The sequence below is a fragment of the Nannocystis punicea genome (assembly GCF_026965555.1).
Lineage (GTDB): Bacteria > Myxococcota_A > Polyangia > Nannocystales > Nannocystaceae > Nannocystis > Nannocystis punicea.
Map to the genome: position 1 here is coordinate 3,622,550 of NZ_CP114040.1, position 115,076 is coordinate 3,737,625.

The following is a 115,076-nucleotide window of genomic DNA, read 5'->3' on the forward strand; positions in this document are numbered from 1 at the left end:
CTGCTCGGCGGCGACAAGACCTACTTCGGCCAGCGGGCGACCGGCTCGTCGATCGTCTACTTCAAGGTGATCGGCTCGTTCTAGCAGGATATGTCTGATGGGACATGCCTGATGGGACATGTCCTGTCAGGCTGGTCGACGCGGTAGCGGGCCGGCGACGGGCAGGCGCACGCGGAAGGTCGAGCCGCGGCGCAGCTCGCTGGCGACGGTGATCGAGCCGCCGAGCAGGTCGCACAGGCGGCGGCTGATGGCGAGGCCGAGGCCGGTGCCGCCGAACCGGCGCGTGGAGGTGTCGTCGACCTGGGTGAAGGCGTCGAAGATCGCCTCGAGCTTGTCGGCGGGGATGCCGATGCCGGTGTCGGCGACGGTGATCTCGACGAAGTCGCAGCCCCGCTCGACGTGGTCGCGGGCCGACAGGGTGATGTCGCCGCCGACGGTGAACTTGTTGGCGTTGCCGAGGATGTTGAGCAGGATCTGCTGCAGCCGCAGCGGGTCGGTGTGGATCTGCGAGCGCTCGAGCTCGATGCGGGCGTGCAGCACGTTGCCCGCGTCCTTGACCGAGGGCGCCAGGGTGGTCTGCAGCTCCTGCAGCAGGGTGCGCAGGTCGATCGGCTCGAGGCGCACGTCGACGCGGCCGGCCTCGATGCGCGCGAGGTCGAGGACGTCCTGGATGAGGTTGAGGAGGTGGCGCGAGGCGATCTGCAGGCGGTCGACGTCGAGGGTCAGCGCGTCCTGACCGGCCGCGACCAGGTCCTCGCGGATGATCTCGGCGTAGCCGATGATGGCGTTGAGCGGGGTCCGCAGCTCGTGGCTGATGTTGGCCAGGAAGGCGCTCTTGGCCCGGCTGGCGGCCAGCGCCTCGTCGCGCGCGGCCACCAGCGCCTTCATCGTGTGCGACAGCTCCTCGCCCATCATGTTGAGGCCGATCGCCATGGCGTTGATGAGCTCGTCGTTGTCGTCGTGGACCAGCGCGCGGCGGTCGTAGTCCAGCGCCGCGAACGAGGTGATGGTGTTGAACAGCTCCTCCATCTGCCGCTCGGTCCGCTCGCGATAGGCGCGCAGGGCGGCCAGCTCGGAGGCCACCACCGACAGCGCGGTCTCGGCGGCCGCCCGCGGGTCGCTGGCGAACGCGGCGGCGTCGGGCGCGAGCGCGACCGCGGCCCGCAGCAGCGCGGCGATGCGCTTGTCCACGGGCTCCGGGGCAGGGTCGCGCCCGGGCGGCTGGCCGGAGGACTCGCTCACACCACCTGCTCTTTGAGCCAGACGAGCGCGTCGCCCTCGGAGTTGAACAGGCGCAGCGGGAACGGCGGCCTGTGGACGTTGGTGTAGAAGCTGCCGAACATGCGGCCGATCTGCGAGTCGATCAGCATCGCCAGCGCAGCCAGCCGCTCGGCGGCCTCGGGGCGGACGTAGTAGAGGCGGGCCTCGCGATCGAGGCCGCGCGAGGCCCGGGTGTCGAGCAGCATCGGCAGCCTGCGGCCCTCGGCCAGCTCGTCGACGGCGCGGGAGTTCTCGTGGGCGTCCTCCAGCGTGTGCGTCGCCGTCGGCAGCACCACGCAGTGCACGATCCCGTCCGCGATCCAGATCCGTTCGGTGCGGGTGACGATCTCTCGCAGCTCCATGGGCCTCGTCTCTACGACCGGTCGCCCGGCTCGCTGGGATCCTCGGTGATGAAGGTGCGCAGCCAGGCGATGGCCTCGTCGACGTCGGCGAACAGGCGGAACGGGAAGCGGGTCTTGTTGAGGCCGAGGAAGAAGTTGCCGATCACGCGGCTGACGTTCGAGCGGACCAGCATGGCGGCCGCGAGGTTGACCCGCTGGGCCTCGGAGCCGGCGTAGTAATCGCGGCACTCGCGGGTGGCCGAGCTGGCGTGGGCCCGCATGTCGAGCAGCAGCGGCCGCGGCTTGCCCGCGGCCAGCTTGGCCACCGCCGCGACGTTGACGATCGCGTCGTCGAGGTCGGCGACCAGCCCGGGTTTCACCTCTGCGATCACGTAGCCGTCCGGGTGGAGCCACAGCCGCTCGGTGCGGGTGTCGATGACGCCGCGGGCGTCGCTGGGGATGAACGACTCGCTCATGCGCGCGGCCAGGATAGCGGACCGGCCGCGCGTTGGGTGCACCGTGAGGGGCGCCGTGGGCGACGCCGCGCGCGGCGCCGAGTTCGCGCTCACCAAGGGAAGATGCCCTGGCCCGGAGTCAGGGTGTTCTTGGGATCGAAGATCAACTTGCGGGCCAGGAACTGCGGCCAGCGGGTGCCGTAGTGGAGGATCCAGTCGGCGAAGGAGAGCTCGACGCTGCCGATCGAGTAGCGCTTGCCGCCGATCTCTCGCACGCCCTCGTACACCGCGCGGTTCTTCGCCACAAGGTCCGCCGCGACCGCAGGATCGGCCGAGGACGCCCAGCGCAGCAGCGAGAACAGCACGGTCACCGGCTCCTTCGGCAGCGGGATGAACGGCGCGGTCACCTTGGCCTTCGGGAACGGATAGATGAGCACCGGGCCGTAGCCGATGTCGATCGCGGGGGTCTCGGCGAGGGTCGACTCGATGAAGTCCGCGGCCTCGGAGAGCGGCAGGAAGAAGTCGGTCAGCGGGTGGGGCAGGTACCACTCGCCGGTGATCTTGGTGAAGGCGACGATCGGCGCCAGGCGGTCGTAGAAGTCGTAGAGCGGCAGGGTGTCGACCGCCTCGGTGCCGGGGATGAAGTTGAGCCCGGCGAGCATCGCCGCGTCGTCGGGCGGCGAGCCGGCGTCGAAGTATTTGACGCACTCGATCGTGATCACGTAGCTGTCGTCGGGCTGCGGGAAGCCGAGGCCCTCCACGTAGTCGAACCGGCCCTCGTTCATCAGCGCGACCTGGTCGGCGAGCAGGGTGGCCACGTCGGCGTAGACGGCGGTGTAGTGGCGCGCCAGCGGCTTGACCGCGATCAGCTTGACGCGCGCCTTGACGATGATGCCGAACTGGCCGAGGCCGCCGCGCACGCTGTTGAACAGGATCGCGTTGTGGCTGGGCGAGCACACCTCGAGGTCGCCGTCGCCGGTGACCACCCACAGCTCGAGCGCGTTGTCGGCCTGCAGCCCGTGCTGCGGGGTCTGACCGCCGATGCCGCCGACCGAGAGCGTGCCGCCGACGCTGAGGTCGATGTGGTCGGTGAGCACGGGCGGGCTCTTGCCGAGCGGCAGGGTCTGCTGCAGCAGCTCGAACCACCGCACGCCGGCGTCGACCACCGCGTCGCCGGCGTTGATGGCGTGGATCTCCGACAGCCCCGACATGTCGATCACGAGCCCGCACTTGGCCTGCGACTGACCCTGCGTGCTGTGGCTGTTGCCGACCATGCTCATCGGCCCGACCTTGATGCAGTGCTTCTTGCAGAACTTGACGGCCTTGCGAATGTCGTCGATCGAGGCCGGCACGAGCACCGCGAGCGGGGTCTCGCTGACGATGTGACCCCAGTCGTCGGCCGCGGCGGCGCGGTCGGCCGGGGCCGTCAAGAGCTCGCCGTCGAGGCCGGGGATCTCGATCGCATCGGCGGCCTCGTCGGAGCACGACAGCCAGGCTTGCGCCGACGGGCTGAAGGCGAGGACGGGGACGGCGGCGGCGCCGCCGCGAAGAAAGGCTCGTCGGGTGCTATGAATCGTCATCTGAAAAAACTCCTCGAGACTGCTCAAGTCCACGCGCGGCGCATACGTCGCCGCGTCGGAACGACGGTATCAGAGCCCTGAGCGCGCTGTCTGCGGCGCGTCGTGTGGGCCACTGTCTCATTAGGGAGCACAGCCGCGATAGCGGCTATTCACAATACATGTCTCGAAGGACATGTTCTTAAGTCCACGGTCATCTGTCCGCCCGGGGGCCGCCCGGTCTCCCGTCGGACTCGGCGGACGCGGGCGTCTTGCACATGCACGGGCGTTCGTGCGCACGAGGCCGCCGATTTGCTCGCCGGCGGCCGAGTCTGGTACCGCTGGAGGCGATGACCGACGACGCCAGCGTGTCCCCGTCGCCCGCTCCCGAGGCCGAGCGCCTCGCCGTCGGCGACTTGTTCCAGCCGTTCTCGCCCGCGTACCAGGAGGACCCGGCCCGCAGCTTCTACGTCGAGGCTCACGCGCGCGCGCCGGTGGCCTACAGCCGGGCGTTCTACGCCTACCTGGTGACGAGCCACGCCGAGGTGATGCACGTGCTGCGCGACCCGGTGCTGTTCTCGTCGGCGCGCCTGCTCGAGCCGGTGGTGCCGTTCACGCCGGAGCTGCTGGCGCGGCTGGAGCAGGGCACGTTCCCGCTGCCGCCCGGGCTGTTCAACAACGACCCGCCGTCGCACACGCGCGCGCGGCTGCTGTTCTCGAAGGCGTTCACGCCGGCGAGCGTGGCGGCGATGGAGCCGCAGATCCGCCGGTTCGCGAGCGAGCTGGCGGGCGAGCTCGCCAGCGGCCCGGACGAACTCGAGCTGATGCACGACTTCACGTTCAAGCTGCCGATGCGGGTGATCGCGGCGCTGGTCGGCGTGCCCTACGAGGACATGCCGCAGCTGAAGGCGTGGCAAGACGACTGGTTCAAATTGTTCGACCCGGCCCTCGACCAGGCGACCAAGATGGCCGCGGCCGACGGCTTCCTCGCCTACCAGCGCTACTACGCGGATCTGATCGCCGAGCGCCGCAAGCAGCCCGCCGACGACCTGATCTCGGCGCTCCTGCGCGCGCGCGAGGGCTCGGACATGTTGACGACGGAGGAGATGATCTCGCACCTCGTCGTGCTGCTGTTCGCCGGCTACGAGACTGCGGCCAGCCTGATGGGCTCGCTGCTGTTCGCGCTGCTCGACGAGCCGGAGCTGTGGCGGCGCGTCGGCGACGACGCTGCGCTGCTCCAGGCCGCGACCGAGGAGACGCTGCGGATGCACGCGTCGGTGCAGATGGAGCCGCGCCACACGACCCGCAACACCACCGTCGGCGGGGTGGAGATCCCCGCCGGCGCGATGGTGATGACGTTCTTCGGCGCCGCCAACTACGACGCGCGCGTGTTCCCCGACCCGCTGCGCTTCGACCTCACCCGCCCCAACGGCAACCGCCACCTCGGCTTCGGCTGGGGCATCCACAGCTGCCTCGGCGCCAGTCTGGCCCGCCTCGAGGTCCGCGCCGGCATGCAGGCCCTGCGCGCCGCGCTGCCCGACCTCCGCCTCGCCGAAGGCGCGCGCCGCAGCTACCTGCCGAGCCTGTTCTTCCGCACGCCCGCGGCGGTGCCGGCGGTCCGCGGGTGAAGGTTCGGACATGCTCGTGAGGGCATGTCTTTGAGGGCATGTTCATTAGGACATGCTCGTGAGGGCATGTCTCGAAGGCGGCAGAGGCCGGGGGACCGGTGTTCGCGTCTGCCGGCGCCGCTGCCGTGAGGCAGGCGGGGCCGGCGCGCGCGAAGCCTCGCGGCGGCGGGCGCGGCGACGCTGCGTGCGCAGGAGCTGCGCATCGAGCCCAGGTGAGCGCGGGAGGAAACGAGGGCGGGCTCGCAAGCGCGGCCGCGTTGCCGCGGGGATCGCGGCTCGTACCCTCGGGCGCGTGGAACCCTCCATGGACATCTCGATGGCCCTGTTCTCGCCGGAGACGGCGAACGATCCGCACCCGCTGTTCGCCCGCCTGCGCGAGGCGGCGCCCGTGCACCGACTCGAACGCCACCAGTGGTGGGCGGTGACGCGCCACGCCGAGGTGAGCAGGATCCTCAAGCGGCCCGACCTGTTCTCGTCGGACACCGGGCTCGATCGCCTGTGCCCGCCGCACATCGACGAGCGCACCTGGCAGGAGCTCGAGCGCATGCGCGGGCCGAGCATGTTCAACTCCGATCCGCCCAAGCACACGCGGCTGCGCAAGCTGGTCAGCGCCGCGTTCACGCCGCGGGCGATGACGCAGCTCGAGGGGCGGGTGCAGCAGATCGCCGGCCGGCTGATCGACTCGATCCTGCAGCGCGAGACGTTCGAGGTGGTCGACGACCTGGCGATCCCGCTGCCGGTGACCGTGATCGCGGAGATGCTCGGGGTCGACCCGGCCCGCGGAGCCGACTTCAAGCGCTGGAGCGACGACCTGATCACTCTGGGCCGGATGACGCGCGAGCAGCGAGACTGGGCCGCCGCCGAGTCGGTGCGGCTGATCGAGAGCCGGCGCGAGCTGTTCGCCCACATGCAGGAGATGATCGCGGCGCGACGCCAGGAGCCGCGCGACGATCTGATCAGCCAGCTGGTCCGCGCCGAGTGCGAGGAGGCGCTCACCGCCGAGGAGGTGCTCGGCGCGGTGCTGCTGCTGCTGGTCGCCGGCAACGAGACGACGACCAACCTGATCGCCACCGGCACACACCTGTTGCTCGAGCACCCCGAGGCGCTGGCCGAGCTGCGCGACGACCCGGCGCTGGTGCCCAACTTCATCGAGGAGGTGCTGCGCTACGAAGGACCGGCGACGATGCTGTTCCGCCGCACGACCGCCGAGGTCGAGGTCGCGGGGGCCCAGATCCCCGCAGGCAACCTGGTGGTGCTTCTGCTGGGCGCGGCCAACCGCGATCCGGCCCAGTTCCCCGATCCCGACCGCTTCGATATCCACCGCGACACCCGCGGCCACCTCGGCTTCGGCCAGGGCATTCATTTTTGCGTGGGCGCGCCGCTGTCGCGCCTGGAAGGCCGGGTGGCGTTCACGGAGCTGATCCGCCGCCTGCCCGCATTCACCCGCATGGACGCTCGCCCGGCCTGGCACGACCACACGAGCCTGCGAGGCCTGCGATCGCTGCCGCTCCGCTTCGTGCGGCGCGCGGCGTGAGACGGAGATGCACGCGAGCACGCTTTGGGGCACTCCATGTCCCGAGAGACATGTTCTCCGAGGTCCGGACTCGCAGGCGTGGGGCGCGGACTTTAAGGCTCGTCGATTTCGACGTCCAAACCAGTCTCCTTGGTGATGACGCCGAGGATCCGCCGCAGCTTGCCTGGACTGTCGGCGCCGAGGTTGAAGAACAGGACGTCGTCCTCGCCGCCGTCAGGGCTCACGTGGCAGACCATGGCAGCGTCCGGGCGGTCGAATATCCCGCAGTAGGGGCCGGTGGGAATGGGCTGTTCGAACTTCAAGGCTTCGATCGCCCGCTCCAGACGCGCGCGCACGCCGGGTCCGTCGCAGGTGAACTCGCCCCGGCACCGAGCCTGCAAGGCCGGCAATCTGTAATTGAGCATCGCCTTGTAGGCGAGCATCTCACGCAAGGTCTCGAAGTCGTGCTGGACGAGAGTATCGCCGATGGCGCGAGTCACGACGAGTGCGTCGCCGCGGTTCGGGCGATCGAGATCGTACCAGATATGCATCGGAACGACGGGATCGCACTGATAACCGATCAGGAGGTACCGCGGGTCCGGCTCCTCGAACTCCTCGCGGTAACACAGCAATACCCGTTCGACCGAGAAGTCGATGGATGCATATTCGAGGGCGCCCATGTACCTTCCCATCCTGGTCAGGAACCAGCGATAAAACGGCGGCAGCGGACGCCCGGCGTTCGCCTCGATCGCGGCGATGTCCTCGGGGGTAGCAGCGATCCACCCGTGATGAGCGTCCGGCACGAGGCGGGTTATGAGGCGCTCTATTTCGTCTTCGCGGGGGTGCATCTACACGCTCCGGCTCCGGGCGATTGGTGTTCGCATTGCGGCGGACGGTCTTCCGGACAGAGTAGCATGGTCAACATGACCTGACAGGTGCCGCACGGCGGAACGGCCTGCTCCCCGCCGAACCACCCCTGCTTCAGGTTGCCCTTCCGGCTCGTGCGGAAGTGGACGAAGACCTTTGCGTTGGGGTTGGCAGCGGACCATCTTTCGGTGAGACCGACAGGTCGGGCGCCGTGCAGCAATGCGAGCACCACTGCCTGCTGGGCAGCACACGAACCAGGCGGATAGTGGGGCTCGCCGGCGCCAGCCTCCCAATGTTCTTGTCGCAGGAGGGCGTTCCATTCGGCGTTCCTGGTCGTCATCCTGCGCCACGCCCGATCGAACTTGCGAAGCTTCTCTGGCGGGACGAGCTGACGAAAATTCAACCACTGAGCGGTGGAAGGTACGTGCCACCCGCCGGGCAGCTCCGCCTGCAAGTCCGCGTTTTGGCGGCTCGAGTTGGCAGCATAAACCTGGCCATCCTGGCAACGGACGACCCCCAGCATGGCACCCGGTACTCGCTTCTTCTTCGCACGGGCGGCCCTCGCCGCGGCCTGGAAGGTGCTCGCATCGCCCTTGGTGTCGGCGGTCTCTTCGAGCTTCGATGCGTCGCCGTGGGACTTGTGGCAGAGGGCGCATTGCTCGTCGCCGACGAGGGCGACGAGGCCGGTGGGTTGGACGAGGCCGAGCAGGGTGGCGGCGTTCGGGGGGCTGCCGCTCGGGCCGCAGTTGTTGAGCATCGGGTCGCTGAGCAGGTGGACGTTCTTGCCCTCGACCTTGACGTCGAGCGAACCCGGGCCGATGAAGCGCGCGGGGCCCTCGACGTTGGCGGAGACGATGCCGCCGCCGGTGGCCTTGCTGGCGATGTCGCCGATGGAGGTGAAGGTGGCGCCCTTGATGGCGACCTTGCAGCCGTCGAACTTCACGTTCTTCGAGAAATCCTTCGGCGAGTTGCCCGACTTGGCGATGTTGGGCAGCGGGGTCGGGACGAACGGGGCCGGCGGGCCCGGCATCTTGCACACGTTGGGCACCGTGGCGGTGGCGATGCCGTTGCTGCCGGTGGTGACGGGCGTCTTCGGCGGGTTGACGGAGATGCTGGACATCGTGACCTCAGCGGGCGACGGGATGCTGAAGGAGCAGGGCTCCGCGCAGGCCGCCGTCCGAGCCGGCGGTGATCATCGCTCGCGGGCCGGGGGCGTAATTGCGGCGGAACGATTGCACCCCGAGGATGGCCGCGAGCGGGGCGAACGCGGCGCCGACGTCGCCCCAGCGATCGGCGGGGGCCTCGTATTGCAGCGACCTCCACACCGCGGCGGTGCGCATCGCCACGAAGCCCCACTCCTCGCTGCGGTAGCGCTCGCCGTTGATGTCGCTGTAGAGGGCGTCGACCTGCTCGTCGGGCAATCGCAGGTCGCTCGCGGCGCCCTCGACGGCGGCGCTGATGCCGACGCCGAAGGTGCCTGCCTCGCTGGTGCGCAGCTGTGATTCGCGCGCGGTCCGGGCGCCGCGTACGACTGCGAGCGCGGGGAGGCGTAATCGCCGGCGCAGGTCGGTGCTCGCCAGGACAAGGCAGCCGGCCGCCTCGCCGGGGATGAAGCCGCTGCGCACCCCGGGCTGGGCGCAGCGCCGCTGATCCTCGAGCCACAGGAGGGTGTCGGCGTGCAGCCAGCTGTCGACGCCGGCGATCCAGCACAGGGCGTCCGGATCGTCGGCGACGAGGCGGGCGGCCTGCTCGACGGCCTGGATCGCGCCGGCGTGGCCGTGGCCGGCGATCCGGACTTCCGCGTGGACTCCGAGGCGACGCAGGCAGGCGAGGGCGAGGCCGACGAGCTCGCCGGCCTCGCGCCTGGCAAAACCCGGACGGGCCTCGGGGAGCGCGAGCAGGAGGTGGTTCGCGCCGTGATGCGGGGCCCCGTGCGCCAGGGCCCGCGCGACCTCGGCGAGCGCGCTGGCGAGGAGCGGTTCGAGCCGCGCGTTGCCCTCGAGCAGGGGATCGATGCGCGCGTCGGCGGCGGCGATCAGGGGGGCGCAATCCGGGGTGGCGAACGCGTATTCACTGCAGCGGGCGATGCCGGCCCGGACTGCGGCGGCGCTGCTCGGGGCGTCGTGACCGAGTGGAGTGCGAGCGCCGATGGCGACGACCTCGAGGCGGAGGTTCATGCGGCACCTTTCGCGCGGACGGAGTGAGCGATCGAGGTTTCGAAAGTGGAGAGCTCGCGGCGAGGATTCATGCGGCACCTTTCGCGCGGACGGAGTGAGCGTTCGAGGTCTCGAATGTGGGGAGCTCGCGTCGAGAATTCATACGGCACCTTTCGCGCGGACGGAGCGACCGACGGAGGTTTCGAATGTGGGGAGCTCGCGGCGAGGATTCATGCGGCACCATCCGCGATGATGGAGGACCGGCGGATGCTCGAGCGCCGAGGAGCTCGCGGTGGCAGCTCGTGCGGCACCATTCGCGCTCACGGAAGGACCGGCGGAGGTTCACGCGGCACCTCGGTGTTCGCGGATCTCCGTGACGTCGAGGTAGTCGGCGTCGACCGCGGACACTCGCAGACAGCTCTGCCAGACGAGGGAGAGGCGGCGCTCCTCGGGCTCGAGGATCAGCGCGGTCAGGCGTGCGGGCTGCTCCTGGCGCCGCGCGCCGAAGCGGGTGATGAAGGCGAGGGCGATTCGGGGGACTTCGACGCGGAAGGTGCCCTCGGGGGTCATGTTGAGCAGTTCGACGCGCTCGCCGAGGACGGGCCCGTCGGCGCGCTGGTCGGTGGGCGCGCTCATGGCGAATTCGGGGTCGTAGTCGTCCGGCAGCAGCGGGCGCCGGGTCTGCTCCCAGCGGGCGTCGTAGGTGCCGGCGAGCTCGCGCCGCGGCGACCAGGACGGGTCGATCGGGCCGAATCCCGCCGGGCCGACGGTGGCAGGATCGCCGTCGGGATATTCGACCGCGTGCGCGGGCTGGCCGGCGCGGGACAGCGACTTTCGCACGAAGCCGCGACCGACGGGGTTGCGCGCGTCCATCCGCTGCCTGGCCGGGTCGGGATCGGCGGCATCGAAGCCGCCGAACGCGTATTCGTAGCGAATGGGGTGAGTGATGAATCGCTGCGGCGCGGACAGGCCGACCCCCAGCGAATCGTAGGTGCGCTCGCCGTGGACCAGCAATTGCTTGCTCAGGGCGCCGACGCGCAGGCTGACGGGGACGGTCGGCGCCGGTCGGCCGCCGGGGGCGTGCGCGTGGGCGACGGCGAGCACGTCGGTGCCGGGCTTGGGCGCGAGCAGGTCGGAGTCGTGGCGCAGGCTGGACGCGCCGGGATCGCCGAAATACTCCGGGGCCAGGACGGGCGGCGGCTGGACGTCGGCCAGGATCGCGCGGCCCTGGTGGTTCACGTCGAAGGTCGCCTTGACGGCGACGATCCACCAGTGCACCCCGTCCTTGTCGCGCGTCCAATTGCGACCCGCGGCGAAGCTGGTGCGATTGTCCAGTGCCCACATGCAGGCAGGGTAGCACGCCCGCTCCGGCGCGCGCGGGCGAGTCCGCTCGCGGCGCCGGCGAACGGCTGGGGGATCGGCGGCGGACGGCGGGGGGCTGCCGGAGACTGTCGATAGGAAGGTCCGCGTAATGGGCGCGCGTGCGCGGTTCGCCGTTCGTGGTATCCCCATTACGGGCGACGCGGGTAATGTCGCGGGTGATGCGGGGCCTGGTCGGCGAACGACATGTCCCAAGGGACATCTCATTCGCCGCGCGGCCGCGGCCGGCATGTCCTCGGGGACAGACAACAGTCGCGTCGCCGGCCTGTCCTTGGGGACAGCCTGCGCGCGACCGCGAATGGGTCGCTCAGGTGCGCGACGGGCTGGCGAGCTGGCGCAGGCGGGCGATTCGGCGCTCGACGCGGCCGTACACGGTGCGCTCGGGGTAGCGGAAGGGGGCGGTGGGGTCTTCGGGCTCGCTCGAGGTCCCGGCGGGTTCGCCGAGGATCAGCTCGACGCCCTCCTCGACGGTGCTGATCGGCCAGATGAAGAAGCGGCCCTGGGCGATCGCCTCGAGCACGTCCTCGCCGAGCACGAGGTTGCGGACGTTGCTCTCGGGGATGACGACGCCCTGGGTGCCGGTCAGCGCATGGGCGCGGCAGACCTCGAAGAAGCCCTCGATCTTCTCGTTGACGCCGCCGACCGGGAGGACGCGGCCGCGCTGGTCGACGCTGCCGGTGACGCCGATGTCCTGGCGCGCGGGCAGGCCCGACAGGCTCGAGAGGATCGCGAACAGCTCGGCGGTCGAGGCCGAGTCGCCCTCGATCGGGGTGTAGGTCTGCTCGAACACCACCGAGGCGCCGAAGCTGAGCGGGAAGTCGCGGGCGAAGCGGTCGTGCAGGTAGCCGCTCAGGATCAGCACGCCCTTGCTGTGGATCGGGCCCGACATCTCGACCTCGCGCTCGATGTTGAGCGGGCCGTGGCTGCCGGCGTAGGTCACGGCGGTGACGCGGCTGGGGCGGCCGACCGACTGGAAGCCGTCGCTGACGACGGCGAGGCCGTTGATCTGGCCGACGCTGTGGCCCGAGACCTCGACGCGGATCAGGCCGTAGCGGTGGAGGTCGAGCAGGCGGTCGCGCATCTGCCCCTGGCGGTCCTGCATCAGCCGGAACGCGGCCCGCAGGTGCTCCTCGGTCAGCTCGTCGGCGCCCTTCGCCAGCGAGGTCGCCTCGGTGATGAGGTCGCTGAGCAGGCCGAGGTTGGTGGTGAGGCGGTGCTGGTCCTCGGCCAGGCGGGCGCCGTACTGCATCAGGAACGCGACGGCGCTGCGCGAGCAGCGGGACAGGCCGCGGTTCGAGGCCAGCCAGGCGGCCACGCCGGGGTACACGCGCAGACCTTCCTCGAAGGACATGTCGTCCTCGAAGTCGGCGCGGATCTTGAAGAGGCGCGAGAACTCGGGGTCGAGCTCCTGCAGCTGATGGATGAGGTCGGGGTCGGCGACGAGCACGACCTTGACGTCGAGCTCGACCGGCTGGATCCGCAGGCTCGGGCCCTCGTCCTCCTCGTGCGGCTGGATCGCGCGTGCGAGCAAGCAGGCCTTGAGGTGCTCGTAGACGGCCTCGCGCTTGACCAGGGCCTCGGCGTCGATGATGAGAAAGCCGCCGTTGGCGCGGTGCAGGTCGCCCGCGAGGATCGTGCCGGGCTCGGGGTAGCGGCTGTCGTTCGAGCCGGCGACGACGCGGCCGAACAGGCCCGAGAGCGTGACGTTCTGCGCGTGGATGATCGGCGCGACGTCGTCGGGGCGGCTGGTGACCAGCAGCGTCGGCACGACCAGGCCGGGCGGCAGCGGCATGCTGGTCAGCGGCAGGTGGTGGCCCTCCTCGAGGTGGTAGACCTGCTGCAGGTGCTCGTGCAGCCGCTTGCTGTACTTTCGCACCTGCTCGGTCGGCAAGGCGCGCTCCGGCACGGCGGCGAAGCTGGCGGCGATGTTGTTGCGCAGGGCGGCCCGCTGGCGCTGCAGCAGGGTCTGCTGGATCTCCGCCTCGAGCAGCGCGAGCTGGCGCTGGGTCTCCTCGACGTGCGGGCGCACGGCCTCGATCGCGTCGAGGACCTGGCGGTTGAGCCGGGCCTCGGCCTCGTCCGCTTCGCCCTCGCTCGGGGCGTTGTCGCTGCTGGTGCCGCCGGCCGCGTCGTCGGCCTCGTCCTCGAGCGGGACGAAGTCGAAGCCGTCGTCGCCGGCGACCAGGCCGAGGCCGTGCTCGGCGGCGATCTTGCTCAGCTGGTCGTGGATCTTGCGCTCGGCCGCGCTCTGCTCGCGGTGGATCTCGACCTGCAAGCGGTGGCGGACCCGGCCCTCGAACACCTCGTGGACGGCGGCCTCGAGGCGCGCGTGCAGCTCCTCCATGGCGCGGACGAAGGCGGGACCTGCACCTGCGGGCAGGAACGCAGGGACAGGTTCCAAAGGCCAGCGAGGATTGACGAGCAGGACGAGGTCGCGCGGGGCCGGGCGGCGGAGGGCCTCCTCGCGGGCGAGGGCGACCGCGGTGAAGGTGCGGCCGGTGCCGCGGCGGCCGACGACGGCGACGTTGAAGCCGGGGGCCCGCTCGGCGAGGCCGCGGCGGAGGGCCATGGCGGCGCGGTTCTGCGGGGCGATCCGCAGGTCGAGGACGAGCTCGGAGGGGCCCTCGGGCAGCGCGTCCTCGCGGACGCTGACGGTGCACTGCTCGGGGCCGAGCGGCGAGACCTGGCGGGTCACGACGACCTCGGCGGGCGGGCTCGGCCGGGTGGTGGAGGGCGACGATGCGGCCGCGTCCGGGGTGGAGGACGGCGACGCGACCGCGTCCGGGGCGCCGCGGGGGGCGCGACCGGAGCGGGGGCGTGGCGACTTGGGGCTCGGACGGGAGCGCGAGGGCATCTCAGCTCGCCGGCGCCGGCTCGGGTGCCTTGTCGGCGACGGGAGTGTCGCCGCCGATCGCGGTGATCGTGCGGGCGATGTTCTGCCGCTGGTCGGCGTCGGTCTCGGGGTGCTCGGCGAGTTCGCGGAGGATCTGCAGCATCAGCGTGCGGGTGTCGGCCGGCCCGGTGTTGATGATCTGCTCGAACTGGGCGGTGCAATCGTCCTCGTCGCCGCGGGTGCGGAGGATCCGGATCACACAGGTGTAGGCCCACTCCGGCGCGCGGTGATAGAGCGAGGGCAGGCCGCCCAGGAGCACGCCGAGGTAGGCGTCGAACTTCTCGAGGACGTACAGGATGTTCCAGTAGACCCCGTGCGGGTCGTTGTCCTCGAGCAGGTCGAGCAGGCGCGGCAGCACGGCCGGGTCTTCGATCTGCTCGAGCAGCTCGACGAGCGGCGGCAGCTCCTCGCGGATCTCCGTCTCGGTGCCGAACTGCGCGAGGTGGTGGATCCGCTGCAGCAGCCCGCTCAGGTTCTCGAGGCTGGGGGGCGGCGGCTCGTCGTCGAACTCGTCGTCCTCCTCGGCGATCTCCAGGACGCTCTTCTTCCGCTCCGCCGGCGGGGCAGCGGGCTGAAGCGTGAGCGGAGACAAGGGCGCAGCAGGCGCGGCGGGAGTGGCGCGCGACAGCGCGAGCTCGTCGAGCTCGCTGCCCTCGTCCGCCTCGGCGCTCTCGCTCTCGATGTCGGCGCCTTCATCTTCCTCGCCGTCGTCGATCGCCTCGACCTCGTCGAGATCATCCTCGACTTCGACCTCCTCGGCCTCGTCCTCGTAGTCGGGCTCGGGCGCCTTGGCCGGCTTGCGCGCGGGCTTGGCGACCTCGGCCGGCTTGGCCTTGGCGACCTTGGCCGGCGCCTTGGCCTTGGCCTCGGTCTTGGCCGGCTTCGCGGCCTTGGCGGTCTTGGTCTTTGGCTCCTCGGCCGCCTTGGTGGACTTGGCGGGCTTGGCCGCGGTCGCCTTGGACACGGCCTTGGCGGGCTTTGCCGCCTTGGTCGCCTTCTCGGCGGGCTTCGCGGCCGCGACCTTCTTGGCCGCGGCGGGAGCCTTCTTGGTCGCTGCCTTGGCGCCGGCCTTGGCCTTGGCGCTGGGGCTCTTGGCGGCCGTGGCCTTGCTGGTGGCCTTTTTGGCGGGTTTGGATCGCGTCGACGCTGCCACGGGGCTTTTCTACGCGATCGTACGCGGGGATGGCAAGCCCTCGAGCGAGAGGGGGTAGACTCCGGCCCCGTCATGGCGTCGCGAACAGTGGTGGATTCGGTCGTGTGCGTGGAACAGCCGCCGGCGGGTGCCGCGGCGGCCGAGGCCCGCGCCAGCGCGCTGCGGGCCCGCTTCCCGGGGGCGATCGTCGAGCGCTATCTCGACCGCGCGCCCGACGTGGGTCAGCGCGTCCGCATCGCCGCGGGCGCGGCGGTGATCGGCGACGTGCTGCTCGCCGACGACGTGAGCGTCTGGTACGGCTGCGTCCTCCGCGGCGACGTGAACCGCGTCGAGATCCGCGAGCGCAGCAATGTGCAGGACGGCACGGTGATCCACCTCGGCGATAACGATCCGACCTTCGTCGCCGAGGAGGTCGTGATCGGCCACCGGGCGGTCGTGCACGGCTGCAGGATCGGCGGCGGCACGCTCGTCGGCATCCAGGCCACCATCCTCGACGGCGCGGTGATCGGCGAGGGCTCGATCGTCGGCGCAGGCGCGCTGGTCACCGCCGGCACCGTGGTGCCCCCGCACTCGCTCGTGCTCGGCGCCCCCGGCAAGGTGATCCGCACGCTCACCGCCGCGGACGAGGCGATGCACCGTGGCCTGGCGCACAAGTACATGCGCCTGGCCCACAATTATCGCGTCGGCTGAGCCACGCGCCGGGCGCGCGGAGGTGAGCTGACCCGAGGTCGACGAGGCCGCGTGTGCCGCTTCTGCGCGGCGAGGTCGTCGGCGGGCGCCCCTCGCCATTGAGTCGGTGCTGCCGGCCGAGGTCGGTGGGCGTCCAGGCGAGGTCGCGGTGCGCGAGTGTCCGGTCGTGGTCGTCGAGCGGCGCGAGGTCGAGCCTTGGACCCGGCGAGGTCGTCCGGGCGTGCCTGGCGAGATCGGCGAGTGGAGGGTCCTCGGGGTCGCCGAGCGTCGAGCCGTGTGCCGGCGAGGTCGTGGCGGTCCTTCGGGGGTCGCCGAGCGGCACGAGGTCGAGGCGTGGGGCCGGGCTTGGTGTGGAAGTCCGTCACCGAGCGGCTGGAGGTGGGGCCGGCGAGGCCGTGACATCAATCGGTGGTCGTCGAGGTGCTCGAGGTCGAGCTCGTGGTGCCGGTCGTGGTCGTGGTGGTGTCGCCGGTCGTGGTGGTGTCGCCGGTCGTGGTGGTCGTGGTGGTGTCGCCGGTCGTGGTGGTGGTGTCGCCGTCGGTCGAGGTCGCGCCGGTGGTGACCCCGAGGTCAGGTGGTTCACAGATGCCGTCGGCGGTGCGGCAGCGCAGGTCGCCGCAGCACGACTGGTGATCGAAGCACCAGCGGGACAGGTCGAGGGCGCCGATGCAGGCGCTCTCGTCGGCGCAGGCGGCCGGGCCGCGTTCACCGCCGAGTTCGCCGGTGGTCGGGCCGTACTCGGCGACGCAGATCGCGTCGGTCTCGCAGTCGCCGCTGTTCATGCAGCCCGTGGTGCTCGAGCTGCCGGAGCCCGGCGTCGTGGTCGCGCCGGCAGTGTCGCCGTCCGTCACCGCGGGCAGCGACGGCGGACCACAAGCGGCGAGGGCGAGGACGACGGCGAGGCGGCGCACGCCGAGGACGATAGCAGGCTCGCGCGTGCTGCTCGAACACGGCCCCGGCGCACGCGCGAGGGGCTCGGGGGTCTGCGGCGTCGGCGTCACGGCTCGAACACGCAGCGGACGCGGAACGGCTTGCGGTTCCGCGGGATGGTGGTCTCCTGGCCCGACTTCGGGTCGACGATCCACGCCTGCGCGGCGTCCTCGGCGAAGGCGGTGCGGGTCCAGTGGAAGCCCTCGGTCTGCTCGAGGCCGGTGATCTCGCCGAACCGCTTGACCTCGTCGCGGTCGGGCAGACGCCAGTGCTTGAAGCCGCCGAGCTCCAGGTCGCGGCAGTGGGTCTCGCCGGCCGGCTGCAGCAGGTCGGGGCAAGCGTGGCCGGTGTCGCAGCGCTGGACGTAGATCGGCTGCTTGCGATCGGACAGCAAGGCGGCGCCCTCGGGCGCGGGCGGCGGGTTCAGCTTGGGCTCCGCGAACGGCTGGGCCTTGGCCGGCGGCTCGACTGCCGCCTTGGCAGGCGGCGCGTCGGCCGGGGCAGGGGCGGACTTGGGCGCTTCGGAGCCGCAGGCGCCCAGGAGGGCGAGGACGAGGAGCGGTCGCGCGATCACGGGTGCAGGGTAAACAGGTCGGGCCCGATTTGGCAGCACGAGAATCGCGCGAAACCGCGCGATGTCGGACGACCTGACTGGCCTGGCCCGACGCTTTCGGCGCCACACCTGCCTCGACCTCGACCCGCGCTCCTTCCTGCAGGGGGATTTCGCGGCCGGCGCGGCCAGGAGAGAGGACGAGGGGCGAGGCCGAGGCAGGCGAGGGCGCGGCGGTGGGCGAGCGAGGTCGAGGAAGGCGAGGGCGCGGCGGGGGCGAGGTCGAGGAAGGCGAGTTGAGGTATGGTCGCGCCGATGGTCGGCAGATCGATCACGCTGCTCTGGGCGCTGGCAGGCGAGCCCTCGACCGGCGAGGCGGCGCCCGGCGAGGCGGCTCCGGTGGTCGAGGCGGCCGGTCCCGAGGAAGCGGGGAGCGGCGATTACTCGCGCGCGCCCGGAGTCGAGGTGCCGCCGGCGATCGAGCCGCGGCTGGCCGAACTGGCAGCGGCGTTCCGGCGGGCGACCGGCAAGGCGCTGGTGATCACAGACGGCACGCGGCGACCCGAGGTGCAGGCAGAGCTGATGCTCCGCAACCTCGAGCGCGGCGACGATGTGGTCCGCAACTACGCCAACAAGTCGGCGGCGAAGGCGGTCGCGGAGGCCTACGCGCAGGCGCGGGAGGCCGGACAGGCGGCGGCGCTGGCCGCCCTCACGGCGGTGATCCGGGCCCAGGTGGCCGCGGGCGACTACGTGTCGAAGCACCTGCGCGAGGGTGCAGTCGACGTCCGCTGCCTCGGCCTCGACCGGCGCGAGCGGGCGATCTTGAAGAAGCTGGCGAAGACCCGCGGGATCGCGGTGGTCGACGAGAGCCGCACGAGCACGCCGCACTATCACTTGAACTTCGTGCGGTGAATCCAACGTCCTCGGATCTCCGCCGGGATCCGAGGTGCTCTGCTCCCAACCGTGCTGTGGTGACAGCTGCGGGTTCGAGCGCATCGATCGCACGGCGCTCAGCATTGCGGATCAGGTGCAAGTAGAGCAGCGTCGACTTGATGTCGCGGTGTCCCATGAGCTGCTGCACCGTGCACACGTCTGTCCCTCGGCAGAGCAGCCGCGTGGCGAGCCGGTACCCGGGTTGAGCTACGTGCTCGTTGAGTCCGAGGGCCGCGAATATCGCCAGGTCCGGCTGGCGCAGCTCCCGGGCGGCGACTGCACCGTCACGTTCTTGAGGGACGAGCCCGCCCCCTGACCCACGTCAAAACGTGGCGAAGATGAAGACGCTGCCGCGGACGAACCCGAGCGCCTCGCCCTCGGGGCGCACGCATTGCGTCGAGACGCACACGCGAGCTCCATCCACGTAGGCGCGGCCCGTGATGTCGAATTCCCATCTCGTCTCGCAGCCCACGCCGCCGCCCTCGAACTGACGCGGATCGGTGGCCTGCACTGCACGGGTCTCGTCCCTGTACCAGACGCCCGCCGTCGGATCGAAGAGCGCGCAGCGGGGCGCCTCCTCGTCGGCATCGCTGTAAGAGATGTACTCGAGGTTCGACGCGCCGAACGGCGCCGCGCCCCCGCACACCGAGGGGTCCTTGCAGCGACTCTCCGCAGCCAGCTCGTGGGCGGGATGCACGCTGAATCGCGCCGTCCGGGGGCCGGGGGCCTGGCGGCTCAGGTTCTCGACCAACCACCGCTCACCCGCCGGAGCCAGGGCCAGCGCCACGTCGTCCGACTTCGCGGGCTCGAACCCCGGCGTCGTGCTCCACCGCAACCTCGCCCGGGGCGCTGCCGGGCCGGGAGGCTCTCCCAGGTGATCTTTCAGTTGCATCAACACCGACCCATCACTGTCGACAATGGCCAGATCCCTGGCCGCCACGCGATCCGTGAGGACGGGGACCGGCGCCCCCGGGTTCCACAGGTCGACCAGGAGCAGCCCTTTCGGGTCCCAGTGCCATGCCAGGCCTGACGGGCCGTCGATGCGCAATTCGCCGAGGCGCTCGGTCGACAGCTCTTGCCGCCAGCATCCGTCGACGGAGCGCAGCACCAGACCAGTCTCGACGCGATGAAGGACGATCGGGGAGTCCGTCACCGCGGACCAGTGCTTGTGCGCGCCCGACCGGAGGAACGCGATTCGCTGGGCCCCCGTCAGCTTGTCCCACCATGGGGCTTTCGCCGGGTCGAACTCCGGAATGTCGAGACCACCGGGACAGGCCGACTTCGCGGGGAAGACGAAATGCTCGAGGTCGGGGGCCGTATCCTGCGAGTCCGGTTGGGTCGGCGCTTCCGGTCGTTGCGAGGACTCGGATGGGTCGGCTTTCACCTGGGGAGGCGGCGTGGCGGGCGGCGCCTGCGACTGAGGCGACGCCGGCGCAGGCGCGCCCGGAGTGGTTTGTCGCTCGCCCGCCGGTGACGGACAGGCCGCGAGCAGCAGGAGCGCCAGCGCGGCGAGCCACGGCTCGCGGCTCACTCGTTCATCAGCGCGGTGTAGTTCCAGTGCCATGCTTCTCCGTCGTACGGCTCGAACCCGTAGTCTGCCGCGTGGGCGACCGGCCAGTCGTAAAACCAGGTGTTGCGCCATCGCGCCATTGCGGTGGTTGTCTTCTCGTTCGCCACCCCGACGACCTGCCTCGTCCCCCGCCGGGCGCATGCGCTGCGCGCTTGACCGGCCGCGGCGGATCGGCGAGCATCCTGTTCGTTTCGATGAATGTCGCCTCGCCGGAAGCAGCGCTGTGCGAGCTGTTGTTGGCGAGCTTCAGCGTGGACGAGCTGCGGGCGTTCATCCATCTACGCTACGGGGCGGCGGTGTACGCGTTGCCCTCGTCCGGCTCGGCCGAGCACATCGCGGCGGAGACGGTGCGCGTGCTCGTCAGCCGCGGGGCGGCCGACATCACGCTCTTTCGCCACCTGGTCGACGTCCGGCCGCGGCGCCACCGGGAGATTGTCGCATGTGCGCAGGTGTGGGGCATCCCGGAGGCCGAGGTGCCGCCGGCGGCCGCACGTCCGCGCGACGAAGCCGCGTACGCGGTGAGCAGTCAACTCCAGCCGGGCGGGGTGCTCGCCGGCTATCGTCTCGAGGCGCCGCTCGGGACTGGGGGATACGGCTCGGTGTGGCGCTGCGTCGCGCCGGACGGCGAGCGCGTCGCGCTGAAGATCCTCCGCCCGGATCTCGGGCACGACCCGGCCTGGCGCGCTCGCTTCTTCCGCGGGGCCGAGCGGATGCGCAAGGTCGAGCACCCGCTGATCGTCCGCGTGCTCGACACGCACATGGGCGACAGCGAGTTCCTCTTCTACCCGATGCAGTACATCGAGGGGAGGAGCCTGCGCGAGCTGTGCAGGTCCGGCAAGCTCGCCGTCTCCGCCGTGATGTCGCTGATCGTCCGCGTCGCCGACGCCCTGGCGGCCGCGCACGATCACGGTCTGGTCCACCGCGACGTGAAGCCGCAGAACATCCTCGTCGACCGCGAGGGCACGCCCTTTCTCACCGACTTCGACTTCGTCGTCGACGCCGACGCCGTCGTGCACAGTCACACCGGGCCTGTCGGGAGCTACGTCTACGTGGCCCCCGAAGTGCTCCAGGGCGAGGTCGTCGGTCCGCGGGCGGATATCTACAGCCTCGGCGTGACGGCGATGTTCTGCCTCCGCGGCCGTGACCTCATCCCCGCCAACGTCGCGCCGGAATTCATTCGCAAGCTCGAGTGCAGCGAGGCGGAGCAGCGCGTGCTGATCAAGGCGACCGCGGCCGACCCGGCGTCTCGCCACCCAGACATGCGCGCCTTCCAGCGCGACCTCGAGTCCGCCCTGCAGCGGGCCCGCCAGCAGGCCGCGAACCGGGAGGCCGAGCGGCGCGCGCTGGCCGAGCGGCTGGAGGCACGCCGGGAAGCGGAGCGGCGGGCGCAGGAGCTGGCGGAGCGCGAGGCGGCCGAGCGCTGGGCGAGGGAGAAGACCGCGCGAGAGGCCGCGGCGAGGGTCGCGGCCACGCGCGCGACGGTCGTGGTGGCGCCGCGGTTTTTGGGGCCCGAGAGGCCAGAAGACGAGGACGACGAGCCGGACTGGTTCGAGGGGACGGCGAAGGGACAGGCGCAGGGGCTCGCGCCGTCACGCAAGGGGGACCTGCTCCCCGCGCCGGAGGGGCCACGGGTGAGCGCGAGGGCGGAGCTGTCCGGACGCACGCAGGATGAGCTCAATGCGAGCGAGCGGGCGGCGCAGGCCATCTCGCCGCTCCCATTGCCCGACGCCCCGCCGCGAGAGGCGCGAGAACAGCAGGAGCGGGCGGAGGCGGAGCGCAAGGCGAGAGAGGCGGCCGAGCGGGAGGCGGCGGAGGAGGAGCGGGCGGAGGCGGAGCGAAAGGCGAGAGAGGCGGCCGAGCGGAGAGCCGCGGAGGAGCGGGAGCAGGCGGAGCGGAAGGCGGCGGAGCAGGCGGAGGAGCGGGCGGAGGCGGAGCGTAAGGTGAGAGAGGCGGCCGAGCGGAAGGCCGCGGAGGAGGCGGCGGAGCGGAAGGCCGCGGAGGAGGCGGAGCAGCAGGAGCGGGCGGAGGCGGAGCTGCGGTGGCAAGCGTGGGCGGCGATCAAGCGGGAGCGGGATGCACGGATCGCGGCAGAGGAGGTGACGAAGCGGGCGGACGCGGAGAGGGAGGCGAGAGAGGCGGCGTCGCGGACGGAGGCGGAACGGAAGGTGGCGGAGGAGGCCGCGCTGCGGGAGAAGGTGAAAACGCAGGACCTGATCGTCGAGCGCCTGCCCGACGGCTACAACGTCCTCTGCGACGGTGCGAGTCGCAAGTTCGCGGCGCAGATGGAGCTCATCGAAGTGCTCGCCCGCTGGCCATGGCGGTCCATCGCGCTCCGGGGCTTCTCCGCGGAGGAGCACCGCACGCTCACGAACCTCCTCGACGTCCGCGGCGTCCGTGGGCACAGGACGGGCGAGCAGGTCGTTCAGCGCAGCGGATGGGCGCGTCGCCTCGCGGTCCTGGCGCTCCTCCTCGGTCTCTCCTCCGCGTTCATGCCGCTGCGCTCGTTTGGCTTCGTCACAGAGAGCGCGCTGAACGGAGGGTTCGAGAACCCTACGCTCTGGGCCATCATCACGGGACCTTCGATATTCGCGGCGTTCCTCGGCGTGACCGTGGGGAGGAGGGGCTTCGGGCGCAAGCTCGGTCTTCTCCATTGTCTGTGCGGAGGGATCGCGCTCGGCCTGTGGAGTCTGGCGGCAAGCCCCGCGAACGTCCACCTCGAGGTCGGAGCAAAGTGCTCGATCGCCGCCGCGGTCCTCGTGTTCGTCGCGGGCTTCATCGGTCGAGTCCGGCCCCATCCCGAGAGGAGCGAGGCTCGGGCGCGCGAGGGCGAGGTCCTCGTCCAGCGCCTCGAGGGCGGCTACCTGATCCTTCATGACGGCGCGGAGCACAAGCTCAAGTCGCAGGCCGAGCTCGTCGAGCTGCTGATCCGCGTGCCCTGGCGGTCGATCGAGCTACGGGGCTTCTCTGCGGACGAGCGTGGCGCGCTCGAGCTCGTCCTCCACGCGCCCCGGGGGCGCGGGCGCGGGCTCCGTCTCCTCACGTCCGCGGCGTTCGTCCTCGGCCTCCTCTCTGCTGTCTTTCTCCCGGACTGGTGGCACGTGTTCTCGGGGTTCTCGGTGGGCGCAGCGTTCTTCGGCATGCTGTCGGAGACGAGGGGCTTCGGGCGCGGGCTCGCGGCGATCCATTGCCTGTGCGGGGGAATGGCCCTCGTCCTGTGGTACGAGGAGGCGACGTTCCGGATCTCGAACGTTCGTGTTGTGATCGGAGAAGTGTGTTCGATCGCCGCCGCGGTCCTTGTCGTCCTCGCGGGCGTGGTCGGCCTCTTCAGGCCCCATGACCCCAACAGGATCGAGGCGCCGCTTGCAGGGGTAAGCGGTGCGTCGTGGCTGCGAGACGGCCTCCGCAAGTTTTGGCTCGACGTCGGCGCCTGGGCGAGCGCGTACTTCCTCGGTCCGAGGGGGGCGCATTCAAGCGAGCCGCTCTCGCGTGCGCGTCGCTTCGCCAGCGTCCTCGCCAGGCTCGGCCTCGCGCTCGGGCCGGTGTCGATCCTCGGGGTAGTGCTGTACCTGGCGTTCACCAGCGGCTCTGAGCCGGAGCGCGAGACGAAGGCCCCGGAGGACACGCGGCCGGACGCCGGCGAAGCGGGTTCACCCGCCGCGGAGGCGCCCGAGAGCCCGGTCTTCCGCGTCGAGTCGGATCCACCGCCGGTACCGCGTCCGCGGCTCGTGTTCCTCGAGGGAGGATCGTTCGAGATGGGGAGCACGCCTGCAGAAGGCCACGTGATGATCCCCGAGCGGATCCCCGTGTCCGCCGTGGACGAGAAGCTTCACGTCGCCGAGGTCGGCCCCTTTGCGATCTGCCAGACCGAGATCACGCAAGGCGAGTGGAAGGACATCATGGACCGCGAAAGCCTGAGCAAGAGCGCGTGCGGCGACGGGGACTGTGACGATCGGAAGCCAGTGACCGGCGTGACGCGGCTCGAAACGCTCGTCTTCCTCAATCGCCTGACCACGCGCGAGAACGCGGTCTTGCCGGAGGAGCAGCGGATGACGCTTTGCTATGGACCGCAAGAGCTCCGCTTCGAGCCGAAGTGCACGGGCTACCGCCTGCCGACCGAGGCCGAGTGGGAATTTGCTGCTCGCGCGGGGACCAAGACGCCCTTCAGCTTCGGGGGCAGCGGCGCCGAGCTCGCCGCAGCCTATTGCGAGCACGCCAACGGAGGCCCGTTGAGAGCGGGCGACCTGCCCGGCCTGGTCGAAGTCACGTGCAAGGACGGCGCGCCGGGTCTCGGGGGGGTCGCGTCCTGGAAGCCGAACCCCTGGATGATCCACGACATGCACGGCAACGTCCGCGAGTGGGTTTGGGATCGCTACGGGCCCTATCCCGACCGGCCGATCAAGAACTACCGCGGCAGCAGTCAGGGTAACCATTATATCGTGCGCGGCGGATCCTTCCTATCGCCGCCGTGGTATCTGCGCTCGGCAGCGCGGGACACCATCACAGACCGCGGCAGGGACATCGGCTTCCGCTGCGCTCGGGGACCGATCGACGTGCCTTGACCATGGCCCTGGCCGGTCGGGCATCTCACTTGAACTTCGTGCGGTGAGTCCAGTGCCGTCACCGCAGGCGGCCGGGCACGGGGACAATGCGGAAGGGGTTCTGCCGACGCTGTTCGAATGAACATATCACGATTCTAGAACGAACCCTGTCCGCCCACAATCGATGCCGATTCGTATCATCTCACAAACTCGCGTTGGGTGAACGGCCGTTGGGTGACCCCAAACATCTTTGGTAGTCGGCGGCCCATGCTGCCGAGCGCGCTGCCATGGATGCGTGCAGTTCATCGCGGGTCCAGTCCGCGCATGAACGGCTTCGAGGGCACTTGTGATGAATTTGGTTGCGAGCGTCGTACCGGCGTTGCATGGTCACCTCGACTTCGTGCGCGGAGCATCGAGAGATCTTCGATATGTCTTTTGAAGCATGTCCTTCCGGTCCATTCGTTCGACCCCCCTGCGAGGCGCGTGCACGGAGCCGGCGTACCGCGAGCGACTCGAGCCATTCGCCGGCGGAGTCGAGGACCGAGTCCCCGGGCCGCGCCGGCGGGGGCGGTTCGGGCAGGGCCGGCTCTCGACTTCGCGGTGGGCGGAGCTGCGCGGTGTTTCTGCATCTGCAGAGGGGCGAAAATTGTCTTCGATCTTCCGTGCGACCTGGGCGGGAAGGGCTCGTCCTTCTTCCGCGAGATGAACTTCGCATCGCGCACCCTCTCGTCTTCGCTGCTCATCCTCGCCCTCGTCGCTTGCGGCGACAGCGGCAGCAACCCCCTCACCGCTACCGCGACCGTCACGGCCACCGACCCCGGCCCGACCAGCGAGACGTCGCCGCAGACCACGACCGGCGACGACACCACGACCGGCGACGACACCACCACCGGCACGCCCGACGATCCGACCACCAGCAGCACCAGCATGGGCGTCGACGCGTGCGACAGCTGCGGCGAGAACGCGAGCTGCCGCGGCGACACCTGCGTGTGCGACGAGGGCTTCGAGGGCGACGGCCAGACCTGCACCGACCTCGACGAGTGCGCGGGCAAGAACGACTGCGCCGTCGACGCGACGTGCACCAACACCCCGGGCGGCTACGACTGCGCCTGCAACGAGGGCTACAAGGGCAACGGCTTCACTTGCACCGACATCGACGAGTGCAACGAGGACCTCGACATGTGCAGCGCGAACGCCTCCTGCACCAACCAGGACGGCGGCTACAAGTGCGCCTGCGACGAGGGCTTCAGCGGCGACGGCTTCGTCTGCAACGGCAGCAAGCAGTTCGGCGAGAGCTGCGTGGCAGGGGAGGAGTGCGCCAGCGGCGTGTGCCTGGCTGGCGGATTCAACATGTGCACGGTGCCGTGTACGCAGAACGTCGCCAACGACTGCGGGGCGCAGGGCGTGACCGGGCTGTGCGTCCAGACCGCGGCCGACCAGTACGTCTGCGCCGGCGACCTGACGTTCGGCGCGGACAAGGACGACGAGGTGCTGCAGGCCGGCGACAAGGTCACGCGCCTGTTCCAGTCGAAGACCGACGCCGACCTGTTCCTGGTCAACATCGCCATCGCCGGCGACTACCTGGTCACCGCCACGCCCGACCCGGACGACGACATCCAGCTCGACTTCTACCAGGCCGACGCCTCCGAGTTCGGCACTGTGAACATGTTCGGCATCGGCCAGGCCGAGTCCGCGGTCGTCACCACGCAGCCGGGGGTGTTCTTCATCGTCGCGCGCAACATCGGCGCCAGCAACGGCGGCTACACGATCGAGGTCGTCAAGCAGTGAGCCGACGCGCCGTTCGGCGCACAGGTGGCGATCCCGGCGCGGCGGTTCGGCTTCTCCGTGAGCTCAAACTGATGGGGCACGGCGACGCTGGTCGCCCCGTCCATCGAGCGAGAGCGCGAATCCTGGACCTGCCCGAGAGCGTGATCTCGGGCCAGTCCAGGCGTCACGTCGAAGGTCGCTCAGGCGAGCGCTTCGGGTTTGCGGGGGACTCGCTATTCGTCCTGGGTCGGCCTTTTTATCCCCGCTGCGCGAAACCAGCTGTCGAACGATGGCGAGAACAGGCCGGCGCGCCAGAGCTCGCGGACTGTCTCCAATCGCTCTCGCAGCAAGATCGCCTCGAGGTGCGCATCGGAGCGGGGATCTTCGTGCAGAAGGCGCCGAAAATGCTCAGGAGCGGCAAATGCCGCGAGCCCTGCCTTGGCCCACGCCCCGCATTCGGCGAGGTATCGGCGCGTCTTGCCCGTATCCGGGTCTCCGTTCAGGATGCAGAACGCTCTCCATCCGTGAGCGAACAATTGTCGCCCCTGGCGAGCGAACGCGTCCGGGATTTTGGCGGCCGCCATCTCGTAACTGATGATCGTCGCTTCGGCCCAACCGAAGACATCCTGGCCGGCGGCCGCAGCGGGGGCTTCTGGAACGCGGACTGGTGCATTCGGGGCAGCGCACGCTGCCGCCGCGGCATACGCTCTTCGTGCGCATGCCTGGGCGAGCACGGACCAATTCAAGGGAGCGTGAGCCCTCGCCGCCGCGACGATCGCGGCAGGCCCATGGTCCAGGATGTCCCAATCGTCGCTCATCGATCGGTGGAGGACCGTGCGTCGGCAGGAGCGCTGCGGCGGCTCGCGCGGGTCGCTGTCGTCGGGAATGATTGCATGGAAGAGTTTTTGAAGGGCCGTCCTCCGACGGCGCTCACGGGGCCGGCGAGGGCATGCCACGGCCCACGCATGCCAGGAGATCCTCCCGTGAAGGGAAGAGGTCGTCAAACAGCGAGCGAGCGCGGCTTTCAGCGCCGGTGGGGGCGATCCCGGCGCGGCGGAGTTGTGGCAGGATGCCGGTTGCGCCGTGTCGACCTCGCCGTCCAGTCCGCCGGATCACGGGTCCGCCAGCGAGGGGGAGCTCGCGGCCGCGCTCGACCGTGCCGCGACCCGCGGCGCGGGGGCCTGGCCTGGCCTCGAGGTCGCGCCCGCGACGTTTCGCGCCTACCTCGCGGGGCGGCTGCCGGGCGAGGGCGACGGGGTGGCGGCCCTCGAGGCGATGGCGATCGAGGATCTGTACCTCGCGTGCGCGTGCGTCCAGGGCGATCGGCGAGCGATCGCGGCGTTCACCGATCGGTTCGTCCGGGTCAGCGTGACTGCGGCGTCGCGATCGCGCCGCGACGGGCCGGCGGCCGACGACATGGTGCAGCTGGTGCTCGAGAAGTTGCTCGCGCCGCGCGGCTCGCTGCCGCCGCGACTCGCCGAGTTCAGCGGGCAGGGGGGGCTGCGCGCGTGGGTCCGGGTGACGGTGGTCCGCGCCGGGATCGACCTCGAGCGCACGCAGGCGCGGCGGATCGTCGCCGACACGGGCGAGCCCGCCGAGAACCTCGAGGAGCTGGCGACCACCACCGATCCGGAGCTCGACTACCTCAAGCGGCACTACCGCGACGAGTTCCGCCAGGCCTTCGCCGCGGCGCTGGCGGACCTCGACCCGCGCTCGCGCAACGCGCTGCGGCACCACCTGGTCGACCGCCTCAGCATCGACCAGATCGGCGCCCTGCACGGCGTGCACCGGGCCACCGCGGCGCGCTGGATCTCCCGCAGTCGCGAGGAACTGCTGGCCGGGACCCGCGAGCAGCTGCGCCGGCGGCTCCAGCTGAGCGAGGGGGAGTACGCGAGCATCATGCGGCTGATCGACAGCATGCTCGAGGTGAGCGTGCAGCGGCTGCTGTCCGGATGAGGGGCCGGGCCGCGAACCGGGCGGGGGAGCGAAGGCGGGTGGGCGAGCATGCTGCGGGGCATCGACAGCAGGCTCGACGGGTGAGAGGCCGGGCTGCGAACCTGGCGGGGGAGCGAGGGCGGGTGGGCGAGCGTGCTGCGGGGCATCGACAGCATGCTCGAGGGGTCCTGACGGGGGCGCGAGGGCGGGTAGGCGAACATGCTTTGGGGCATCGACAGCATGCTCGAGAGGTCCGGGCTGCGAACCTGGTGGCCGAGCGAGGACGGGTAGGCGAGCGTGCTGCGGCGCATCGACAGCACGCGCGAGGTGGGCGTGTAGCCGTAGTCCGGGATGTGAATTCGGGCGGGGGAGCGAGGGCGCTTGCGTCATGGGGCGCAGCGACAGCACGCTCGAGATCAGGGTGCAGGGGCGGTGGTCCGGGAGAGCGTCAGGGCCTCGGGATGGGCAGCGAGCCAGGTATCGACGGCGTCGCGGACTTGCGGGCTCGGGTCCTTCATCGTGCGCAGTTGTTCGCGGGTCGCGAGCATCATCTGCGCGGCTCGGGGGCGCTCGCCGGGGCGCGACCACAGCGCGCGGGCCAGGGCGAGCTGCGCCTCCAGCGGGCCGAACGGGTCGGCGCCGTGGGCCAGGATCGTCAGTGCGCGCTCGAAGCTGGCGATCGCGTCGTCGGTCCGGCCGATGCGCTGCTGACAGTCGCCGAGGCGCTTCAGGGCCCGGCCGACGAGCTCGTGATCGGGGCCGAGTTGCTTGGTGCGGATCGCCAGGGCGCGCTCGAACGAGGTCAGGGCGGCGTCGAGGTCGCCGGCGTGCATCTGCTCGCCGCCGAGGGAGATCAGCGTGAGGGCCAGCGCAGTGTGCTCGGGCCCGAGGCCGCGCTCCTGGATCCGCAGGCCGCGCTCGAGAGCTGCACGCGCCTGGTCCCGGGCCCCGAGCGCGCGCAGGGTGATGGCGAGGTTGGAGAGGGTGAGGCCGATGTTGGGGTGCTCCGGCCCGAGAGTGCGCTCCTGGATCGCCAGCACCTGCCGCAGCAGGTCGTGGGCCTCGCCGTGTTCGCCGAGCTCGCCCTGGACGGTGGCGATGTTCTGCAGGGCGGTCAGGGTGCGCGGGTGACCGCGTCCGAAGGCTCGTTCGCGGCCGGCGAGGACCTGGCGGAACAGCGCGACCGCCTCGGTGCGCCGGCCGAGCCGGCTGAGCGTCGCGCCGATGTTGTTGCGGACCGTCGCGAGGTCCGGGTGGTCGGCGCCGAGCGAGCGCTCGAGCGCCTCGGCGGCCTGCTGGAACGAGGCCAGCGCCGCCTCGTGGTGGCCCTGGCGCTGCAGCCCGACGCCGATGTCGCTTCGCGCCCGCGCGGCGTCGGTCTCGTGCGCGGCGCCCAGGGCCTCGAAGCCGGCCAGACCCGCACGGTAGCTGGCGAGCGCCGCGTCGTACTGCCCGCGGGCGCTGTGCAGCTGGCCGACCTGCATCGCCAGCTGCGCCGCACGGGCGTCGTCGGCCAGGCGATGCACGGCCGCGTCGGCGCGCCGCGCGGCCTCCTCGGCGGTCGGATACTCGGCCCGGGCCCGGCGCACGTTGACGAGCTCGATCCACCCGTCAGCGGCCGCCTCGACGTCGCCGCTCGCCTCGGCCGCCCACACCGCGTCGGCGAGGCCCTGCTCGGCCGCCACGAGGTCCTCCGCGAGCTCGGCCTGGGCGCGGCCGACCTCGACCAGAGCTTCTGCGGCCGGCCAAGTCAGCCCGAGCTCCTGCGCGCGGGCGTGGGCGGCCTGGGCGTGAGCGCGGGCCTGGGACAGCTTGCCGGCCCGGCGGAGAGCGCGGGCGGTGGCGATCTCGGCCTGCAGGGCCGCAGCCTCGGGCCGGCCCGGGTCGGGTCGGCCGCGGGCCTGCAGGGCCTCGATGTCGCTGCAGACCTCGGGGCCACCGAGCGCGTGGGCCATCGCCGGCGCGGAGAGGACGACCTCGGCGTCGGCTGTGACCAGCAGGCCGGTGAGGGCGCGCAGCTCGTCGAGCTGGCGATCGAGGCAGGCGACGCGCAGGTCCATCACCGCTTCGGACTGTTCGCCGCGGGCCCGCGTGGCCAGGCAGTTCTCGGTGTAGGCCGCGGTCCAGGCGGCGGCGTGGGCGTCGAGGGGCGCCTGCACCGAGGCCCACGCGCCCGCGGCGTAGGGCGCCCGGGTGGCCGCGAACGCGATCTGGGCGGCCTGTCGCGTCGGGCCGTCCCACACGCCTCGCAGCTTGTCCGGGGCGCCGCTGCACAGCCGCGACTCGACCCCGGGGATGCTGCGCTGGGCGACGACGTAGCCGCCCGCGGCGGTGGCCACGAGCGCGAGCAGGCCGGCGGCCAGGAGGCGCCGGCGGCTGCGGCGGCGAGGGGTCGCGCGCAGGGCATCGAGCAGGGCCCGCATGTCGGGGTGACGCGCGGCCGGCTGGACCTTGAGGCCGCGGGTCAGGAGCGCCGCCAGCCACGCCGGCAGCACGCGGTCGGGCGGGGGCAGGCGCATGTCGCCGCGGCGCACGTGGTCCGCCAGCTCGGACAGGGTGCGGCCGGGAAACGGCCGGACCCCGCAGATCGCCTCGTAGAGGGCGACGCAGAAGCTGAACTGGTCGCTGCGGGCGTCGGCCGGGCGCCCGTCGAGCTGCTCCGGCGCCATGTAGGCCGGCGTACCGAGCAGCGCGCCGGTGACCGCCAGCGCCTCTGGGTCGTCGGTCGGGACGGCGGGCGCGTCCTCGGCCGAGAACATGCGCGCCATGCCGAAGTCGGCCACGCGCACGCGGCCATCGGCGCCGACCAGCACGTTGTCGGGTTTGAAATCGCGGTGGACGATCCCCGCCGAGTGAGCGGCCGCCAGGCCCTCGCCCGCCGCCAGGAACACTTCCACGATCTCGCGCCACCCGCGGGGTCGTTGCCCTCGCCACTCTCGGAGGGTGCAGCCGTCGACGAGCTCGGTGGCGATGAACACCCGGTGGGCCAGCGCGCCGACGTCGTGGATCGTCACGACGTTGGGGTGCGACAGCTGGGCCAGCGCTCGCGCCTCCCGCAAGAGCCGCGGCTGTACCACGCGCCAGCCGGCGTCGGCCTCGGGGCGGACCCGCAACAGCTTGAGCGCGATCTTGCGGTCGAGCTCGGGGTCGAAGGCCGAGTAGACCGTGCCCATGCTGCCCATGCCGATGCAGTCGAGCACGACGTAGCGGCCGACGCTGTCGCCGCGCATCAGCGGCGGCGCTGCAGCGGTGTCGTCGGCCTCGCCGGAGCCGTGGCTCAAGTACGCCTGGGCGTAGCGGGTGACGAGCTCGAAGCAGTCGCGGCAGGCGTCGATGTGGCGCTCCACTGCCTCCCGCGAGGCGCCCGACGCGGCCCCCTCGACGAACTGCGCCAGCGCGGTCTCGTCGAGGCAGGGCCCGGCCGGTTCGGCCGCGCCGGGATGTCGAGCGATCGCAGGCAACGCGGCGCGGATCATAGTTCAGGTGCGGTGACCGAGGTGCTCGCTGGTCGTCGCCCGAGGTCGGGCGCTGCCTGGTGCTTGCGCCTCGGGCGGGGGAGCGGGTAGGTTCGCCGCGGCCGAAAAAGGTGGACCGGTTCGGTGAGCCCCGGTCACCCGCGCTCCTGCGGGTCGATGTTCCCCCGCGAGGGTGAGTTCCCACGGCCGTTTCCGGGCGCTTCGCGCCCGAAAGGCTCACCATGCGCTTGAATCATCTCGACCTTCAGGTCACCGACGTCGCCCGCAGCGTCGAATTCTTCGAACAGATCTTCGGCCTCGAGCTGCAGTCGAACCGGCGCTCGCCGGCGATTGCGATCCTCGGCGACGGGACCGGCTTCGTGCTGGTGCTGCAGCGGCGCGACGCGGTCTGCTACCCCGAGGGCTTTCACGTCGGCTTCCTCGTGGAGGACGTCGCGCTCGTCCACGCAGCACACGCCCGCGCGACCGCGGCTGGCCTCGAGATCTCGCCCGTCGAGGTCGACAACCGCAGCACCCGCACCTATTGCCGGGCGCCCGACGGTTACCTGGTCGAGGTCGGCTGCCCGCGGACCCGCAGCGGGTGACGATGCAGCGCCGAACCTCGCGCTCCTATTAGCGCTCGTGACCCGAAGTCCTTCGGGGTCGGACGGCGGCACCAGGCCTCAGGTCCGCAAGGACAAGGCGCCCGTCCACTGCGGTGGGCGCCGGTGCAGCGGAGTGCGGCTCGCGCTCGTGCTAGCGAACACTTGCGACTCGAAGCCCTCCGGGGCGTCGTGGCGCAGGCACCGGTCGCCGCAGGCCGGCGGGGACGAGGCGCCCGCAACCTCGCGTGGATCGGCGACTTGGCTGGGCCGACACGATCGTGCTAGCGAACACTTGCGACTCGAAGCCCTCCGGGGCGTCGTGGCGCAGGCACCGGTCGCCGCAGGCCGGCGGGGACGAGGCGCCCGCAATCTCGCCTGGATCGGCGACCTGGCTGGGCTGATACGAGGTACTTCCTCGGGCTCGTGCAGCGCGACACGATGGGGCTCGACGAGCACTGGCGGGCGCGGGCGCGCGGTGGAACGTGCGGGGGGAACGATGCCATGCTGCGAGCAATGCCGCCGTGTATTTCGGAGCGTGCCCCAGAGAACGACACCTGCGAGGGCCATCCCGTCCTTCTTCCTGACAGCCTTGATCGTCTTCGCCGGCTGCGCTCGTCCCAGCGTCAAACACCGCGCGGAGGAGCCACCGGCAGCGCCCTCTGCAACGCCGGCCCCGCCGGCTGCATCGACTCCGACCTCCTCGAGCGGGAGGCAGAAGCCTGCGCCAGCTCTTCGTGCAGGAACGTGGGCGCCGAATGCTTCGCGATCGACGCCGCCGCCCGATGAGCCGCCATGGGGAACGTTGGCCGACGGCGGCCAGCTACTCATGCAGGAACGTGGGCGCCGAATGCTTCGCGATCGATGCCGCCGCCCGATGAGCCGCCGCGCGTCGACGTAGAAGCGCAGGCGGGCCGGGTTCAAGCCCCAGGGCATCGGCGTCAATCCTGGAGAACTTCGAGGAGTTCATTGGATGCCCATAAGGACATGTCTTTGGAGTCATCGCCGATGGCGATGAGACTCACCGGCGGCAGGAGCCGGATGGATGCCCATAAGGACGTGTCTTTGTAGACATGTCCTTATGGACATGAGATTCATCGCAGCGCGAGCGCGCGTTGCAGGCATGAGGCGCTGCGGCGCGAGCGCGCGTTGCAGGCATGAGGCGCTGCGGCGCGAGCGCGCGTCGCCGGCACGAGGCGCCGGTTCGATCAGCCGGCGGCTGGAGGCGCGAAGGCGCGGGTGACCAGGGCCTCGAGGGCGGCGGCGTCGTGGTCGCCGGTGACCCGGCCGAGGGTGCGCTCCATGTCGCGGATGATCGGCGGGAGGGCGCGGCGGCGCTTGCCGCCGACTTCGGCCTCGGAGGCGATCCGGTCGGCCGGGGGGCGCCGGGGCCAGGCCACGAGGTCGGCGGCGCGGGCGAGCTCGTCGCGCTGCTCGGGGCCGAGGTCGGCGAGGGCGCGCAGGGCCAGCTCGTCGAGGATCTCGCCGGCCAGCGCGAGCTTGTCGCGCATGTACTCGTAGACCTCGTCGGGGCTCATGTCGCGCACGAGGTCGAGGTAGAGGGTGGCGAGCACCGACGGGATCACCGGCAGGAGCACGTTGACCGCCCGCGGGGTGTTGTCGGCGCGGCGGGCCCACTCGCTCAGCAGCTTCTGGGCGCGGAACTGCAGCGCCGCGAACTCGCGGCCGAGCAGCTCGAAGCGCTCGTGCTGCTCGCCGGGCAGCTTGTAGAGGCCGCGGAAGAAGTACTGGCAGACGAACGACCAGTAGACGAAGTCGTCCCAGTAGACCTTGGCCGGCAGCACGCGCGGGCTGCCGTAGACCGGGGCGGCCTTGCGGTAGGTCTCGCAGGTGGTGTCGAAGAACTGCAGGTAGACGCGATCGAAGCGCTCGGCCGCGGCCGCGAAGTCGCCGCCGCGCAGGCGGGCCTTGACGATCTCGACGGTGAAGGAGGCGGCGAGGGCGATGAAGTCGGAGCCCGGCGAGTAGAAGGGGTCGGAGAAGGCGCCGGCGTCGCCGAGCAAGGACCAGCGCTGCGGCGAGAACATGCGCGCGGTCGCGTGGCTGTAGTGCTTGAGGGTCAAGAAGTCGACCATCGGCAGGTCCTTGATCTGGGCGAAGCAGCGCGGCTCGTGCTTCTCGACCCAGGCGAGCGCGCGCTCGCGGGTGCGGACGGTGTCGAACGGGTGCAGCTCGTCGTGGACGACGATGCCGATCGAGGTGTGGGCCTGGCCGTCGTCGCCGGGGGCCAGCGGGATGTACCAGAGCCAGTAGCCGGGGCCCATGAAGTGGACGGTCGAGTACCAGCGGATGTGCTCCGGGTCGCGCTGGTGCCACGCGGCGGCGCTCGCGGGCACGAGGTCGGCGACGTCGACGCGGCCGGGCACGCGCCACCAGGCGGCGTTGGCGAGGTGACCGCTCGGGCGCGTGAGGCCGAGCTTGGCCCGCAGGAGGCCGCGGCGGCCGGTGGCGTCGACGAACCACCCGGCCCGCAGGGTCCGCGGGTCGCCGCCGCCGTGGGTCTCGAACTGGACGAGGTGGTCGCCGTCGCCCTCGGCGAGCTCGACGTCCTTGACGACGCAACCCTCGATGAGGGTGACGCCTGCCTCTTCGTTCATGTCCCGAAGATCCTGTTCGAGGCGGCCGCGGTCGAGCTGGAACGAGGGGACCTTGGCCCGCTCGGGCGGGCCGATCTCGGTGCGATCCTCGAGGGCGTGGGTGTGGCCGCCGCCGGGATAGAAGCGCAGGCCGTTCTTGAGGTAGTGCTTGGCCCGCAGGTACTCGTCGAGGCCGAGGACGACGCTGAAGAACTGCGAGGACAGCTCGACCGAGGACTCGCCGACCTTGTGCGCGGCCACGGGCAGCGGCCGTCGCTGGCGCTCGATGACGGCGACGGTGGCCTCGGGGAGCTCGCGGCGGAGCAGGCGAGCGAGAGCTTGGCCGGCGAGTCCGCCTCCACCGATCACGACGTCGAAGCGCGGGGGGAGCGACGAATCAAGGTTTTCCTGGGACATGGGGCGAGAGCGGGGAGGGAGAATAGCGGAGGGCGTCGCGGGTGGTGCGTGCGTTCTCGCGCCCGTGAGCGTGTCCTGGGGGGCGCCGGCGAGGTTCGGAGGCGCACGTTCGCCGGGCTCGGCGGTCAGGATATGCTCGATCGGTGATGGCCCGTCGCAGTGTGTTCGTGTTCGTCCTCTTCTCTTTCGCGTGCGGCGATCCGGGGACCGGCGGCGAGACCGCGACGGTCGGGACGACCACGAGCGGGACGACTGCGACGACGACCACGAACCCGACGACGACGAGCTCGGGGACGCCGACCACCGGCGGGACTGCGACCGAGACCGAGAGCGGGACTGCGGCGCCGACGACGTCGACGAGCGAGGCGACGACGGCCGTGACGGGGACGAGCGAGCCGGTCACCGGCACCAGCGCGACGTCGACGATGACGACCGGGCCGGACACGACGACGTCGACGACGTCGACGAGCGAGCCCGAGACGACCGGCGGGACGTCGACGACGACCGGCGGATCGTCGACGACGACCACCACCGGCGCGGCGGACGAGCCGCCGCCGCCGCCCGACATGCTGGCGGGCTGTCAGACCTGCGACTGCTGCGATCCGTGGTGGATCTCGTGGGACGAGGTGCCCGGCGCCACGCACTACAAGGTGCGCTGGAAGTGCTCGATCAACCCCGAGCAGGTCCACGACGTCGGCGCGGTGACGATGATCGCCGACGTGTGCAACGACATCGACATGTGCAACGGGATGTGCGCGTTCACGGTCGGGTACGTCCGCGTCGAGGCCTGCAACGACGACGGCTGCTCGGCGCCGGTCGACATCCCGGCCCCCGGCACGCCGATCACCTGCGGCGGCGGGTGCTGCTGCTGAGATCCGCGGTCTCTTTGGTCATGTCGTCAGGGACAGGTTTTTTGGGGCATGCTCGATCGGGCATGTCTCTGCGGGCAGATGATCGATCGCCGGGGGCGCGGGCGTGACGGGCTCCGCCGCGGCGCTCGAGGAGCGCCTGCTCGAGGACCCGGACGACGCGGGGGCGTGGGGGGCGTACGCGGCGTGGTTGCGCGCGCAGGGCGACCCGCGCGGCGACTGGTTCGGGTTCGAGGCGCTGGCGGCGACGGCGGAGGAGCGCGCCCTGGTGCCGGGCTGGCTGGCGCGCGAGCAGGTGCACCGGACGCCGGTGGGGGCGATGACACGCGACTGCGAGTGGCGCCACGGCTTCGTGGTCGGGGTGAGGTTTCAGGTCGGCGGGCGCAGGGACGCCCGGGTGCTGCGCGAGCTGATGGCCGACCCGCGCTCAGGGCTGGTGAGCCGGCTCGAGCTGGTGTTCGCCGAGGAGGCGCCGGCGCGCGGGCTGTCGCTGCTCGCGGAGGTCGAGCTCGGCCGCCTGCGCTCGCTGCGAGCGCGCTATCAGGGGCGCGGCAACCAGGTCGCGCGGGCGCTGGCGGGGCAGTCGGCGCTGAGCCTGCGGATCCTCGACCTGCGCCACTCGGGGCTGACCGACGAGGGGCTGGTCGCGCTGGCCGGGTGCGAGCGGCTCCGCGGGCTGCGGGCGCTGTACCTGCAGCGCAATCGCTTCACCGCGCGCGGTGTGTCGGCGCTGGCGCGGGCGCCCGCGCTGGCGCAGCTCGAGGTCCTCGATCTGCGGTACAACGCGATCGAGCCGGCGGGCGCGGCGGCGCTGGCCGATTCGCCGCACCTCGGCGGGCTCACGGCGCTGCACGTGCACGCCGAGGAGCTCGAGCCGGAGGGGGTGCGGGCGCTGGCATCTTCGAGGACGCTGCCGCGCGATCTGGTCCGCTACTGGCGGGGCCGGGAGGGGCGATGACGATGAAGCGAAGCGACGCGCTGCGCTTGCCGGGGTCGACGAAGCTGTCCGGCGCTCGAGGATGGTTCTGGCGCGCCCGGGAGGGGCGATGACGGGCGATCGCGGCGACGCGCTGCGCGACCGGTTCTTCGCGCTGCAGGGGCTCGAGGAATCGGCGCGGGAGTCGGTGCGGCGGCAGCTGCTGGGCGAGATCGACGGGCTCGACGCGGAGCCGACGGCGCGGCTCCGGGGGCTGTCGTTGTCGCACTTCCCGACGGTCCGGTTCAGGCAGGTGCGCTTCGTCGCGGCGGAGCTGCTCGACGCGTCGGTGCGCCCGCGCTTCGCCCGGCCGTGCGCGGCGCTGCCGGAGCTGGCGGCGGCGTTCGTCGATCCCGAGGAGTTCGGCTACCACTGCTTCGAGAACATCGTCGGCCTCGATCGCCTGTTCGCCGGGCTGCACGCGGGGGCGATCCGTTTCACCGCAGCGCAGCGAGTCGGGGCCGGGGTGACGCGCCTGCGTGCGCGCGTGTCGGCGGCGGTGGAGGCTCGACTGGCCGAGCTCGACGGGCTCGGGCTGTACACGCGTCCGCTCGATCGCTCGCGCGGCGGCCTGCGCTTCATCTTCCACAGCGCCGAGCTGGCGGCGGCGCTGACGGCCGCGCTGCGCGAGGCGTTACCGGCGGAATTTTTGCAGCACTTCGTCCACGTCAATCCGGTGTTCCGCTGCAACCGCTTCGAACCCGGGGACGCGCCGTTCGCAGCGCACGTGGATTCGCCGTACTTCGACCGCGCGCGCCGCCAGGTGTCGAAGTACACGCTGCTCCTGTACCTCACGCCGGGCCGCGGGGAGGCGCCGCTGCGCTTCGTCGACGGGCCGTCGATCGGCGAGATCGAGGCGATGACGGCCTTCGTGTTCGCGCAGGGGCTCGCGCACGAGGGGCGGCCGTATGCGGAGGGGCGCAAGGTGTTCCTGCGCACCGAGCTGGTGTTCGAGGAGCGCGAGATCGAGGACGCGCCCGCGATCGGCGAGGTGTTCGCCAGGGCCTGCTACCTCGACTGCGAGAGCCTGTTCGCGCCGGAGCTCGCCGCGTCGGCGCGCGAGGCCTACGAGCGGGCCGCGACTGCGCACTGGCGTGGGCCGCCGGGAGCGGTCACCGGCGAGCCATTCTTGCACAAGCAATTCCGCGGGGCGCACTTCGTGACCAACGGGTTCGACTATTGGTGCTTGCGCGAGTCGTTCTCGCCGGTCGAGGGCGCCGCGCTGGTGCTGCTCGACCTGCTGAACGCGCACATCGGCGGGGCGCCGTTTCGTCGGCAGTGTCGGTCGCAGGTGCTCGGCGGTCGCGCGGCGGAGGAGCGCGGGTGGATCGGCGAGCTCTTGCGTGCGCAGGAGCGGCCGCCCGAGCCGGTGTTCGCGCGGCTGAACAAGGCGGCGCTGTGCCCCGAGCCCGAGGTGCCGGAGCGTGCCATGGAGCTTCCGAGCTCGCCGGACTTTCAGGACGCGTTCCCGGCCGACTGGGACGCGACGCGGAGCGATCGCGTGATCGCGGTGTTGGCCCGCGCCCGCCGCTGGGCGCTTCGGCGGATCTTCGCGGCGCCGATCACGATGCTCGGGCAGGAGCTGTTCCTCGACCCCGCGCGCTTCGTGGTCGCCGGCGACAGGATCCACGTGCTCTCGCGCGAGCGGTTCGGGCCGGTGCACTTCGCCGGCGCGGTGTTCTTTCAGCCCGAAGACTTCGTCGGGGTCGAGGTCACGGTCGACGCGTTGCAGCCGCTGGTGCCGCCGATCGAGTTCCGCGAGGAGGGCGAGCTGCTGCACCTGCGCTGCGATCTGTTCCGCAACTCGTGGCTGGTGAGCCACCAGCGCGAGGCGGTGCCGGTGCCGCGGGTGCTCGACGGTCAGGACGTCGAGCCCGAGGCCTCGCCGTGGCTGGACGCGGCCGGGCTCGACCGCGACCGGCTGCGCGCCGAGACGGACGACGAGCCGCCGCGGATCAGAACTTCGCGCCGAGGATGAGGCGGGCGTCGAACATGGCGGCGACGCCGGCGCGGCCGATGTCGAGGGTCACGCGCGGCTCGAAGCCGAGGAGGAAGTGGTCGCCGATCATGCCCTGGAGGCCGGCGCCGATCGGGACCGCGAAGGCGGCTCCGGTGGAGTCGAGGCTGCTGCTCGAGCGGTCGCTCGCCACGCGGATGATCGCGAACCCGGCGCCGAGGAGGACGTAGCCGAACAGCTTGTCGCTGCCGCTGCCGAGCCGGACCTCGCCGAGCGCGCGGACGACGTGGGTGCGGAGCCTCTCCGTGTACCGGGTCAGGGTCTCGTCGGGATAGAACGAGGTGACCTTCTGTTGGTTGACGAAGTGCTCGAAGGTGAAGCCGTAGGCGCCGATGAAGCTCGAGTTCCGCGCGGGGATGATGCCGCCGATGCTGACGCCCCAGCGGTAGAACAGCGCGCCCGGCGAGCGGAACGGCACTGCGAGGAGGCCCGGAGAGACCAGCAGATAGGCGCCGCGGTCGTGGAAGCTGCCGGCGTCGTCCTCGACGCGCTCGGCCCGGCGCGCGGCCCTGGCGGTCTCCGAGCGCCGTGACGGAGCGTCGTCGAGCGTGGGGTCGCTGCGCCGGGTGACCACGTCGAGGCGCACCGCGGAGATGTCGGACTTTGCGAGATCGGAGACGGCGCCGTTGGGCTCCTTGATCGCCACTGTGGTGGCGTCGTGGCCGAGCACCCGGCCACGCATCTCGCGGCCGCGAACGGTGAGGATGACGGGTCGGTCGACGTAGGCCGGCCAGTCTGTCTCGGTCGGCGGGGGCGGCTCGGCCGGGGTGGGCGGATCGGCCGCGGGCGGGGCAGCTGCGTCCGGTGAGGTGGACGCTTCGCCGGCGAACGGATCGGCGGCGTCGTTGACGGGCGCCGCGTGAACGGGTGGTACGACGAATACGACGAGGCTGACCGCGACGGCGGCCGCCAGGGGACGGAAAAACATGGCGCGCAGACTATCAGGTCGGCGCTGCGTTTCGCGGTGGGACTCGCGGCTGGATCACGATTGGTGTGGCTCCAGACATGGCGCGAGGGACAGGTGCGAATGAACATTGTCCTCGGGGCGCGGCGCTCGCTAGCCAGGGGGGCGGGTCGATGTCTGCGATCGGCGTCCCTGCAGTCGACTTCGTGGATGTGCGGCGTCGTGGGTACGGCCCGCGGAGCGGCGCTCAGGTGCGCCAGCACTCGACGCGGTCGATGGTCTTGTGGCTGCGATTGTCGACGGCGCTCCAGTAGACGATGCAGCGCTTGCCGGCGATGAAGGCGCTCTGGAGGAGCCCCAGGAGCTCGGGGTAGAGGGGATTGTTGCGCCACAGGCAGGCCCACGCCGACTTGCCGGGGATCGACGGTTTCATCTGCACGCACGGGCCGCGGCCCTGGACGGCGCTGTCGAGGTGGATCAGGTCGATGCGGCCGTGGTTGTTGCCGGTCTGGTACTCGTCGTCCTCGTCGGCGCGGGCGCGCCCGGGCGCGGCGAGGACGAGGGCGAGGAGGGCGGCGCGGGCGAAGTAATTCATGCGGGCGTTTTCTGGGCGAGGGGCGGCGCGGCTCCACCGGCGATCGGGCGGCGGCTGCGGGCGATCGCGCGCGACGCGGGCGGTCCTGCGGGCGTGCACTGCCGTTCGCGGGGGCTGTGATCGCGGCGACAGGGGACCGGCGCGGGGCGAGCCCGGCGGGCGCCAGGTCCGTGGCGGGTCGCGCGTCGCTGGCTGCGACTCCAGGTAGGATCGCGGCGATGTTCGTCTCGCGTCGCGCCGCCTGGTTCCTGCTCTCGCTGTCGTTCGCCTGTCAGGGGCAGGTCGGGGAGCCGACGGACACGGCGAGCGGGGCGACCTCGATGTCGTCGACCTCGAGCGGGTCGAGCTCGGGCTCGAGCTCGACGACGCCGACGACGACTTCGGGTCAGAACACGACGGTCGACGACGGCTGTGCCGCGCACGCGATCGGCGACTGGGGCAGGTGCGCGCCGGGCAACCTGGCGGGCTGCGAGTGGGAGGCGAGCGGCACCAACGGGGAGCTGCTGTGCCTGGCCCCGACCAGCGGCGGGCTCAGCGTGTGCGGGATCCGCAACTGCATCGACGTGTGCGACTGCTTCGCCCCGCCCGCCACCGGGACGGCCGTGCCGGTGTGCGCGGCCATCCTCGGCAGCGGCGCCAACGGCTGCGCCCTGTACTGCGCCGGCGGCCAGATCTGCCCCGACGGGATGAAGTGCCAGTCGGGCTATTGCTACTGGGAGGATTAGGCTCGGCTGCCCTGAGGGACATGTAGCCGTGTCTATGGACATGTCCTCGAGGACATGTCTACACGTCCTCCGGGTGTCGCGGTCGACATGTCCCGGAGGACATGTCCCGGGAGAAAGTTCACCTGCCCGAAGAACCAGGTGACTGGCGGGGCTGGGCGGCGGCCCGGCGGACGACGACGTCCTGCAGGGCGTGGCGCATGTCGCGGAGGATTCGCATGCCGCGGAGGTCGAGGTCGAGGTCGACGAAGGCGCGGGCGAGGTCGGGGCGCACGCCGCAGAGGACGCACTCGGCGCCGAGCAGGCGCACGGCCCGGGCCATGAGGCCGATGGCGGCGGCGGTCTGGTCGTCGCAGTCGTCGAGGCCGGTGAGGTCGAGGATGACGTGGCGGGCCCGCGTGCGCGCGAGCTCGCCGAGCAGGCGCTCGGTCATCTGGGCGCTGCGCTCCTCGCCGAGGATGCCGATGATCGGCAGGGCGAGGACGTCGCTCCAGACCTCGAGGACAGGTGTGGACAATCGCTCGACGCTGCGGCGCAGGCGGGTGATGAGGGCCCGGTTCTCGCGGTCGAGCTGCTCGAGCGCGGCCTTGGCGTGGGCCAGGCCGTCCTCGACGCGGCGGCGGTCGGCGGCGTCGAGGGCGCGGGCGACGGTGTTGGCGAGCGAGGCGGCGAACATCTGCTCGTCGCGCGTGAACTGGCGGGCGCCGCCGACGTGCTCGTTGCAGAGGACGCCGACCAGCCGGCCGCGGCGGCGGATCGGGGCCTCGAGCATGGCGCCGATGCCGAGCGGGCCGAGGTAGACGCGCGACAGCTCGCGGGTGTCCGGGTGGGTGTGGGCGTCGGGGGCGACGAGCGTGCGCGACTCGCCGAGGGCGCGGAAGTAGGCCGGAAAGTCGGCGGCCTTGAGCCGCAGGGCGTCGGCGCGGTGCTCATCGCTGCTGCGGAGGTAGAGGTCGGAACATTCGATGGCGGCCTGGTCGGCGGTGTAGATCCAGACCGAGGCGCGCTCGGTCCGTAGACCCTCGCCGGCGGCCTCGGTCACGATGGCCAGGGCGCGGTCGAGGTCGCCGGCGTCGATCGACTCGCTCCGGGCGACGCGCAGCAACAGCTGGTCGTGAAGCTCCAGCAGGGCCTCCCGATCGGACGCGAGGTCGTGTCGTGGCTCATCCACCATCGCCACTTCCCTCTATCACACCGGGGCCTATCGGCGAATCTGCCGGCGCTCCGGCGACATGAGCGAACGCGCTCATTCAGTGTACCAGGGGTACAGGGTGACGTCGCCGAGGTCGTAGGTGCCGTGTCCGTCGAGGACGACGGTGACCGCGTCGAAGCGGACAGTCGACCCACCCGGTACGCCGGGGCCATGGTTCTCGTCGACCCCGACGGCGATGGCGCCGGACGCGAGCCCCCTGGCGCTGAAGCGGCCGGCGGCGTCGCTGCGCACCAGCTTCTCGCCGACCCATACGGGCACGCCCCGGACTTGCCTTCGGGACAGGCCGTCGGGGACGAGCCGACCGCGGACGGTGTACGCCTCGGGAGCGGACGGTTGTTCGCCGCGGCCGAGCAGCCAGTCGTTCCCGCCGCTGCCGTGGGCGAGCAGCAGCGGTCCGCGCGGACCTCCACCGGCGAGCAGGCTGAGATCGAACCCGCCCGCGAGCGAGATCTCGACCTGCGGCGCGCCCGTGGCCGGCTCCAGGCCGACCAGGACGCCAGCGACGCGACTGACGTAGACAGCGTCATGATCGGCGAGCAGGACATCGGTGCCGAGGCCTTCGCGCCGCCACAGCTCGCGACCGCTGGCCAGGTCGTACGCCCGCAGAGCGGCCTTGTGCTGGTGGCGCTTGGCGGGGACGTCGAAGGCGAACAGGCGGCTGTCCTCGAGGACAGCCGAGGCGACGCCGCCGTCGATCGGATCGGCGTCCCACACGCAGCGCTCGCCGCCGCCGCCGATCCGCCCGAGCTCGGCGCCGGTGGCGGGATCGAGGCGACGGTGGCCCTGCGGCCCGGGCTCCTCGATGACGAGGGCGCCGTCGCGGGCGACGACGCCGCAGCCCTCGCCGACGGCGACGTCGGACCAGAGGATCGCGCCGGTGGTCGGATCGAAGGCGAGGAGGCCGCGGTCGCCGCGGACGTAGCCGCGCTCGCCGTCGGTCCACAGGCGACTGGCGCGGGTGAACTTGAATTGCTCGCCGCCGGCGATTCGCCACAGCTCGCGGCCGTCGGCCAGGCCGAAGCCGATGATCGCGTCGGCCTGCTGGCCGTAGATCTCGGCGACGAAGGTGCGCGGGGCGACGAACTGCTCGTAGGTCGAGCCGTAGTTGGCGAACGCGATCTGCCAGCGGATCTTGTAGCCGGCCCGCTCGACGGCGACAAAGCGCAGGCTGCTGCCCCAGCCGCCGCGCATGAGCAGGAGGTCGTCGCCGAGTCGACGGATCGGGATGAAGTCGCGCAGACCCTCGGGCAGGCCGGCGGTCTCGAGCGCGTCGGGCAGCTGCAGGACGTCGGCCTGGACGTCGCGACCGTCGAGCCAGTCGTCGCCGATCGGCCACCAGCGCTCGGCGTCGCCGTACCCCCCGATGCGCTGCACGAGCGCGAGGTTGGCCAGCGGCCGCGTGGGGGCGTGACGCGGGGCCGGAGCGGCCAGCACCGGCAGCTCGGCCTTGCCGGGGACGAACGGGGTCCAGACGTCGAGGTCGACCGCGTCGACGGTGGCGAACGGGGCGACGACGCAGCGCAGGCCGCTGTCGGCGGCGGCCATGTAGTAATTGGCCTCGTTGGCGAGGTCGGGCAGGGGAGGGTCGCGCCAGCTGCCGCCGCGCAGCCGCTGGCGTTCGCCGTGGGCGACCCACTCGGCGACGTTGCCCGCGAGGTCCTGCACGCCCTCGGCGCTGGCGCCGGCAGGGTGCTGTCCTGCGGGACAGGTGCCGTCGGCCTGGACGCAGACCCGCGACGGATCGAGCGGGGCGGCGCCCCACGGCCAGGGGTTGGCGAGCCGCGAGCGCGCGGCGAGCATCCACTCGTCGTTGGTGGGCAGGCGCTTGCCGAGCCAGCTGCAGTAGGCGCTGGCCTGCTCGAACTCGACGCAATTGATCGGGTGGTCGCCGCGGTCGGCGCGGGTCAGGTTGCACTCGGCGACGTCGCCGACGACGGTGGGCGTGCAGGCGCCGGCGTGCACGCAGGCGCCGTAGGCGGCGGTGGTGACCTCGGTGACGTCGATGCAGAAGCGATCGACCTTGGGCAGGACTGCGAGGTTGGCGTCGACCGCGACCATGCCCGCGGGGCACTCGGGCTGCGGCTCGCGTGGGTGCTCGTGCGGAGCGCAGGCGAGGAGCGCGACCAGGCCGAGCCAGCGACGGGTCATGCGAGGACGCTAACACGGGCCCCGGGCGGGCGCGCGCGGCGGGTCGGCCCGAAGGTCACGCGGCGGCCGGGAATGCGCGGGGCCGTCGATGCGTTGCGGCCGGCAGCTGTGGGATACTCGCGGAGCAACCGGTCATGCCGACGCTGATCTCACGCGACGAGGCGCTGCGGCGCATCGAGGCCGAGGGGGGCCAGCCCGAGTGCCTGATGTGCGCGATCGTCCGCCGCGAGGTCGGGGCGGTCCACGCGATCGCCGAGGACGCGTCGATGCTGGTGATGCTGCCCCGCTACGTCCGCCGCTGGGGCCACGTGATGGTGGTCCCGAAGCCGCACGTGACGTCGTTCGCGGAGGTCGACCCTGCGCTGTGGGCCCGCGCCAACGCGCTGGCCCACCAGGCGGCGCGGATGGTCGAGCGGGTGATGCGGCCGCGTCGCTGCTACGTGGCGTCGACGGGCAGCAGCGCCGGCGAGATGACGCAGACCTCCCGCCACTTGCACGTGCACGTGATCCCGCTGTACGAGGCCGACGACCGCCCCAGCGACGTGTTCTCGTGGAGCGAAGGGATCTACGTCGGCGCGCCGGCGGAGTGGGCCGAGCTGCAGGCCCGCTACCGCGAGGCGTGGGAGGCGAGCTGAGCCCTCCGGCGAAGGTCGCGTCGGGCCGGTGGCCGGGATTCGACATGTCTTTGAGGACATGTGGCGTCGGCGGCCGTCCCGGCGAGGTCCGGGGCGACCTGTCCTTCGGGGAAGGTTGAGTCGGCCCGTGGATCGGCGGCTGTCGATCGCTAGGCGGCGCGAGGCCGGTCACCGCGAGGGCTGGGGAGGGACCTGTCCTTCGGGGAAGGTCGCTTCGGGCCGGTGGGTCAGCGGCTCGCCGGCGGGATCGTAGCCGCGCAGGGCGGCGAGGATGGCGGCGAGGTTGGTCGCGGTCGGCCTGTAGCGCTCGTTGTCGAAGGCGAGCCGGGCGTGCCAGCGGTCGAGCGGGGTCGGGTCGCCGGCGGCGGTGGCCCAGGCGGCGCTCGCGGGGGCCCGCAGGGCGGCGGCGGGCAGGTGGGCGAGGTCGCCGCGGCGCAGCGACTCGAGCAGGTCGATCTCGGCGTCGACGCGGGCGCGGATCTCGGGGGTGGCGACCGACCACCCGGCGATCTGCGACTCGTTGCCGACGACGTACTCGCGGAAGGCGATCCGATCGTCGGGGCCGTCGCGGACGTGGTAGACGGCGCCGATCCGCCCGGGTTCGGCGAGGGCGACGGCGAGGTCGACTGGCCTTCCGGACATGTCCTCGAGGACGAACGGTTCGGGGTCGTGCGGGCGGAAGCGGACCACCAGGGCGTCCTCGGCGAGGTCGATGCGGACGAGGGCGTCGCCGTAGCGGCGCTCGCCGAGGCCGAGGGCGGTGGCCAGCGGGCTGGTCCAGGCGTAGCGGCGGCGGCGATGGCCGGGGTGGTCGCGGAGGACCGCCGCGAGCGGGTGGTCGTCGACGAGGCGATCGAGGGCGCGCAGGTATGGCGAGCGCTCGCCGACGTCGCTGTCGGCGACGAGCAGGCGCCGGGAGCGGCGGAGGGCGTCGATCTGCGCCGGGGTGGTCCAGGTGTAGAGCACGCGGCGCGCGAAGTCGTCGTGGTGGACGGCGCCGTCGTCGCGGGCCGCGGGCGGCGGTGGTGGCTCGGGGGCGACTGCGGAGGGCTCGGCGGGAGGCGGCGCGGACGGGGCGTCGACGTGCGGCTCCGGCGGGAGGTCGCGCGGCGGGCCGCACGCGAGCACCACGAGGCACGCTGCGGCGTGGGTCGGCGAGCGGCGAGGGGGTCGGCGCACGCGGAGAGGATAGCCGGGTCGAGCGGGTCGCGAACACCGGGCCCTTCGGGCGGCTCGGTCCGGCCGGGCGAGTCGGGGACGCCACCGCGGGTGATTGAACCCTGTTGAACGGCGAGTGAAGCCCGATTCGCCGATCGCCGCAGTCCGATGATTGGTGGCGGGCGAAATGTCGGTGGTTGCGATCGAGGAGCGCGCCCGCGCTCGATTCGTCGCGGTGAGGCGGATGATACGTGTTTCAGCGTCGACCATCGCGGACGCCCGAGAGTGCCGACAGTCGGCGGGCGCGGCGCCGGCGCGAATGGTTGACCGGGCGGGCGGCCTCGGCGGTATAAACATAGGCCCCGGATGAACGACGCGAAGATCAACATCGGCTTCGACATCGAATGGGACCTCGAGCGCGGGCTGAATCTGTGGGCCGGGGTGCCGACCCTGAGCATGTGGGTGCCGACGTCGGTGGCGGGCCTGATGTCGGGCCTGTGCGCGATGGTCGGGGTCGAGCGGTTCAACCTGTGCATGCAGGTCGGCGGCCAGCAGAGCGTCGAGGGCGACTGGGACGTGATCGCCAGCGCGCCGACCTTCGAGGAGGGGCTGCGGGTGCTGCAGGGCATCGCCTGGCCGGCCGGCTGGGGTCGCTGGGAATTGCTGGCGCTCGACCGCGTCGGCCGAGAGGCCCGCTACCGCGTGGTCAACGGCTGGGAGGCGCTGTACCAGCGGGCGCTCGGGGTGCAGTGGGGCAGCGCGATGATGGCCGGCAAGTTCGCCGGCCTGACCGCGAAGCTGTTCGGCACGCAGTGCTGGGCCGAGCAGACCAGCTTCGCCGCCGGCGACGCGGACTACGACGAGTTCGTGGTGCGGCCGACGCCGGTGACGCTCGAGGAGCGGATGCAGCAGCTGCTCGACGCCGGTCAGGCGACCAACGCCGACCTGGCGGTGGCGCTGCAGCAGCTGAAGACGGAGATCGAGGAGCGGGCCCGCTCGGAGCAGCAGCTGCGCGAGAAGCTGCTGCTGATCCAGCAGCAGGAGCGAGCGCTGCGCACGCTGTCGGCGCCGATCCTGCAGGTCTGGAGCGGGATCCTGGCGGTGCCGGTGATGGGCGGGCTCGACGAGGAGTCGGCGGCGGCGCTGATGGAGCGGCTGCTCCACGCGATCGAGGGCTCGGGCACGCAGCACGTGATCCTCGACCTGACCGCGGTCGAGATGGTCGATACGAAGACGGCCGATCACCTGCTGAGGATCGTCCGCGCGGTCGGCCTGCTCGGGGCGCGCGTGATCGTCACGGGGATCCGGCCGGCGGTGTCGCAGACGCTGGTGTCGCTCGGGGTCGATCTGGGCCGGATCATGACGCAGCGCAACATGGAGGAGGGGCTGCGGGCGTGCCTCGGCGGCGATTCGGGGCGCCAGCTATCGATATAGCGGGGCGGGGCGAAGGCGTCCCGTGAATGGAGGGAGGCATTGTCGTGAGCGGGAGATCCTCGCGTCACGGCTGCGATGATCGGCGGGCGCGGGCGCGGACGAGGAGGACGAGCAGGCCCCAGGCGAGCAGGCCGCCGGCGGCGCCGAACCAGCCGGCGCCGGCGGGGGCGAGCAGGGCGTCGGCGACGACGGCCCCGAGCAGGCCGCCGAGGCACTGGGCGCAGGTGTGGGCCATGAGGTCGATGGCGGCGAGGCGGCCGAGCAGGGCGTTGGGCGTGAGCAGCTGCAGCCGGGTGGTGGAGGTGACCCAGGTGGCGCCCATGCCGAGGCCCCACAGCACGGAGGCGACGACGAGGAGCGCGGGGAGGTCGAAGGCGCTGAAGAGGGCGACGCCGGCGAGGGTGACCGCGGTGCCGAGGTGAATGCCGGAGATGGTGCCGCGCAGGCGCCCGACGCGGGCCCACAGCAGCGGGCCGACGCCGGTGCCGATGCCGCGGACGCCGTGCATGACGCCGAGAGTGACCGCGACGGCCGACTGCTGACCGGCGACCGCGTGCAGGAGGACCCACCCGCCGCCGTTGGCGAGGGCGACGGGGATCTTGGCGAGGGCGACGTGCAGGAGGGCCGGGTCGCGCCAGGTGCGGCGCCAGGCGGCGAGGAAGTCGGGCGTGACGACCATGGAGGCCGAGGCGGAGGCGTCGCTGCGCTCGCCGGGGCGCAGGCGCGGCAAGGTGGCGAACAGCGCGGCCGCGAGGACGAAGGTGGCGGCGTCGATCGCCAGGGCGCCGCGCGGGCCGACGAAGGCGGTGACGAAGCCGCCGGCGGCGACGCCGAGGGCGAAGATGGTGCTCCAGGTGGCGCCGAGGAGGGCGTTGGCCGAGCCGAGCTGGTGCGTCGGGACGAGCTGCGGGAGCGCGGCGCTGGCGGCCGGATCGGTGAAGGCCGACAGCGCCATGCGCAGGAACACGAGGCCGGCGAGGACGGCGGTGCCGCTGCCGGCGTCGCCGACGAGGGCGATCATGACGAGGACGACGAGCGCCCGCAGGAGGCTGCCGACGACCAGGATCGCGCCGCGATCGCGGCGGTCGGCGAGGCGGCCGGCGAACGGCGCGAGCACGGCCCGCGGCAAGGTGTGGGCGACCAGCACGGCGGCGACGCCGTAGAGACCTGTACTTTCGGACAGGGCGAGGGTGCCGACGGCGACGTAGGTGAACCAGTCGCCGAACAAGGAGATCGCCTGGGCGATCCACAGTCGCCGGAAGTCCCGGTTGGCGAGCAGGCCCGGCGCGGACACGCGGCGATGATAGGCGAGGCCGCCGCCGTCCGGGCGCGGCGCGGGCAGCACGGGGCGTGCGCTGGGGCGCATCGGCGCGTGAAACCCGGCGCGATGGACAGGGGGCGCGGGCGCTCGCTACATTCGCGGGGTGTCCGAGTTCGAGGCCCTGCCGGCGGAGGAGCGCCGGGCGTGGCTGTTGGCGCACCTGGCCGAGCTGCTGCGCCAGGCTGACTGGCAGCACTTCGTGTGCACGCCGATCGTGCTGCCGCGGCCGGAGTTCTTCCCCGACCGCTTCACGCGCAGCGCGACCGGGGTGTTGCGGCTGGTGCGGCGGCTGTTTCGCTACGCCGACCTCGAGCTGGGGGCGGAGGTCGAGCTGTACGAGGGCAGGCCGCCGACGCCCGAGGGGCCGGTCGCGCTCGGCGCGGCGCATCACCACGAGGGCGCGGCGGGGCTGTTCCTCGGCATCGAGGCGGGGGTGGCCCGCTTCGGGGCCGACCTCGCGCTGCTCGACGACCCGGGCGGGATCACTGCGACTCTGGCGCACGAGGTCGCGCACGCGTTCCGCTCGCATCACGCGCTGTGGGTCGACGATCACGATCTCGAGGAGGAGCTGACCGATCTGACGACCGTGTACCTCGGCTTCGGGGTGCTGAGCGCCAACGCGGCGCTGCGTCACAGGTCGGAGCAGGTCCACGACGGGACGTTCCGCTCGCGCTGGTCGGTGCAGCGGCTCGGGTACCTGTCGCCGCAGGAGCTGTGCTTCGCCCTGGCGGCGCAGATCCACGCGCGCGGGGCCGGCCGCGAGGCGGCGCAGGCCTGCCTCGAGACCAATCAGGCCAGCTACTTCCGCGCGGCGCTGCGCTGGCTGGAGCGCGAGCGGCCGGAGCTGGCGAGCGAGCTCGGCCTGCCGCCGCGCGCGAGCTGGCCGCCGCCCGACAGCGTGGCGACGCTGACCCGCGCGCTCGACGACACGCACGACGAGCTCGAGGGCGACGAAGCAGGCGCGCCGGCGACGGCCGTGAAGGCGGAGAACGTGGGTCGCCCGGTGTTCCGGGTGTGGCGGCGCAGCCGGGCCGATCAGGCGATGCTGGCGCTCCCGGTGGGGATCCTCGGGCTGCTGGCGTGCGCGGGCGCGGCGATGATCCACGACGCGTGGATCCTCGTGGTGATCGCGCTGACGGGGGTCGTGATTCGCGGGCTCGGGCGCCGCCGCCGGCCGCGCTGCTCGGAGCCCGAGTGCCAGGCGCTGCTGACCCGCGCGGCGGAGAGGTGTCCCGGCTGCGGCGGGACGGTCGCGGGGGACATCGACCGCGCGGAGCAGCGGCTGGCGGCCGCCGAGGCGCTCCGGCTGCGGGCGGGGGCCGAGCGCTGAGGTCCTTCGGGACATGCTCCATGGAGCATGTCTTGATGGACATGAATGGATGGGCATGTCTTGAGGGGCATGTCTCGACGCGTCAGGGGCGGGCTCCGGGCGCAGGCCTCGCGGCGCGAGGTGCGGGGTTGCACGGGGCGCGGAGCGGGCGAGGGGTGGCGGGGTCCTCGCGGAGATCGCCGCGGCGCGTCGCGTCAGGGGAGAGTTCGCCGGGTGCCGGCCGGGCGTTCGCGTCGCGGTCGAGCACGCTTCCTGCGCGCGAGGCCGAGGCGGCGCGCTCGTGGGGCTCACGAGGTCCGGACGAACGGTGACCCGCGGTCGGCCTGCGTGCGGTCGGGGCCGGTGGGCGGCGCGAGGGCCCGCGGTCGAGGCCGGGCGGACGGCTCTCGGGCGGCGGGACCGTGCTATTTTCCGCGCCCGGAGCATCACGATGGGAATCAGCAAAGCCAGCGCAACTTGGGAAGGTTCGATCAAGACCGGCAAGGGCTCGATGAAGCCCGATCACGCGCCCGAGATCCCGTTCTCGTTCGCCTCGCGGTTCGAGGGGCAGCCGGCCAGCAACCCCGAAGAGGTGATCGGCGCGGCCTTGTCGGGCTGCTTCTCGATGGCCCTGTCGCTCGGCCTCGAGAAGGCCGGGACGCCGCCGCGGTCGATCCACACGTCCGCGGCCGTCAAGCTCGAGAAGGACGGCGAGGGCTTTTCGATCACCACCATCGAGCTGACCACCGAGGCCGACGTGCCGGGGCTCGACGCCGACAAGTTCGCGGAGATCGCCGAGGCGACCAAGAAGGCGTGCCCGGTGTCGAAGGCGCTGGCGGGGGTCCGCACGATCTCGCTGAAGGCGTCGCTGCGCGCGTAAGCAGCAGGGAGGCGAGAGAGCTGGCCTTTCGGTCAGGTCTCTCGCTCTGGCGCGCCCGTGAGGCGTCGTCGCCGGTTCGCCCGGGGGCGGTCGCAGTGAGACCACGTCCTGCCGTGCTCTGCTCGGTGCCGCTCGAGTGGAGCGGCCCAGTCCTTTGAACTGGGCGGTCCGGATCTGGCGTCTCCGTGGCTGGTGCCAGAGCCTGGGAGGGCGCCGCAGGTCCTCGAGCGTCTGTTCGTCGCACAATCGGTGACGTCGCCGAGCGCGAAGATCGGAAGGACGACGAGCGACCGAAGGTTCAATGACGACTCCGCTCGGGAGCGGCATGCGATTCGGCGGCGCACCGGGAATGAGGTGGGAGCAGACCGGCCCCGGCGATTCTCCGTCTCGTAGGATTTACGAGCGGCGTGGGAGCAGTCGCAATGTCGAGCCGAGGAGCCGGCAGCGGGTGAGTCGGGGCTGTGGACCGCGTGGGCGCCCACCGTGCGCCCGTGGGCGCCCGCCCATCATTTCGCTCTGCGTCGACGACGGGCGCCGTCGCACGCGCCCTCTGAAGTATCTTGGTTCGAGCCGCGGATTGTGCTGGTGATCGCGTGGTAGACGGATTATGGTGCGGGCGTAGCGAACCACGAGTAGAGAGAGGAGACGAAGTAATGGCATTCCCGACGGCAGTCAACGATGCGATCACCAACGAACTCGTCCAGGCCACCATCAGCGCGGGGGTCGAGGAGGACACCGCCCGCAAGGTGGTCCAGGCGATCCTCGACCACCTCGCGCGCAGGGACGTCCTGCTCAAAGAATCGAGCACCTCGGCCCAGGCGGGGTGAGCCGCGTCGAGTTCGACGCCGACCGTCGCGGCCCCGTGGTCGCGCCATTCGTCCTGAGACGTGCCCGGACCGCGAGCTCCCGGCAATTGCCGTGAGTGACGGCGCGAGCGTCGAGCTCGGCGGGCAGCGGCCGCTACGGGCTCGTCGACCGCTCACTTGACCGAGACGATCTCGACCGGGCCGCGGCGGCCGAGGATGTGGATGCCGACGTCTTCGGGGTGGCGGTGGAGGGCGAGGTCGATGTTGCCGGCGCCGACGCGGAGGTTGCGGATCGAGATTTTTTCGAGGGAAGGCGGCAGGGCGGAGCGGAGGAAGCGGACGCGGCCCTCGGTGCCCTCGACGCTCATGCCGAGCGCGGCTTGCAGGAGGAGCAGCGGGGTGGTGGCGGCCCAGGCCTGCGGGGAGCAGGCGACGGGGTACATGGTGGGGCCGGCGCCGTGGCGGCGGGGGAAGCCGCAGAACAGCTCGGGGAGGCGGCTGAGCTCGGCGAACTGGGTCGCCTCGAACATGGCCTGCATGACGCGGAGGACGTGGTCCTTGAGGTTGTAGCGCGACAGACCGAGGGCGATAAGCGCGTTGTCGTGGGGCCAGATCGAGCCGTTGTGGTACGACATCGGGTTGTACCGCCGCTCGCGCGTGCTGACGGTGCGGATGCCCCAGCCGGAGAACATGTCGTCGTCGAGCAGGCGGTCGGCGAGGCGACGGGCGCGCTCGGGCAGGACGATGCCGCTGAACAGACACTGGCCGGCGTTCGAGGTGCGCACGCGACACGGCCGCTTGGCGCCGTCGAGCGCGAGCGCGTAGCCCTCGAGCTCCTCGCACCAGAACGCCTCGTCGAAGCGGGCCCGCAGGCGCTCGGCGCGGGCTCGCAAGATCCGCGCGCGGCCCTCGTCGCCGAGCAGCTCGGCCAGGCGGGCGCCGCCCTCGCAAGCGGCGTAGACGTAGCCCTGCACCTCGCACAGGGCGATCGGGCCGTCGGCCGGGCTGCCGTCGGCGTGGAACACCGCGTCGTGCGAGTCCTTCCAGCCCTGGTGGACCAGGCCGTGCTCGGAGCGCCGGCCGTACTCGACGAAGCCGTCGCCGTCGAGGTCGCCGTAGCGCTCGATCCACATCAGCGCCCGTTCGATCTGCGGCCACAGCTCGGCGATCGTGGCGCCGTCGCCGGTGTGCTCGTGGTAGGCGGCGGCGAGGACGACGAACAGCGGGGTGGCGTCGACGCTGCCGTAATAGCGGCGGAACGGGATCTCGCCGAGCGCGGCCATCTCGCCGCTGCGGATCTCGTGGACGATCTTGCCGGGCTCGGCGTCGGCGGCCGGGTCCATGCGGTCGGCCTGGCTGGCGGCGAGGAAGCGCAGGACGCCGCGCGCGAGGTCGGGGCTGACCCACATGGCGGCGAGGGCGGTGATGATCGCGTCGCGCCCGAACGGGGTCGAGAACCACGGCACGCCGGCGTACGGGTACAGGCCCGAGGGGGTGCGCGTGATCATCATGCGCAGGTCGGCGAGCGAGCGGCGGATCCAGTCGTCGAACTGCTCGCTCGAGCTGTCGATCGTGCAATCGTGGCAGGAGAACTCGCGCAGGACCTCGGCGGCCTGGGTGAGGGCGAGGTCGAAGCTCGGGCACTCGGACGGCTCGTCGTCGCCGACCTCGCAGGCGACCGCGACCCGGATCTCGCGGGTCATCTTGGTGGCGAGGTGAAGGCGGAACAGCACGCGGTCGGGGGCGCGGACCTCCGGGGCCGGGTCGAAGCACAGCCGGGTGCGCCGCACGAGCCCGTCGAGGCCGGTGTAGGCGAGCACGACGGAGCTGTCCGAAAGTTCAGGTAAATGCATGGCGCCGCGGCGGTCCCGGCGGGTGCCGCGGACCTCGAACACGTCGGCGAAGTCGGCGGCGAAGGCGACCTCGAGGTCGACGTCGACGGCGTGAGGGCCGTAGTTGGTGATCTGGAGCCGCTCGTGGCAGGCGGCCTGCCACAGGAACTTCTCACGCGAGACGTGAAGGGTGCCGTGGTGGACCACGAGCTCGCCGCCGGGCGGCAGGTCGGGGTTCATCATGTCGACGACGAACATCATGTTGTCGTCGCCGATGGTCGAGCTCAGCAGCGGCAAGGGCTGGCCGTCGAGGCGCAGGCGCAGGCTCGAGAGGAAGCGGGCGCCGTCGTGATAGAGGCCCTGGGCGCCGAGGACGCCCCACGGGCGGATGTCCCCGAAGCGGTCGAACACGGCGAAGGTGTCGCCCTGCTTGAGCACGCGCGCGCCGCTCAGGGTGAGCGAGGCGGTGGCGAGGATCTGGAACCGATCCTCTTCGTCTTCCGCGTGCTTGGTCATGGCTCACGCGGCCACTCCGCCGCGGTCCTCCGCGAGCCCACCATAGAGGCGCATGTACTCGCGGGCCATGCGCTCGGCGCTGAAGCGCCGTTCGAAGCGCTCGCGGCAGCGTCGACGATCGAGGGTCATCGCCCGCGCCGTCGCCGCCACGGCCGCGTCGAGCGAGTCGACGCAATAGCCGGTCACTCCCTCGTCGAGGATCTCGGGGATCGAGCCGCAGCGGAACGCGACCACCGGCGTGCCGCACGCCATCGCCTCGATCATCGCCAGGCCGAATGGTTCGGGCCAATCGATGGGGAACAGCAGGCAGCGGGCCTTGCCGAGGAAGGCGCCCTTGTCGGCCTCGCCGATCTCGCCGACGTACTCGACCCGCGGATCGGCGAAGAGCCCTGCGATCTCGCGCTCGTAGTATTCGCGGTCGACGCGGTCGATCTTGGCGGCGACCCGCAGGCGCATGCCGAGCCGGCGGGCGATCGCCACCGCCCGGTCGACCCGCTTCTCCGGCGAGACCCGGCCGATGAACGCCAGATAGTCGTCCGGCTCCGGCTCGAAGCGGTAGAGGTCGAGCGGGAGGCCGTGATAGACGTTGCCGACGAACCGAGCCTGGGCGAGCGGGCGGCGCTGGGCCAGCGAGATCGAGACCACCGGCATGTCGGGGAACTCGTCGTAGAGGGCCTGCAATTCGTGGAGGTCGAGCCGGCCGTGCAGGGTGGTCAGCTGCCGCAGACCGAGCCGCCGGCTGAGCGGGAAATGCAAGTAGTCGATGTGGAAGTGGACGACGTCGAACTCGCGGGCGCGCCGCGCGACGCGCTCGATCAGCCGCATGGTCGGCGCCATGGGGTCACGACATTCAGGATCGAGGCGCAGGGCGCGGGCGCAGATCGGGTCGAGCTCGGCGCGCGTGCACGAGTCGCCGGAGGCGAACAGCGTGACGTCGGCGCCGGCGCGCACCAGCTCCTCGGTCAGATACGAGACGACCCGCTCGGTGCCGCCGTACTTGTGCGGCGGCACGCTCTCGTAGAGCGGTGCCACTTGCGCGATGCGCATGCCCTCCTCCAGGCCCCGCCGGGGCGGCCGGAACGTAGCGCGATTCGCAGGTGCGGCAAGCGGCTGCGGACGGCGCCCGAACGCGGCCGCAGCGGGCTGAGCGACCCGCCGGCGAGGCGAGCGGGACGCGGCGAGGGACGGGTTGCCGCGCGCGCGAAACGTCGCATAAGCGCGCCATGCGAGCCGTCGTCTTTCGTGATGTGGGAGACATCCGCCTCGAGGATGTCGCCGAACCGAAGCTGCGTGAACCCACCGACGCGATCGTCCGCCTGACGGCGAGCGCGATCTGCGGCACCGACCTGCACATGATCCGCGGCAGCGTGCCAGGCATGCAGGCGGGCACGATCCTCGGCCACGAGGGCGTCGGCGTGATCGAGGCGCTCGGCAAGGAGGTCCGCAACTTCCGCGTCGGCGACCGCGTGGTGATCCCGTCGACGATCGCCTGCGGCTATTGCTCGTACTGCCGCGCCGGCTACTTCGCCCAGTGCGACCGCGTCAACCCCAAGGGGCCGCAGGCGGGCACCGCGTTCTACGGCGGGCCGGCCGAATCGGGGCCGTTCCAGGGGCTGCAGGCCGAGAAGGCGCGGATCCCGTTCGCGGCGGTCAACCTGGTCAAGGTGCCCGACGAGGTCAGCGACGACCAGGCGCTGCTGCTGTCGGACATCTTCCCGACCGGCTACATGGGCGCCGAATACGCCGAGATCAAGGACGGCGATACGGTGGTGGTGTTCGGCTGCGGCCCGGTCGGTCAGTTCGCGATCCTCAGCGCCAAGCTGATGGGCGCCGGCCGGATCTTCGCCGTCGACAACGAGCCGTCGCGCCTGGCCATCGCCCAGTCGCAGGGCGCGGAGATCATCAACTTCGACGTCGACCACCCGGTCCAGACGCTGCGCGCGTTGACCGGCGGGATCGGGCCCGACCGCGCGATCGATGCCGTCGGCGTCGACGCCTGCCACGCCCACCGCGGAGCCGCCCGCGCCGAGGCCGAGCGCAAGTACGACCAGCACGCCCGCGAGCTCGAGGAGGTGGCGCCGCGCTCGAACCCCGACGGCGAACACTGGCACCCGGGTGACGCGCCGTCGCAGGCGCTCGAGTGGGCGGTCGAGGCGCTGGCCAAGGCCGGCACGCTGTCGATCGTCGGCGTGTACCCGCAGGCCGCCCGGTTCTTCCCGATCGGCCTGGCGATGAACAAGAACCTGACGGTGAAGATGGGCAATTGCCATCACCGCAAGTACATCCCCAAATTGCTCGACCTGGTGAAGAGCGGCACCGTCGACCCGCTGCAATTCATCACCCGCGTCGAGCCGCTCACCGACGTCATCGCCGCTTACAAGGCGTTCGACCTGCGCCGGCCCGGCTGGCTCAAGGTCGAGCTGCGGCCGGAGTCGTGATGCGGGCGGGCGCGCGGGCCCTGGCGGCCGCCGTGGTCTGTGCAATGCTGCCGGACGGGGCGGCGGCGCGGACGACTCCGCCGGAGGAGCGGGAGATGGTGCGGCCCGACCGCGAGGGCGAGCCGCGCCGCGTGGTGCCGACGCCGATGGTGGCAGTGACCCCGCCCGACCTGCTGCCGCCGGTCATCCCGGAGCAGAAGTGGCGGGCGGAGCGGCGCAAGGTGAAGATCCAGGCCGCAGCGTCGTGGACCGTGGCGCTGATCGGGCTGGTCGGCATGGCGGTGCCGCTCGTCATCCTCGGCACCTGCGGCGACGAACAGAAGGGCAGCTACGTCCGGTGGTGCCCCGAGCGCCGCGGCGCGCAGATCGCTGCGCCGATCTTCGCCGCCGTGGCGCTGGCAGGATTGGTGCCGGCGGTGATCTACACCGACCGGCTGCTGTATCAGCGGATCCCCGCCCGCGCGCCGCAGCTGGGCCTGGGACCGGGCGGGCTGCTGCTGCGATTCTGAGCGATTCGCAAGCGTGGTGATTCGCCCGGCTCGCCGACCCTGCGACGCGCGGGCGCTCAGTGGCACTGCCAGTCGATGCTGTCCTCAAACACGTACATCACCCCCATGTCGCCGAGGTTGATGTGGCAGAGCGACTCGTCGAACTGGAACAGGAAGTCGATCCCCAGGTCTTCCGACTCCTGGACCCACAGCGGGTAGCCGCCGGCGTAGCCCGCCAGGGTGTAGACGATCCCTCGCACCCGCCCGGCCGCGCCGTCGGGTGGCCTGTCGTCGAAGATCGACGTGGGCACCTCGAAGGCCTCGACCTCGAGCTGCACCGCGTTCTCGGTCGAACCCGGCGCGCGGGACAGCTCCTCTTCGCGCGTCCACACCAACTGCCCGCAGCTGTGGTCGTCGGCGTTGTCCGGATCGGGCAAGTAGAGCGACACGCTGCGGAACTCCGGGTGCGCCTTTGCCAGCGCCGGCATCTGCGCGAGGTCGAGCGTGAGGACGTGCTCCATCGGCTCGCCCCTGTACTCCGGCACCTCGATCACCCCCCGCGGCGTCCCGCCGATCCGCGCCACCGCCTCGCCGTCCGGTTCGTCCTCGCCGCGGCGCAGGCGGTAGATCGCCACCTTCTCGCCCTCGACGCTGGCCGCCAGGCGCCGCAGCTCCTGCTCCGGCGTCTCGATCGCCTTGCCGAGCCCCGCCTTCACCAGAGCGAACACCTCGTCCGAGAGCGCCCGGTCGAGCTCCTTGACGAAGCTGTTCTCCGCCGGTGCGTCGCCGATCGCCCGCAGCAGCGGCCCGACGATCTCCGGCCCGAACTTCTGCAGGCGCTCGCCGAGCGCGCCGTTGATGATCGTCTCGCGTTTCGCCATCGTCGCCGCGAGCACCCTGTCCAAAAGAGCAGGCGGCACGTCCGCCCGCAGCACCCGCGCCAGCCGCCACGGCTCGGCCGCGCAGCGCGTCAGGTTGGCCGTCACGATCGCGGTCCAGCGCGCGAGCGGCAGCTTGTCGAGCATCGCCAGCACCGGATCGACCTTCGAGCCGCCGTAGTTGAAGCGGATGAAGTCGAGCTGCACGTGCTTGTCGTGGGCCGGGTCCCAGTCTTGCCCGGCCGCCGACGCGCGGCCGAGGATGTACAGGATCGCCTCGCCCCACCCTTCGACCCGGTCCGGCTTGTCCGCCTTGGCCTGCGCCTCGGCGATCTGCGGCACGAGAACCGGCGCGCAGAACCCGAGCAGCCCCGGGTCGACGTGGTACTCGCCGGCGTTGAAGCGCGCGAACGCCTCGGACACCAGCGCGGGGTCGAAGTGGATGTCGAGGAGCGCGGCCGCCTTGCCGTAGTAGAACTCCTTAGCGAGCGTGTTGCGGACGATCGCGTGCGCTCGCGCCGGCCCGAGCCGCGCGACCGCCCCGCGTAGCCGCGTCACCATCTGCGGATCGCTCTCGAACACCCGGTCGAGGTCGAAGCGCGCGTCGAGCTCCGGCGGGATCGCCTGCGCCCGCTCGATACCGACGATCGTCAACACCAGCGCCAACAGGCGCAGGCGCTCGTCGTCGCCGCCCGGCTCCGGCTGCTCCACCGGCTCCTCGTCGCTGTCTTCGTCCTCGTCGTCGCGCTCGTAGCCGCCGTACTCGTCGTAGTCGTCGTCGCCGTCGCCGTCGTCGTCGTCGTCGTCGTCGTCACTGTCCTCGTCGTCGCTCGCGGGCCTGGGCGCCTCTTCCTCCTTGAACTGCTCGGCCGTGATCTTGAACGGCGCCAGGCCCTCGGCCGCGAGCTGCTGCGCCGCGGCGAACAGCGCGTCTGGCGAGTCGGCGCGCGCGTCGAGCACCTCGAGCAGCGGGCCCGGGTCCCACCAACCGTTGCCGTACAGGTAGATGACCTCCGCCAGCGACGCGAGGCGCAGGCCCGCGAGCGCCTTGCGACCGATCGAGCTGGCGCTCCCGCGGAACTTCTCGATCCGCGCGCGCATCCACGCGAGCGCCTCCTCGGCCCACGCCGACGGCGAGCCGAACAGCTCCGCCAACCGCTGCACGTCCTCGGTCGACATCAGCCGCGACTCGACCCGCTTGCCGTCGACGATCCGCGGCACGTCCCAGTTGCCGTCGAGCCCGTGACCGGCATGCTGATCGACCAGGTGGCGCAGCAGCGCCGCGCTCGACGCCGGATCGATCGCCTCACCGCCGCGCCGACGGACGAAGTCGATCGCCAATTGATACGTCGGCGACAGCTCCTCGCGGATCGCCCGCACCGCCGCCGGATCGTCGACGTACGCCGCCGTCAACAGGTCGTCGACGAAGGTCGCTGCGTGCGGCGTCAGCGAGGCCCAGCCGGCCACCTCGCCCTTGTCGAGCGCATCGGTGGTCGGCGGCAGGCGCCGGATCACCGCCAGGATGTCGGCCGCCGGGATGCCGCGGGTGTTCTCCGACAGGATCCGCAGCATGCCCGCCGAGCGGACCTCCTGCAGCACCAGCCCGTGACGGAACAGGTGCCACAACAGACCGCTGTCGTACTCGATCAACTTGTGGTGCTTGTAGCCCTGGGGATCGCGGACCTTTTCGAGCTTGGCGCCGAGCGACTTCAGCTTCTTCTCGGTCAGCTCTTTGTAGGGGGGGATGGTCGGCTTGGGGGGGGAGCGTTTCATCGCGCGTAGCGATACCAAAACGCCCGCCCGCGCGCAGCCCGGTGATTTACGCGAACACTCCCTGCGGCGTGCCCCGAGCCCGTGACTTGTCAGCCCCACGCCCCGACCACGCCGGCGCGCCGCAGCTCGGCCTGGGAGCGGGCGGGCTGCTGCTGCGATTTTGAAGGGTTCGCGCCTGCGGTGAGTCGAGCGGCGCGCCGCTCATTCGGAGATCACGGAGATGTCGAGCTTGTCGCAGTAGACGGCGTCGAAGGGGCCGGCGATCTCGCCCTGGAGGCTGCCGACGAGCCGCGGCGGGTCGGCGGGGTCGTGCATCACCCAGTTGCCCGCCTGCGCTTCGATCACTGCGCCGTCCGGGCGCGCGATGACGCCGGTCAGGCCGTCGGCGTAGTGGTTGGCGTCGATCGGCCAGTTGCCGATCCAGCCGCTCTCCCAGAACGAGTCGGTGTGGATGTCACCGTAGTAGATCGGGCCGGAGCTGCTGTTCTGCAGCTCGAGCGCGACCTCGGGATCGGCCGTGGGCGAGACCAGCATGATCCGCGGCGAGAACAGGTTGCTGTCGAAGTCGACAACGCCGAAGTAGGCGCGCTGGGCCATGAACGGGCCGATCGAGGAGCTGCCGCTGACCATGGTGCCGGCCGGGGCGTCGAGGGTGCAGCCCATCAGGCCGGAGGTCGGCCCCGGCAGAAAGAAGTCGAGCTTCGGCAGCGGGTCGGGGGTCGTGGTCGCCACGCTCGGATCGATCTCGGTGGTGCTGCTCCCGTCGGTGGCCGTGGGATCGCCGGTGGTCGCAGTGGTGGACGGCGCGGCGGTGGTGGTCGGGGTCGTCGCAGTGTCGGGCGTGGTGCCGGTGGCCGGCGGAGAATCACCGGTGCTCGGTCCGGCGGTGCTGCCGTCGGTCTCGCCGAGCGGGCGATCGGTACAGGCGAACAGGGCGAGCGGGAGGACGAGGCGCAGGCGGAGGGTCGGCATGGGTGCTCCGATCAGCAGTTGCAATTGCAGAGCGCGGGCCCGACGTCCGGATACGGCAGTGCACACATATCCGGAGCCGGTTCAGTCCAGGCGCACGAGTTCCAGCCCACGACTTTGTAGCCGCAGAAAACGCCGCGGAACATCTCGGTCTCGCAGGTGGCCGTCGTGCGAAAATAGACGGTGCCTTCCACTGCGCCGGCGCAGGCAGTGGGGATCTCGCAGCCGTCTCCGAAATAGCTGAGGGCGATGCACGCTCCGCCCTGCTTCGGTTCGCCGCACTCGCTCGCGTCTTTCGCATACGAGGTCGTCGTCACCCATTGGCATTCATCATTGCTCTCGTCGATGTCGATCGGGCCGCCGCAATCCTCGGCCGAACGTTTGGCGCAGAGCTCCGCGCGGGGATCGGTCAGCTCGTCGGGCATACAGGGGCTGGGCTCCGGAGCCGGACCGCAGGGGCCGCCCTCCGCGCCACAGGCTGACGTGAAGACCAGGGCTCCGAACCAGTAGGGCCGAACGTCCACGGCTCGTGGGTACGTCGCGCGCGAGAAATCGTCAACCGGTCGTCCTCGTCGCGGCAGTTCGCCAGGGCCATGCCGAGGAGCAGGACTTCCGGGCCGCTCGCGGCGCTGTCCCGACTGTGGCCGGTAACCGCGGAATCCGTCCGACGGCGCGGGTGACCTCGAGCAGGATGGTGATTCGTCCCGGTGCGGCCGGGTCGCGCGGAGTCGAACCACGAGAATCACGGCGGCGCGGAATTTTGTTACGGTCGGATCGGACCTGCCTCTCGGGGCAGGTCTGTCGATCGCCTCGGCGGCGGTGGCCGTGGTCGCGCCGGAGCTCGCGCCGGCGCTCGGGGTGTGGCGCGCCCGCTGGCACCGGCGGCTGCTGCCGCTCGGCGTGGCGTTCCACGCCGCGCTGTACGTGCTGCTGCCGGTCCACACGTTCTCGGCGACGATGGTGCTGCTGTACCTGGCGGCGATCGACCCGGACGCGGTGGCGCGCGCGGTGGCCGGCCTGGCGCCGCGCGCCGGCGCCGACGCGGCGTGAGGTTAACTTTGAGACATGCTCGATGCGGCATGGTCCGAGGGCCATGTCATGGGGTGAACCGGGCGGAGAGCCCCCGGCGCGGGCGAGGACCCCGGCGCGGCCGGGCGGGGCGGGGCCCGCCGGCGTTGACTTGCGCGGGCGGCCCCTGATAAAGGATCTGCGCGGTGCTCGAGGTCCTCCTTCTCTGCGTCGGGTTCGGTTGGTTGGCCAACATCAGCATCAGCGTGTACGCCCACCGCGCGCTGGCGCACAGGGCGGTGGCGCTGCACCCGTTGCCGGCGCACGTGTTCCGCTTCCTCATCTTCTTGACCACGGGCACGCGGGTGCGGGCGTGGGTGGCGGTGCACCGCAAGCACCACGCGTACGTCGACCGCGAGGGTGACCCGCATTCGCCGGTGGTCCACGGGATCGGGCCGATCTTCTTCGCCGGGTACCGCTATTACTTCCGCGAGAGCAACAGCGAGGCGACCCTGCGGCGGTTCGGCCACGACTGCCCCGACGATTGGCTCGAGCGCAACCTCTACGAGGGCCGCAGCAACCTCGGCCTGGCGCTGCTGGCGGGGCTGTATCTGTGGCTGCTGGGGCCGTGGCTGGGGCTCCTGGGGTTCGTCCTGCAGCTGATGTGGATGCCGCTGTGCGCCGGGGTGATCAACGGGCTCGGGCACCACGCGGGGTACCGCAATCACGAGACCCGCGACGGCAGCCGCAACGTGGTCCCGCTGGCGCTGGTGATCGCGGGCGAGGAGCTGCACAACAATCACCACCGGTTCCCGCGCTCGGCCAAGTTCTCGACCCGCTGGTGGGAGTTCGACGTCGGCTGGGCGATCATCCGCGCGCTGGCGGCCTGCGGGCTGGCGCGCGAGCTGTACGTGTACGACCGCAAGTGGCGGCCGGGGGCGCCGCTGCCGGCGGTGCGGCCGGTCGAGGCGGGGCCGTTCGAGGCGGCCGGGAGCTGACGATGCGCGAGGGGCACGCCAAGGGGTCGCTGCCGCTGGCGCAGCTGTCGTGGTCGGCGGCGGGCTTCTACCTGCTGGTCCACGCGCTGTGCCTCGGGGTGGTGATCACGGGGCCGTCGTGGCACGCCTTCGCGGTGTTCGCCGGCTGCTTCGCGGTGCGGATGTTCGCGCTGACGGTCGGGTTCCACCGCTACTTCGCCCACCGCGCGTTCAAGACGTCGCGGTGGTTCCAGTTCGTGCTGGCGCTCCTGGGCAGCACGACCCTGCAGGGCGGGGTGATCTGGTGGGCCGAGACGCACCGCCGGCACCACCGCAACGCCGACACCAGCCGCGACCTGCACTCGCCGCACTTCCAGGGCTTCTTCTATTCGCATTACCTGTGGTTCCTCGATCGCCGCAACCGCGTGACGTGTCACGAGGCGATCCCCGACCTGTCGCGCTACCCCGAATTACGCTGGCTCGACGCCTGGCACTTCGTGCCGTTCGCGGCGATGTGCCTCGGGCTCTACTGTCATTGGGGGGCGGAGGGCGTGTTGTGGGGCGGGCTGCTGCCGACGGTGCTGATCTGGGAGATCACGCACTGGGTGCAGTCGTTCAGCCACGCGTGGGGCGGCTACCGCCGCTACGCGTGCGAGGACCTCAGCCGCAACCACTGGCCGCTCGGGGTGCTGGCGCTCGGCGAGTTCCACAACAACCACCACCGCTTCTCGTCCTCGGCCCGCCAGGGCCACGTGTGGTGGGAGTTCGACGTGGGCTGGTACGTGCTGAAGGCGTGGGCGGCGATCGGCCTGGTGTGGGACCTGAAGACGCCGGCCAACCTGTCTCAAGGGACATCCGGCGCGAGCGAGCGCGGGGAGCCATTCGTATGAAGTGGAGCGTGGAACGCAGCGAGGGCGCCGTGATCGTCACGATGCGCTCGAACCCGGTCAACCGCATGAACCCGGAGTTCTTCGCCGACCTCCACGCGGCGTTCGACGAGGTGGAGCGCGACCACCCGGCGCTGCCGGTGGTGCTGACCGCCGAGGGCAAGACGTTCTCGGCCGGGCTCGACTTCGAGGACGTGTTCCCGCGGTTCGCTCGCAACGACATGGCCGAGCTGGAGGCGTGGTTCGAGCGCTTCCGCGGCAGCTTGCTGCGGGTGTTCGCGCTGCCGCGGCGGACCGTGGCGGCGATCAACGGCAACACGTTCGCCGGCGGGCTGATCCTGGCGGTCGCGTGCGACGTGCGGGTCGGCGCCGAGGGGCGGGCGCGCTTCGCCATCAACGAGGTGCCGGTCGGGATCCCGATGCCGTGGACGTACATCGAGATGGTGCGCTACGCCCTCGGGACGCCGGCGACCGCCGAGATGACGCTGTCGGGCCAGCTCTACGACGTCGCCGGGGCCCAGCGGCTCGGGGTGCTCCACCGCGTGGTCGCGCCCGAGCAGCTGCTGGCGGCGGCGCTGGAGGAGGCGCGGCGGATCGGGGTCGACAGCGCGACGGCCTACGCGGCCAGCAAGCAGGCGCTGCAGCAGCCGACGATGGCGGCGATCGCCGGCCACCCGGAGCTCGACCGGATGGCGATGCAGGTCGTCATGGCCCCCGACAGCGTGCGCGCCCAGGCGAGCGCGCTGGCGGCGTTGAAGAGGCGAGACTGACTGCGTGGGCAGCCTGGACAGCGCGGCGCGACGGGCGGTCGAACGGGCGCTGGGGCGCGCCGGGGCGCGCGTGGGCGGACCTGACCCCTGGGACATCCACGTGCACGACCCGCGGTTCTGGCGGCGCGTCGCGCTCGGCGGGTCGCTGGCGCTCGGCGACAGCTACATGGACGGCTGGTGGGACTGCGCGGCGATCGACGAGCTGACCGCGCGGGTGCTGGCGAGCAGCGGCGACGAGGCGGTGCTCGACTGGCGCACCGCGGCGCTGGCGACCGCGTCGCGGCTGGTCAACCTGCAGACGAGCCGGCGCGCGGGCCAGGTGGCCGAGGTCCACTACGACCTCGACACGGAGTTGTTCGCCGCGATGCTCGGGCCGACGATGGCCTACTCGTGCGCCTACTGGCGCGCGGCCGAGGACCTCGACGCGGCCCAGCGGGCCAAGTTCGAGCTGGTCTGCGCCAAGCTGTACCTCGGGACAGGTGAGTCGCTGCTCGACATCGGCTGCGGCTGGGGCGGCCTGGTCCGCCACGCGGTCGACACCCGCGGCGCGCGGGCGGTCGGGATCACCGTGTCGGCGCCGCAGCGCGACTGGGCCGCCGCCCACGACGAGGGCCGCGGGGCGGCGTATCACGCGCTCGACTGGCGCGACCCGGCGCTCGCACGCATGGGCCCGTTCGACAAGCTGTGCAGCGTGGGAATGTTCGAGCACGTCGGTCACCGCAATTACCGGGCGTTCTTCGAGTCGGCGCACCGCCTGCTGCGCGACGACGGCCTGTTCCTGCTGCACACGATCGGCAACGAGCACGGGCGCACCGACGCCTGGCTCAACCGCCACATCTTCCCCAACGGGGCGCTGCCGGCCACCGCCGACATCAGCGAGGCGGTCCGCGGGTTGTTCGTGATAGAGGACTGGCACAACTTCCGCGCCGACTACGACCGCACCGTGATGGCCTGGCACGCGAACTTCCTCCGCCACGCAAACGAGCGCGGGGCGGCGATGCCGGCGCGGTTCCGCCGGATGTGGAGCTATTATTTGTCGACGATGGCCGGGTCGTTCCGCGCCGGCTGCCGCAATCAGCTGTGGCAGGTCGTGCTGTCGAAGCGCGGGGTGCGGGGCGGGTACAGGTCGATCCGCTGAGGCGCTCGCGGGCGGTGATTCGTGGCCGTTCGACGGGCGGCGTCGTCCGCGGCCGGCGCCGGGCCGCGCGGCGGTGAAGGGAGCGTACGAGCTCGCCGAACCGCGCGTACGTCGTCGGGTGTTCGCCCACGACCATGCGTGGCCGTGGCACGGCGCGAGCGGACGCGCGCCGATTCGTGGCAGGGACGCGCTGGACAACCTCGAGGCTGGAGGGTACGACAGCCCCATGCCCTCATGGCTGACGCTGATCTGGATGCTCATGGCGGCCGTGCCGATCTGGCTCATCCTCCGTCTAGTCAGCGAGCGGCAGGCCAAGATCGACGCGTGGGACCGGTCGCCTGCAGGCGTGCTCCACCGCGAGGCGCTGGAGTCGTGGCTGCTCTGCAAGGCGCGCGTCGAGAAGGCCGAGCCGAGCGGCGAGCCGCCGGTGATCCGCGCGGGGTACGAGGGCAAGAGGATGTCGTCCGGGCGGACGATGCGAATTTTCGTCACCGAGGAGCGGCGACCGATGCGCCTGCAGGTCCGCTTGCTGCCGATCGGCGGCGGCGAGGTGGCGACCGAGGCGGTCATCCCCGTCATCACGGCCGAACTCGCCGATCTGACGCCCGGACGGATCTTCAGCGTGCTCTACGATCCGCGCGACCCCCGTCGCTTCTGGATCGACACGACGCGCCGCGACGGGAACCTGATCGACGCGGTCACGATGCGCACCCGCGCGGCGGAGGAGAACCTCCGCGCGGAGCAAGCCTTCTCGGCAGGCCAGGGCTGAGCGCGAACCGGCGCGGGCGTGCTGGCATGGAGCGACGCGGGGAGCGGCTCATGAATCGTTCTCGTCGAGGTTTGTCCGCGCCGGCGCTGTGGCTCGCGCTCGCCGCTTGCGGCGGGGGCGACGACGGCGAGCAGGCGGCGGTGGCGGCCTGCGCGGCGGCCGAATCGACGGCGGCGTGCGAGGCGGTCACCGGGTCGGAGTATCGCTGCGCGTGGGTCCGGAGCGTGGTCGTCACCGGTAATTGTGAGACCGCCGACGAGCTGCGCTGCGTGCCGTTCGCGACGCCGCATGCGGGCCCGCCGGCCTGCCTGCCGATCCCCGGCTGCCAGGCGTCGCAGCCGGGCCAGCCGGGGCGGTTGATCGCGCCCGGGTTCCGGGAAGAAGCGCCGGGCGTCGCTGCGCTGGTCGATGTCTGCTTCCAGGATGCGCTCGGCTACGAGTCGTGCGAATCGGGCGAGGCGGCGGCGGCGGCCCATCCGGCCTGCGCGTGCGTGTGCGATCCGGCGCCCTGATGCCGCGACCGGGGCACTTCGAGCGGTCACGTTTCAGCCCGATATTCTCCGGCGGGACGACGGGGCGTCGGCAGCTCGGCGAGGTCGAGCAGCTGGCGCGGGCTCCACATGCCGCGCACGGCCAAAGGCGCGGTCAGTGCAGGCGGAAGCGGCAGTACTGGCAGTGCGCGTGCGCAGTGACGGCCTTGACCACGGTCGACTCGCCGCCGCAGCCCTTGCAGGTCATCGTCTCGGGGCGCTCGGCGGGCGGCCTGAACGACCCCGCCGACAGCGACCTCGAGACGAACACCTCTTGCTCGAGATCGACGCGGCCGGTGACGCGGCCGCTGCCGACCGCGGCGAGCTACAGCTTGCGCGCACGCCGGCGGGAGACGCCCAATTCGTCGGCGAGCTCGACGCCGGCAGTTACCGGTCGGCGCTCTCCGCAGCGTCGGTATAGCTCGCTTCCATCAGCGCGTCGCCGAGCTGGCTGAGCTTGGCATAATCGTAGCTCGCGTTGGTCATCACGATCACGGTGTGTCCGTCCGCGAGCACGCGGCGGGCGATCATGCCTCGGGCGTCCCGACGCCCCTCCAGGCTCCGCACCTACGCCTGGCAGGCGCAGACATGTGGGTGGGTTGACGGAGGGGGACGTAGCCGATCGCGCGATGCAGGGTGGCGGTGCTTGTAGCGGTCGATGCGGGCCGCGATGGTGGCGCGGACGCCGTCGGGGGTGGTGGCGTGGAGGGTGTTCTCGGCGAGGGTTCGGGGTAGCTCTCGTTCGCGGTGAAGGACATATTCGGACAGACCACGGAGTGAACCACACGCAATGCGAGTTCTGATAACCGGCGCGTCCGGCTCCGGCACGACGACTCTTGCGCGGGCGTTGTCCGGGCCGCTCGGCTCGATTGCCGTCGACGCGGACGACTACTACTGGCTCCCCACCGACCCTCCGTACCGGCAGAAACGTGCGCCCGACGTGCGGCTTCGGATGATTCTCGTCGCGGTGGACGCGGCGCCCAACGCCGTCGTTTCGGGCTCCGTCGTCGGCTGGGGCGCGGAGATCGAGGACAGCTTCGACCTCATCGTGTTTCTATATCTCGACGCGGCGATCCGCATCGAGCGCCTTCGGGCGCGCGAGATCGAGGTGCTCGGCTCGGCCGATCCGGAGTTTCTCGACTGGGCGGCCGCCTACGACGAAGGCCCGCCCTCCGGCCGAAGCTTGGCCAAGCACAGGGCTTGGCTGGCCGAGCGGTCGTGCCCGGTCCTCCGACTCGAGGGTGATCTGAGCGTCGAGGAGCGCGCGAGGCGCGTGCTCGACGCGGTCGCGCGCCTCGCTACGGGCGCGACGTCCTAGCAGGTCGCTGGAAACGCGGCGGAGCCTGTGAGCCGCTCGGCGTCGGCCGGTGGATCCCTTCAATCGACCTCCCAGGACGCCCGGGAGGTCGATGCGCTTTCTGACTTCGCGGTCGTCGAGGTCACGGCACTGGCGCGGCTTCGGGCGCGTCGTGAGGCCGGTGCTGGTGTGATGATTCGTCAAAGCCGGGTCTGCGCAATCCCGGGCGGCGCCACCTTGCGCGTGCGAGGCGACGCGCGCACGCCTCGACCGCCGACGCCTGCGATCGTCGCCGCGGGATTGTCCGCAGGGCGAAATCATACGACTGCCCGCATTCGCGCTTCAAGGCACGACATTGCGCGTTGCCGGCAATACTGCGGCGCTCTACTGTCGGCGGATGCGATTTGAGCGTTGGGTAGGGAAGGGCGATCTGTGCGCTCTGGTGATGACTGCGGCGCTGGCGGCGGGCTGCGGCGGGAGGAGCGAGGCGACCACGGGGATCGACGACACGAGCACGGGCACGGACACGGGCACGGGCACGACGGCGGGCGAGGAGACGACGACGGGCGGGCCGGAGAGCTCGACCACGGCGGGTGCCTCGGCGAGCGAGACGGGGATCGGCGAGACGACCACGACCACGACCACGGACGAGCCGGGCGAGACGGACACCGACTCGACGACGGGTTCGCCGGTGGAGTGTGGCAACGGCGTGGTCGAGGCGGGCGAGGCGTGCGACAACGGGGCCGACAACGGCGACGACAAGGCCTGCAAGGCCGACTGTACGGCCAACGTGTGCGGCGACGGGGCGGTCGGGCCGGGGGAGGGCTGCGACGACGGCAACGGCCGCGACGGCGACGCGTGCACCAACGAGTGCGCGGTGCCGGAGTGCGGCGACGGGGTCGCGGGGCTGATGGAGGAGTGCGACGACGGCAACGACGTCGACAGCGACGCGTGCACCAACGCCTGCACCAACGCGGCCTGCGGCGACGGGCTGGTCCAGGACGTGGTCGGCGAGGAGTGTGACGACGGCGCGGCCAACGGGCCGAACGCGGCCTGCACCGCGGAGTGCAAGCTGGCGACCTGCGGCGACGGCTTCGTCCTCGCCGGGGTCGAGGAGTGCGACCTCGGCAAGACCAACGGCCCCGGGCAGGAGTGCCTGGCGGGCTGCGTCCTCAACGTCTGCGGCGACGGCGACCAGAGCCCGAGCGAGGCGTGCGACGACGGCGACCTCGAGCCGGGCGACGGCTGCAACGCGGCCTGCGAGCTCGAGGCGTGCGGCAACGGGGTGGTCGACGCCGGCGAGGCGTGCGACGACGGCGACGCCGACAACGACGACGAGTGCACGACCCTGTGCAAGGCTCCGGCCTGCGGCGACGGGTTCGCCCAGGCCGGCGCGGGCGAGAGCTGCGACCTCGGCCCGGACAACAAGGACACCGGCGACTGCACCCTCGCCTGCCAGCCGGCGACCTGCGGCGACGGCCTGGTGTGGGACAACCACGAGCAGTGCGACGACGGGCTCAAGAACCACGACTCGTCGGCGTGCAAGTCGGACTGCACCGACAACTTCTGCGGCGACGGGTTCAAAGGCCCGGGCGAGGAGTGCGACGACGCCAACCAGATCGACGACGACGCCTGCACCTCGGTGTGCAAGAACGCGGCCTGCGGCGACGGCTTCGTCCAGCCGGGCGAGGAGTGCGACGAGGGCGGCGCCAACGCCGACGACTCCGCGTGCACGAACAGCTGCCAGCAGGCCGAGTGCGGCGACGGCCTGGTGCTGGCCGGCGTCGAGGAGTGCGACGACGGCAACCTGGTCGACACCGACGCCTGCATCGCGTGCGAGCCGGCGACCTGCGGCGACGGCTTCCTGCGCATGGACGTCGAGCAGTGCGACGACGGCAACGCGGTCAGCGGCGACGGCTGCGACGCCGCGTGCAAGCTCGAGCTCGGGGTGGTCGTCAAGCGGACCGCGCTGGGCGTCGCGGTGCCCGACGGGACCTACAAGGGCCAGCTCGCGCAGATGGCCTGCGTCGACCTCAACGTCAACAACGCCAACAAGGTCGACGACGTCACGCTGCAGGTCGGCATCACCCACACGTATGTCGGCGACCTGGTGTTCAAGCTGGTCAGCCCGACCAACAAGATCCTCACGGTGATGAGTCGGCCGGGCGTGCTCGAGACGCTCGACGACGGCGCCGGCGGGGCCGGCGACTCGTCCGATATCTCGAAGAACTTCCCGGTGCTGTTCCGCGACGGCGGGGTCAAGAGCGCCGAGCTGATGGGCAACAGCCTCGCCGACGGGGCGGTCGTGTGTCAGGCCGACGGCGCCTGCGACTACTTCCCGCAGCACGGCGCCGGCCCCGGTAACAACTTCGCCGACTTCGACGGCCTGTCCGCCAAGGGGGTGTGGAAGTTCTGCGTCGGCGACCGGGCCGGCTTGGACACCGGCACGATCGACAGCGTGACGCTGACCCTGACGCTCCTGCCGTGACGCGACGGCGCGCCGCTCCGCGTGGCCCGGCGCGGAGCGGCGGTCAGGGCCGCGGCACGTCGGCGGCGTGCAGCTGCTGGAGGCCACGCGAGGTCCTAGTCCGGATTTCTCACCACGGGAAGGAATTCCGGCCGTACTTCCCGAGTTCGAGCGGGTGTGAAACGATTGCTGACCACCCAGGGGTACGGCCGGAACACGACAAGGTGTATCCGCACCGAGTTCGATTTTCAACCGGCCGGGCGGAGGCGCGTCGAGGCCGCTTTTGACGGCGGACGGGTCAGCTCGGACGGCGGCCTGCTGTTGCTGCGCGAGTTGACCGAGAGTTCAGGTGTGTTCCGGGACTTCGCCTCCTGCTTCCGGGACCACCGTGACCCGAGCCGCGTCGAGCACACCGTCGAGGAACTGCTCGCACAGCGCGTGCTGGGCCTGCTGTGTGGTTACGAGGACCTGAACGACCACGACATGCTCCGCGATGATGCCTTGCTCGCGCTGGCGGTAGGCAAGATCGATCCGACCGGCGAACAGCGCAAGCGGGAGCGCGACCGGGGGCACGCCCTGGCCGGCAAGAGCACGCTGAACCGCCTGGAGCTGGCGAAGCCCACGGTGGCCGGCGACGAGCGCTACAAGAAGATCAGCTACGACGACCACGGGATTCAGCGCCTCTTCGTCGACACCTTCCTCGCCGCGCACGATCGGCCGCCCGCCGAGATCGTCCTCGATCTCGACGCGACGGACGACCCCGTACATGGCAAGCAGGAGGGTCGCTTCTTCCACGGCTTCTACGACAGCTACTGCTACCTGCCGCTGTACGTCTTCTGCGGCGACTTCCTCCTCGGCGCCGCGCTGAACACCGCCGACAAGCAGCCAGTGAGCGGCGCGGTCGAGGAGCTCGAGAGGATCGTCAGTCAGCTCCTCGCCCGCTGGCCCGACGTCCGGATCATCGTGCGCGGCGATTCCGGCTTCTGCCGCGACGAGGTCATGCGCTGGTGCGAGGAGAACGGGCTCTTCTTCGTCCTCGGCCTGCAGAAGAACTCGCGCCTGATCGCCGAGATCGAGGGCGAGATGAAGCAGGCCCGCGCCATCTCCGAGCAGACCGGCAAGGAAGCGCGCGTTTTCAAGGACTTTCGCTACGAGACCAACCGGACGTGGTCACGAGAGCGCCGGGTGGTCGGCAAGGCCGAGTACACGACGGACAAGGAGAATCCTCGCTTCGTCACCACCAACCTCTCACCCGACGAGTACGACGCGCGCTCGCTCTACGAGGACCTCTACTGCGCTCGCGGAGACATGGAGAACCGGATCAAGGAACAGCAGCTCGGCCTCTTTGCCGACCGCACCAGCGCTCACACGCTGCGCGCCAACCAGCTCCGCCTGTGGCTCTCATCCGTCGCTTACATGATCCTCAACGAGCTCCGACGAATCGCCCTCGCCGGCACCGAGCTCGCCCATGCCCAGGTCTCCACGATCCGCACGCGGCTGCTCAAGATCGGTGTCGTCGTCACCGCCTCGGTCCGCAGGATCCGCGTCTCCCTAAGCTCGGTTTTCCCACTCCAGCACGTGTGGTGGCGCGTCCTCGAGAACCTCCACCGTCATCACGTCATGAGACGCTGAAGGCCCTCGCCGTCCGTCACACAATGGTGCGCTGCACTCGCGCCGGGATTCGTCTGTCCTTATGCACAGGTCACCCAAAACGCGTAGCCGGCTTTGTAATCCCTCTTACAGCTCGATCTCGCGCCAGCCCCGGGCGTAACGAGCGCGGCCTCGCGACTCACGTCCACGGCATCCAACAACCTCCCGCCAAGCCGCCTGACAGCCGCTTGGCGGGCCCCACCTATCCGTGGTGAGAAATCCGGGCTAGCCGCCGGAGCACCGGCGAGGGGTTGACCAGCGAATCGTGCGGTGGGCGGCGCCCGTTCGCGGACCGGCTCGACTCTTCGTGGTGTCCCCGGCGACCTGTCCTCGAGGTCACTGGTGCGCGTCGCGGAAGAACGAGCCGTGGAACCCGAGCGGCAGCGGCAGCGGCGCCTCGGCGGTCGCCAGCGGCTCGAGCGTGGCGGCGTCGAGGATCCGCAGCTGCGAGCGGTCCTCGTGGCGGTGCGAGCCGACCACCAGCAGCGCCCCGGCGTCCTCCTCGCGCGCCCCGGGCCGCGCGACGAAGATCGGCTCGCCGAAGACGAAGTCGGCGTCCGCGTGGGTGCGCACCGCCCCGCCGGCGTCGAGGCGGATCACCGAGCTGCGTAGCCCGGCGTCGATCCGTGTGCCCCACGAGGCCGCGTGGCGCTGGCCGTTGCGTGTGCGGTAGGCGATCGACGGGAATTCGAACCCGCGCGCCAGCACCGTCTCGACCGCCGCGTGCTCGCGGCCCGGGGTCATGGTGTAGCGCACGATCGCCGGCGTCAGCGGCGGCAGGCCGCCGCGTGCGAGCGGCTCGCTGCGCAGCGCGTCGACGATCCCCGCGTCGGGGTAGAGCGCCACGTCGAGCACCGTGTCGGCGCCGGCCTCGAACGCGTTGACCACGTGGAAGACGAAGCCCGGCGGGGCCTGGTGGGTCCGCACCTGCCCGCTCGCGCGATCGACCAGCCACAGCGTCGTGCCGGTCTCGGGGCGCCACTGGAAGTGATCGATGAACCCGCGATTTGACCACAGCAGCGACAAGGGGCTCACGGTGAGGGGGTGGCCGATGATCACCGCGTGGCGCGGGGTCAGCCCGAACGCGTGTACGTACGGCACGCGGCGCAGCGGCACGCGGCCGACCACGCGGCGCGTGCGTGACGTCGGCGCGTGCTCGTAGACCACCACCGCGCTCGCGGGGCCGAGCTCGACCCCGAGGTTGACGACCACGCCGCGCGCGAAGTCGAAGTGCGGGTGGGCGATCATCGTCATGGCGCCGAGCCGGTCGTCGTAGGCGACGCGCCGCGTGAGCGCCAGAGTGTCCGGGTCGAACGCCCACTGGTGGCTGCTCTCGGTCATCGCCACCCGCTCGTCGCCGAGCGCGATGACGTTGACGTTGACGTTGTCGGTGACGCGGGGCCGCGGCTCGATCAGCCGGCGCCAGAAGCTGCGCTCGATCGGGCTGCCGAACGACGCCGTCGGCGTCCGCCCGCCGCGCGCCTCGACCTCGACCTCGGTCGCCATCAGCCGCTGGCGGAACTTCACCCCGCCGTCGCCGACGCGGAAGCCGTAGAGCAGGCCGAGCGCGTCGAACCAGTGCCGGGCCCGGAACGTGCGCCCGCTGGCGGGATCGGTGCGCTCGAACACGGCCGGGGCGGTCCGCACGAGGTCGCCGCGCAACCACTCGGGGATCTTGCCGTCGATGCGGGCGTCGCAGACGAACGGACCGGCCTCGGCGGCGCTGCGGAACGGGGCGCGCTGGGCGACGGTCGGCGCCGGCTCGGCCGACGCAGTCAGGGACATGGGGACACTCGCTGCTGCTGCTGCTGCCATGGGGACCTCCTCGCGGGCGCCGCCTCCGACGCCTCGAACTAAGCAATGTTTGGATCGTAAACTGAGCGCTGTCAAGATCAATCTTTCCCGTGCTTGGATCGGCGGTCCTGCGGGCCTATGCTCGGGGCATGTGCGCCAAACCGAAGTCGACCCCCCGCGGCGCCGCGGGCAAGCCGAGGGGCCGCGGGAAGCCCGCGTACCACCATGGCGACCTGCGCCGGGCGCTGCTCGACGCCAGCGTCGCGCTGATCGCCCGCGACGGCGTCGAGGCGCTCAGCCTGCGCGAGGTGGCGCGCGAGGCCGGCGTCAGTCCGGCCGCGCCCTATCACCACTTCGCCAGCAAGTCGGAGCTGCTCGGCGCGATCGCGGGCCTCGGCTTCGCCGGCCTGGGGCAGGCGATGGAGCAGGCGATCGCCGCCCTGCCAGATCCCGAGGAGCCGCTGGCGCGGCTGTCGGCGCTCGGCCGCGCCTACATCGACTTCGCGCGCGCCCACCCGACCGAGTTTCGCCTGATGTTTCGCCCCGCGCTGGTCACCCGCACCGACCTGCCCCCGGGCTGCGATCCCGAGGACTCGTTCGCTCTGCTGCTCGACGCGGTCGCGCGCGTCGCTCGCGTCGTCCCGCCCGGGCTCGTGACCCCCGACGCGCTGGCGCTGGCCTCCTGGTCGATCGTCCACGGCGCCGCGGAGCTGCTGCTCGACGGCCCGCTGGCCACGAAGCAGGGCAGCCTGCCGATCGCGCCGGAGCAGGTCGGCCCGCTCGTCGTCGCCGTGCTGCCCGCGCTGCTGCGCGCCGCGGCCGGCAACGCCCGCGCCGCACAATGATCATACCATCATGGTCCTGCCAGGGCTGGCGCCGGGTGCTGACATTTCGGGAGCCGCGATCGTGCGGGTCCGGGCCGTCGCCGCCGGGTTTGATGTCGACGAGGGAGTTCTCGGCGTCGACGGCGGCCGGGCCCTTCAGCGGCAGGATGACTTGATCACCGGTCAGCGGCAGGCGGCGGCCGACGGCTCGGTCTCTGCCGGCGATGCGGTCGCACGGTCCGTCTTGGGTTCGACAGGGGATGCGCGAAGGACCTCGCCGCACCGCGAGCCGATGAGGTCGGGCGCTCGCGGCCCTGCACTCTTCCCGCGGGGGCGAGCGCGCCCGGCCACGGGTGTGATAAAAAGGCGGGCCGATGCAAATCGAGGACTTGAACGACGACGGCGCTGCGCTGTGGCTCGCCGGGCTCGACGATCTGTGGCTGTACTGGTCGAGCGCGCCGGTCGGCCTCGTGGGGCGTGAACATCGACGTGCAGTGTTCGGCAGCTTCGCCTCGGGCCTGCAGGGGCGCTGGGCTCACGGCGGGTACAACTTCCGCTTCGTCGAGCAGACACGGGCGCCGGACGCCGCGATCGCCGACGACTCGGCCCGCGCGGAGGCTACGCTGCAGGCGACGTTTTCTCGCCTGCGCGAGGATGCGCTCGAATGGACGTGGGGCGGGGCGGTCGCGGCGCTCGACGATTTCCTCGACCGCTGGCTCCTGTTCCGCCGCCGCCGCCCGTACGTGCGGTACGACGACGTGCCCGACTGGATGATCCCGGCGCTGCGCGAGCCGTGGGCGGCCTGCGTGCGGGAACTCGGCGGAGACACCATCGAGGCTCGCGCCGCGGTGCTGGAGGGCGAATGCCTCGCGGACGATTGGGGGGACCACGGCGTCGCGCTCGTGCTCGCCTCCGGGTCACGATTGTGTGTGCTGCACGTCGGCCTGTGGACGGATTGAGGCGAGCGCGAGCGTGATCCGCTCGCGGTGAGCAAGACGTCGCGCTCGTCGGCCCACTGCGGCGGCGAGCGGTCAGAGGTCGTCGACGACGCCCTCGCCGTCGCACTGGGCGGCGCGCTGCTCATCGGACCAGGCGCGGAAGCAGGTGAAGCGCGCGGCGGGGTCGTCCTCCGCCAGGCAGGCCGCGAAGTAGGCGGCGTCCTTGAGCGGCACCCATGATATGTCCGAAGAGTCATGTGCAAGCAAACGCGCGGGCCGGTCGACCTGCGACCGCTGCGGCGCGGGCGTGGCCATGACATGTCCGCACAGGCATGTGCCGGCAGGCCCGCGCGCCGCTCAGCCTGCGACCTCGGCGGCGCGGGCGTAGCGCTGGAACACGCCGCGAGAGGTGCGAATGTACAGATAATCGGCGGTGACGGCCAGCTTGGGGCCCCTGGCGGCGCCGATGATCTGGCCGTCGCGTCGCTCGCCGGTGACCAGATTCGTGGCCTTCCACAGGCCGTCGCACGAGTAGACCCACCGCCGATCGGGGCTCACCGCGTAGCTGGCGGCGCGGTGGCCGGCGTGGGCGATCCGTCCGCTGCGATCGAAGCGCTGGAGGTCCCAGTCGGGGGTGCCGGTCGAGACGTCGACGACGCCGTCGTCGTACGCCGCGAGATCCATGGCGTCGTCCATCTCGACGTCGAGGACGACCTCGTCGCCGCGCTCGAGGTCGACGAGGGCGAGGCGGCCGGTGCCGGCGGTGTAGGCGATCTTCCGGCCGTTGGGTGACAGGGCGGCGCGCGGGCCCCAGTACTTGGTGTTGCCGACGGTCCAGGTGCGGACGACTGCGCCGGCCGGATCGACGAGGGCGAAGCCGCCGTGGTGCGGGAGCAGGAGCGAGCCGTCGTCCGCGCGCGAGAGGTTGAGGCACAGCGGCGCGGGCTCGTCGCGCGCGGTCTCGACGAGGTGGCGCCGCTGGATGCGCTCGCCGTCGCAGTGGAGGACGGCGAAGCGCAGCAGCTCGGGGGCGGGGGCGCGGAAGCCTTCGGTGGGCGGGGCGAGGTCCTCGTCGACCAGCGCCAACACGCCGCCGAGGCCGTCGCCGACGAGGCTGCGCACCGCCGGGTAGTCGCCGAGCGCGAACGAGGTGACCTGCCCGTCGCGCAGGTCGACCCGCCGCAATTGACCCCAGTCGCCGAGCCAGGCGCAGTGATGGGATTCGTCGACGACGAATTGCGAGCCCATGCTCGCGCCGACCTCGGTGAGCAGCAGGAGCGCGCCCGAGGCGGCGACGGTGGCGACGAAGCCGTCGGCCAGGGCGGCGCCCAGGGCCTTGTCGATGGTCGGATAGGCCTTCTTGCGCGGGCGGCCGGTCGCCGGGGTGATGGCGAGGGTGATGGTCGGGGTGCCGTCCGACTTGGCCGAGGCGGACAGGCCCCCGGTGGCGCCGTCCTTGCGGAGGACCAGGGCGTCGAACGTGGGGAGCCAGTGATAGGGGGTCATGCGAGCCCCCGTGTAGCAGAATTGGCTCAGGCGATCAGGGCGAAGTTGCGGAGGACGTAGCGGCGCATCAGCGGCTGGACCAGCCGGCTGGTCTCGGGGTCGAGCTGCAGCGGCCCGGGGCCCTGGACGGCCGTGGGGTCGCGCAGCACGGCCCAGGTCACGACCTCGTCGGCGTCGCCGGTGGTCAGCGAGCCCTCGTAGCGGAAGTAGGCGCGGTCTTCGGGCAGGTAGATCGATGGGTCGACCTCGTACTCCTGGCGGGCGTTCCGCGAGGCGCGGGCGACTGCGCCGAGGTCGAAGTGACCGCGCAGCCACGGCGCGAGCGCGTGCACGGGGCCGGCCTTCTGCGTGTCGGTCTTGGGCGCGAGCATGATGCCGAGGACGAGGTAGGCCGAGGGATAGGTGTCGGGGTAGTCGAGGATCTCGTGCACCAGGTGCAGCTCGAGCTCGGCGACCACGCCGTCGATGCGGTGCTCGCTCGGCGCGTGGAAGTGGAGCTTGCGCAGCGGACACTTCATGCCGTCGAACACGACGTGACAGCCGGGACCCGCGCGGTCGAGCACGAACTCCTCGCCCACGAGCGTGCCGCCGACCTTGGTGTATTGAAACTCGAGGGGCATGAGCTCGGGCGCGTAATAGCTCTTCACGGTATTGAGCTTGATCGGCGACTGCTGGGTGCGCTGCGGGGTGACGACGGGTGCTGGCATGACCGGTCCAGATAGCTCGCCTCGCCAGGGCGGCAAGCCGGGCCCGGCAACGCGGATGCGGCCGCCAGCAGGCCCGACCTTGGCGGTGAGCGGGAACGGACCGGGGCGAACTCGAGCGGGCGAGTCGCGGCGCGGGGAACGACGATTCACGGCGGTCCTCGCATTCGCCGATCGTGCTTCATTGATAAGACGACGACCGGCGGAATCGTCGATCGAGCGCCGCGACGTCGCGATTGCCCGGGCGGTTCCGCTCGCTTGCGAATGCGGTCCTGTACCCCCATGCGGACCGCGCGGGCCGGGGCGCACGATCGCGGGCGGCGCCTCGTGTTAGAAGCTGGGAGGTGAAGGACACCATCGCGCCGTCGGCTCTGGAAGGGACGCTCCTCGGGCAGATGGTGACGCGGTGGAGCGGCAGGTCGGCGGAGCTGCTGTCGGACGCGGAGGAGACGACGATCCTCCACGGCGCCGGCGAGCGGCCGGGGTTCATGCCGCTGGCCAAGAAGGGCGACCGGATCGGCGGCGAGGACGGGCAGCGCTTCGAGCTGCTCGAGCGGCTCGGGGCCGGCGGCATGGGCGTGGTCTACCTCGCCCGCGACACGCTGCTCGACCGAGCGGTGGCGATCAAGTTCATCCTGCAGGCGCCGACCGACGACAGCGGCCGCGAGATCGTCGAGCGCTTCCGCGGCGAGGCGCGGGCCAGCGCGCGCCTCAGCCACGAGAACATCGTGCGGGTGTTCGACCTCGGCAGCGCCGCCGGCGTGCCGTTCCTGGTGATGGAGTACCTCGAGGGCCGACCGCTCGACGCGGTGCTGGCCGAGGGCCCGCTCGACGCCCGCCGGGTGGTCCAGGTGGTGATCGACATCGTCCGCGGCCTGTCGCACGCGCACCGCTGCAGCATCGTCCACCGCGACCTCAAGCCGGCCAACGTGTTCGTGACCCGCGACGGGCGGGCCAAGATCGTCGACTTCGGCCTGGCCTCGGTGGTGGCCGGGCGCGCCGACACGCCGACGTCGCCGCTGTCGGGCACGCCGCGCTACATGTCGCCGGAGCAGTGGCGCGGCGAGGACCAGGACGGTCGCACGGACCTGTGGTCGGTCGGGGTGATGCTGTACGAGATGCTCAGCGGTCACTCGCCGTTCTGGCGCGACCACCTGTCGGAGGTGCGCGCCAACGTGCTGTCCGACGCGCCGGCGCCGCTGCTGCGCGCGTACCGGCCCGAGCTGCCCGAGCTGGCCGAGACGGTGGCCGCGCGGGCGCTGGCGAAGGACGTGGCGCGCCGCTTCGGCACCGCGGAGGAGCTGCTCGACGCGCTGGTCGGGCTCGAGCTGGCGCTGGCCCGGCCCGGGCGCGCGGGCGAGGAGCCGGCCGAGCGCCCGCGGGCCCGCCGCGGCAGCGAGCGGCGGCAGGTGACGCTGCTGTCGTGCTCGCTGGTCGAGGCGCTGGCGCTGGCCGAGGTGATGGACGCCGACGGCTACGCCGACCTGCTGGATGGCTTTTTGGACATCTGCGCGACGGTGGCCCGCCAGCTCGACGGCGTGGTGGTGGCGGCCCACGGCGGCCACGCCCTGGTGTGCTTCGGCTGGCCGGCGGCCCACGAGGACGACGCCGAGCGGGCGCTGCGGGCCGGCTTTCTCGTCGTCGATTCGGTGCGCGGGCTGTCCGGCTCGGGCGGCGCGACCCTGGCGGCAAGGATCGGCATCTGCAGCGGCTCGGTGGTCGCCGACAAGCGCGAGCACGAGGCGGCGCCGCGGCTGCTCGGCGACCTGCCGCAGATCGTGACCTGGCTCGAAGGACAGGCAGGGCCGCACGAGATCCTGCTCAGCGGCCGCGCGCGCGCGCTGGTCCGCGGGACGATCGAGGTCGAGGCCCGCGGCGAGCGACGACCGGCCGGGGCCGGGCGCACGATCGAGGTCCTGCGGGCGCTGCGGCCGAGCCGGACGGTCAGTCGGTTCGACCGCGCGGCGCAGGAGCTGACGCCGCTGGTCGGACGCGAGGCGGAGATCGACGCGCTGCGCGGGCTGTGGGCCCAGGTCCGCGAGGGCCGCGGGCAATTCGTGAAGCTGTCGGGCGAGGCGGGGCTCGGCAAGTCGCGGCTGGTGCAGGCGCTGCGCGCGTACACGGCCGGCGAGGCGCACCAGCGGCTGGTGTGTCAGTGCTGGCCGCACTTCCGCAACAGCGCCCTGCACCCGCTGCTCGAGGCGACCATGCGGGCGATGGGCATCGAGCCCGAGGCGTCGGCGAGCGAGCGCCTGGCGCGGGTGGAGGCGGCGCTGGCGGGCCTGCGCGTGCCGCTGGCCGAGCACGTGCCGCTGTTCGCGGCGGTGCTGTCGATCCCGCTGAACGAGCACTACACCGCGCCGCAGCTGTCGCCCGACCTGCTGAAGAACCGCGTGCAGGAGGCGCTGCTCCGCACCGTCCTGGCCCTGGCGGCGCAGCGGCCGACGCTGCTGGTGGTCGAGGACCTGCACTGGAGCGACCAGAGCACGCTCGAGCTGCTCGAGCTGCTGGTGGCGCGGATGGAGGACGCACCCCTGATGGTGGTGACGACGGCGCGGCCGGAGTTCGCGCCCAACTGGCCGGCCCGGCCGCACCTGCACCGGCTGGCCCTGCGCCGCCTGTCGCCCAACCAGACCGCGGCGATGGTGGCGCTGGCGGCCCGCGGGCAGGCGCTGCCGGAAGAATTGGTCGAGCAGCTGGTGGCCCGCGCCGACGGGATCCCGCTGTTCGTCGAGGAGATCACGCAGACGGCGGCGGAGGTGTGGCAGCGCGAGGGCCGGGAGTCGGATGTCCGAAAGACCAGCTCGGCCCTGGCGGCGATCCCGGCGACGCTGCAGGATCTGCTGCTGGCCCGCCTCGACCGCCTGCAGGAGGCCGGGCGCGAGGCGGCCCAGCTCGGGGCGGTGCTCGGGCGCGACTTCACCTACGCGCTGCTGCGCCACGCCTCCGACCGCGACGAGGACACCCTGCGCACCGGCCTCATGCAATTGGTCGAGGCCGGCATCGTCCGCGTCGAGGGCAGCGAGCAGGCGGCCCGCTACGTGTTCCGCCACGCGCTGATCCAGGAGGCCGCGCTCGGCTCGCTGCTGCGGCCGCGCCGGCAGTACCTGCACCAGCAGGCGACGCGGGCGATCCTCGGCCACTTCCCCGAGCTGGCCGAGCTGCAGCCCGAGCTCCTGGCGCACCACTTCGTCGAGGCCGGCGACCTCGAGCGCGCGATCGAGTGGCTCGAGAAGGCGGGGCAGAAGGCGGTGAGGCGCTCGGCCAACACCGACGCGGCGTCGCACTACTCGCGGGCGATCGACCTGCTGCGCGCCCGGCCCGAGGGCGACGCGCGCGACCGCAAGGAGCTGGCGCTGCAGCTGGCCCTCGGCGCGCCGCTGATGTCGATCCGCGGCTACGCGGCGCCCGAGGTCCACGACACCTACGCCCGCGCGCGCGAGCTGTGCCGCCGCGCCGGCGACGACGCCCAGCTGTTCCCGTCGGTGCTCGGCCTGTGGCAGTTCTACATGGTCGGCGGCGCGGCCGAGATCTCGGCCAACCTCGGGCGTCAGCTGGTCGCGCAGGCCGAGACCACCGACAACCGCACGATGCTGATGCTGGCCTACCGCGCACTCGGGACCAGCCAGATGCTGCTCGGCGAGATCGCCGGCTGCCGCGAGCTGACCGAGAAGGGCCTCGCGCTGTACGACCTGAAGGAGCACCGGGCGCTGGCGCTGCGCTACGGCCAGGACCCCGGGGTGACCAATGGCCTGTACCTCGGCTGGGTGCTGTGGTTCCTCGGCTACCCCGACCAGGCGGTGGCGCGCGCCCGCGAGGCGCTGCAGCTGGCCCACGAGATCGAGCACCCGCTCAGCATCGCGTTCGCGATGAACTACCTGGCGACGATCCACAACTACCGCGGCGAGTTCGCCGCTGCCCGCGACCTGGCCGACCGGGCCGAGCGGGTGGCCACCGAGCACAGGCTGCAGCTGTGGCTGGCGATGTGCCAGATCCAGCGCGGCTGGGCCCAGCTCGGGGTCGGCGAGCGCGAGAACGGGGCGGCCGAGCTGGCCGAGGGCGTGGCCAAGTGGACGCGCACCGGGGCGAAGGCGGGCATCTCGTTCTTCCAGGCGGCCGCGATCTGGGGCCTGTGGCGGGCCGATCGCCACGACGAGGCGATGCGCAAGGTCGACGAGGTCGAGGAGTTCATGCGCCGCTCCGGCGAGCGCTTCTTCGAGGCCGAGGTGCTGCGCCTGCGCGGCGAGCTGCTGCTGTCGACCGGGATGACCTCGGGCACCCGCACCGCCGAGGACTGCTTCCGCCGCGGCCTCGAGGTCGCCCGCCGCCAGCAGGCGCGCGCGTGGGAGCTGCGCCTGGCGCTCAGCCAGGCCCGCCTGCTGGTCCTGCGCGGCAGCCCCGGCGAGGCCCGCGAGCTGGTCTCCGGGGTCTACGAGTGGTTCACCGAGGGCCTCGAGACGGCCGACCTGCGCGAGGCCCGGGCGCTGCTCGAGCGGCTCGGGTGAGCGGACCTCGAGGGCAGGTCCTGGGGGACATGCTCGATCGGGCATGCCTGCAGGAGCATGCCCTCATGGACATGTCCTCAAGGTCAGCGGCGGCGGGGCTTGCGGCGGATCCACGCCAGCACCGGCACCAGCAGCAGGAGCTGCGGCAGGCGGCCGCTGCGGTCGATCTGGCAGCCCTCGCCGGCGTCGGGGTCGTAGGTGACGCCGTGGGAGTTGTCGACCGGCGGGCCGGAGGCGGCGCGCAGGGCGAGGTCGCGGACCTGCGCGGGCTTCAGGGCGGTGCGCAGGCGGGTGAGGTGGAGGCCGTCGACGCCGAGGCGGGCGGTGAAGTCGTCGAGCCAGGCGCGGCTGGCGGTCTCGGGGTCGATCCGGCCGGCCCAGGTGCCCTCGTCGTAGGCCTCGCCGAGGCCGCCGGCGTAGAGCGGGTTGGAGAAGTCGATCACCCACGCGCCCTCGGGGTCGCTCGCCAGCACCTCGGCCTCGAGCTCGGCGTAGTTGGTCTCGCTGTCGGACAGCGCGACCAGCTCGTCGTCGTCGACCGCCTGGGCGGCGTAGTTGGCGGGCAGGACCGGGCCGCCGCCGATGAAGTACGTCGTGAGGCGCAGCTCGGCGCCGGGCTTCATCGAGTGGGTGGCGATGGCGAGCGGGATCTCGAAGGTCGCCGGCTGGGCCGGCGGCAGGTGCAGCTCGATCGGCGCCAGCACGCCGCTGTCGGCCGCGGGCTTGACCTTGGCGGCGAAGAAGTACCAGTCGTCCTCGACGTACGGCGCGAGCGCGGCGGCGTAGTCGGCGGGCAGCGGGTAGCCGGCGGCGGTCAGCCAGTCGGCGATCGCGGTGCCGGTGTCGCCGCCGATCACGACGTACTCGTAGGTGGCAGTCTCGCCGCGGTCGATGACCATGACGTCGCCGCGGCCGCCCTGCGGGTCGCCGAGGCTGTTGTCGCCGCCGGCCTTGTCGCTGCTGCCGCACAGGCCCATCCGCTCGTCGGTGTTCTCGAAGATGGCGACGCGCGGGGCGCTGTACTCGTCGAGGGCGAGGAACAGCGCTGGGTCGCCGTCGAGGACCTCGGCGGGGGCGCTGGCGAGCGGGAGGACGAAGGCGAACTCGGCGGCGTCGACGGCCTCGTAGCGGGCCGAGGCGACCAGCACGGTCTCCTCGGCGCCGAACACGACGGCGAGCTCCTGGTCGCTCATGCCGCCGACGCGGGCTTCGTGCTCGGGGAAGACCATGCCGCCGCAGGCGGAGGCCGGGGTGGGACGGGCGAGGGTCGCGACCAGCGCGGTGAGGATGACCACGGTGGCGCGGGCGGGGGGTCGTAAGAGAAGCGAGGCCATGGCCTGAGCATGCCACAAGCGCACGCCACAAGCCGGTGCGCGCTCGCGCACGAAGGGCTGGCGCCAGGCAGCCGGAAGCCGTATAGAGGCGCCGTCATGACCACGCGCAAGGCGACCTGGACGATCGGGCTGGTGCAGCAGCAGAACACGGGTGACCGCGAGCACAACCTCCGCACCACGGTGGCCGGGATCCGCGAGGCCGCGCGCCGGGGGGCCGAGCTGGTGCTGCTGCAGGAGCTGCACGCGGGGCTGTACTTCTGCCAGACGGAGGACACCGCGGTGTTCGACCAGGCCGAGCCGATCCCCGGGCCGACCTCGAACGAGCTGGCCGCGCTCGCCAAGGAGCTCGGGGTGGTGATCGTGGCCTCGCTGTTCGAGCGGCGCGCCGTCGGGCTCTATCACAACACCGCGGTCGTGCTCGAGAGGGACGGCAGCATCGCCGGCAAGTACCGCAAGATGCACATCCCCGACGACCCGGCCTACTACGAGAAGTTCTACTTCACGCCCGGCGACCTCGGCTTCAACCCCATCGAGACGTCGGTCGGCAAGCTCGGGGTGCTGGTCTGCTGGGACCAGTGGTACCCCGAAGGCGCGCGCATGATGGCGCTCGCCGGCGCCGACCTGCTGCTGTACCCGACCGCGATCGGCTGGGACATGCGCGACGCCGAGGACGAGCGCCTGCGCCAGCGCGAGGCGTGGATCACCGTGCAGCGCGGCCACGCGGTCGCCAACGGCCTGCCGGTGGTGGTGTGCAACCGCGTCGGCCACGAGCCCGACCCGAGCGGCATCAACCCCGGCCTGCAGTTCTGGGGGCACAGTTTCGTCGCCGGCCCGCAGGGCGAGTTCCTGGCCAAGGGCGGCGAGTCGCCCGAGGTCCTGGTGGTCGAGGTCGACCGCGGCCGCAGCGAGCAGGTCCGCCGGATCTGGCCGTTCCTCCGCGACCGCCGCATCGACGCCTACGCGGACCTCACCAAGCGCTTCCGCGACTGAGGCTGGCGAGTGGGACATGTCCGATCGAGCATGTTCGATCGGACATGCCCTGGGGCACGGTGACGCGCGGGCTCGGGGAGCTGCGCGGAGGCTCAGGGCAAGCGCAGGACGTGCCATCGGTTCGGCCTGGTGCGGTCGGGCTGGACCGCCAGACGTCGGCCGGCTCCGACGACGAGCGTCTTGAGGCCGTAGGTGTCAGCCGAGGTCGTGAGAGACGAGGTCCGCCGCGGCAGTCGCGAGCGCCGCATCGAACCGAAGGGTGCTCCCGTGATGGATGGCTGTCTTGAAGGATATGTCCTTGAGGGCATGTTCAATTCGGCATGTCCAATTGAACATACATGGCGCCGAGCGCTCGTGGCTGCCTGCGAACCAGAGTCGCTGATACAAGGGGCATGCGAGGGTGGACAGCGGCGCGCCTGTCGGTGAATACCCCCAGTTCGGCCTGGCGACAATTCTTCGTGGTGCCGCAATTCGCCGCGCTGGCCTGGTTACTCCGTGTGAGCGGAGAGATCACCATGACGCGAACCCTGACGATGCTGGGAATCCTGGCCGCTGCGGCGGGCTGCCCGGGCGATACGGCGAACACCAGCGAGGAGCCATCGACGGACGCGAGCACGGAGCCGACTGCGAGCACCACGGAGGAGCCGGGCACGAGCCCGACCACGGGGGCGGAGTCGAGCACGACGGGCGAGACGCCGACCACGGGCGAGGCGCCGACGACGACCGGCACCACGGGGGAGGATCCGGGCGACGGGGCCGGAGCCGCGCGGGTGATCTACGCCGATGATAACGAGGTCGGCGTCGACATGTACTTCGTCGATTGCACCGGGCCGGAGCCGGGGCCGGCGGTGCTCATCGATCACAACTTGCCGGCCGGCTGGCACTTGCCGTTCCCCGGCCGGCTGTCGCCGTCGCAGCGATGGATGCTCCTCGTCGCGGCGCATCCGCGGCTCGGAGAGGAGGTCTGGCTGGTCGACATGTCCGGGCCCCTGCCCGGCGATCCGGTGCGGGTCGAGCTGGCGGGCGAGCCGGGGTTTCAGGTCCTGGGCACGTGGTGGAGCGGAGACGAGAGCCGGCTGGCGCTGCGCCGCACCTCCGATGACGGGGTCGGCGCGCAGATCTACCTGTGCGACGTGGGGGCCGACGGGACCTGCGTGCCCGAGGCGTGGAACCTGCCGCTGGCGCCGGGCGGCGGCATCGACGGCCGGGGCTTCGCGTGGTCGCCGGATGATTCGCGGGTCGTCTACTCCGGCGATCCGGACGGCGACGAGGTCGGGCAATTGTTCCTGGCCGGAGCGGCGCCCGGCGACGCCGGCGAGGCGATCGCGCTGACCAGCGAGGTGCCGGCGGACGAGGCGTTCGTGCACGAGGCGTGGTTCTCGCCGGACGGCGCCACGCTCTATTACAGGTACGGCGCAGACCTCACCTCGATCACGGGGACCCGCGCGATCGACATGACGAGCGATCCGCCCGGGCAGCCGGTGGAGCTTCAGAACGGTCAGTACCGCGAGGACATGACGGGAGGCCTGAACTGGACGGGCGCCGATGGCCTCGGCGACCTGTCGTTCTTCACCATCGACGGCCCGACCGCGGGTCCGCTGGTGCCGCTGCACGACGTGCCGGGCCGGGTGAGCTCGAAGGACGACGGGTTCTCGCCCGACGGCCGCTTCGCCGTGTACTACGCCGAAACCGCCCCGGACGCGCTCGAGCTGTTCGCGGTCGACCTCGGCGGGCCCGTGCCCTCGGCGCCGGTGAAGCTGGCCTCGCCGACGGCCGAGGGGCAGCTTCACGGGGTCATCTTCGGGCCCGATCCGGCGCTGCTGCTCTACCTCTCGCAGGCGACGGCCGACGGCGGCGACGACCTGTGGATGGTGCGCCTCGACCAGCCGCCGGCGCCGGTGCGGGTCAACCCGCCGCTGCCGCAGGGCGGCACGATCCCCGGCTTCTTCGGGTTCGACGACGACGGCTCCAAGCTCCTCTACGTCGGCCCGAACGAGGCGACGCCGCCCTGGCACCTGTGGCTCGTCGATCTGGCGGCCCCGGGCGCGCCGATCGAAGTGGGCGCGCCGCTGCAAGACGGCCAGAAGTTCGGGGCGGGCACGCGGGCGTTCAGCGCCGACGGGCAGCGGGCGTTCTACACCGTGCAGGAGGTGTACGAGGAGGGCTTCCTGAACCCCGGGTTCCAGGTCGACCTGGCCGCGCCCGGGGTCGTCTTGCAAGTGACCGATCCGGCCCATCAGCCGCGGGACCTGCGAGTGCTGCCCCCGAGCGACGGGTGACGGCTGTCGCATCGGGAATGTCCATGAGGACATGAGCAAGAGGCCATGTTCTCATGGACATGCCCTTTCGAGCTGGTCGGGCGCGCCGGCGAGGCGGGAGGGATCGAGGGTGCCGGGGACATGGTCCCCGTCCTCGCCGCGCAGAGGGGCCGGATGCCAGCCCGAGAGCGGTCCGGGCGCGCGGGTCGGGCGTCAGGGCGTCTTCGCCACCGCGACCTGGATGCACCCGTTGGCCTCGGATTTGACCAGCCCGACCGGGTTCTCCCAGCTCTGCGCCGACCACAGCGGCCCGCCCCCGTCGGGGAAGCCTTGCACGCTGACCGGCGCAGTGAACCGCGCCGTCGGCTCGCAGCCGGCGAGCTCCGCCAGCGGGGCCGGACCCCACAGCAGCGTACGCCCGTCGATCTGGGCGGCGTCGAGCACCTTGTATGCCACGCCGATCTGGATCGGGTGGCCCTCGGACATGTTGTACTCGAATTGATCGACCTCGCAGGGCACCAGCCCAGCAACGGGCTCGCTGCACAGCCGGCCCGCCCACTCCTGCAACACCGCCGTCCCCTCGGGCCCGTCCGCGTATTCGGGGTGCGTCGTGTAGAAGTCGTTCAGGCAGGGCTCTAGCTCGAGGGTGAGGTAGATCGTGGCCGTGCCTGCGAACGGGTCGCTCTCCTCGCTCTCGGCCTTCGCCAGCTCCACACAGATGAAGCCGAACTCGTCCGCCTCGGTGCCGGTGGTGCCGGTGGTGTCCGGCGTCGGGTCGGAGGTGTCGGGGCTGGTGTTCGAGGCGGTCGCGTCGGTCGACTCGGTCGACTCGGTCGGGTCGATGGCGTCGGTCGACTCGGTCGCGCCGGTCGAATCGGTCGCGTCGGCGGTCGACGAGCTCGAGGTGCTCGACGAGGTCGAAGAGCCGTCGTCGGTGTCGTTCTTGGCAGGGTCGCAGGCGGCAATCAGGGTCAAGGTAAGGCAACAAGTAAGTCGAAGCATGAAGTGTGGAGAATGATCGATCGCAGCCCCGCGGGCAAGTCGACGAGAATCCGCGAATTCGCCGCGTCGTCGGCGCGCGGGTTTCGCATGGAGGGGGCACCCTGGCGCGGACCCGATCGCCGTCGCGCCGCGAGCTGCAGGTGTGGTCGCACTTCCGACAGACGGTGACGTCGACGGCAAACACGCGGGCGAGGAGGCTGACCGGTGCCGGCGGATGCGAGCGCTGCGGTCTCGTCGAAGCTCGACAAGCGTGAGACCTGCTGTCACTTCCTGCGGAGGGACACCCGCGATCGACAGGACGATCGATGCTCCGGGCCGCCGAGGCTACCGTCGACGGCCGCGACGACCGGTGCCATCAACCCGGGGTCCCAGGTCCACCTGGCCGCGCCCGGGTCGCCCCTGCGGGTGACGGACCCGGCGCATCAACCGGGGGACTTGCGGCCGCTGCCACCGCGCGACGGGTGACGGCCGCGGGCGCGGATGCAGCTCGGGAATGTCCATGAGGACATGAGCAAAAGGGCATGTCGTCATGGGCATGTCCATTCGAGCATGTACGGGATCGAAGGCGGCGCGGGCTCGGCGCGGAGGGCGGCGACCTGCTCGGCCTCGAGGCCGAGCGCTTGGAGGTGCTCGTCGGGCTGGGCGAGGGCCGCGGCGAGGGTGCCGTGGTGGGCGAGGACGAGGTCGGCGAGCTCGCGGGGGAGCGACTCGGGCAGCGCCAGGGCGGGCGCGAGCGGGCGCAGGTCGAGCCGGGCGAGCAGCAGGCCGCGCTCGACGTCGACGACGTGGAGGGCGTCGCGGTTGACGAGGAGCAGGCGATCGCCGGTCGGGTCGAAGGCGGCGCACTCGATCGCCGCCGCGGTGAACTCGAGCGCGACCCGGCCCTCGCGGCGCAGGCGGCCGTCGGGCAGCAGGGTCCGCCACTCGCCGCGCGGACGGGCGATGGCGATGCCGGAGCCGACCTGGTCCTCGATCTCGTCGTAACCGTCGCGTTCGGGGCCGGTGAGGGCGACGGTCGGGACGTCGGCGCCGGCGGGCTCGCGCATGTGGCTGAGCATCAGGACCGCGACGCCGCGCTCGGTGTCGAGGATCGCGCCGTCGTCCGGGGCGGACGACATCCAGATGTAGCGGTGGTCGGGGCTGCGGGTCCACTCGTCGGCGCGGTCGCCCGAGCAGTCCTCGGCGCCGGGCGCCCCCCGCTGGCCGCGCCAGTCGGTCAGCCAGGCGTCCTCGGGCTCGTCCTTCTCGACGAAGATCGCCGGCATGTCCTCGGGGTAATGTCCTTCGAGCCATGTCCAGGAGTTCAGGTCGAGGGCGTACAGGCCGCGCAGCACGGTCGGGTCCTCGAGGTCGAGCTGGCGGCCGTACTTGGCGCCGAACAGGGCCCAGTCGCCGCGGGCGCCGAGCAGCCTGGCCTCGGTCGCGGGTATGGTCCACAGGACATGTCCCGTGGGCCAGTGGACGAGCAGCATCAGGTAGCCGAGCTGGACCAGGGCGCGGTCGCCCTCGGCGAGGACGCAGGCGCGGGGGACCTCCGGGCGGTGCGGGGCGCGGTGATGGACGTAGCGGTCGTGGGCGTCGCCCACTGCGGGCGCGCCGGCGAGGCGGAAGGGGTAGAGGGTACCGGGGACGTGGTCCTCGTCCTCGCCGCGCAGGGGGGCAGGATGCCAGCCGGAGAGCGGTTCGGGGGCGCGGGCGGGGTCGCCGGGCGGGCGCGCGAGCAGGTCGCGCATGGCCTCGAAGGCCTGCTGGGCGGCGGCGCAGTCGCGGTCGAGGAGGAGCTTCGGCGCCCCGAGCTCGAGCAGGCGGACGCCGCGGAGGGCCCGGGCGGTGAAGGCCATGATCGCCTCGTTGTCGCGGCCGACCCGCTCCGACCACAGCGCGCGGAACCATCGATCCTCGTCGAGGTACGGCTCGTGGTACAGCGGGCGCTCGCCCGGCGGCGGCACGGGCACGCTGGTGAGCACGAGGGCCGCGGCGGACAGGCCGGCGGCGGCGAGCTCGGGGTCGACGACTGCGGCGAGGCGCCGGCGCACTGCGGCCACACCTGTCTCGTAGGACAGCTCGTCGTTCCAGTCGACGTCGGGGTCGTCCTGCGGGGCGAGTCGGCCGTCGGCGAGGACGATGACGGACTCGAAGAGGAGGACCGCGCGGAGCTCTTCCGGCGAGAGGCCGAGCAGGGCGGCGATCCGCGGCGCCAGGGCGGGGTGGACGATGCCGAAGGGGACGTCGACGTGGGCGACCCGCTGCTCGCGCAGCGGTTCGTCGGTGCAGAGGACGTGGCAGCGCTCGCAGGTCTCGCCACGGTGCTCCGCGCCGACGAGCCGGCAGCAGCGGCAGCGCAGCGACTCCAGCGGGCCGAACAGGCGCTGGCACCATGCGCCGCCGTCGACCGGGCGGCGGAGCTCGAGCATCGCCGCGCTCGTGAGCGCGCCGCTCGAGCGCGCGCGCAGCTCGGCCGCGGCGCGCAGGAGCTCGACGGGGCCGGTCGCGGGGGCAGGGGCGAAGAAGGTGTCGAGCAGGGCGCGCAGGTCGGGCGGGGCCGGCATGCCGCGGAGGATACGCAGATGCATGCGGCGGTGAAAGCAGGCATCCTCGGCGCGTCATGGGCTGGGCCCGTTATCACATCGAGAAGCTGCGCGCAGGCACGACTGTCAAGTTCCGACCCCACGGGAACTCGATGACGCCGCGGATCAAGTCGGGTCAGCTGTGCACCGTCGAGCCGATCGAGCTGGACAAGCTCGAGGTCGGCGACGTCGTGCTGTGCACGATCCGCGGGGACGACTACCTTCACATCGTCAAGGCGATCGCCGACGACGGGCGCTACCAGATCGGCAACAACCACGGGAAGATCAACGGCTGGATCGGCGGGCACGCGATCTTCGGGCGATTGATCGGCGTCGAGCCGTGACGGTCGTATCCTGAGAGCATGCTCCGCTGGCCCTCGTCCCGTCGTCTCCATGTGCTCGCCTTCGCCCTGGTCGCCGCGTGCGGTTCCGGGCCTGACACCACGAGCGCCACGACGGGGTCGAGTTCGACCGCCACGAGCACGACGACCGGGAGCAGCACCGACGAATCGACCGCCGCGAGCACGACGACCGGGAGCACGACGGCCGCGCCGACCAGCACGACCGGCACGGCGACGACCGGCAGCGGCAACCCGTGCGGCTGCGCCGACGACGAGGTGTGCGTGCAGCTCTTCGACGGGCTGTGCTCGAACTACGCGACCTCGTGCGAGCCCAACCCGAACGGGTGCGTCGCCGGCTATCCGTGCGCGGAGGCCTGCCAGCCGCTGTGCGGGGGCAACACTCCCGACGCGTGCAACGGCGGCGACTGCCCGGACGAGGTCGACGGGGCGGTGCACTGCTTCGGGATCTGAGGCCCGTCGATGGCTTCAAGGACATGTTTGAAGGGGCATGTCCGGATACACATGCCCATGGGGACATGTCCAGTGATTCTCGTCACTCGCCGGTGAAGCGGGGCGGGCGGCGCTCGAGCATGGCGGCGACGGCCTCGCGGTGGTCGGCGGTGTTCTGGGCGACGCCTTGATAGGTGGCGGCGAGCTCGAGGGCGGCGTCGAGGCCGACGTCGAGGCTGCGGTAGGCGGCGCGCTTGGTCAGGCGGAGGGCGACGGGGGGCAGGGCGGCGAGCTCGGAGGCGAGGGCGCGGGCGGCGGGGAGCAGCTCGTCGGGCTCGACGACGCGGTGGACGAGGCCGAGCCGCAGGGCCTCGTCGCAGTCGATGACGCGGGCGGTGAGCATGAGCTCGAGCGCGCGCGAGAAGCCGATCGCGCGGGCCAGGAAGTAGGCGCCGCCGTCGCCGGGGACGAGGCCGACCTTGACGAAGGTCGAGCCGAACTGGGCCCCGCGGGCGGCCAGCCGGAGGTCGCACATGCACGCGAGGTCGAGGCCGGCGCCGATCGCAGGGCCGTTGAGGGCGGCCACGATCGGCTTGTCCGCCAGCGCCAGGCGCCGGGAGATCCGCTGGATCCCGTCGATGTAGCGGCGGCGCAGCTCGGCCGCCCCGCCGGCGAACATGCCCTCCTTGTTCAGCATCCGCTTGAGGTCGCCGCCGGCGGAGAAGGCCGGGCCGGCGCCCGTGAGGATCACGCAGCGCACCGCGTCGTCGCGCTCGGCGAGGTCGATCGCGTGCACGAGGCTCTCGACCATCGCCTCGCTGTAGGCGTTGCGCGCGGCCGGGCGATCGAGGGTGACGAGGGCGATGGCACCCTCGAGTTCGTAGCGGACGTCGGTGAGCTCCATGCGCGGCAGGGTAGCGCGAGCGGGGGCGCCCGCCGGTGTGACGCGGGCGGCGATCTGTCACACTGGCCGGCGTGTCGGCGACGAAGCGGGTGCTGTCGATCGTGCTGGCGGCGGTGATGCTGGCGGCCGGGGTGGGTCACTTCGTGATCCCGGACCGGTTCATGGCGATCATGCCGCCGTACCTGCCGTGGCATTACGAGCTGGTGCTGCTCACGGGGGCGCTGGAGATCGCCGGCGGGCTCGGGCTGTCGATCCCGCGCACGCGCAAGGTCGCGGCCTGGGGGGTGTTCGCGCTGCTGCTGGCGATGTGGCCGGCCAACATCCACCACGCGATGGCCGGGGTGCAGGTCGAGGGCCTGCCGGCGTCGCCGACGGCCCTGTGGGTGCGCGTGCCGCTGCAGCTGGTGCTGCTGGCGTGGGCGTGGTGGCTGACGCGCGATTGATCGGCCGCGCGTCGAGGCGGGGTGCGAGGATTGGTGCGCGCCGGGAATGTGAGGAGCGCCGCCGGACGCGAGCGAATCAATACACCCCGGGGAACATGCGGAAGCGGGCGACGCGGCAGTACTCGTCCCAGACCGGGCCGTACTTGGCGGCGCAGCGCTGCTCGTCGCGCCAGGCGCGGTGGACGAGGAGGCACAGCAGCCAGATCGGGACCAGGAACGGGACGATACTGGCGCAGCCGGCGGTGGCGGCGATGGCGAAGTAGACCATGAGCTCGCCGGTGTAGTTGATCTTGCGGCCGAAGCCCCACCAGCCGGACACGAGCAGGCGGCCGCCGACGAGGCGCGGGCGCTCGCCCCAGATCGGCGCCGACGGGTCGAGCTTGAAGGTGTGCTTCTGCTTGTTGGCGCCGCGGAAGATCCACAGGCCGAGCGCGTACACGCCGGCGATCGCGGCGAGCACGGGCCAGGAAGCGGGCTCGGTCTGGTCGAGCAGGACCCATCCCGCGGCGCAGTAGAAGAACGGGACCAGCACGAGGTCGCCCCACACGAGCATGAAGCCGAACTTCTCGGCGATGATGTCCCACATCGACAGGACGCCGGCCTCGGCGCGGAAGTGGGTGAACAGGTAGAGCCACCAGAACGCGGCCCAGAGGGCCATCTGCGGGGTGAGGGTGCCGTGCAGCTCGACCTGGGCGACGGCGAAGGCGGCGACGAGGAGGCCGAGGCCGATCAGCGACGGTTGATAGGCGAAGGTCTTGAGGTCGACGCCGCGCCAGGTGGGGTTGAGCTCGACGCCCATCCACAGGTCGTGGACGAGGCCGCGGCCGGCGCTGGCCTCCGGCCCGCCACGCTGCATGCCGCCGACGTAGAGGACGAGGGTCCACGCGGCCGAGAACAAATTGGCGCCGATGAAGAGCGGCCAGAACCACGCGGTGACGATCGGCGCGATCGAGGCCCCGCACAGCAGTGTGGCCCCGATCACGATCATGTGCGTGAGGACGAACAGACCCAGGCCGTTGAGGACGTAGTGTTTGCGGCGGCCGTCGGGCTGGGGAAAGCCCTGAACGAGCGCGCCCGGGAGCACGCGCGCGGCCGTCAGCAGGGCCAGGAAGAACGCGGCGTAGGCGGCCGTGGCCCACGCGACGCGGCCTACCGTGACGTCACCGAGCGCCGCGACGGCGGCGTCCATCGCTGTCGAAAGCATGGGCGATCTGTACCCGAGGACCGCCTGCGTCCGCGGCGAAGACGCGTGAAGTTCTCTCACAGGCGGCGTGCGGGCGCGGGCGCGGGGGCTTGCGGTAGCTTGCCCCTCGATGTTCACGGTCCCCGAACACGTGCGTCAGACGGCGACGACGTTGCTGTCGACCCTGCGCCCGCTCCCGCTCGACCTCCCCAACCTGCCGCCCATGTTGCCGGGCGGCCTGCCGTTCGTCGGCCACGCGTCCGAGCTGCGCTCGAACCCGGTGGCGATGGTGCAGCGCGGGCGCGACATGTTCGGCGACATCTTCTGCGTGCGCCTGCCGGGCACGCTCGGCGTGGTGATGACGGGGCACGCGGCGCAGGAGAAGTACTTCCGCTTCCGCGACGACGAGGTCAGCCAGCGCGAGGCGTACCAGCTGATGACGCCGGTGTTCGGCAAGGGCATCGCCTACGACGCCGAGCCGCAGATCATGAAGGAGCAGCTGGGCTTCTTCCACGGGGCGCTGCGCGAGTCCCGGCTGCGCACCTACACCGACGGGTTCATCGCCGAGTCGGAGCACTTCTTCGGCCAGTGGGGCCAGGCCGGCGAGGTCAACATGCTCGAGGTCGGCAACGAGGTGACGCTCTACACCTCGACGCGCTGCCTGCTGGGCGACAAGATGCGGTTCAAGCTCAGCAAGGAGTTCTCCGAGCTGTACGCCGACCTCGAGGGCGGGATCAACGTGATCTCGTTCTTCGCGCCGTACCTGCCGCTGCCGGCGATGCGCCGGCGCGACAAGGCCCGCGTCAAGATGGTCGAGCTGATCGAGAAGATCGTCGCGGAGCGGCGCTCCGACGCGCACGGCCACGAGGACATCCTGCAGACGCTGGTCGAGTCGAGCTACGCCGACGGGCGCAAGCTGACGGTCGACGAGATCACGGGCCTCATCCTGACGATCATGTTCGCCGGCCACCACACCAGCGGCGTGACCTTCTCGTGGATCGCCGTGCTGCTGGCCCAGCACCCGCACATCTTCCGCCGCCTGGTCGCCGAGCAGCGCGAGATCCTCGGCGACCGCGAGCGCATCACCTACGACGACCTCCAGAAGATGAAGCTGCTCGAGGCCACCATCAAGGAGGCCCTGCGGCTGTACCCGCCGATCATCCTGGTGATGCGCCGCGTGCTCAAGGCGTTCGAGTTCCAGGGCAAGCACGTGCCCGAGGGCAGCATGATCATCGCCTCGCCGGCGGCCGGTCAGCGCGTGCCGGAGATCTTCCCCGAGCCGCACCGCTTCGACCCCGACCGCTTCATGCCGGGCCGCGAGGAGGACAAGCGCTGGCCGTACGGCCACATCGCGTTCGGGGCCGGCCGCCACCGCTGCATGGGCATCGTGTTCGCCCAGCTGCAGCTGCGCGCGCTGTGGAGCCACCTGCTGCGCAACTTCGAGTTCGACCTGCTCGACCCGAGCTACCCGGTCGACTACACCAACCTGATCGTCGGCCCGCGCCCGCCGTGCCGGATCCGCTACCGCCGGGTCGGCAAGCAGTCCGCGGGGGCATGACCCAGAGGACATGGCGGCCGTGACAGGTCACGAGGGACATGTCCCGATGCGCTGGATCGACCGCGTCCTGCTGGTGTTCGCGCTCAGCTTCTGCAGCACGTCGCTGCTGTTCGACCGCATGGCGGCGACAGAGCCGGGGCCGATGGCGCCGGCGACGAGCGGGCTCAAGGGCTTCTTCTACTGGTGGGGGAGCACCTACGACCCGCTGATCGTGCTGAACCCGCTGTGGCTGCAGATCGCCTCGGGGGTGTCGGCCTTCGTGTTCGGGCCGTTCTACGCGGTGCTGGCGGTCGCGCTGGTGCGCCGGCGCGAGTGGATCCGCTGGCCCGCGATCATCTACGCGTCGGTGATGCTCTACTCGATGGTGATCTTCCTCGGGGTGCACACCTTCGGCGAGCCGCGGCCCACGGTGCCGTGGCTGGTGGCGCTGCTCTACGCGCCTTACGTGCTCTTCCCGCTGGCGCTGCTGCGGCGAATGCTGCCGCGGCGCGGGCCCGCGGGCGAGGTCCGCCCGCTGTTCGAGACAGGACGAGGATGACGATGACGGAGATGCTGCACACGATCGGCCGCGCGCCGCCGCCGAGCTTCGAGGAGGCGCGCAACAAGCGGCAGAAGGTCCGCGCCGCCGGGCTCGACCCCAACCACTGGTACGCGGTCGAGTACGCGCAGGCGGTGCCGCCGGGCAAGGTGATCGAGGTGACGTTCTGGCGCCGCTCGGTCGCGGTGTTCCGCGGCGAGGACGGGGCCCTGCGCGCGGTCGACAACCGCTGCGCCCACCGCCAGCTCAAGCTGTCGGGCGGGCGCGTGCACGGCTGCAACGTGGTGTGCCCGTACCACGGCTGGGAGTACGGCGGCGACGGCAAGCTGTGCAAGGTGCCGCACGAGCTGTTCGGCAAGCCGCTGCCGAAGATCGAGCTGCGCCACTACCCGGTGCGCGAGCGCTACGGGCTGGTGTGGGTGTTCTTCGGCGACCCGGCCCGCGCCGACGCGACGCCGATGCCGGAGATCCCCGAGCTCGACGGGCCGAAGCCGTGGGCCAGGCTGCTGGTGGACTTCACGTGGAAGGCCCACCACTCGATGATCATCGACAACGTCAGCGACTTCACCCACGCGTACCTGCACCGCAAGTACCGCCCGTTCACCGACTCGACGCTGACCGAACTGCGCGTCGAGGGCGACCGCGTCTACGTGTCGTACGACACGAAGGTGGCCGACGGGCCGCTGATGAAGATCTTCGTCGACAAGAAGCGCACCAACATCAATGCGATGACGTTGTGCTATCAATACCCGTACCAGTGGTCGGACACCGACGGGAAGATCAAGGACTGGTGCTTCTGCCTGCCGATCGACGAGCAGACCACCCGCGCGTTCTTCCTGTTCTACTTCGACGGCTTCAAGATCCCCGGGCTGCCGCTGCAGATGCCCAGGCAGGTGATGGAGCCGGTGCTCGGGATCGCCAAGCACGTGGTGTTCAAGCCGCTGCTCGAGGAGGACGGAGTCGCCGTCGAGGCCGAGCAGGACGGCTACAACCGCCACTGGCAGGCGCCCATCGCCGAGCTGAACCCGGCCGTGCACGCGTTCCAGGCGCTGACGATCCGCAAGTGGGAAGAGTACCTGGCGTCGTCCTCGGGCCGCCTGGCCGAGGCGCGCTGAGGGCCGTCGCGCGCACCGTCGAGCGCCGCCGGCGCTCGACGGGCGGGCGCGCGCTTGCTATACGGGCCGGATGACCGGTCCCGCGGAGAAGGACGAGCTGCGCATCGTGCCGGGCGAGAGCATCGGCCCGTTTCGCGTCGGTGAGGCGATCGAGCCGCAGCTGGCGCTGCTGACCGGCGACGTCGCGGTCGAGGAGCGCGGCGATACGCGGGTGTTCACGACGCGCGATGTGAGCCTGTTCGTCGAGGCCGGGCTCGTCACGCAGATCGGGATCCACGAGGAGCACCCGGGCGCGACGAGCGAGGGGCTGCGCCTCGGAATGACGCTCGGCGAGGTGGAGGGCGAGCTGTTGCTCGATCCGTTCAACGAGGTGCTGCTGTTCGCGGGCGTCGACGGCCTGTGCTTCTCCACCGGCCAGGCGCTCGAGCCCGTCGCCGAGGCGGCGCTGAACGAGGCGGCGCCGGCGGTGCTGTCGCGCGCCGACCGGATCGAATGGATCGGGGTCCACCTGCGGGAGTTCGACAGCCCGGAGGCCGTGCCGGTGACGCTTGAATGAGCGGGGCGTCGCCGGGTGTCTCCTCGGACATGTCCTTGAGAGCAGGGGCCGGATCTACGGCCGCCGCGGGTCGCGGTACGGCAGGAGCCGCGGCCACCAGCAGCGCAGCTCGTCGCGGTAGCGCACGTAGGGCTCGCCGAAGCGCGCGTGCAGGTCGCGCTCCTCGAGCGGTCGCACGAAGGCGTCCCAGATCAGGCCGCCGGCGATCGTGTAGAGGACGGTGAAGGTCGAGCCGAGGCCGAGGCCGACGGCGAAGCAGGCCCCGAGCCCGCCGACGGCCATCGGGTTGCGCAGGTGGCGGTACGGGCCGACGACGACGAGCTCGTTGGCCATGTCGAGCGGGAGCGGGGTGCCGCGGCCGTGCCGGGCCATGACGAGGCCGCTGGCGAGGTTGAGCGCGCCGAACGCCGCGAACAGGACGAGCGCCAGCGCGCGCTGGCCGGGGAAGTGCCACGGTTCGAGGTCGAGCGCGTGCTCGAGCCGCACGAGCAGCCACGGGCCTGCGCCGACGAAGACCAGCCAGAAGACCGCCGACTGGGCGGCGGTCTTGGCCACGTTCCAGGCGGTGCTCGCCGGCCGGGCGCTGCGGAACGACGGGTGTCGGCGCGGCTCGCTCACGCGAGGACGGTCGCACGATTCGTCCGCGGCGGGTAGGCGATCGCCTCACGGAGCGCGGTCGTGCGGCGCGTGAGCGGTGATGCGCGCCGCGGGGGCGGCGTGATATGTCTCATTGGACATGTCCGCGCATTGCGGCGCCGCTGCGATCAATCGTCCTCGTCATCCTCGTCGTCGTCGCCGTCGTCGTCGTGGCTGGCGCATTGCTGGGGCTGGTCGCCCCACTTGTCGCAGAAGCGGTTGGCCAGGAGGCCCCCGCGGCTGCCGGGGAGGCTGCCGCACGAGCTGAAGTCGTCGAGCGCGTCGAGGCAGGCGGGATAGGCGTAGGGGACGCCGGCGTCGTCGAGCAGCTTGAGGCGCATCATGTCGCCCACGCAGACGGCGCCGCTCGGGCCCCACTCGGCCTCGGGGCCCCAGTTGGAGCGGCTGAGGGTCGCGGCGGCCTGGATCCGCGGGGACAGCTTGTCGAGCACGTCGATCGGCGTGCCGGTGAAGGTGTGCGGGGTGCCGTCGCCGCAGTAGTCGGCGCGCGCCATGCGGGTGCAGGCCTGGTGATGGTTCGCCAGCGAGGTCGAGCCCGCCGTGGCCCACGGCCGGTAACCCCACTCCACACACTTGGCGAGCACGGCGTCGCGACAGGCGAAGGTGACGACGCCCGGATCGACGATCCGCGCGCCAGTGGTGAGGTCCCAGTGGTTGGCGAGCGGGATGGCCTGGGTCGGCTGACCGAGGTGGTCGAAGCACAGGCTCTCCCAGCCGGGGTCACCGGGGGCCTGGATCGAGATGTCGTAGAACCACACGTCGCTGGTCGGGGCGGCGGGATTCTTGTAAATGTCGTCGAAGCGCAGCTTCCACGGCTCGCCGTCGATGTCGAGGTCGATCACCGCGCCGACCAGCTGCGCGCCGGTGAACAGCTGCAGCGCGCCGTTCACGAGCCCGGTCGCCGAGAGGCTGCTGCCGGTCAGGCTGAGGCCGTTGAGGTTGATGCCGTTGAGGTTGATGCCGTTCATGCGCATGCCGTTCATGCGCATGCCGTTCATGCGCATGCCGTTCATGCGCATGCCGTTCAACACGGCCGTGTTCAGCGCCATGCCGTTGCCGACCTGCTCGCGGAGCTCGACGGCCGGGTCCGCCAGGTCCGCCACACCATCGCACGAGGCCAGAGAGCACACGCACGCCACTACCGAGATCCCGCGGGTCAAGGTCATCTTCGACTCCTGTCCCCGCTGCATGATCGCGGTGGTCGGCTCGCGCAACGTCGCAATGCATCACGGCGAGCGTGGCAAACAGCACCGCCGCCGAGGCCGCCGCGCGGTTCGGGCCACTGTCGACAGTGAAAGGTAGGCTGAGTTCGTCGCGGCGCCGAGCTCCGCGGCGAGTCGAGCGATCCGCTCGAAATGGGCCGCGGACCGGCTGCGAGGCGGGCGATCCGTCATTCGACGACGAACGGGATCTCGACGGCGCCGAAGGGCTCGCCGGTGCCGGCGTCGACGAGGTCGGCGACGAAGTCGACGCGCCGCGTGTCCTCGACGTGCTCGAAGTAGAGGTAGCCGGTGATCCGCCCGCCAGGGCTCAAGACGCCCTCGGGGAGGGCTTTTTGGATCATGTCGCCGGACGGCAGGGCGACCCGCTGAAAACCGGTGTAGTAGCTGTCGTAATACATGCCGCGGTACGGGAAGGGGCCGCTCCAGACCGACCAGCCGGGGTACCACGGCGAGAGGTACGGGGCGACGCCGAAGCCGGTCGCGGGATAGACCATGTCGATCGGGGCGTAGACGGTGTCGTGGATCCGGAACGGGGGCAGGGCGACGTAATTCACCCCGCCGGGGGAGACGAGCCGGAAATGCTCGTAGCGCAGCTCGAGCGAGCGGTCGCTGCGATTGGTGAGGATGACGAGCAGCGGGGTGACGGCGTCCTCGAGATCGGGCGGAAAGCCGCGCCAGGCGTTGGCGGAGGCGATGACCTCGACGCCGGCGTCCTCCGCCATCGCGGCGTCGCCCAGGCCAGGGACGCGCCGGGCTTCGGGCGCAGGCGCGAGGGGGTGGGCGCAGCCGAGGAGCACGGCGAGCGGCAGGAGCCGGAGGCAGGCGGACATGGCAGGCAGAGCGTGCGAGGCCTGGCGCCGAGGCGCACGCGGCGGACGAGCAGGCCGAGCGGACGCAGGCGGGGCGTGAGCCCGGCGGTCGTACGCGCGCGGGCGCGAGGTCTGGCAATGGCGGCAGCCCGCTTCGCGCGGGCGACGAAGCGGGCGGGCCGTGCGGGGCGAGCGCGAGCCGCCTCACAGCGGCGAACGAGCCGCGCGAAGACGCCGACGGTTCACGCTCGTATCACCCGAGCTCCGAGGCGCGACGAGCGAGCGGGCCGGCGGCCCTGCGCGGCGCAAATCCTCGCACTTGCGAAGCGGATGTGAACACGACGATTCTCTCGCTGCAGATCGTGAATGATGGCAGTCGTGCTCAGCGTGACCGGTGAAATGTGATTGCGGTGCGGCGCCGTTGGGCGAGCGAATGAATGGCGAAAGGTCGCGATCTGTCCGGCGCCAGCGGTCGGCGACGGCCTCGACCGCGGGCTCGACCGGCCCGATGGCGATGCGTTCAAGACGTCGCGCCACACCAGCCTCGGCGAGGCGAGCAGGCCGGGAGGTCGGCTCGCGGGTCCGGGTCGGTGTCCGCGGTCGTGCGAGGCGAGTAGTAGGATCGCACGCGGCCCGTGACGAGGGGGCGAAATCGTCGATGCTCGCCGGCGCGTGCGCGGCCTACAATCTCGCGGTGAGCGAATCATCCGCGGCGAGCGATTGGCGGCGGCGACACGCGCTCGGGTTGCCTGCCGGCAGCGTGCGGGCGTTGCTGGCGCTCGGGGTGGTCGGGACTGTCTGCGGGCTGCTCGTGCGTGAGCCCGATCGGCCGCCGCCGGAGGCGCTGGAGAGCCTGCTGTTCGTGGTGCTCGGGCACTACTTCGCGGCCCGGGCCCGGGCCTCCGAGGACCCGGCCGCAGGCCCGCCGCCGCTGTGGCTGCCGCGCGGATCGATCCGGCTGCTGCTGATCGCGGGGCTGGTCGGCGTCGGCGTGGTGGTGCTGCGCCAGGAGGGGGCGGCGTCGCAGCGCGGGGTGGTGACTCTGGCGCTGGCGGCCGCGTTCGTGCTCGGCCTGCTGCTGACGCGGGTGACGCGGTGGCTGCAGCGGCGCATCGGCGGGCAGTCACGTGTCCTCGAGGACATGCGGGCGATCGTCGGGCTCGTGGCCGTCGGCGCGCTGGCGCTCCACGCGTTTTACGGCGTGCTGCCCGACGCGGCGACCGTCGGGGTGGGCCGGCTCGGGCTCGAGCAAGGGCTGGCGGCGCTGGTCGGGTTCTACTTCGGCTCGCGGTCGTGATGCGGTGCTAGGCTGAAAAGATGCTCAGCGATCGCGTCGGCCTCGATCCTGCCAAGCTCGCCACGCTCGCGGCGATCGTCGAGCCGCAGCGGACGCTCGCGGCGGTGGCTCGCTGGTGCGGGGCCGGCGGGGCGCGGCTCGTCGAGGTGATCACGCAGGACGAGTACACCCACGACGTGGTGGTCCACGTCGAGGATGCGCTGCACCTCGTATACGACACGACGTGACTCGGGGGCGTGACGGCGGTCGCCGTCTGGGACCACGCGCCGACGGCCGACGAATTGCTGGCGGCCCGGGTCGCTGCCGGCTGGCGGCCGACGCCGACGGCGACCCGCGAGGGCGACGTGATCCTCGGCCACGCGGCGTGTCTGCTGCCCGGGGCCGATCTGCCGGCGAAGTGATGCTAGCGGGGGTCGGGCGGGCTCCGTGGTCGCGGCTAAACAACGTCTCACTGGCAGTGCCGCCGGGATGTCGGGAAGGATGAGACCCGGCGATGCGGTCAGCCGGCGCTCCGCCGGGGTGTGGCCGCGGGGCGCGGTGATACCATCCCGGCCACGCATGGGACTGCTCAACAAACTCTTCGGTGGTGGAACACAGCTCGAGCTGAAGCTCGACCTCGACAAGATCCCGCCCGGCGGCACCGTGGCCGGCTCGCTGACGCTGACCGGCGGCAAGAAGCCGCTCAAGCTGACCGCGCTCAAGGTCGACGTCGTGTCGGTGCTCGTGCAGTCGAAGGAGGGCAGCTCGCTGCCGTCGATCGACATCAAGGTGCTGGCGAGCAACGTCGTCGCGCAGGACCGCGACCTCGCGCCGGGCAGCCTCAACAAGTTCGAGTTTCGCTGCAAGATCCCCGAGGACGCCAAGCCGGACGCCACCTACAAGGTCGTGGCCTCGGCGGACATCCCGAGCGTCAAGGACCCCTCGGCCGAGGCGCCGCTGACGGTGATCGGCGGCGGGCGCGGGCTGCTGGGCGCAGTCAAGTCGCTGATCGGGATGGGTGACAGCGAGAACGTGGTGCTCGAGCGGTTCCCCGGGCTCACGTCGCGCGACACCGACGACCTGGAGAACGCGCTGCACGAGCTGCAGTGCGAGGCGTACGACCGCGACAACAACTTCACCGGGATCCACGGCTTCCTGCTCAAGCTGGTCGAGACCCACCGCGAGGACTCGGTGCGGCGGGCGGCGCTGGCGGCCTGGGGCACGGTGCTCGACAACCGCGCCAAGCCGGAGCACATCCGGGCGCTCGAGACGCTGGCCGGGCGCGACCTGCCGTCGTATTTGATGGAGGAGGTCGTGTCGGTGGCGGCCAAGTTCGCCGAGGAGGGGGCGATGCCGCTGGTGCAGCAGCTGGCGCGGCACCCGGCGCCCGAGGTGCGGGCGCGGCTGGCGACGGCGCTCTACCTCGACGCCGACCACGACCTGCCGGGCCGCCGCGAGCTGATCCTGCAGCTGTGCCAGGACGGCGACGTGTCGGTGCGAGCGAACGCGTTCGGCGCCACCGCGAGCCTGGTCGAGCAGCTCGACGTGATGCAGTTCGTGGCGAACTGGGCCGCGCAGGACTCGTCGCCCGAGGTGCAGGCGCAGTGCCTGTCGGCGATCGCCCTGGCGCACAACTACGGCGGCGTCGACCTGGTGTTCGGCACGTACCTGCAGCACGCGCAGGGCAACCCGAGCGCCGACGTGCGCAAGGAGATCACGGAGCGGCTGCACTGGCTGCCTTCCGACGAGCGCCTGACGCAGCTGGTGTCGACGTTGCTGTCCGACCGCTCGTCCGAGGTCCGGCGCTCGATGGCGTGGCAGGGCTGCAACATGGAGGAGCACCCGGAGCTCGGGCAGCTGTTCGTGCACACGGCCGTGAACGACCCCGACGACGCCGTCCGCGCCGACGCGCTGCGCGGGATCGACAAGTTCATGCCGCTGCCCGAGGCGGTGCAGTTCCTGCGCCAGCGCCTGGCGGTCGACCGCAACGAGAAGGCCTACTGGGCGGCGCTCAACGCCGTCGAGGGCCACATGCCGGCCCGCGAGGCGCAGGCGCTGCTGCAGGAGATCGCCCGCGGGCCGTTCTCGTCGGCGGGCGAGCGCGCGCGCGAGGTGCTCGCCGGCGAGTAGGCGGGTGATTGGGTCTCCGGGACATGTCCCGGAGGGCCGGTGCGAGAGGACAGGTCTTTCGGGACCTGTCCTGGAGGCCATTCGTATCCACGCCCCCGGCTTGCGCGCGGTGTCGACCGGTGGGTCGCTCGCGGGCGACCCGCTCCCCGCGCGACGCAGGTGTAAGCCGGGCGCGCGGCGCGAGCGTACGGTCGGCGATGCCGCCCTCCTTCATCGCCCTGCTGACCTTCGCGTGCCGCCTCGCGCCCATGGTGCGACGCAGCTTCTTGTTGGCGTGCCCTCTCGTCGTTGCGGCATGCACGCCCGTGCGGTCGCCCACGCTCGACCGGCCGTCGCGCGCCACGGCGCCCGACGAGCCCGTGCCCGAGGCCCGAACCTCCGCTCCCGCGAGTCCAGCCGCCAACCTCTGGCGGTGGGACCGAGGCGACGGCCAGTGGGGCGACAGGCTCGCCAGGCAGCGGACCCTCACCACAGACCAGGGCACCTACGAGCTGCGCTATCTCGCCCTCGCCCCGGCTGGCGAGCATCCACAGGACCAGCGCTTCGGGATCGTCCATTTCGACGGCAGCGGCAAGCTGCGCTGGCAGGCCGAGCTCGGCAAGCACTTCGTGGCCACTGGCGCGATGGTGCGGGCGGGCGAGCTCATTCATGCCACGCACCACAGCGCCATCTCCTCGGGGGCGCACGTCTCGACGATCGATGCCACCAGCGGACAGGTGCGCTGGACCGTCGAGCTCGCGGCCCTGGGCCCGATCTCTCACAGCCAGTACCACAACGAGACCCAGATCGAGCTCGACGACCGCGGCCTGGTGATCTACGGCAACGAAGCCCAGGGCGCGTACACGGAGGTGCTCGATCCCAAGAGCGGCAAGCAGCTCGGCCTGAGCCGGCCCGATCCTCGCTTCGTCGGCCTGGTCTGGGAGGGCAAGGGCCCGAGCGAGCCGTTCGCGGCCCCCGGCCCCGCGGAGCTGGTGGTCGGTTCCACCCGCTACGTGCTCGCCGGCTCGGACGATCGCCAAGCCCCGGCCAGGCTCGCGCGCATGGATGGACCCGAGACGGTCTGGACTCTCCCGCTGCGCAGCCGAGGCTCCTGCACTCATGCGGCCATGAGGGTGGTCGACGCCGAGCTATGGGTCGCCCTCTATTGTGCGTTCGCCAGCGGCGTGGAGCTGTTCGCGGTGGATACGGCCTCGGGCACTCGCGTTCGGGAGGTCGGCGTGCGTGGGCTCGGGCCCATCGACCACTCGGAGTACTACAACGAGGTCGCGCTCGACGTCCTCCACGGGCACGTGGTCGTGCGGGGACGCGAGGCTGCGGGGCGCTACATCGAGATCGTCGACCCCGCGGTCGGTGCATCGCGCGTCGGCCTGACGTTCCGCGACTGAGCGTTCGGCGCCACCGCGAGCCTGGTCGAGCAGCTCGACGGGATTGCAGGAGATCGCCCGCGGGCCGTTCTCGTCGGCAGGCGAGCGCGCGCGCGAGGTGCTCGCCGGTGAGCAGGCGGGTGACTTGTCCTCCGGGACATGTCCCGGAGGGCCGGTGCGAAAGGCCAGGTCCTTTGGGACCTGTCCTCGAGGTCTGATGGCTTCACGTCCCGGGCTTGCGGGCGGTGATGTAGACCTCCGAGAAGTCCGCGCCGTGGTCGACCTCGGCGCCGGTCACGGCGGTCTTCCGCGTGGTCACGCAGACCATCACCTCGGACGCATCCGGGGGGTAAGGGTCGGTGTCGAGGACGCGCAAGGTGCCTCGTCGCTCCGGGTCGCGCAGCCACTCGGCGTAGTACTCGCCGGCGTAGCCGGAGAGGACGGCCAGCCACGACTGCAGTTGCTCGATCCGGTCCGTACGGGCGATCCACAGCGGTCCGCCGGACGCGAGCTGCAGGAGGGCGTAGCCGGATGCGGTAGGCCGGGCGACGAATGCCGCGAGCGGGGTCTGGACCTCGCGCACGCGCAGGCCCATGGCCGCGGCCGCGCGGGGCAGGGCGTCGGCTTCGCACAGCCGCGGGGCGGCCCACACCTCGACGTCGCCGGCGCCGAGGAACACCAGCTCCTCGGGACGCAGCCCGGCGCGCGTCAGGAGGGCGCGGACCTGCGGGAGTTCGCCGGCGAAGTGATCCGGGAACGCGAGGGTCGCGTTGCCGAAGGCGTTGTTGGTCCGCGCTTCGAGCGTGCGCAGCGAGGTCGCGAGCGCGGGATCGGAGGGGCGCACCGTGACGAGGGTGAAGACCTCCTGGGGGAGCCAGCGGTAGCTGGCGAACGCGGCCGGCGGATCGGCGCACAGGTCGATGGACGTGCTGGGACGCGAGGCGGCGCGCTGCGCCGGGCGATCGCTCAAGCGCTTTGTGGTGGTTGCGGCGTCCGGGGCGGCCGCGACGGTCGCGGGGGCCGCGACGGTCGCGGGGGCGGGGCGACAGGCGGTCACGAGCACGAGCGCGCCGAGGGCGAAGGTCGGCGGCGAGCTCCGGCGAGGGCGCGACATCGGGTCCGGAGAGGCTAGTGCTGCCGGGCTGCAAACGCCAGAAGTCGGGAGCGGAATCGCATTCGGGGTGCTTTTGCGGCCGGAAGACCATCATGGCACGGACGGCTCCCAGATCCTCGTCACCGAACGGCAGAGCTGGCGAAACGAGGGATCGTCGGCTCGAGCTCCGCGCGCGAGGTCGGCCGATTTTTACAGGGAGGCCGACAGTCGGCCGCACACTGGCTGCGAAACACACCCGAGGACCCGGAGCGCTTCGCCATGGCACGCACTGTCGATGCCGGTCCCGACGTGCGCTGGATCTCCGTCCTCGACAATCTCGACACCCACGACTCGGAGGCGCTGGATTCGTCGCAGCCCGCTGCGACTTCGACTTGCCCCTCGGAGCGGCGTCTTGCACGCGCGAGCGTCACGGCTTCACGCACCGCTTGCGCATCCTGGCGAGCAGCGCGGCGTGCTCCGGATCGTCGATCTCGAACATGGTCACCGCCGCGACGATCTGCTCGTAATCGGGAGGGCAAAACGGGATCGTCCTGAGCGCGGTCGCCAGGGTCTGCTTGGCGGCCTGGACGTGACAGAGGTCGACGACCTGGCGCAGCCGCTGCCGGGCCCACGGCGTCTCGATCTTCACCAGCCGATTGAACGCGACGAAGCACCCGGGCGGCATGGAGGGGATCCGCCGCCAGTAATCGCTTGTGAGGGCCTTCTTGGCCTCGGCGATCGCCGTGGCGGCATCGGGGGCGGCGGCCATCTCGTCGCACAGCGCCACCGCCCGGACGAAGGCGTCCCGCGACTGGCGCTCGGCCAGCCACGGGAGGGTCTGGCACTCCTCGATCTCCAGGAGGGGGTAGTCGGCGCCGCCGGCGTCGCCGGCGTCGCGCATCGCCTCGACCGTCTTGCTCAGCCGGTCGACCTCGCGCCCGAGCAGCTCGTCGCACTGCTGCGTGAGCTCGGCGTCGCCGATCCAGGGCGCCGTCTGGCACTCGCGCAGCGCCGCGGACACGCCGGTGCCGCTCGCCAGCGCAGTCGCGACCACCGGCTTCACCGACGCCGCCTGCTCCCGCGCGGCGATGTCGTGCCTGCAGCGGCGGAATGCTCCGCAATCGAGCTGCTGCGCGCACGCCAGCTCGGCGGCGTCGCGCTCGGGGTCCCGGCCCCGGGCGAGGTGGCACTCGCCGAGTGCTTGCCCGCGGGTCAGTTCGGCCATGCTGCGGTCGTCCTCGGGCCCGCAGGCGATCTCACGATCGACCCGCACCGCGCACGCGTCGGCCTCGTCGCGCTCGTGTGGCGGGGGTGGATCGGTCGAGCACGCGAGCAGCAGGCTCGACGCGATCGTCACGGTCCGGATGCCGACGACCATCGTGTGAATGCTAGCGGATCCTCGCGCGGGTCGCTCACACCAGCCGCCAAGCGTCCTTCGTGAGCGGGTCGCGGTCGCGGATCCTGACGACCTGGCCGCCCGCGAGCCCGGGCGACAGCCGGGCGAAATTGCTCAGTTCGCGGCATCGACGACGCGCTGCTCGGAACGCGAACAACACCGGAGCTCGAGCGCCACGGCGAGGTTGTCGGGGTCGGTGACGACGTCGACGATGCGCATCCGACTGCCGCACTTGTGGCCGATGGTGATTCCGGCAGCTCGAAGTCGCGGGTCGCTCGACATGAAACGCGGCCGTCTCGCCGTGCGCGCTCGCGTTCACGGCTTTCCGCCCGCGCGCTCGCCCTTCGCGGACATCGCCTCGATCGGCTCGGCCTGGACGTCTCACCGCTCATCGTCCTCGACCTTTCCTGGCCTCCACGGACCCGGCGAGGACGACGAGACCCGGCTTCAGCGCCTCTTGCGGCGCCACGGCGGATCGCGGTCCGCGGGGCTCGACGGCGGCCTTGTGATCGCGCCCGCGCCCGCCGCGGAGGGAGATGTCCTTCGGGACAGATCGAAGGGGGTGCTTGAACAAAGCCTGAAGGCCCGGGCGCGTGGGCGACCGGGCCTTCGGGACAGGTGACCTGGCCGGAGGGTCAGGGCATGGGGTCGTACTTGACGCGGTTGATCGAGAGCTTGATCGAGTCGACGACGCCGGCGTCGTTGATGTTGGAGTCGGCGACGCAGAGGCGCCAGGTGCCGGTGGCGGTGTCGCCGAAGAAGTCGCCGAAGTTCATGCCGGGGCCCGAGCCGGGGTTCGGCGACCACTCGCACGGGTCGATGTTGTCGTCCTTGCAGATGATCTGGTTGGTGTTGGCGAGCACCTTGCCGAGGTCCTCCGCGGTGTTGCCGGCGCCGTCCTTGAAGGTGATCGGGAAGTCCTTCGACAGGTTGGCGCTGTCGCCGCAGCAGCCGCTGCCGTCGTCGTTCATGTCGACGAGGCCGGGGCGGCTGACGAGGGTGAGGATCTTGTCCTCGGGGCTGACGAGCTTGACGGTGACGTCGCCGACCCAGTTGTGGTTGATGCCGAGGGTGACCTGGATGTCGCGGACGAAGTTGATCGGGTCGTCGGGCACCTCGAGGTCGTGGCAGTACATGGTGTCGAAGGTGCCGTCGTAGATCTCGTCGATGACCATGCCGCCGATCGCGGTCGCCTCGACGACCTCGAGCTTCTGCGCGGTCGGGCAGTCGTTCTTCGACTCGAGCACGACAATATCCTCGCACATGGCCCCGAGCGCGGCCAGGATCGCGTCCTGGTCGGGCTGGGCGACCATCGCGGTGTTCATGGCGGTGACGAGGTCGCCGACCAGGGCGCCGAAGTCGGTGATGTCGATGCCGGTGTTGTCGTTGCTGTCGAGCAGGCCCTCGTGCGACTCGAGCATGGTCTTGCACGGGTTGCCCGCGCCGACGCCCGGGTCGGCCGGCGCGGGGGCGTCGACCTCGAGGCCGTACTTGCTCGGGCCGTCGATGCCGCCGACCTGGCGCGTGAGACAGGTGTTGAGGCGGGCGTAGTCGGCGGCGCCGAAGAAGCCGTTGATGGCGGGGTCGAGGGCGACGTTGTCGAGGAACGAGCCCACCTCGCCCGAGGCGCCGATGAGGGTGCGGATCGCCGGCTTGCGGCCGACCCGCTGGTAGACGGTCAGGTTGCTCTCGGCGTCCTCGACGATGTCGCTCTCCATGTCCGTCAGCGCGGACAGGATGGTGTCCTTGTCGGCGTCGCCGAGCTCGGGATGGTTGGCCTGGTGGGCGTCGAGCGCGGTCGAGAAGTCGGCGGCGAAGTCGGCGAAGTCGAGCGCCGAGATGCCGAGGCCGGTGTGGGCGGCCTTCATGTCCTGGCAGTCGTAGACGACGCCGCCGCACTCGGCCAGGGCGCCGAGCTGCTTGTTGAGACAGGTGCTCAGGTTGCCGCCGTCGACGTCGCTGTTGAGGAAGTAGGCGTTGATCTTGTCGTCGAGCAGGACGCCGCCCACGGCGGCGGTCACGAGCTCGGCGACGCCGTCCTTGCCGCCGAGAGCGACGCACAGGGGCCCGTCGGCCTCGCCGGTGGTGGTCGTGGTGGTCGTCGTCGTGTCGGTGGTCGGGCCCTCGGTCGTGGTCGGCCCGGTGGTCGTGGTGGTGGTCGTGGTCGGCGGCTCGCTCGTGGGCGCCTGGGTGGTGTCGGGCGCTTCGGTCGTGCTCGTCTCGGTGCCCGTGTTGTCGGTGTCGGTCTCGGTGGTGGTGCCTGTGCCGGGGGGACAGGCGGCGAGGAGGCCGAAGCCGCCGACGAGCGCGAGGGTGGGGCGGAGATAGTTCTTGTGCATTGCGGGGCCGATCAGGCCGAAGACGGCCGGAAAGTCAGTAGGCGACCAGGTCGGCCAAACTTACCCCCACGCGCGACCGGAGAGAAGTCGACGACCGAGCCGCCGTCGCCCTGGCGCGCTTTTTTTGGGGGCAGAAGGCCGCGGGCCGCACTCGCCGACGTCGTCGACTGGCCGATCCGACCTGTCCTTTCAGTGTGGTCGCTCGGGACAGGTGGGCCCAGATCGATCACGGCCGCGCGCCGGTCCGCGAGGACAGGTCGCCCATGGCAGCCAGCGCTCGCACTGCGGCGGTCTTCTTGGCCTCGGCGGCGCGCCGCAGGTCGGGCTCGGAGAGCAGCAGCAGCGCGAGCCGCCGCTTGCCGTCGTCGCCGCCCGTCGGCAGGACGCGCGCCAGAGTGGCGCGGATGATCGCGGACTCCTCGGCGTCCGGGGCGCCGCCTTCGCGGGCGTCGAGATCGGCGACGGCGCGCTCGGCGGCCTCGCGGGCGTCCGCGCCGCGGCCGAGCGCGAGCAGGGCCTGCGCCCGCAAGGCGTGGACGTAGGGCACCGGCGGCTGGATCGGCGGCTCGCGCGGGGCGCTGGCGATCAGCCGCTCTGCCTGCGCCAGCGCGGCCTCCGGATCGCCGAGCCACAGCGCGACCTCGACGAGGTTGCGCTCGACGATCCGCGCGTACACGTGCTCGTTGCCGAAGCGCTGGCGGTACAGCGCGAGCGCCTCCTGGTAGTGCTGGCGCGCGCCGGGCAGGTCGCCGCGCATGTCGGCCAGCATGGCGAGGTCGTTGTGCAGCGTGGCCCGGTGCATGGCGTCGACGTCGGGCTGGTCGCGGTAGATCGCCAGGGCCTCGTCGTAGCGGGCCTGGGCGCCGTCGAGATCGCCGCGCAGGGCGGCCAGCTCGGCGAGGATCCGGGCCGACTCCGCGAGGGCGACGTTGCCCTTGGGCAATGTCCTTTGGCGCACGTCATGGGCCTCGCGGGCGAGCGCCTCGGCGCGGTCGAGGTCGTCGCGCTCGAGCGCGAGGGTGGCGGCGTGACAGAGGACGCTGGCGGTGACCGGGTGGGCGCGGCCGTAGGCGCGCTCGTGGGCCGCGATGGCGCGGTCGAAGGTCCGCTGGGCCTCGTCCAGGGCCTCGAGGCGGTGGTGGATCAGCGCGAGGCTGTGCAGGGCGTCGGCGAGGTTGTGGGCGTTGCCGGGGTCGTCGCGCTGGTACAGGGCGAGCGCGCGCTGGGCCGGGGCGAGGGCCTCGTCGTAGCGGCCGAGCAGGCGCAGGCCGTTGGCGACGCCGAGGTCGAGGCGGGCGCGCAGCGAGGCGTCGTCGCCGGCGCGGACGATCGCGGCCTCGGCGGCGAACCGGTGGGCGTCGAGGCGGACCGCGTCGGGCTTGTGGGTGCCGACGTGGTAGACGAGGTCGGTCCAGGCGGTCGCGGCGGTGTGGTCGTCGTGGCCGCGGGAGGCGGCGGCGATGGCGGCCGCGAGCGACTCGGCGCTCATGTCGTGGCGGGCCAGGCGACGCTGGATCCGCGCGCGCACCCGCAGCGCCTCGGCCTCGAGCGGGGCGTAGGCGAGGGCGGTGGCCTCGTTGACGGCCAGCAGCGCGAGCTCGAAGGCGCGGGTGTAGTCGGCGGCCAGCTCCTGGGCGGCGGCGTCGGCCAGGCGGGCCTCGACGGCGGCGACCTTGTCGGGGGCGTCGGGCGGCGGGACGACGCTGTCGAGGGCGTCGGTGGCGGCGCAGGTCGAGAGGTCGCCGAGGAGCGAGATGGCCTCGGGGGCGTGTTCGATCGTCCCGGCGCCGGCGTGGGCGAGGCCGTCGCTCAGGGCCTGGAAACGGCGGAGGTGGCGGTTCAAGCAGCGGCTGCGGAGGTCGAGGATCCGCTCCGACTGGTCGCCGTAGATGCGCGTGGCGGCGCAGGCGTCGTGGTGGGCCTCCTGCCAGGTCGCGGCGTAGGCGGAGAGGGCCTTGTCGACGCTCTGCCAGGCGTCGGCGGCGTAGGGGGCGCCGGAGGCGAGGAAGGCCTGCTCGATCTCCGCGCGCCGCGGGGCGTCCCAGATCCCGGCGAGCCGCTGCTCCGCGCCCTGGCACGGGCTGATGGCGGGGCCGCGGGCGAGCCACAGGCCGAGGCCGAGGCCGAGGCCGCCGAGGCCGCCGAGGAGCCAGGCGCCGCGGCGGCCGAGGCCGCGCTCGCGGGCGAGGGCGGCCAGCATGGCGTGCATCGACGGCCAGCGGTCGTCGGGGTCGAGCGCGAGGCCGCGGACGACGACCTTGCGCAGCCAGCCCGGCACCTGCGAGCCGGCGGGCGGGGCCTCGACCTTGCCCTTGATGATCTGGAAGGCGAGGGCCGACAGGCGCGCGCCGGAGAACGGGCGCACGCCGTAGAGCGCCTGGTAGAGGGCGATCGAGAACGAGAACTGGTCGCTGAGGGCGTCGGCGGGGCGGCCGAGGTGCTGCTCCGGGGACATGTACGCGGGCGTGCCGATCAGGGCGCCGGTGCGGGTGACGAGCGCGAGCTCGGCCTCGTGCTCGCGTGAGCGCGACGAGCCCGAGGTCGAGGCCGAGGCGATGGCGGCGAGGGCGTCGCTGTCGCCGCTGAGGCTCTCGGGGGCCTCGCCGGAGGCGCGCGCGAGGCCGAAGTCGAGGACGCGGACGCGGCCGTCGTCGCCGATGAGGACGTTGTCGGGCTTGAAGTCGCGGTGGACCAGGCCGGCGGCGTGGGCGGCGGCCAGGCCCTCGCCGGCCAGACGCATGACCCCGAGCACCTCGGGCCAGCGCCGCGGCTGTTCTTTGAGCCAGGCGGTGAGGGTGCGGCCGGCGACGAACTCCATGGCGAGGAAGATGTGGTCGCCGTAGGTGCCGACGTCGTGGACGCCGACGACGTTGGGGTGGGACAGGCGGGCCAGCGACTTGGCCTCGCGCAGCAGGCGGGCGCGGGCGTCGAGGCTGGCGTTGCCGCGCGAGTGCAGCAGCTTGAGGGCGATCTTGCGGTCGAGCTCGGGGTCGTAGGCGGCGTAGACGACGCCCATGGCGCCGGCGCCGAGGCGGCCGAGGATGATGTAGCGGCCGACACATGTCCCGGTGGACAGGTCGTCGACGGCCGCGCCCACGACCGGCGGGAGCTCGCCTTCGCGGGTGATCTCGCCGGACACGGAGGTGTTCTGCGAGGGCGTCCGATCGACCTCCACCGCGCGGGATCTTGCCCGACAGGGCCGGCCGCCTCAATGGCTCGGGGCGCGTGCCCGCGCGGACGGGGTTCGCGGCCGGCCCTGGGCGATGGTCCGCGGGCCGCGCGAGGAGTACCCTGCGGGCGACCATGGTCGACGAACACCTGACGCCCGTGCTCATGGCCTGCAGCGAAGCCGAGCTGGCCGTGCTGATCGAGTTCCTCGGCCGGCCGCCGTCCGGCCTGTTGTGGTTCGACCGCCGGCTCCGCGACCCTCGTTCGACGCGCGCCGTCCGGGTCGCGGCGGTGGTCGAGCGGATCTTGTGGCTCGGAGCGCACAGCGTTCTCGGGCGCACGGGGCCGGGCAAGCAGGCGTACCTGCAGATCGTGTGCGAGGCGCTGGCCGAGTTGAGCCTGTCCGAAGAGCCAGCCGAGGACGGGCTCGTCGGGCTCGAGCTGCGCCTGGTCCGCTACGCGCTCGACTCCAACTTCGAGGCGCTGCCGGCGGAGACGCAGCAGGCCCTGCTGGGCCGCTTCCGCGCTGGCGACATCTACGCCGAGGGGGTCCGCGACATCGGGCTCTTGCACGACTTCCTGACGCATACGCAGCCGGAGCGGAAGGCGCTGTTGCCGGGGCGCGCGGCGCACGTGGCGACCGACAAGCTGCGCGAGCAGGCGGTGGTGCAGGCGCGTCACCGCTTGCTGCAGGCGGGGCTCAAGCTGGTGCTGCGGCGCGCGGCCGGGCCGGTGTACCAGGCGGTCCGCGCGTGGGAATGGGCCGGCCCGGCGTTTCGGTACACCGTGCCGGTCATCGTCTACGTCGCGTACTTGCGCGGACACGTCGATGGCGAGGCGGCGGCGGCGGCGCCCGGATCCGAATCACACGAGCAGGCCCGACCTTGATCGGCTCTTGATCGCAGCCGATGCACTCCTGACGCCCGATTGATCGCGCGCCTGCGATCGTGAGCGGCGAACGAAAGGACTGCACCATGCTGCGTCAATCGCCGAATGCCGTCGTCACCCCCGTGCCCGTCCGCGAGCCCGTCGACGGCGACGCGTCCGTCTCCGCGGTCAGCGTCGCCGCGGAGGCCGGCAACCTGCTCGCGCCCTACTTCCGCGACCTCGCCGGGGTCGAGGTGATGACCAAGGAAGAGGAGCTCGCCGCCGCGATCCAGATCGCCGAGCTGCGCAAGGGCTTCTGGCGCTCGATCCTGAATTACCCGCCGTTCATCGACGGGATCTGCAGCCTCGCCTCGGAGGCGCTGCCGCCGGAGACCAGCCCGGTGGCGGCGCTGGCGGCGATGCGCCAGACGTCCCGGGCGCTGCGGGACCGCGACCTCCTGACCCACCAGAAGGCGTTCGAGGCCGCGCGCGAGGCGCTGGCGGAGCAGATGGGGCTGGCGGACGTCGACAGCGTGGTCTCGGACCAGATCCTGGCCGACCTCGCCAGCATCGAGCTCGGGGTGGCGTCAGGCCTCAGCATGAAGGTCAAGCTGCCCCGCCGCGGCAGCGCGCCGTTCTTCCAGTACGCGACGGCGGTCCGCCGCGACCACCACGCGCTGGTGC

At 71.7% G+C, this 115,076-nt stretch carries 94 protein-coding genes (2 of these 94 running past the window's edge); 49 read left to right on the plus strand and 45 right to left on the minus strand.

The genetic code is table 11. The features are described from left to right. Positions 1-84 carry the 3' end of a hypothetical protein gene (locus tag O0S08_RS13920; protein ID WP_269039603.1) on the plus strand. The gene continues 1,878 nt to the left of window position 1, outside the view, so 84 of the gene's 1,962 nt are visible here — the last part of the coding sequence; its start codon lies beyond the left edge, outside the window; it ends in the stop codon at positions 82-84. Positions 85-126: 42 nt separating this feature from the next. Here O0S08_RS13920 and O0S08_RS13925 read toward each other — a convergent pair whose 3' ends face one another. The 4 genes from O0S08_RS13925 to O0S08_RS13940 form a co-directional block, all read right to left on the minus strand. Beyond that, positions 127-1,242 carry a sensor histidine kinase gene (locus tag O0S08_RS13925; RefSeq protein ID WP_269039604.1) on the minus strand — a complete coding sequence of 372 codons (1,116 nt, stop codon included), beginning with the start codon at positions 1,240-1,242 and terminating at the stop codon, positions 127-129. Next, positions 1,239-1,622 carry a DUF7793 family protein gene (locus O0S08_RS13930; protein WP_269039605.1) on the minus strand — a complete coding sequence of 128 codons (384 nt, stop codon included), beginning with the start codon at positions 1,620-1,622 and terminating at the stop codon, positions 1,239-1,241. Before O0S08_RS13930 ends, O0S08_RS13925 begins: the two co-directional genes overlap by 4 nt. Before the next feature lie 11 nt (positions 1,623-1,633). Next, the gene (locus O0S08_RS13935; RefSeq protein WP_269039606.1) at positions 1,634-2,077 is read right to left on the minus strand and encodes a DUF7793 family protein; all 444 of its coding nucleotides are present in this window, start codon (positions 2,075-2,077) and stop codon (positions 1,634-1,636) included. Positions 2,078-2,166: 89 nt separating this feature from the next. Next, positions 2,167-3,669 carry an FAD-binding protein gene (locus tag O0S08_RS13940; RefSeq protein ID WP_269039607.1) on the minus strand — a complete coding sequence of 501 codons (1,503 nt, stop codon included), beginning with the start codon at positions 3,667-3,669 and terminating at the stop codon, positions 2,167-2,169. A 293-nt stretch (positions 3,670-3,962) separates the two neighbouring features. Here O0S08_RS13940 and O0S08_RS13945 point away from each other — a divergent pair, with 293 nt between their 5' ends. Continuing rightward, the gene (locus O0S08_RS13945) at positions 3,963-5,240 is read left to right on the plus strand and encodes a cytochrome P450 (RefSeq protein ID WP_269039608.1); all 1,278 of its coding nucleotides are present in this window, start codon (positions 3,963-3,965) and stop codon (positions 5,238-5,240) included. A gap of 292 nt (positions 5,241-5,532) precedes the next feature. Then, the gene (locus tag O0S08_RS13950) at positions 5,533-6,774 is read left to right on the plus strand and encodes a cytochrome P450 (RefSeq protein WP_269039609.1); all 1,242 of its coding nucleotides are present in this window, start codon (positions 5,533-5,535) and stop codon (positions 6,772-6,774) included. A gap of 92 nt (positions 6,775-6,866) precedes the next feature. Here the strand turns inward: O0S08_RS13950 and O0S08_RS13955 are convergent, their stop codons facing one another. From O0S08_RS13955 to O0S08_RS13980, 6 genes are all read right to left on the minus strand, one after another. Then, entirely contained in the window at positions 6,867-7,601 is a 735-nt protein-coding gene (locus O0S08_RS13955; protein ID WP_269039610.1) for an SMI1/KNR4 family protein, read from the minus strand. Continuing rightward, positions 7,577-8,740, minus strand: a complete 1,164-nt coding sequence (locus O0S08_RS13960; protein ID WP_269039611.1) for a DUF4150 domain-containing protein — start codon at positions 8,738-8,740, stop codon at positions 7,577-7,579. Before O0S08_RS13960 ends, O0S08_RS13955 begins: the two co-directional genes overlap by 25 nt. Before the next feature lie 7 nt (positions 8,741-8,747). Further along, entirely contained in the window at positions 8,748-9,797 is a 1,050-nt protein-coding gene (locus O0S08_RS13965) for a hypothetical protein (RefSeq protein ID WP_269039612.1), read from the minus strand. Between the two features lie 321 nt (positions 9,798-10,118). After that, on the minus strand, positions 10,119-11,120 hold the full coding sequence (locus O0S08_RS13970) for a DUF2169 family type VI secretion system accessory protein (RefSeq protein WP_269039613.1): 1,002 nt from the start codon (positions 11,118-11,120) through the stop codon (positions 10,119-10,121). Between the two features lie 343 nt (positions 11,121-11,463). Further along, on the minus strand, positions 11,464-13,851 hold the full coding sequence (locus tag O0S08_RS13975) for a Lon protease family protein (RefSeq protein WP_269039614.1): 2,388 nt from the start codon (positions 13,849-13,851) through the stop codon (positions 11,464-11,466). A 160-nt stretch (positions 13,852-14,011) separates the two neighbouring features. Beyond that, complete coding sequence (locus O0S08_RS13980) at positions 14,012-15,202, minus strand: Imm30 family immunity protein (protein WP_269039615.1); 1,191 nt, start codon at positions 15,200-15,202, stop codon at positions 14,012-14,014. A gap of 72 nt (positions 15,203-15,274) precedes the next feature. Here O0S08_RS13980 and O0S08_RS13985 point away from each other — a divergent pair, with 72 nt between their 5' ends. Next, on the plus strand, positions 15,275-15,892 hold the full coding sequence (locus O0S08_RS13985) for a gamma carbonic anhydrase family protein (RefSeq protein WP_269039616.1): 618 nt from the start codon (positions 15,275-15,277) through the stop codon (positions 15,890-15,892). Between the two features lie 401 nt (positions 15,893-16,293). Here O0S08_RS13985 and O0S08_RS13990 read toward each other — a convergent pair whose 3' ends face one another. Continuing rightward, positions 16,294-16,803, minus strand: coding sequence for a hypothetical protein (locus O0S08_RS13990; protein WP_269039617.1), 510 nt, complete (start codon positions 16,801-16,803; stop codon positions 16,294-16,296). Positions 16,804-16,889: 86 nt separating this feature from the next. After that, positions 16,890-17,396, minus strand: a complete 507-nt coding sequence (locus O0S08_RS13995; protein WP_269039618.1) for an Lcl C-terminal domain-containing protein — start codon at positions 17,394-17,396, stop codon at positions 16,890-16,892. Between the two features lie 291 nt (positions 17,397-17,687). Here O0S08_RS13995 and O0S08_RS14000 point away from each other — a divergent pair, with 291 nt between their 5' ends. After that, on the plus strand, positions 17,688-18,284 hold the full coding sequence (locus O0S08_RS14000) for a hypothetical protein (protein ID WP_269039619.1): 597 nt from the start codon (positions 17,688-17,690) through the stop codon (positions 18,282-18,284). Positions 18,285-18,627: 343 nt separating this feature from the next. On the opposite strand, the gene O0S08_RS14005 is transcribed toward O0S08_RS14000, so the two are convergent. After that, positions 18,628-19,836 (minus strand): hypothetical protein, encoded by a 1,209-nt coding sequence (locus tag O0S08_RS14005; RefSeq protein ID WP_269039620.1) that lies wholly within the window; start codon positions 19,834-19,836, stop codon positions 18,628-18,630. On the opposite strand from O0S08_RS14005, the gene O0S08_RS14010 reads away from it, so the two are divergent. After that, positions 19,776-24,434 (plus strand): bifunctional serine/threonine-protein kinase/formylglycine-generating enzyme family protein, encoded by a 4,659-nt coding sequence (locus O0S08_RS14010; protein WP_269039621.1) that lies wholly within the window; start codon positions 19,776-19,778, stop codon positions 24,432-24,434. The genes O0S08_RS14005 and O0S08_RS14010 overlap by 61 nt on opposite strands. Positions 24,435-25,115: 681 nt before the next feature. Beyond that, positions 25,116-26,201 (plus strand): calcium-binding EGF-like domain-containing protein, encoded by a 1,086-nt coding sequence (locus O0S08_RS14015; RefSeq protein ID WP_269039622.1) that lies wholly within the window; start codon positions 25,116-25,118, stop codon positions 26,199-26,201. A 212-nt stretch (positions 26,202-26,413) separates the two neighbouring features. On the opposite strand, the gene O0S08_RS14020 is transcribed toward O0S08_RS14015, so the two are convergent. Beyond that, positions 26,414-26,998, minus strand: a complete 585-nt coding sequence (locus tag O0S08_RS14020; protein WP_269039623.1) for a hypothetical protein — start codon at positions 26,996-26,998, stop codon at positions 26,414-26,416. Between the two features lie 265 nt (positions 26,999-27,263). On the opposite strand from O0S08_RS14020, the gene O0S08_RS14025 reads away from it, so the two are divergent. Beyond that, on the plus strand, positions 27,264-28,136 hold the full coding sequence (locus tag O0S08_RS14025) for a sigma-70 family RNA polymerase sigma factor (protein ID WP_269039624.1): 873 nt from the start codon (positions 27,264-27,266) through the stop codon (positions 28,134-28,136). Positions 28,137-28,531: 395 nt separating this feature from the next. On the opposite strand, the gene O0S08_RS14030 is transcribed toward O0S08_RS14025, so the two are convergent. Further along, a complete protein-coding gene (locus O0S08_RS14030) occupies positions 28,532-31,576 on the minus strand; it encodes a serine/threonine-protein kinase (protein ID WP_269039625.1) in 3,045 nt (1,014 codons plus the stop codon). Between the two features lie 236 nt (positions 31,577-31,812). Between O0S08_RS14030 and O0S08_RS14035 the strand changes: the two genes are divergently transcribed. Next, positions 31,813-32,175: a VOC family protein gene (locus O0S08_RS14035; RefSeq protein WP_269039626.1), complete on the plus strand. Its 363-nt coding sequence runs from the start codon at positions 31,813-31,815 to the stop codon at positions 32,173-32,175. Between the two features lie 1,205 nt (positions 32,176-33,380). On the opposite strand, the gene O0S08_RS14040 is transcribed toward O0S08_RS14035, so the two are convergent. Continuing rightward, the gene (locus tag O0S08_RS14040) at positions 33,381-35,186 is read right to left on the minus strand and encodes an NAD(P)/FAD-dependent oxidoreductase (protein WP_269039627.1); all 1,806 of its coding nucleotides are present in this window, start codon (positions 35,184-35,186) and stop codon (positions 33,381-33,383) included. 146 nt (positions 35,187-35,332) lie between these two features. On the opposite strand from O0S08_RS14040, the gene O0S08_RS14045 reads away from it, so the two are divergent. From O0S08_RS14045 to O0S08_RS14055, 3 genes are all read left to right on the plus strand, one after another. Then, complete coding sequence (locus tag O0S08_RS14045) at positions 35,333-36,058, plus strand: hypothetical protein (RefSeq protein ID WP_269039628.1); 726 nt, start codon at positions 35,333-35,335, stop codon at positions 36,056-36,058. Between the two features lie 103 nt (positions 36,059-36,161). Next, on the plus strand, positions 36,162-37,013 hold the full coding sequence (locus O0S08_RS14050) for a leucine-rich repeat domain-containing protein (protein ID WP_269039629.1): 852 nt from the start codon (positions 36,162-36,164) through the stop codon (positions 37,011-37,013). An 88-nt stretch (positions 37,014-37,101) separates the two neighbouring features. Then, on the plus strand, positions 37,102-39,009 hold the full coding sequence (locus O0S08_RS14055; RefSeq protein ID WP_269039630.1) for a hypothetical protein: 1,908 nt from the start codon (positions 37,102-37,104) through the stop codon (positions 39,007-39,009). Here O0S08_RS14055 and O0S08_RS14060 read toward each other — a convergent pair. Continuing rightward, positions 38,987-39,976 (minus strand): hypothetical protein, encoded by a 990-nt coding sequence (locus tag O0S08_RS14060; protein WP_269039631.1) that lies wholly within the window; start codon positions 39,974-39,976, stop codon positions 38,987-38,989. The two genes, O0S08_RS14055 and O0S08_RS14060, sit on opposite strands and share 23 nt — an antisense overlap. A gap of 223 nt (positions 39,977-40,199) precedes the next feature. After that, the gene (locus O0S08_RS14065) at positions 40,200-40,547 is read right to left on the minus strand and encodes a hypothetical protein (protein WP_269039632.1); all 348 of its coding nucleotides are present in this window, start codon (positions 40,545-40,547) and stop codon (positions 40,200-40,202) included. Between the two features lie 218 nt (positions 40,548-40,765). Between O0S08_RS14065 and O0S08_RS14070 the strand changes: the two genes are divergently transcribed. Continuing rightward, the gene (locus O0S08_RS14070) at positions 40,766-41,272 is read left to right on the plus strand and encodes a hypothetical protein (protein WP_269039633.1); all 507 of its coding nucleotides are present in this window, start codon (positions 40,766-40,768) and stop codon (positions 41,270-41,272) included. A gap of 118 nt (positions 41,273-41,390) precedes the next feature. Here the strand turns inward: O0S08_RS14070 and O0S08_RS14075 are convergent, their stop codons facing one another. Both O0S08_RS14075 and O0S08_RS14080 read right to left on the minus strand, forming a co-directional pair. After that, positions 41,391-42,443 carry a GAF domain-containing protein gene (locus O0S08_RS14075; RefSeq protein ID WP_269039634.1) on the minus strand — a complete coding sequence of 351 codons (1,053 nt, stop codon included), beginning with the start codon at positions 42,441-42,443 and terminating at the stop codon, positions 41,391-41,393. 72 nt (positions 42,444-42,515) lie between these two features. Next, positions 42,516-44,630 (minus strand): SUMF1/EgtB/PvdO family nonheme iron enzyme, encoded by a 2,115-nt coding sequence (locus O0S08_RS14080; RefSeq protein WP_269039635.1) that lies wholly within the window; start codon positions 44,628-44,630, stop codon positions 42,516-42,518. Between the two features lie 134 nt (positions 44,631-44,764). On the opposite strand from O0S08_RS14080, the gene O0S08_RS14085 reads away from it, so the two are divergent. Next, positions 44,765-45,265 (plus strand): HIT family protein, encoded by a 501-nt coding sequence (locus O0S08_RS14085; protein WP_269039636.1) that lies wholly within the window; start codon positions 44,765-44,767, stop codon positions 45,263-45,265. 168 nt (positions 45,266-45,433) lie between these two features. On the opposite strand, the gene O0S08_RS14090 is transcribed toward O0S08_RS14085, so the two are convergent. After that, on the minus strand, positions 45,434-46,444 hold the full coding sequence (locus O0S08_RS14090) for a hypothetical protein (RefSeq protein WP_269039637.1): 1,011 nt from the start codon (positions 46,442-46,444) through the stop codon (positions 45,434-45,436). Positions 46,445-46,789: 345 nt separating this feature from the next. On the opposite strand from O0S08_RS14090, the gene O0S08_RS14095 reads away from it, so the two are divergent. After that, on the plus strand, positions 46,790-47,857 hold the full coding sequence (locus tag O0S08_RS14095; RefSeq protein ID WP_269039638.1) for an STAS domain-containing protein: 1,068 nt from the start codon (positions 46,790-46,792) through the stop codon (positions 47,855-47,857). 64 nt (positions 47,858-47,921) lie between these two features. On the opposite strand, the gene O0S08_RS14100 is transcribed toward O0S08_RS14095, so the two are convergent. After that, entirely contained in the window at positions 47,922-49,223 is a 1,302-nt protein-coding gene (locus tag O0S08_RS14100; RefSeq protein WP_269039639.1) for an MFS transporter, read from the minus strand. Positions 49,224-49,281: 58 nt separating this feature from the next. Between O0S08_RS14100 and O0S08_RS14105 the strand changes: the two genes are divergently transcribed. The 3 genes from O0S08_RS14105 to O0S08_RS14115 all read left to right on the plus strand — a co-directional run bounded on the left by O0S08_RS14105 (position 49,282) and on the right by O0S08_RS14115 (position 52,194). Beyond that, positions 49,282-50,508 carry a hypothetical protein gene (locus O0S08_RS14105; RefSeq protein WP_269039640.1) on the plus strand — a complete coding sequence of 409 codons (1,227 nt, stop codon included), beginning with the start codon at positions 49,282-49,284 and terminating at the stop codon, positions 50,506-50,508. Between the two features lie 430 nt (positions 50,509-50,938). Then, positions 50,939-51,367: an OsmC family peroxiredoxin gene (locus O0S08_RS14110; protein ID WP_269039641.1), complete on the plus strand. Its 429-nt coding sequence runs from the start codon at positions 50,939-50,941 to the stop codon at positions 51,365-51,367. 653 nt (positions 51,368-52,020) lie between these two features. Beyond that, positions 52,021-52,194, plus strand: a complete 174-nt coding sequence (locus O0S08_RS14115) for a hypothetical protein (RefSeq protein ID WP_269039642.1) — start codon at positions 52,021-52,023, stop codon at positions 52,192-52,194. 152 nt (positions 52,195-52,346) lie between these two features. Here the strand turns inward: O0S08_RS14115 and O0S08_RS14120 are convergent, their stop codons facing one another. Both O0S08_RS14120 and O0S08_RS14125 read right to left on the minus strand, forming a co-directional pair. After that, complete coding sequence (locus O0S08_RS14120; RefSeq protein WP_269039643.1) at positions 52,347-54,521, minus strand: amylo-alpha-1,6-glucosidase; 2,175 nt, start codon at positions 54,519-54,521, stop codon at positions 52,347-52,349. 3 nt (positions 54,522-54,524) lie between these two features. Further along, entirely contained in the window at positions 54,525-55,568 is a 1,044-nt protein-coding gene (locus tag O0S08_RS14125; RefSeq protein WP_269039644.1) for a glycosyltransferase family 4 protein, read from the minus strand. A gap of 176 nt (positions 55,569-55,744) precedes the next feature. Here O0S08_RS14125 and O0S08_RS14130 point away from each other — a divergent pair, with 176 nt between their 5' ends. Together O0S08_RS14130 and O0S08_RS14135 are read left to right on the plus strand one after the other, a co-directional pair. Next, on the plus strand, positions 55,745-56,959 hold the full coding sequence (locus O0S08_RS14130) for a zinc-dependent alcohol dehydrogenase (RefSeq protein WP_269039645.1): 1,215 nt from the start codon (positions 55,745-55,747) through the stop codon (positions 56,957-56,959). Next, a complete protein-coding gene (locus O0S08_RS14135) occupies positions 56,959-57,468 on the plus strand; it encodes a hypothetical protein (protein ID WP_269039646.1) in 510 nt (169 codons plus the stop codon). The genes O0S08_RS14130 and O0S08_RS14135 overlap by 1 nt, the downstream gene beginning before the upstream one ends. A gap of 56 nt (positions 57,469-57,524) precedes the next feature. Here the strand turns inward: O0S08_RS14135 and O0S08_RS14140 are convergent, their stop codons facing one another. The 3 genes from O0S08_RS14140 to O0S08_RS14150 all read right to left on the minus strand — a co-directional run bounded on the left by O0S08_RS14140 (position 57,525) and on the right by O0S08_RS14150 (position 61,492). Continuing rightward, positions 57,525-60,098 carry a hypothetical protein gene (locus O0S08_RS14140; protein ID WP_269039647.1) on the minus strand — a complete coding sequence of 858 codons (2,574 nt, stop codon included), beginning with the start codon at positions 60,096-60,098 and terminating at the stop codon, positions 57,525-57,527. A gap of 201 nt (positions 60,099-60,299) precedes the next feature. After that, on the minus strand, positions 60,300-61,070 hold the full coding sequence (locus O0S08_RS14145) for a hypothetical protein (RefSeq protein WP_269039648.1): 771 nt from the start codon (positions 61,068-61,070) through the stop codon (positions 60,300-60,302). Between the two features lie 11 nt (positions 61,071-61,081). After that, entirely contained in the window at positions 61,082-61,492 is a 411-nt protein-coding gene (locus O0S08_RS14150; RefSeq protein WP_269039649.1) for a hypothetical protein, read from the minus strand. Between the two features lie 394 nt (positions 61,493-61,886). Here O0S08_RS14150 and O0S08_RS14155 point away from each other — a divergent pair, with 394 nt between their 5' ends. From O0S08_RS14155 to O0S08_RS14185, 7 genes are all read left to right on the plus strand, one after another. Continuing rightward, a complete protein-coding gene (locus O0S08_RS14155) occupies positions 61,887-62,117 on the plus strand; it encodes a hypothetical protein (RefSeq protein ID WP_269039650.1) in 231 nt (76 codons plus the stop codon). 164 nt (positions 62,118-62,281) lie between these two features. Next, positions 62,282-63,073, plus strand: a complete 792-nt coding sequence (locus O0S08_RS14160) for an acyl-CoA desaturase (RefSeq protein WP_269039651.1) — start codon at positions 62,282-62,284, stop codon at positions 63,071-63,073. A 2-nt stretch (positions 63,074-63,075) separates the two neighbouring features. Continuing rightward, positions 63,076-63,942, plus strand: coding sequence for an acyl-CoA desaturase (locus tag O0S08_RS14165; RefSeq protein ID WP_269039652.1), 867 nt, complete (start codon positions 63,076-63,078; stop codon positions 63,940-63,942). An 8-nt stretch (positions 63,943-63,950) separates the two neighbouring features. Next, positions 63,951-64,709, plus strand: a complete 759-nt coding sequence (locus tag O0S08_RS14170; protein WP_269039653.1) for an enoyl-CoA hydratase/isomerase family protein — start codon at positions 63,951-63,953, stop codon at positions 64,707-64,709. A gap of 4 nt (positions 64,710-64,713) precedes the next feature. Then, on the plus strand, positions 64,714-65,847 hold the full coding sequence (cfa, locus tag O0S08_RS14175) for a cyclopropane fatty acyl phospholipid synthase (protein ID WP_269039654.1): 1,134 nt from the start codon (positions 64,714-64,716) through the stop codon (positions 65,845-65,847). A gap of 226 nt (positions 65,848-66,073) precedes the next feature. After that, positions 66,074-66,616, plus strand: coding sequence for a hypothetical protein (locus O0S08_RS14180; protein ID WP_269039655.1), 543 nt, complete (start codon positions 66,074-66,076; stop codon positions 66,614-66,616). 50 nt (positions 66,617-66,666) lie between these two features. Further along, positions 66,667-67,128 carry a hypothetical protein gene (locus tag O0S08_RS14185; RefSeq protein WP_269039656.1) on the plus strand — a complete coding sequence of 154 codons (462 nt, stop codon included), beginning with the start codon at positions 66,667-66,669 and terminating at the stop codon, positions 67,126-67,128. Between the two features lie 133 nt (positions 67,129-67,261). On the opposite strand, the gene O0S08_RS14190 is transcribed toward O0S08_RS14185, so the two are convergent. Further along, the gene (locus tag O0S08_RS14190) at positions 67,262-67,417 is read right to left on the minus strand and encodes a hypothetical protein (protein WP_269039657.1); all 156 of its coding nucleotides are present in this window, start codon (positions 67,415-67,417) and stop codon (positions 67,262-67,264) included. Positions 67,418-67,533: 116 nt separating this feature from the next. Further along, the gene (locus O0S08_RS14195; RefSeq protein ID WP_269039658.1) at positions 67,534-67,677 is read right to left on the minus strand and encodes a hypothetical protein; all 144 of its coding nucleotides are present in this window, start codon (positions 67,675-67,677) and stop codon (positions 67,534-67,536) included. Positions 67,678-67,936: 259 nt separating this feature from the next. Between O0S08_RS14195 and O0S08_RS14200 the strand changes: the two genes are divergently transcribed. The 3 genes from O0S08_RS14200 to O0S08_RS14210 all read left to right on the plus strand — a co-directional run bounded on the left by O0S08_RS14200 (position 67,937) and on the right by O0S08_RS14210 (position 72,542). Next, the gene (locus O0S08_RS14200; protein ID WP_269039659.1) at positions 67,937-68,464 is read left to right on the plus strand and encodes an AAA family ATPase; all 528 of its coding nucleotides are present in this window, start codon (positions 67,937-67,939) and stop codon (positions 68,462-68,464) included. 376 nt (positions 68,465-68,840) lie between these two features. Further along, positions 68,841-70,931 carry a DUF4215 domain-containing protein gene (locus tag O0S08_RS14205; protein ID WP_269039660.1) on the plus strand — a complete coding sequence of 697 codons (2,091 nt, stop codon included), beginning with the start codon at positions 68,841-68,843 and terminating at the stop codon, positions 70,929-70,931. A 168-nt stretch (positions 70,932-71,099) separates the two neighbouring features. Further along, the gene (locus O0S08_RS14210) at positions 71,100-72,542 is read left to right on the plus strand and encodes an IS1380 family transposase (protein WP_371879552.1); all 1,443 of its coding nucleotides are present in this window, start codon (positions 71,100-71,102) and stop codon (positions 72,540-72,542) included. Positions 72,543-72,896: 354 nt separating this feature from the next. On the opposite strand, the gene O0S08_RS14215 is transcribed toward O0S08_RS14210, so the two are convergent. Then, a complete protein-coding gene (locus O0S08_RS14215; RefSeq protein ID WP_269039661.1) occupies positions 72,897-74,345 on the minus strand; it encodes a carotenoid oxygenase family protein in 1,449 nt (482 codons plus the stop codon). A gap of 158 nt (positions 74,346-74,503) precedes the next feature. Here O0S08_RS14215 and O0S08_RS14220 point away from each other — a divergent pair, with 158 nt between their 5' ends. Both O0S08_RS14220 and O0S08_RS14225 read left to right on the plus strand, forming a co-directional pair. Then, a complete protein-coding gene (locus tag O0S08_RS14220) occupies positions 74,504-75,199 on the plus strand; it encodes a TetR/AcrR family transcriptional regulator (protein ID WP_269039662.1) in 696 nt (231 codons plus the stop codon). Positions 75,200-75,552: 353 nt separating this feature from the next. Further along, on the plus strand, positions 75,553-76,137 hold the full coding sequence (locus tag O0S08_RS14225; protein WP_269039663.1) for a hypothetical protein: 585 nt from the start codon (positions 75,553-75,555) through the stop codon (positions 76,135-76,137). Between the two features lie 72 nt (positions 76,138-76,209). Here the strand turns inward: O0S08_RS14225 and O0S08_RS14230 are convergent, their stop codons facing one another. From O0S08_RS14230 to O0S08_RS14240, 3 genes are all read right to left on the minus strand, one after another. Next, on the minus strand, positions 76,210-76,350 hold the full coding sequence (locus O0S08_RS14230) for a hypothetical protein (protein ID WP_269039664.1): 141 nt from the start codon (positions 76,348-76,350) through the stop codon (positions 76,210-76,212). A gap of 123 nt (positions 76,351-76,473) precedes the next feature. Then, positions 76,474-77,622, minus strand: coding sequence for a TolB-like translocation protein (locus O0S08_RS14235; RefSeq protein WP_269039665.1), 1,149 nt, complete (start codon positions 77,620-77,622; stop codon positions 76,474-76,476). Positions 77,623-77,648: 26 nt separating this feature from the next. Beyond that, positions 77,649-78,329 (minus strand): carbonic anhydrase family protein, encoded by a 681-nt coding sequence (locus O0S08_RS14240; RefSeq protein WP_269039666.1) that lies wholly within the window; start codon positions 78,327-78,329, stop codon positions 77,649-77,651. A gap of 341 nt (positions 78,330-78,670) precedes the next feature. Here O0S08_RS14240 and O0S08_RS14245 point away from each other — a divergent pair, with 341 nt between their 5' ends. Beyond that, on the plus strand, positions 78,671-82,831 hold the full coding sequence (locus O0S08_RS14245) for a protein kinase domain-containing protein (protein WP_269039667.1): 4,161 nt from the start codon (positions 78,671-78,673) through the stop codon (positions 82,829-82,831). A gap of 83 nt (positions 82,832-82,914) precedes the next feature. Here O0S08_RS14245 and O0S08_RS14250 read toward each other — a convergent pair whose 3' ends face one another. Further along, positions 82,915-84,165: a DUF2330 domain-containing protein gene (locus tag O0S08_RS14250; RefSeq protein WP_269039668.1), complete on the minus strand. Its 1,251-nt coding sequence runs from the start codon at positions 84,163-84,165 to the stop codon at positions 82,915-82,917. 96 nt (positions 84,166-84,261) lie between these two features. Here O0S08_RS14250 and O0S08_RS14255 point away from each other — a divergent pair, with 96 nt between their 5' ends. Together O0S08_RS14255 and O0S08_RS14260 are read left to right on the plus strand one after the other, a co-directional pair. Next, on the plus strand, positions 84,262-85,155 hold the full coding sequence (locus O0S08_RS14255) for a carbon-nitrogen hydrolase (RefSeq protein ID WP_269039669.1): 894 nt from the start codon (positions 84,262-84,264) through the stop codon (positions 85,153-85,155). Positions 85,156-85,670: 515 nt separating this feature from the next. Next, entirely contained in the window at positions 85,671-87,434 is a 1,764-nt protein-coding gene (locus tag O0S08_RS14260) for a TolB-like translocation protein (protein ID WP_269039670.1), read from the plus strand. 192 nt (positions 87,435-87,626) lie between these two features. Here O0S08_RS14260 and O0S08_RS14265 read toward each other — a convergent pair whose 3' ends face one another. Both O0S08_RS14265 and O0S08_RS14270 read right to left on the minus strand, forming a co-directional pair. Then, entirely contained in the window at positions 87,627-88,388 is a 762-nt protein-coding gene (locus tag O0S08_RS14265) for a hypothetical protein (protein ID WP_269039671.1), read from the minus strand. Positions 88,389-88,942: 554 nt separating this feature from the next. Beyond that, entirely contained in the window at positions 88,943-90,988 is a 2,046-nt protein-coding gene (locus O0S08_RS14270; protein ID WP_269039672.1) for a hypothetical protein, read from the minus strand. 32 nt (positions 90,989-91,020) lie between these two features. Here O0S08_RS14270 and O0S08_RS14275 point away from each other — a divergent pair, with 32 nt between their 5' ends. Next, positions 91,021-91,326, plus strand: coding sequence for a S24/S26 family peptidase (locus O0S08_RS14275; RefSeq protein ID WP_269039673.1), 306 nt, complete (start codon positions 91,021-91,023; stop codon positions 91,324-91,326). 18 nt (positions 91,327-91,344) lie between these two features. Then, a complete protein-coding gene (locus O0S08_RS14280; RefSeq protein ID WP_269039674.1) occupies positions 91,345-91,794 on the plus strand; it encodes a hypothetical protein in 450 nt (149 codons plus the stop codon). An 82-nt stretch (positions 91,795-91,876) separates the two neighbouring features. Here the strand turns inward: O0S08_RS14280 and O0S08_RS14285 are convergent, their stop codons facing one another. After that, on the minus strand, positions 91,877-92,677 hold the full coding sequence (locus O0S08_RS14285; RefSeq protein ID WP_269039675.1) for an enoyl-CoA hydratase-related protein: 801 nt from the start codon (positions 92,675-92,677) through the stop codon (positions 91,877-91,879). A gap of 71 nt (positions 92,678-92,748) precedes the next feature. On the opposite strand from O0S08_RS14285, the gene O0S08_RS14290 reads away from it, so the two are divergent. Next, positions 92,749-93,120 carry a DoxX family protein gene (locus tag O0S08_RS14290; RefSeq protein ID WP_269039676.1) on the plus strand — a complete coding sequence of 124 codons (372 nt, stop codon included), beginning with the start codon at positions 92,749-92,751 and terminating at the stop codon, positions 93,118-93,120. Positions 93,121-93,196: 76 nt separating this feature from the next. Here O0S08_RS14290 and O0S08_RS14295 read toward each other — a convergent pair whose 3' ends face one another. Further along, the gene (locus O0S08_RS14295) at positions 93,197-94,324 is read right to left on the minus strand and encodes a phosphatidylethanolamine N-methyltransferase family domain-containing protein (RefSeq protein WP_269039677.1); all 1,128 of its coding nucleotides are present in this window, start codon (positions 94,322-94,324) and stop codon (positions 93,197-93,199) included. A gap of 109 nt (positions 94,325-94,433) precedes the next feature. Between O0S08_RS14295 and O0S08_RS14300 the strand changes: the two genes are divergently transcribed. The 4 genes from O0S08_RS14300 to O0S08_RS14315 all read left to right on the plus strand — a co-directional run bounded on the left by O0S08_RS14300 (position 94,434) and on the right by O0S08_RS14315 (position 98,070). Next, positions 94,434-95,861 carry a cytochrome P450 gene (locus tag O0S08_RS14300; RefSeq protein ID WP_269039678.1) on the plus strand — a complete coding sequence of 476 codons (1,428 nt, stop codon included), beginning with the start codon at positions 94,434-94,436 and terminating at the stop codon, positions 95,859-95,861. Between the two features lie 19 nt (positions 95,862-95,880). Continuing rightward, on the plus strand, positions 95,881-96,399 hold the full coding sequence (locus O0S08_RS14305; RefSeq protein ID WP_269039679.1) for an EXPERA domain-containing protein: 519 nt from the start codon (positions 95,881-95,883) through the stop codon (positions 96,397-96,399). A gap of 2 nt (positions 96,400-96,401) precedes the next feature. Next, positions 96,402-97,514: a Rieske 2Fe-2S domain-containing protein gene (locus O0S08_RS14310; RefSeq protein ID WP_269039680.1), complete on the plus strand. Its 1,113-nt coding sequence runs from the start codon at positions 96,402-96,404 to the stop codon at positions 97,512-97,514. 70 nt (positions 97,515-97,584) lie between these two features. Then, complete coding sequence (locus tag O0S08_RS14315; RefSeq protein WP_269039681.1) at positions 97,585-98,070, plus strand: hypothetical protein; 486 nt, start codon at positions 97,585-97,587, stop codon at positions 98,068-98,070. 54 nt (positions 98,071-98,124) lie between these two features. Here the strand turns inward: O0S08_RS14315 and O0S08_RS14320 are convergent, their stop codons facing one another. From O0S08_RS14320 to O0S08_RS14330, 3 genes are all read right to left on the minus strand, one after another. Then, a complete protein-coding gene (locus tag O0S08_RS14320; RefSeq protein ID WP_269039682.1) occupies positions 98,125-98,688 on the minus strand; it encodes a methyltransferase family protein in 564 nt (187 codons plus the stop codon). 146 nt (positions 98,689-98,834) lie between these two features. Then, on the minus strand, positions 98,835-99,941 hold the full coding sequence (locus O0S08_RS14325) for an ADYC domain-containing protein (RefSeq protein ID WP_269039683.1): 1,107 nt from the start codon (positions 99,939-99,941) through the stop codon (positions 98,835-98,837). Between the two features lie 176 nt (positions 99,942-100,117). Next, complete coding sequence (locus O0S08_RS14330) at positions 100,118-100,780, minus strand: hypothetical protein (RefSeq protein ID WP_269039684.1); 663 nt, start codon at positions 100,778-100,780, stop codon at positions 100,118-100,120. Between the two features lie 673 nt (positions 100,781-101,453). Here O0S08_RS14330 and O0S08_RS14335 point away from each other — a divergent pair. From O0S08_RS14335 to O0S08_RS14355, 5 genes are all read left to right on the plus strand, one after another. Further along, complete coding sequence (locus tag O0S08_RS14335; RefSeq protein ID WP_269039685.1) at positions 101,454-102,056, plus strand: hypothetical protein; 603 nt, start codon at positions 101,454-101,456, stop codon at positions 102,054-102,056. Positions 102,057-102,076: 20 nt separating this feature from the next. Further along, the gene (locus O0S08_RS14340; protein WP_269039686.1) at positions 102,077-102,283 is read left to right on the plus strand and encodes a hypothetical protein; all 207 of its coding nucleotides are present in this window, start codon (positions 102,077-102,079) and stop codon (positions 102,281-102,283) included. Between the two features lie 9 nt (positions 102,284-102,292). Beyond that, positions 102,293-102,457 carry a hypothetical protein gene (locus O0S08_RS14345; protein ID WP_269039688.1) on the plus strand — a complete coding sequence of 55 codons (165 nt, stop codon included), beginning with the start codon at positions 102,293-102,295 and terminating at the stop codon, positions 102,455-102,457. 157 nt (positions 102,458-102,614) lie between these two features. Further along, positions 102,615-104,165, plus strand: coding sequence for a HEAT repeat domain-containing protein (locus O0S08_RS14350; protein WP_269039689.1), 1,551 nt, complete (start codon positions 102,615-102,617; stop codon positions 104,163-104,165). Positions 104,166-104,470: 305 nt separating this feature from the next. Further along, the gene (locus tag O0S08_RS14355) at positions 104,471-105,550 is read left to right on the plus strand and encodes a PQQ-binding-like beta-propeller repeat protein (protein WP_269039690.1); all 1,080 of its coding nucleotides are present in this window, start codon (positions 104,471-104,473) and stop codon (positions 105,548-105,550) included. 202 nt (positions 105,551-105,752) lie between these two features. On the opposite strand, the gene O0S08_RS14360 is transcribed toward O0S08_RS14355, so the two are convergent. The 4 genes from O0S08_RS14360 to O0S08_RS14375 form a co-directional block, all read right to left on the minus strand. Further along, positions 105,753-106,643, minus strand: coding sequence for a hypothetical protein (locus tag O0S08_RS14360; protein WP_269039691.1), 891 nt, complete (start codon positions 106,641-106,643; stop codon positions 105,753-105,755). A 406-nt stretch (positions 106,644-107,049) separates the two neighbouring features. Then, on the minus strand, positions 107,050-108,000 hold the full coding sequence (locus O0S08_RS14365; RefSeq protein ID WP_269039692.1) for a hypothetical protein: 951 nt from the start codon (positions 107,998-108,000) through the stop codon (positions 107,050-107,052). Between the two features lie 653 nt (positions 108,001-108,653). Then, positions 108,654-110,357 carry a proprotein convertase P-domain-containing protein gene (locus tag O0S08_RS14370; protein ID WP_269039693.1) on the minus strand — a complete coding sequence of 568 codons (1,704 nt, stop codon included), beginning with the start codon at positions 110,355-110,357 and terminating at the stop codon, positions 108,654-108,656. Positions 110,358-110,583: 226 nt separating this feature from the next. Beyond that, positions 110,584-113,532 (minus strand): serine/threonine-protein kinase, encoded by a 2,949-nt coding sequence (locus O0S08_RS14375; RefSeq protein ID WP_269039694.1) that lies wholly within the window; start codon positions 113,530-113,532, stop codon positions 110,584-110,586. 128 nt (positions 113,533-113,660) lie between these two features. Between O0S08_RS14375 and O0S08_RS14380 the strand changes: the two genes are divergently transcribed. Further along, a complete protein-coding gene (locus O0S08_RS14380; protein WP_269039695.1) occupies positions 113,661-114,413 on the plus strand; it encodes a hypothetical protein in 753 nt (250 codons plus the stop codon). A gap of 86 nt (positions 114,414-114,499) precedes the next feature. Then, positions 114,500-115,076, plus strand: partial view of a sigma-70 family RNA polymerase sigma factor gene (locus tag O0S08_RS14385; protein ID WP_269039696.1) — the 5' portion only. 710 nt of this gene lie beyond the right edge of the window; only the first 577 of its 1,287 coding nucleotides appear in the window; its start codon is at positions 114,500-114,502; its stop codon lies beyond the right edge, outside the window.

Bases quoted from the DNA above. Each gene is read 5' to 3' on its own strand.
- O0S08_RS13930 (WP_269039605.1), bottom strand. From the start codon at position 1,622: ATGGAGCTGCGAGAGATCGTCACCCGCACCGAACGGATCTGGATCGCG.
- O0S08_RS13935 (WP_269039606.1), bottom strand. From the start codon at position 2,077: ATGAGCGAGTCGTTCATCCCCAGCGACGCCCGCGGCGTCATCGACACC.
- O0S08_RS13945 (WP_269039608.1), top strand. From the start codon at position 3,963: ATGACCGACGACGCCAGCGTGTCCCCGTCGCCCGCTCCCGAGGCCGAG.
- O0S08_RS13955 (WP_269039610.1), bottom strand. From the start codon at position 7,601: ATGCACCCCCGCGAAGACGAAATAGAGCGCCTCATAACCCGCCTCGTG.
- O0S08_RS13960 (WP_269039611.1), bottom strand. From the start codon at position 8,740: ATGTCCAGCATCTCCGTCAACCCGCCGAAGACGCCCGTCACCACCGGC.
- O0S08_RS13965 (WP_269039612.1), bottom strand. From the start codon at position 9,797: ATGAACCTCCGCCTCGAGGTCGTCGCCATCGGCGCTCGCACTCCACTC.
- O0S08_RS13970 (WP_269039613.1), bottom strand. From the start codon at position 11,120: ATGTGGGCACTGGACAATCGCACCAGCTTCGCCGCGGGTCGCAATTGG.
- O0S08_RS13985 (WP_269039616.1), top strand. From the start codon at position 15,275: ATGGCGTCGCGAACAGTGGTGGATTCGGTCGTGTGCGTGGAACAGCCG.
- O0S08_RS14000 (WP_269039619.1), top strand. From the start codon at position 17,688: ATGGTCGGCAGATCGATCACGCTGCTCTGGGCGCTGGCAGGCGAGCCC.
- O0S08_RS14015 (WP_269039622.1), top strand. From the start codon at position 25,116: ATGAACTTCGCATCGCGCACCCTCTCGTCTTCGCTGCTCATCCTCGCC.
- O0S08_RS14020 (WP_269039623.1), bottom strand. From the start codon at position 26,998: ATGAGCGACGATTGGGACATCCTGGACCATGGGCCTGCCGCGATCGTC.
- O0S08_RS14035 (WP_269039626.1), top strand. From the start codon at position 31,813: ATGCGCTTGAATCATCTCGACCTTCAGGTCACCGACGTCGCCCGCAGC.
- O0S08_RS14040 (WP_269039627.1), bottom strand. From the start codon at position 35,186: ATGTCCCAGGAAAACCTTGATTCGTCGCTCCCCCCGCGCTTCGACGTC.
- O0S08_RS14045 (WP_269039628.1), top strand. From the start codon at position 35,333: ATGGCCCGTCGCAGTGTGTTCGTGTTCGTCCTCTTCTCTTTCGCGTGC.
- O0S08_RS14055 (WP_269039630.1), top strand. From the start codon at position 37,102: ATGACGGGCGATCGCGGCGACGCGCTGCGCGACCGGTTCTTCGCGCTG.
- O0S08_RS14060 (WP_269039631.1), bottom strand. From the start codon at position 39,976: ATGTTTTTCCGTCCCCTGGCGGCCGCCGTCGCGGTCAGCCTCGTCGTA.
- O0S08_RS14065 (WP_269039632.1), bottom strand. From the start codon at position 40,547: ATGAATTACTTCGCCCGCGCCGCCCTCCTCGCCCTCGTCCTCGCCGCG.
- O0S08_RS14070 (WP_269039633.1), top strand. From the start codon at position 40,766: ATGTTCGTCTCGCGTCGCGCCGCCTGGTTCCTGCTCTCGCTGTCGTTC.
- O0S08_RS14075 (WP_269039634.1), bottom strand. From the start codon at position 42,443: ATGGTGGATGAGCCACGACACGACCTCGCGTCCGATCGGGAGGCCCTG.
- O0S08_RS14080 (WP_269039635.1), bottom strand. From the start codon at position 44,630: ATGACCCGTCGCTGGCTCGGCCTGGTCGCGCTCCTCGCCTGCGCTCCG.
- O0S08_RS14085 (WP_269039636.1), top strand. From the start codon at position 44,765: ATGCCGACGCTGATCTCACGCGACGAGGCGCTGCGGCGCATCGAGGCC.
- O0S08_RS14095 (WP_269039638.1), top strand. From the start codon at position 46,790: ATGAACGACGCGAAGATCAACATCGGCTTCGACATCGAATGGGACCTC.
- O0S08_RS14100 (WP_269039639.1), bottom strand. From the start codon at position 49,223: ATGCGCCCCAGCGCACGCCCCGTGCTGCCCGCGCCGCGCCCGGACGGC.
- O0S08_RS14110 (WP_269039641.1), top strand. From the start codon at position 50,939: ATGGGAATCAGCAAAGCCAGCGCAACTTGGGAAGGTTCGATCAAGACC.
- O0S08_RS14115 (WP_269039642.1), top strand. From the start codon at position 52,021: ATGGCATTCCCGACGGCAGTCAACGATGCGATCACCAACGAACTCGTC.
- O0S08_RS14120 (WP_269039643.1), bottom strand. From the start codon at position 54,521: ATGACCAAGCACGCGGAAGACGAAGAGGATCGGTTCCAGATCCTCGCC.
- O0S08_RS14125 (WP_269039644.1), bottom strand. From the start codon at position 55,568: ATGCGCATCGCGCAAGTGGCACCGCTCTACGAGAGCGTGCCGCCGCAC.
- O0S08_RS14130 (WP_269039645.1), top strand. From the start codon at position 55,745: ATGCGAGCCGTCGTCTTTCGTGATGTGGGAGACATCCGCCTCGAGGAT.
- O0S08_RS14135 (WP_269039646.1), top strand. From the start codon at position 56,959: ATGCGGGCGGGCGCGCGGGCCCTGGCGGCCGCCGTGGTCTGTGCAATG.
- O0S08_RS14140 (WP_269039647.1), bottom strand. From the start codon at position 60,098: ATGAAACGCTCCCCCCCCAAGCCGACCATCCCCCCCTACAAAGAGCTG.
- O0S08_RS14145 (WP_269039648.1), bottom strand. From the start codon at position 61,070: ATGCCGACCCTCCGCCTGCGCCTCGTCCTCCCGCTCGCCCTGTTCGCC.
- O0S08_RS14150 (WP_269039649.1), bottom strand. From the start codon at position 61,492: ATGCCCGACGAGCTGACCGATCCCCGCGCGGAGCTCTGCGCCAAACGT.
- O0S08_RS14165 (WP_269039652.1), top strand. From the start codon at position 63,076: ATGCGCGAGGGGCACGCCAAGGGGTCGCTGCCGCTGGCGCAGCTGTCG.
- O0S08_RS14180 (WP_269039655.1), top strand. From the start codon at position 66,074: ATGCCCTCATGGCTGACGCTGATCTGGATGCTCATGGCGGCCGTGCCG.
- O0S08_RS14185 (WP_269039656.1), top strand. From the start codon at position 66,667: ATGAATCGTTCTCGTCGAGGTTTGTCCGCGCCGGCGCTGTGGCTCGCG.
- O0S08_RS14195 (WP_269039658.1), bottom strand. From the start codon at position 67,677: ATGATCGCCCGCCGCGTGCTCGCGGACGGACACACCGTGATCGTGATG.
- O0S08_RS14200 (WP_269039659.1), top strand. From the start codon at position 67,937: ATGCGAGTTCTGATAACCGGCGCGTCCGGCTCCGGCACGACGACTCTT.
- O0S08_RS14205 (WP_269039660.1), top strand. From the start codon at position 68,841: ATGCGATTTGAGCGTTGGGTAGGGAAGGGCGATCTGTGCGCTCTGGTG.
- O0S08_RS14215 (WP_269039661.1), bottom strand. From the start codon at position 74,345: ATGTCCCTGACTGCGTCGGCCGAGCCGGCGCCGACCGTCGCCCAGCGC.
- O0S08_RS14220 (WP_269039662.1), top strand. From the start codon at position 74,504: ATGTGCGCCAAACCGAAGTCGACCCCCCGCGGCGCCGCGGGCAAGCCG.
- O0S08_RS14225 (WP_269039663.1), top strand. From the start codon at position 75,553: ATGCAAATCGAGGACTTGAACGACGACGGCGCTGCGCTGTGGCTCGCC.
- O0S08_RS14235 (WP_269039665.1), bottom strand. From the start codon at position 77,622: ATGACCCCCTATCACTGGCTCCCCACGTTCGACGCCCTGGTCCTCCGC.
- O0S08_RS14240 (WP_269039666.1), bottom strand. From the start codon at position 78,329: ATGCCAGCACCCGTCGTCACCCCGCAGCGCACCCAGCAGTCGCCGATC.
- O0S08_RS14250 (WP_269039668.1), bottom strand. From the start codon at position 84,165: ATGGCCTCGCTTCTCTTACGACCCCCCGCCCGCGCCACCGTGGTCATC.
- O0S08_RS14255 (WP_269039669.1), top strand. From the start codon at position 84,262: ATGACCACGCGCAAGGCGACCTGGACGATCGGGCTGGTGCAGCAGCAG.
- O0S08_RS14260 (WP_269039670.1), top strand. From the start codon at position 85,671: ATGACGCGAACCCTGACGATGCTGGGAATCCTGGCCGCTGCGGCGGGC.
- O0S08_RS14270 (WP_269039672.1), bottom strand. From the start codon at position 90,988: ATGCATCTGCGTATCCTCCGCGGCATGCCGGCCCCGCCCGACCTGCGC.
- O0S08_RS14275 (WP_269039673.1), top strand. From the start codon at position 91,021: ATGGGCTGGGCCCGTTATCACATCGAGAAGCTGCGCGCAGGCACGACT.
- O0S08_RS14280 (WP_269039674.1), top strand. From the start codon at position 91,345: ATGCTCCGCTGGCCCTCGTCCCGTCGTCTCCATGTGCTCGCCTTCGCC.
- O0S08_RS14285 (WP_269039675.1), bottom strand. From the start codon at position 92,677: ATGGAGCTCACCGACGTCCGCTACGAACTCGAGGGTGCCATCGCCCTC.
- O0S08_RS14295 (WP_269039677.1), bottom strand. From the start codon at position 94,324: ATGCTTTCGACAGCGATGGACGCCGCCGTCGCGGCGCTCGGTGACGTC.
- O0S08_RS14300 (WP_269039678.1), top strand. From the start codon at position 94,434: ATGTTCACGGTCCCCGAACACGTGCGTCAGACGGCGACGACGTTGCTG.
- O0S08_RS14310 (WP_269039680.1), top strand. From the start codon at position 96,402: ATGACGGAGATGCTGCACACGATCGGCCGCGCGCCGCCGCCGAGCTTC.
- O0S08_RS14315 (WP_269039681.1), top strand. From the start codon at position 97,585: ATGACCGGTCCCGCGGAGAAGGACGAGCTGCGCATCGTGCCGGGCGAG.
- O0S08_RS14330 (WP_269039684.1), bottom strand. From the start codon at position 100,780: ATGTCCGCCTGCCTCCGGCTCCTGCCGCTCGCCGTGCTCCTCGGCTGC.
- O0S08_RS14340 (WP_269039686.1), top strand. From the start codon at position 102,077: ATGCTCAGCGATCGCGTCGGCCTCGATCCTGCCAAGCTCGCCACGCTC.
- O0S08_RS14350 (WP_269039689.1), top strand. From the start codon at position 102,615: ATGGGACTGCTCAACAAACTCTTCGGTGGTGGAACACAGCTCGAGCTG.
- O0S08_RS14360 (WP_269039691.1), bottom strand. From the start codon at position 106,643: ATGTCGCGCCCTCGCCGGAGCTCGCCGCCGACCTTCGCCCTCGGCGCG.
- O0S08_RS14365 (WP_269039692.1), bottom strand. From the start codon at position 108,000: ATGGTCGTCGGCATCCGGACCGTGACGATCGCGTCGAGCCTGCTGCTC.
- O0S08_RS14370 (WP_269039693.1), bottom strand. From the start codon at position 110,357: ATGCACAAGAACTATCTCCGCCCCACCCTCGCGCTCGTCGGCGGCTTC.
- O0S08_RS14380 (WP_269039695.1), top strand. From the start codon at position 113,661: ATGGTCGACGAACACCTGACGCCCGTGCTCATGGCCTGCAGCGAAGCC.